Genomic DNA, 115,343 nt, shown 5'->3' on the forward strand with positions numbered 1-115,343 from the left:
ATAGACATGGTCTATCGGATTTTTACACACTGGTGGGATCGTTCAATTGATCAGTCTATTAATTTCTTAACTGATCGGCATTAGCTACTTAGGTAGCCGTTTTTATTCGTTCTTCTTCTATGCTACAGCTTTAATCCTTCCATTACGGCCGTTGGTAGCTGTTGCTTAAAGTCGGCGATGAGTTCGACTTTGTCTTCCGATAATTCAAGTAGTTCACTACGAAGGTGGAACATACAGGTCCCAAATTTCTCATCAAAGTTAGGCACCATAGAGGTTACGCCGGACGATGCGGCCTGTAGAGCAACTAAAGTCGGTTCAATGACGTGGCTTTGATACGTGTCGTCTTCCATAATGATGGTCGGAGAGAACCCTTGAATTTCCTCCATAACGGGTTCTACATGTGCAGTGATCAATGTTGCTGCTTTATTGTTGGCGGCATCACCAGCTGCTGCTTTTAGTTTTCCAAACATAATCCTCTTCCTTTATTCGTATTGGTTCACTCGCGTATAAAATCGGCGAGTGAGGTAAAAATATGGTTAAGGAGGGTGTGGTATATTTGGGTGTATATCTAGGTGGTAAATTTAATTTTTGCTTATACTTCAAAGTAATAGCTTTGCTTAGTAATAAGACTATGACTATTTGTTTTGATTGTTTTGATTGTTTTGATTGTTTTGATTGTTTTGATTGTTTTCTGTCAATATTATTTTAGTTTTACTTTTCGTGATGTATTTTTAATCGAGATTTAATACGACTCAAACTGATGGCGGTAATTCCCAAATAAGCCGCGATTTGACTATCAGTAATGCGCTGTTCTAGATCTGGATAGTGCTGGCAAAATAATTGGTAGCGCTCTTCTGGAGAGTAGAGCAACATAAAGCGTTCTTTGTTTTCTTTATGCATTAATTGAGCTTCGAGCAGCTTGAGGTAAATAGGGTGCTTCTCTGCTCGCCATTGATGTAGTACCTCTATGGGCAAGCAAAATAAATCACAAGGCGTTAGCGTTTCTAATAAATAAGGGGAAGGCTGGCTCTTAATGAGTCCCTCAAAACCAATCACCCAATCTTTTTCCCAGTAGAACTCTTTACTGAATTCCTTACCTTTGTCGGTCAGGTAACTCGCGTGGCATAACCCCGCTAAAACAAAGTAAATATGAGAGCTGAATTCACCTTGGTGGTTAAGAATATGACGTGTCGGAAGTTCGAGTTGCTGACCGTGTTCAATAAGTTGGTTCGCTTCGCTTTCGAGGAAGCCGTGATTGATTAGGTCAGAAAAAAGATCGTTGTGCATGTGATGACTCAGAAGCGGTTTTCTATATTCTAGCGGAACAAAAAAGCGGCTCACAAGAGCCGCTTAACATCATTGCCAAATAAGACTTATTTTTGGTTTAAGTCGATTTGGTAAATCGCGAAACCTACCTCGTCAGTTGCTACACGTTTCATCGGGTATTGTCCTTTTTCTTTGATGAATTGCGCGGCTTTGTCACTTGGTGACGTTTCAAAGCGAACATCGAGTTTGTTGTTTGATTTAATTGGCGCGAAAGACCAGTTGTTGTCTGCACTCGGTGTTACTTCCCCTTGCTCTTTACTAATGCGAGAGATGTATGCGGCAACCACAGAACGGTTCTCGTCTGGAGAATCAAATGCGATGAAGTCCGGGCCAGTACCAGGGAAGGTTGCACTGTAAGCGCGGTAGTTGTTGGTTGCGATGATGAAGTCTTGCTTCGGATCAACCGGTTTACCGTTGTAAGTCAGGTTCAAGATACGCTGTGAGTCAGGGTTAATCACTTTACAATCGGCATCGTATTTTGGAGGTTGAGTCACGTCGATCTGGTAACTAACACCATCGATCACGTCGAAGTTATACGTACGGAAACTATCCCAGTTGATCAAAGACTGAGGTTTAGTGCTATTCACATCAATATGGTTGAACTGACCCGCACTACACTCTAGCCACTCGCGTACTTCTTTACCTTTAACCTTCATTGCAACAAGCGTGTTCGGGTACAGATAAAGGTCTGCGGCGTTACGGAAAGTCAGTTGACCAGACTCTACTTCAGTGAAACCGTTTGGATCGTCTTTGCGTCCACCTACTTTAAATGGTGCCGCTGCACTCAATACCGGAATGTCAGCAAGATCTGGGTCACCTTGGATAAAGCGTTCCACGTAATCTTTCTGCGCTAGGTTGACGATTTGAATCGTTGGGTCATCTTGCACAAGTGCCAGGAAGCTGTACATCACGTCATTTGCTTTACCAATTGGTTGGTTAACAAACTCGCGCGTGCCTTTGTGGTCCTCTACCAATGCATCCACAATGCCTTTATCCGCTTTAGCCAGAGACTTCTTGTTTGCTTTGTCAAAGATAGGACGAGCTTCTGATTGACCCTCTACGACCTGCCACTTGCCGTCTTTCTCTTTCAGCATCAAGTCCATTACACCAACGTGGCTACCCCAGCGACCCGGCATCACAGCCGTTACGCCATTGATAGTACCTTTTGCGTTGTCAACGCCTTGTAGGTTGGCAAAGTCTCTACCCGGGAATACCGCGTGAGAGTGACCAAACGCAATGGCATCAATGCCTTCTACTTCCGTTAAGTAGTAGACTGAGTTTTCTGCGCCTAACTTGTATGGGTCAGTGGAAATGCCAGAGTGAGGTATAGCAACAATCACGTCCGCGCCTGCTTTTTTCATCTCAGGGACCAGTTTTTTCGCTGTCTCTGTGATGTCTTTTGCAAAGACTTTACCTTCTAGGTTGTTTTTGTCCCATACCATGATTTGTGGTGGTACGAAGCCAATGTAACCCACTTTGATTTCATGGCTTTGACCGTCGGTATCTTTGAACGTATGCGTTTTGATTAGATAAGGCTTGAAGTAGTGCTCGCCAGTCTTTTTGTCGAAAACATTCGCACTAATATAAGGGAAGTTCGCACCATCAATTGTTTTCTTCAGGAAGTCGAGACCGTAATTGAATTCATGGTTACCAATATTACCCACATCGTAGTTGAGTTGGTTCATTGCTTTGTAAACAGGGTGAACTTCGCCAGTCTTAATCCCTTTCGCTGCCATGTAATCGCCCATTGGGCTACCTTGAATCAAGTCTCCATTGTCGACTAAAACACTGTTCACTGCTTCTTCACGAGCTTGTTTAACCAGTGTTGCAGCGCGGCTTAAACCAATTTGTTGTGAAGGTTGGTCTCTGTAGTAATCATAATCCATCACATTGGTGTGAATATCGGTGGTTTCGATGATTCGAAGCTTGATGGTATCGGCCATTGCTGGGCCTGCAAGCGTCAACATACCGCTCAAAACTGCGACGGATACGGGATTAACTGCCATTTTCATGAGGTGCTCCAATTAAATGGGATAGAGGGGGCGTACAGCGTAATGTAACAAATATTAGTGCAAGCTCAGGCTAAGATGCAGAAAACTGTGAACATTAGGCAATTAAATGCGGAGGAATGTGTAAAATTGATGCCTTTTTCACCATTTTGAATGAGACCTAACAAAAGCTTCTTAGCAGTTTTTTGAATAAAAAATGAAATTTTAGAATTTCCGGTAATATAAACCCACCGCCATAATGCCTTGCATAACGATATCAATGGATGATGAGCAAGCACATGGCAGTTAAAGATTCAGTAACGACTTTCCCAATCAATAGGCCTCGGCTGGTTTCGGATAACCAAGCTGCCGATCTTCCGCGTTTCAGCAAACAATCTCTTCAATCTGGTGAAGTCGCCCTTGTAGGTGCAGGTCCGGGTGACCCTGAACTATTGACGTTAAAAGCACTTAACTGCCTGCAACAAGCTGAAGTCATACTTTACGATTATCTGGTTTCTGACGAGATCATGGCGCTAATTCCAAGCGAAACCATTTTGGTTTGCGTGGGTAAACGTGCAGGTCATCACAGCGTGCCGCAAGAGAAGACCAATCAACTGTTGGTGGATTTTGCTAAGCAAGGTTACAAAGTGGTGCGCATTAAAGGTGGCGATCCATTTGTGTTCGGGCGTGGTGGCGAAGAGTTAGAAGTCTTGGCTGATGCGGGCGTGCGTTTTCAAGTTGTGCCAGGTATTACAGCTGCTGCGGGGGCGACGGCTTATGCTGGGATTCCATTGACTCATCGTGATTACGCGCAATCGGCCTTATTTGTTACCGGCCATCTCAAAGAAGAAAGTGACGATATGGATTGGTCGACACTTGCACGCGGTAATCAAACTTTAGTGATCTACATGGGTTTGATGAAATCACACTATATTCAGAATCAGCTCATCAAACATGGTAGGGCGGCCTCAACACCTATCGCCATCATTGAACGTGGCACTCAAATTCAACAAAAAGTTTTCTCGGGAAATTTGTCCCAACTATCTGAATTATCTAAAAAAGCTCAGGCTCCTTCTTTGATCGTTGTCGGTGAAGTTGTGCGTCTGTCTCAAAAGTTGGACTGGTTTTTGTCTAGTACTGAAATCAACAAAAGTGCTATTGCCAGATCCATATAATTTCAGACCAAAGATTAGGGACGTAATGAGCCTTCAAGCTTAAAAAGGAAATACTAAACATGGACCAACAACGTTTAACTCACCTTAAACAACTCGAAGCGGAAAGTATTCATATTATCCGTGAAGTTGCTGCTGAGTTTGATAACCCAGTCATGATGTATTCGATTGGTAAAGACTCCTCAGTCATGCTGCATCTTGCACGCAAAGCCTTTTATCCGGGCAAAATTCCATTCCCTTTACTGCACGTAGACACGGATTGGAAGTTCCGCGAGATGATTGAGTTTCGTGATCGTACCGCAGAGAAATATGGCTTCGAGCTTTTGGTTCATAAGAACCCAGAAGGTCTTGCAATGGGGTGTAGCCCTTTTGTACACGGGTCTTCTAAGCATACAGATATCATGAAAACTCAAGGCCTTAAACAAGCTCTGAATAAGTACGGTTTTGATGCGGCATTCGGTGGAGCGCGTCGTGATGAAGAAAAATCTCGTGCTAAAGAGCGTGTTTATTCTTTCCGCGATAAGAACCATACCTGGGATCCTAAAAACCAGCGTCCTGAACTTTGGAAGACATACAACGGTCAGGTGAACAAAGGGGAAAGTATTCGCGTATTTCCGCTTTCAAACTGGACTGAGCTAGATATCTGGCAATACATCTATCTAGAGAACATTGAGATTGTCCCACTTTACCTTGCTGACAAGCGTCCAGTTGTTGAACGTGATGGCATGTTGATCATGGTGGACGATGAACGTATGGAGCTTCAACCTGGTGAAGTGATTGAAGAGAAGAGTGTTCGTTTCCGTACTCTTGGCTGTTACCCACTGACGGGGGCCATTGAATCTGAGGCAAATACGTTGACGGGCATTATTGAAGAGATGTTGGTGGCAACCTCAAGTGAACGTCAAGGGCGAGCGATCGACCACGATCAGTCTGGATCGATGGAGCTTAAGAAACGCCAGGGTTACTTCTAAAGGATCTAAGGAAAGATAATGAACAGTGCAGTTGAAGCTCAATTAGCCGAGCTTGGAATTGAAGGCTATTTAACACAACACCAGTACAAGTCTCTGCTTAGATTCCTGACTTGTGGCTCGGTAGATGATGGCAAAAGTACGTTGATTGGACGTTTGCTCCATGACTCAAAACAAATTTATGAAGATCAATTAGCAGCGGTTCACTCAGACAGCCAACGAGTGGGCACGACAGGTGAGAAGCCTGATTTGGCATTACTAGTTGATGGACTGCAAGCTGAGCGTGAACAAGGCATCACCATTGATGTTGCTTACCGTTACTTCTCGACTCAGAAGCGTAAGTTCATCATTGCAGATACGCCGGGACACGAGCAGTACACGCGTAACATGGCAACTGGTGCGTCGACCTGTGATCTTGCCGTGATCTTGGTTGATGCGCGTAAAGGTGTATTAGATCAGACTCGTCGTCACTCATTCATTTCTAATCTATTGGGTTTGAAGCACTTTATTGTTGCGATCAACAAGATGGATTTGGTGGATTACTCACAAGAACGTTTTGAAGAAATTCGCGACGAGTATTTAGAGTTTTCTGAGAACCTTGAAGGTGAAACGGACATTCAAATCATTCCAATCTCCGCATTGGAAGGCGATAACGTGGTAGACAAGGGTCAGAACCTGAGTTGGTTTGAAGGCCCGTCGCTACTAGAGTTGCTTGAGAATGTGGATGTTGACCAAGAGAAAGGCGCAGGTGATTTCCGTTTTCCTGTCCAGTATGTGAATCGCCCTAATCTCGACTTCCGTGGCTTCGCTGGCACGATTTCATCGGGCTCGGTGAAAGTTGGTGATGCCATTAAAGCACTGCCGTCTGGGAAAACATCGACCGTTGAACGTATTGTGACTTTTGATGGTGACGTACAAGAGGCGCAGGCTGGTTTAGCGGTAACTCTGACGCTCAACGATGAGATTGATATCAGTCGTGGCGATTTGATTGTGCTGGAAAACGCGCAAGTGGAATCGACAAACCACTTACTTGCTGATGTGGTATGGATGACAGAGCAACCTCTGCAACCGGGTCGTGACTATGACATTAAGATTGCCGGTAAGAAGACCGTTGGTCACGTTGAGGCGATTCGCCACCAATACGATATTAACAACCTTTCAACTCATAGCGCACCAGAGTTACCTCTCAATGGTATTGGCTTGTGTGAGTGGTCACTCAACGAATCCGTTGCGATTGATAACTATCAAGAATGTGCTGATACCGGTGGTTTCATCATCATCGACCGTCTGACTAACGTTACCGTTGGTGCTGGTATGGTGAAAGAGAGTCTCGCGGCAGTTGAGCGAGACTTAACCGATGTCTCTGCGTTTGAACTTGAGCTAAATGCACTGGTTCGTAAGCACTTCCCACATTGGGAAGCCAAAGACCTGAGCCAGTTACTGAAGAAGTAATGAGTTCATTGAGCCTGACCGAATTGCGAATGCAGTCAGGCTGATTTCCCCCCGAACCCAGAATGCTAGGAAGCCCAAGAAACCAAGCATTCTGGCGTTCTTTTTCGCTTGCTTTGCTTTTTTATCTTGTGACTCATTTGTCACTCTGTGCAGCCAGTATGCACATGTCGTTGTTATGCCCGAATCGGGCTTGTTGGTAAGGAAAGGCTATGTGGGAACAAGGATTTGTATTAGCGATATTGCTTGGCATTATCACTTGTTTACTTGTAACCAAACTGAAGCCGAGTTATGTGTTTGCTGGCGCTGCCTTTATTGCGTTTATGGCGGGCATGTTAGAGCTCAATACCATTGCGGCTAACTTTACTAACTCTTCTCTTCTGACGCTGGTCTTGTTGATTCTCGCATCGAGCGCATTAGAAAAAACCTTATTGATCAGTTGGGTAAGTCGCAGTATTTCAGAGGGCAATCTTGGTAGCGTGATTGCCAAGTTAGGCTTTTCTACCGCGTTGCTTTCTTCTTTTACTAATAATACCGCGGTTGTGGTGTCGTTAATTGGTGCGATCAAACGTAATCAGCAGCACGCACCCTCTAAGCTATTGATTCCGCTTTCTTATGCCGCGATTTTTGGTGGCACACTGACACTTATTGGCACCTCTACCAACTTAATAATCAACAGCTTTGTTGAGGATGCGGGCTTACCAAGTCTCAGCTTTTTTACACCGACCATGATTGGTTTAGCCGTGCTGGTTGGGGGCGTGCTTATTTTGATCCCGTTGAGTTATTTGTTGCCTAATTATGATGATCAAAGCCAAGAAGATTTACCTTATTTCTTAGAGTCTCGAGTTGAGCCGGGCTCACCTTTGGTTGGGCGCACTATCACGGAAAATAATTTACGAGCATTAAGAAAGCTGTTCCTTGCCGAAGTCGTTCGTGATGGCGTGACCGTACCGTCAGTTGGGCCTGATTTTGTTCTCAACGCAAAAGACCGATTGTTGTTTTGTGGTGATGTTGAAAGCGTTGCTACGTTGCAAGAGATCTCTGGACTGACGCTCTTTGGTCATCAGCATCTCAATGGCCAAAACTTTATCGAGGTGGTAGTAAGCTCTTCAGCCACGTTCTGTCACAAAACATTGAAAGAGAGTCGATTTCGGGACCGATTCGATGCTGTAGTCGTGGCGATTCGCCGTGGTCATGAACGACTTGAAGGTGGTTTGGGTAACATTACCCTAGCGGCAGGAGATACGCTGGTTTTGGTACCCGGAAAGCGTTTTGAAACTGAACGTCGAGCCCATCGTAAAGAGTTTGTTCTGGTTAACGATTTGGATTCCAGCGCACGTTTGGATGCCAATAAATCGGCATTAGTGCTTATTGGCTTTTCCGCTGTGATTGCCTTTGCTCTATTGGAGTTGGTGCCAATTATTAAAGGTTTGGCGGTTTATCTTATTGCTCTGCTCGCGTTTGGTGTCATTCAGCTTTCTGAGCTGCGTCGTCGTTTCCCAATCGATATTGTGGTGATTGTTGGTTCTGCGTTATCTATCGCTCAACTGATGATTTCCTCTGGACTGTCCGTACGAATGGGCGACATGTTTATTGAAGCGTTCAATGGTTGGGGTGTGTTTGGTGCGCTGGTGGCAACCTACATCATGACCTTAGTATTGACTGAGCTTGTAACGAACAATGCGGCAGCGGCGCTGTCTTTCCCTATTGGCTATAGCATGGCGGTAGGTTATGGCGTTGACCCTATGCCTTTTATCATGGCGGTGTTATTTGGTGCTAGCGCAAGTTTTATTTCTCCTTACGGATACCAAACCAATTTGTTGGTGTACAGCGTAGGGAATTACAAATTGACCGATTATGTGCGAATTGGCGTGCCGATTTCCATCGTGTATTCAGTGTTAGTACTGACGCTGATTCCGGTCTTTTTTCCGTTTTAATCTGTAAATTTACAAGGATACGTTATGACTGCCGAAACTCCGGTAAAAGATGAAAACATCGTTTGGCATCAGCACTCGGTTGATAAACAGTTTCGTGCTGGATTAAAAAAACAGAAGCCAGCGGTACTTTGGTTTACCGGACTATCTGGTGCGGGTAAATCAACGGTGGCAGGCGCCTTGGAAAATCGCTTAGCTGAACTGGGTTACCACACTTATTTGCTGGATGGCGACAATGTGCGCCACGGTTTATGTAGCGATTTAGGCTTTTCTGAACAAGACCGTAGAGAAAATATTCGTCGCATTGGTGAGCTCGCTAAGCTGATGGCAGACGCAGGGCTAATCGTATTGTCTGCGTTTATTTCTCCTCATCGTGCTGAGCGCCAATTAGTGCGTGATTTAGTTCCTGAGGGCGAGTTTATTGAGGTGTTTGTCAACGCCTCTCTTGATGTGTGTGAAAGTCGCGATCCTAAAGGTTTATACAAAAAAGCGCGTGCAGGTGAAATTCCTAACTTCACGGGAATTGATTCGGAGTATCAAGCGCCAGCAAATCCAGAAATTGATTTGCCTGCGGGTGAGAAGAGCGTCGAAGAGCTTGTCGAGTTGTGCTTAATTGACCTCAAACAGCGCGGAGTGATCCGATAAAAAAGCATTTGGATCATCGGTGACCAAAAAGTCATTGTACTGCTCAGGGAGCTTTTGGATCGTAGGTGGCCAAAAGCTCTTTTGACATCGTTTAGACGGTGTAATTAACATGACTTTTGGTGTCGCTATGTACACTAAATTTATGATTTAAAAGCGATAACATTTGGTCGTAATATTGATTGTTTGGTTTGTTTCCGAGTAATTTACACAACTCATTGCCCGTCGGTGTAAAACGGTAATACAAAAGTCGTACACCTTTGGTATTCACTTGCAGTGATAAATTCTTGCCTTGATAGTTGAGCATCAATGGTGTCTCAATACCAATCTCTCCAGACTCTAATTCAGTACTGTGAAGTAAGCCCAATTCAATCAACACTAATAAGCTGGAATAGGGAAGTTGGAAACTCCCCATATTGAGATTGCTGGTGGTGTCACGTTTACCAAAGCTGAACATTCCGCCATGTGCTTTGTAGCCAATCAGTAGCTTTCTACTGGTATCTCCACCAAAGCTGCATGCTAACGTCGCGGCTCTTTGTAGGGTTTGGGCTTCCCGTGGTGACATGTCTTTCAGCACTTTTAACGCTTTCATGGAAGTCGAACCAGGGTTGGTAACTTCTCGCTTCATGACTTGCGCCCAAAGTTTTTGCATTGAGCTGTTGTGGATGTCTTGCGCCATATCGAAAAATCGATACAACCAATCTTGATCAGGCTCTCCGGCGGTTTCATCACGGCATGAGCTGTACGCGAGTTTAAGGATTTGTTCGAGGTTTTTTTGTCTTTGTTCTTGGCGACGTTGTTCGCGTAAATGTGCCCGTTCTAATGCAGGTTTTGCTGGAGGTTCGTTTTGCAGCAAAGCATCGAGCCCATAGATCTGAGCAATGCTTTGAATACGACTTGCGCTGTCTTTGATATAGCCAGACTTTTTCTCGTGATGTGTTTGTTTTTGTGTATTCGATTCGTGTTCGATGACAACGGGTTGCTTTGTCGGTTCTGCCATTTGTTTTCCTGCCAAGAGCTTGCGGTTAACGCTTGCTTAAATTTACACCTTTCTGCTTTTTGCGACTAGAGAGGCACGTCCGGATTTTGACAGAATAAAGGCTATTCAAAATGATAATGAGTTGTTAAAATTGTTATCGTTATTTTGGAGGGGCGATGAAATATTCAGACGCAAGTAAACTGAAAAAGCACCTGTCGATAGCGCTTCTTTTGGTTCTTTATGTTGGTGTATTAGCGTATTTATCTCGCTATATAGTCTAACTGACAGGCATAAAAAAGGCGCCAAATTGACGCCTTGGTGTGAAATCAAAACAAACTACATATCGTCGTAGGCTTCAATACTCGTGCCTTCGATCTCGTATGCGGTTTCTGCGAGCTCGTGGTTGATGGTCTCAGTCTTCAATTTGCCCACCACATAAATCACATCCCACAACTCTTGTACTGGCGCTCCCTTAGGAAACTTCACATAGATGATTTGGTTCGGTGGCGGTGGCGGCACGTGAATACAAGCACCAAAATAAGGCACTAACAAAAACTCCGTGACGGTATTTGCATCGCCTTCTAATGGGATGACAAAACCAGGAATCTTGACTGTACTTCCGTTCAATTCAGGACGAACGTTACCGACCTTAGATTGCATTGCTGCACCACCGCTGTGGTCTGTGGCTGGCATTCCCATACTATCGAACATCTTGCGTTCGGCTTCTGGGACGAGATCTATCCAATCAAGCTTTAATGGTTCGTCACTGGCCATCACAGGCGCGGTAAACGAAATCATCAGCAAACAGCTAGCGAGTATTTTTTTCCACATTTTTACTAAATCCTTATTGTCATTCCATCACTTAGCGATTGTCGGTAAGCGCGAAATGCCGGGATGAAGCCAATCACAATGCCTGCACATTGTACAAAGCCAAGCAACATCCATTCATACGGCGACAGTGCCGTTAGTGTTAGGTGTATACCATAACTTTGTTGGATTATTGGTTGCAAGAGGGCAAGCATGGAATAAAGACCCACTAATCCCGTCACAATACCTGCGAAGGTCAATAAGCTGGCTTCACTTATCAGTAAGGAAAAGACGTGTTTTGGTCTTGCCCCCATGGCTCGCAGGATCGCCATTTCACGACGACGCTCTTGCAGACTGGTCAATAGGCTGCTTAGCATGCCTAATAACCCTGCCACAACCACAAAGCCTGATACAGCCATGAGTGCTTGCTCGGCAACGGACATCATGCCCCATAATTCATGCAAAGCGACGCCTGGCATGATGGCACTGAGAGGTTCTTTCGGATAGGTGTTGATCTGCCTCTGTAGGGCAAAGGTCTGAATTCGTGATTTTAACCCAACCAACATGGCAGTGATTTGTTTAGGTTGGAAGTCGCGTGATTTTAGCTCATTAGCACTTGGGGTCGGACCTAAACGGGCACCGCTTTCCCAACCTACGTGAATCGCTTCGATCGCCTCTAAAGAAACGTGTACGGTTTTATCGACAGGAGTGCCAGTAGGAGCAAGAATGCCAACCACCTTAAATGGTAAGTTGTCATGCCGGCTAAAACCAACGTCACTGATGCCGTGTGCAATGATGATTTCGCTACCGATTTTATATCCAAGCTGTTTTGCGACATCAGAGCCGAGCACAGTTTCAAACAGGCCATTGAACTCCCTGCCTTCGGACAATTTTAAAGGCTGTTTATTTCCGTATTTATAGTGTTCGAAATAGCTCTGGTTGGTGCCCATTACGCGGAACCCTTTGTGGGAATCTCCGAGTGAGATTGGAATTGCCCAATCGACGGCACTGTGGTTAGCAAACTCTTCGTAGCTTTTCCAATCTATGTTGTTGGTGGCATTGCCGATTCTGAATACTGAGTACAGCAGCAAGTTGACTTGTCCAGAACGGCCACCGACGATTAAATCGGTACCAGAAATGGTGTTAGCGAAGCTGTCCTTAGCTTGGGTACGAATGCGTTCAACACCCAATAAAAGGACAACTGAAATCGCGACTGTCATGATGGTGAGAATAGCCGTCGCTTTGCGGTTCATCAGGCTTTTCCAAGCGAGCTTTACTACGGCACTCATGATGCGGCTCCTAGGGTTTGCGCTTGATTGATTTCAGGCAAGTTTAGTGTTCTGTGGAAGAGAGATTCCAACGTTGGATCATGGCTAACAAAAACCAATGTGGCGCTGGCAAGATTGGCTTGTTCCATCAATAACTCAATAAACGCTTTGCGGTTGTCATGGTCCAATGCTGAAGTTGGCTCGTCAGCAATCACCAGTTCAGGTTGGCCGATCAGTGCACGGGCGGCTGCAACGCGCTGTTGCTGGCCAATACTCAGCTCAGAGACAGGCTTATTGTGCAGTGCTTTCGGAAGATGCAAACGTTCTAGCAGTGATGTTGCTTGCTCTTCAAGCGTTGCATTCGAAGCGTTTGGTGCAACGCGATCTCGGCGAATTTTGCTGAATTGGCATGGAATTAGGACGTTTTCGATCACATTCAAGTAAGGCAACAAATTGAATTGTTGGAAGATATAGCCAATGTGATCGGCACGAAATTTGTCTCTTTGGCTTGCTCTTAAGCTTGCAAGATCGGTATCAAGTACAGACAGAGAACCCGATGTAAGAGTATTGATTCCAGTTAGTAGGGCAAGCAGAGTCGATTTACCACAGCCGCTAGGGCCTTTGATAAAGACATGCTCACCTTGAGCGATGTGTAAGTGTGGAATATTAATAGTCGCGCTTTCTGAGCCGGGCCAGACAAACTGGGCATTATTCAGCTCAACAACGTTTGACGTGGTTTCAGTCATAATAAATTACCAAGGCAATAGCGTGTGAGCACTCACTCACACGCTATGTGATTTATTTAATTGCGATCTTAGTGTTGTTTTTGCTTAGGCTTGTCGCAGACTGAGTTGTGTCAGTAAATAAGTTGACGCTGATGGATTCTGTTGCTGGGAATTGCTTGAACCAAGTCGTATCAATGCTATTTAGATCGGCGACTGAATCACAGTGGAAACGGTACTCAACGGTGAACTCACCGTGACCGCCGTGCTCGTGATCGTGTCCTTCGTGGTCATGACCTTCGTGATCGTGGTGGTCATCATGAGCATGTTCGTCATGGTCGTGACCTTCATGGCCATCATGATCGTGTTTATCGTGGTCGTGACCCTCGTGGTCGCCATGCTCATGTTTGTCATGGTCGTGACCCTCATGGCTATCGTGGTCGTGCTTATCATGATCATGTCCTTCGTGGTTACCATGATCGTGGCCTTCATGAGAATCTTGGCCAAGCGTATGCGCGACTTGAACTTCTTCAATCACACACTTCGCCTGCTGGTTAATTGCAAACAGTTTGTTTGTGTCTTTTAGTGCGGCAACCGCTCGTTTTAAGGCTTGCTCTTGCTCTGCATTTTCAGGTGCGTGCTCAAAACCAACCACGTCAGCACCTGGAGAAGTGATTTCAATTAGTAAGTCTTTTCCGTCTTGAGCAATGTTGAATTCGACATGACCATGAACGTGCGCTTCATGTTGACGATATTCTTCTGCGTTAGCAGTAGCTGATAGAGAAAGTCCGATAACAAGAGCTAAAGCGTGTTTAGATGGCATTTTCTTATTCCTAATTTTGTTTAATTTTTTATGTGTTACTTGCTCAAATAGCAAAGTGAATAACAAGGTTTGTTCTTAGTATGGGTAGTGGTTTTTAGAACGCAAAATTAGGTGGTGCACGCGCGGTATACGTGACGTCCTCTAAATGAGAGGTGATTTCGGCTACATCTACGTGAGCGAGTCTAGAGAAGGTGGGCGCACTGAGTTCTGGCTGAGCCTTCGCAAGCCCTTGATGCGCTCCGGCAAACATTTGGCAATGATGTTCACTGTGGTGTTCGGGAATGAGGTCGAGTTGATGAGCAATAGTGGCAAAGTTCCAAGCGATCAACAACGCAACACTGAACAATACAACAGTGCGATGCCAATGATGTGTAATTGCTTGCCAACGACAGTGCATCTTAAAGCCCGAAACGATACCTAGTGTTATAATATAACACCCATTTTTATGAAAAGTTCACTCTTTTGTTCGTATAGAGCAAATTATCTATGCAGGAATAAGAACTTACGCAGAAAGAAAGGAATGACGCTCCTCGCTTGAGAGTAACAAGGAGCGAGTGAGTATTAGATGCTTTGTTTAATGAGGCCAAGTACTTGGTTGATTTCATCTGCTGTCAATGCGCCTTCTTTGATAAACAGGATCTTACCTTGCTTATCTTGCACTACGATTGCCGAGCTTTCTTCTTGTAGTGCCCAAGTGCTAGCCACAACACCGTTCTCATCTAAAACCATTGATGACCATGGGAATTCTTTTTTACTGTCTTGTGCTGATGATTTCACAAAAGAGCCAGTTCCCCAGATTGAGTCGTCTTGGTTGATGATGGTTGTAGTTTGGTAGGCATCTTCCGGGAACTTAGCGTCAGTTAGCGCTGTCATCAACGGCGCGTTCATTTCTTTCGAGCTGCTGCGTCCTGCAATGGCATGAATCACTCGTACTTTTCCTAGCATTTGTTGTGTCGCCCAAGGCTGGTACGCCACACCTTCACCTTGCAGTACGATTTCGCCGTACGCGTCTACTTTTGCTGCTGGAACTGCTTCACCCATTGAAAGGTTGTGAGCAAGCGCAAGACCAGGTGCAAGAGCGAAGAAAATAGGAAGGAGAGTCTTAGTTTTCATATTGTTATGTTCCGTATGGGTTGTGAGACTTACCAAGTATATACTTACGATGCATAAAAATGTAGAACCGGTTATAACAATTATTTAACGTACAGAGTTAAGTAATGTTGCGTTTGGGTTGGAATTTGGTACAATGAACCTCGTCGCAAATAGCGCATAAAGATTGCCAAGGAAAGAGCAATCATGTTTTTCTCAAAAGGATATTGAGGTGGTTATGCTTCGTGAGTTTGCTGTTTACCGTCCACGTCAGGTGGCGCGTTTCGTTAAGACTTTATTCAAAGGTCAGTTCTCAATTGCTGGAGTTGGTCAGTTCCGTTTTGATAACGGTAAAGTGCTACTACCAGACATCAAAAACCCCCAACAATTGTCGGTATTCAAAGAAGTTAACAGGGCCATTTTATCTCTACCTGTTTAATTGTCAGAATTGTAAAAGAGCGACTTTCGTCGCTCTTTTTAGTTTGGGACTAACCTTGAAGGCTTGGTGGGAAGCAAACCCCCGTGCCGCCTAAACCACAGTAACCGTTTGGATTCTTTGCTAGGTATTGCTGGTGGTACGTTTCAGCGAAGTAATAAGGCCCAGCGGCTTGAATTTCTGTGGTGATGGCTGCGCGTTGATCTTCTTGTAATGCTTGTTGGTATTGTGTTTTCGATTTTTCTGCCACTTCTAACTGTTCTTGTGAGTAGGTATAAATCGCGGAACGGTATTGAGTGCCGAGATCGTTACCTTGGCGCATGCCTTGAGTTGGATCGTGTTTCTCCCAAAATGCGGCAAGCAGTTGCTCTAGAGAAATTACTCGTTCATCGAAGATGACTCTTACGACTTCTGTATGTCCTGTTTTTCCGCTACACACTTCATCGTATGTTGGATTCTGCGTATAGCCTCCGGCGTAGCCTACAGACGTCGACATCACACCTTCAAGTTGCCAGAAAAAACGTTCTGCTCCCCAAAAACATCCCATACCGAATAATATTTGTTGTTGGTGAGCTTGCGGTGATGCCGTTAAGCTTGATTGATTAACAAAATGGGTGTCATCAATCTGCATTGATGCCTCTCTACCTGGCAGTGCATCTTCTATACTGATCATTGTCTGTTTGTTGAGCATAGTATTCGTCCTTCAATACGTGTCTTAATTTTGCGAACTTTAATATTCAGTCTGAATCTGATGGTGTAATGACATAGACCGCGGTAAACCTATTAATATTACAGACTTAGCCTTTATTTGGCGTTATTATTGTTTACGTTTATTTAACCTCATCCAGCTAAAAAGCATGATAAAAAAAGCTATCCCAATTATTGCTAGCCTACTTGTTTTTTCTCATAGCGCTTATGCCGATGTATCCCTGACTGTAAAAGGGATCGATGGTGCGCTAGAAGACAATGTGAACGCTTACCTATCATCGATACCAGAAGATGATTATTCGACGTCTTTACGCTTTCAGGCGCGATTAAGTCAAAGTATCACCGAAGCGATGAATGCGCTTGGCTATTATCATGCGAAAATTTCATACTCTATTACGAAAGATAATGATGAATTGATCGTCAACGTTACACCGGGCGAGCCTGTAAGGGTAAAGGTCATGGATGTGGTGATCTCCGGTGAAGCCGAAAAAGATGAAGAGTTTACTAACCTCATCAACAAATCACGATTGAAAGAGGGCCGTATCCTCAATCAAGGGGAATACGATAGCCTCAAATCCAGCATTCGTAACTTAGCTTTGCAGCGTGGCTACTTTAATGGTGATTTTACGCTGAGTAAGTTGGAAGTGGTTCCAGAGTTGAATGAAGCCAATGTTCGCCTGCACTATGACAGTGGTATCCGATATCACTTTGGTACAGTGGAAATCTTGGGGAGTCAGATCTGGGAAGACCGCGTGGACTCTTTGCGCCCATTTAAAACCGGTGAACCCTACTTAGTGTCTGAAGTGGGTGAGTACAACCAAAACCTGTCGAATACCGATTGGTTCTCCTCCGTGTTTGTTGAACCAGACCTCAGTAAACTTGATGATGGTCGAGATCTACCGATTAAAGTCTCGTTAGCTCCCGCAGCAAAAAACCAACTCGAAACTGGTATTGGTTACTCTACCGATACCGGTGTGCGTGGTACGTTAAAGTGGAAAAAACCATGGGTAAGTGCGCGTGGTCACAGCTTTGATACGGCGCTATCTCTTTCTAAGCCTGAGCAGACGATTACCGCAGGCTACAAAATCCCTCTCGATGATGTACTGCATGAGTATTACCAATTGCAGTTTGGTTTGAAGCACCTCGATAACCGCGATACAGAGAGTTTGGAATCGAATCTTGCGGTAGAACGCCACTGGATCACCGATGGTGGTTGGCATAAGACGTTATACGTTCGTCACTTGTACGAAAACTTTTCACAAGGTTTGCAAGAAGACGGAGTGCAATTCGTTCTGCCTGGTGCTTCTTTCTCACGGACTCGAACTCGCGGTGGCAATATGCCAATGTGGGGAGACAAACAAAGTGTCACCGTTGAATACGGTGATCCCGCTTTGTTGTCTGAAACTCGCGTTCTTCGTTTGTTAGGTCGGACGTCGTGGATTCGTGGCATTGGTCAGAATCATCGTGGTTTATTCCGCTTAGAAGGTGGTGCCAACATCACCGAAGAATTTGAAAAACTATCACCATCGCTGCGTTTCTTTGCTGGTGGTGACAACAACATTCGTGGTTATGGATACGAATCTATCTCGCCAACAGATGCCAGTGGAGCATTGACTGGTGCGAAATACATGGTGACCAGTACCCTAGAGTATCAGTATCGCGTTTATGGCAACTGGTGGGGTGCAGCCTTTTATGACATCGGTGATGCGTTCAATGAAACTCCAGTGTGGAAATCGGGTGCAGGTGTTGGCATTCGCTGGGCATCCCCGGTTGGACCCGTGAGTTTTGACTTTGCTTGGGGCTTAGACGCTGAGCCTAAACCAGAATTTCGTATCCACTTCTCATTGGGGCCTGAACTATGATGAAAACAACGCTTAAGTGGACGAAGTGGTTCTCGATCAGTCTGCTGAGTTTGGTGCTCTTGCTGGTGATTTTCATCGGTACAGTCTTGTTCACCCATCCCGGTTTAAAGCTGGCTTTGTGGGGAGCAGAAAAGGCACTACCACAACTGAAGGTCGAAGAGATCAACGGATCTTTGTTCCCTCGCTTTGCTTTGCACAACGTCAGCTTTGTCGATGAATCGTTGAATGTCGACGCAAAGGTTGAAAGCCTTACCCTTGCGATAAATTTCCGTTGTTTCTTCGATCCAAAAGTGTGCGTGGATGAACTTGCACTCCAAGGTGTGAACTTCCAAATGCCGGAGTTGCCGCCGAGTGAGGAACCAGTAGAAGAAACGCCGCCACTGCGTTCAATTAGCACACCAGTACCTATTTTCGTAAATAAAGTTAGCCTGAATAACATCAACTTGAATATTTTGGGTAACAAGATTGATTGGCAAGATTTTTCTACAGCGCTGTCGATGCAAGGCGACCGTTTGGTAATTGCTCCCACGGCATTGAAGGTGATCAATGTGGCATTGGCGTCAACAGACGAAACGCCAAAAGAAGATCAATCATCGACAACGGTACAAGCGACAGCTGTTGATGAATCGGGCAGCGCTGCGAGTAATCAGCACGATGCTGTGAAGACATCAAAGCAGGCTGTGAAACAAAAAGAAAAACTAAAAACTCAAGATGTTGCGGTAAAAAAAGAAGCGGAAAACAAAGCGGCGAAAGCTGAGTCTGAACCCAAGGGCATTGTTCTGCCTGAAATGTGGATCCCCCTAACGATAGAAGCGCAGCGACTGGATATTCACGATTTCAAATTGGCTGGTGACACTCCGGTTATTGTTCATCACTTAGGGCTCGAAGCCAAAGCTGGTGGCGATAAAGTTGAGGTAAAAACGTTAGAACTCGACATGCCTGAAGTGGAAGGCAAGTTGAGTACGCAAGTGACGTTATCTGGCGACTATCCAATTCAAGCACAAATTGACGCGCTCGTTAAACAAGCTGATGTGAAAGGTCAGAAACTGTCTTTATCAGCTTCAGGGTCTGTCGGTGATTTGTCCTTGCAGGCAACGCTGTCTGATTTGGTTAAAGCGAAGATTGAAGGGCAAATCCAACCACTGAAAACGGAGCTGCCATTTGATATCAAGCTGAACAATGTTGAGGCGCAATGGCCATTGAGTGGTAAGAGTGACTACCAAGTTTCGGTGCCTAGCTTAGCGGCGAAAGGTTCACTAGAGGGCTACACCGTTGCATTAGAAACCAAAGCATCTGGTAAGGATATTCCTGCGTTAGATGTTGCTTTGAATGGTAAAGGCACTTTAGAACAGATTGACCTAGACAGTATTGTGGTGAAAACCTTAGGCGGTGAACTGGCTGGTAAAGTGATGGCGAATTGGGCTTCACCTATCAACTGGCAAGCGGACTTGAACCTGAAGCACATTCAACCGGGTTTGCAGTGGCAAGAAGCGGAAGGGGACATCAGCGGTAGTTTATCTACTTCAGGCTCTTTAACGGAGCAAGGCGGTTGGCAAGTGAGCCTTCCTAAGCTTGATATTGACGGTATTTTGCGTGGTTATCCGCTGAATATAGAAGGTCAATTAAAGGCGTCTGACAAGAATGGTAAGGGCGAAGATATCCAGCTAAATACTCAAGGTTTAGCGTTATCGCATGGTCCTAACCAACTGCATGCCAAAGGTAAAATTGACAAGCAAATCTTGATGGATGTTGAGGTGAATTTCCCTGACTTTTCGAAAAGTGTGCCCGATCTTAGCGGCAAGATGAATGGTACGGTTGCGCTACGTGGCAGTTTGAAGCAACCAGACATCAACCTGGATCTTGCGCTGAACCAACTCGATTGGCAACAGCAAGCAAAGGTTGAAACTATTACCTTGAAAGGTGATGTGATTCCTCTACCTGCGCCAAAAGCGGACGTGAGCTTAATTGCCAAAAACATTACCTATGACGACATCAAAATTGATAGTGCAGATCTTGAAGTCACTGGTGACGAAAAGCTGCACCAACTGACATTGGATGTGGTGTCTGACATTGTTTCAAGTAGTTTAGAAATCGAAGGTACTTTTAAGCAAAAGCCCGAGATGATCTGGGATGGAGCGCTGCGCCGCTTAACGTTGAGTACACCACAAGGTCCATGGGCTCTGCAAAAATCGACGGCAGTTAAAATCAACATTGATAAACAGATCGCCGATGTCCAAGCACACTGTTGGTTACAGTCTGATTCAAGCGTATGTCTCAGTGAAGACATTAGTGTCGGCAAGAGCGGCGAGGCGAAGTTAGCAATTACTAACTTTGACTTCGACCAAATCAAACAATTCTTACCTGCAGAAACCAAGCTAAATGGTTCAGTGAACGCGAATGCGTTTGCGAAATGGGCACCAGACATGAAACCGGAAGTCACGGTGAATATCGATATGCCAAAAGGTCAGGTAGAGCAAACGCTAGAGCAACCAGTGAAAGTCGGTTGGGAAAGTGTGAGTTTTAAAGCCAAATTGGCGCAAGATAAGCTTGATGCTGAGTGGTTACTTGATGTCACGGATAACGGGGATTTGTCTGGTAAGGTCGCTCTGAATGATGTGTCGTCCGAGAAGCCTACGATTAACGGTAAAGTGTCGCTATCGACGTTCCACTTGGACTTCTTGGCGCCACTTATCGGTGAGTACAGCTTGTTCAAGGCGAACATGAACACGGATCTCGCTTTATCTGGTGATGTGATGCATCCGAAGGTGAATGGCCAGTTTTTGATTGACCAAATGAAGCTGCAAGGTGAAGTAACACCAATTGACATCGACTCAGGACAAGTTGCGATTAACTTCAAAGGGCATCAAGCAGACTTAAATGCGGGCATCATCACGCCGGATGGCAAGCTGGAGATCAATGGTGACGCGGATTGGCGTGATTTAGAAAATTGGCACACGAAGGCTCGCGTATTTGCGAAAGAGTTGAAAGTGGATATGCCGCCAATGGTAAGAATCAAAGTCGAGCCAGACATGACTATTGATGTGACCCCTAAGCTCGCTAAGGTTGAAGGTAACATCAATCTCCCATGGGGACGTATTTTGATTGATGAGTTGCCGCCAAGTGCCGTTGGTGTGTCGAGCGATACCGTTATCTTAAATAAAGACATGCAGCCGGTAGATGGTGATGAGGCATTACCATTTAACGTAGAGACAGATATCAACATCAAAATTGGAGATGACTTCCAGTTGTCAGCATTTGGTTTGAAGGGCGATTTGCAAGGTAACCTAAACGTTACTCAGAAAGATAAAGGGCCATTCATCGTTGGTGAGGTGAACATCATTGATGGTTCATACCGTTCATTTGGTCAGGATTTGGTGATCGAAGAAGGTAAGATCATGATGAACGGTCCTGCGGATCAGCCTTATGTTTCTATCAAAGCGATTCGTAACCCAGATAACACGCAAGATGACGTGACGGCTGGTGTGCGTGTGACTGGCCCGGCAAGTGACCCTACGGTAGAAATTTTCTCCGACCCTGCGATGCCGCAAGCAAACGCGCTGTCTTACTTATTACGTGGTCAAGATATTGATGCTGAGTCTGGCGGTAATGCGATGACAACAACACTGATTGGTTTGAGTTTAGCGAAGAGCGGTAAAGTCGTCGGTGAGATTGGCGAAGCCTTTGGTGTACAAGATTTGCAGTTGGATACCGCAGGCTCTGGTGATGATTCTCAAGTGACGGTAAGTGGTTACATACTTCCTGGCCTACAAGTTAAATACGGTGTAGGTATCTTTACCTCATTAGGTGAGTTCACCGTGCGATACCGATTGATGAAAGATTTGTACTTAGAAGCGGTTTCTGGCGTGGATAGTGCTGTTGATTTGCTGTACCAATTTGAATTCGACTAAGCTTAGCTTTTTATCGTAACTAAGGAATGGTTATGCAGCATTTGATTTTTGTGTATGGCACTTTGCGCAAAGGAGAGGGAAACCATCACTTTTTGAATAGCGCCGAGTTTTTAGGTCACCATGAGACCGAGGCTCAATTCGCACTGTATGATTTAGGGCGATACCCTGCTTTATCGGTAGGGCAGAAGGCGATACAGGGTGAAGTTTATCTGATTGATAATGAAACGCTGGTGGAGCTCGATAAGCTTGAGGATGTACCTGTAGAGTATCGCAGAGAAAGCATCATCACGCCATTTGGCCAAGCTTGGATCTATTTGTACCAAGATACCGAGCAATTGACTGAAGAGATTGCATCTGGTGATTGGTGTCAACGAGTGTGAACTATAATTAGAGCAGTAACGTATGCATTGACGATATATACAACAAAGACTTGGGAGGTCTGCGATGAAATATCTATCACCAATGATACTGCTGCTTTTAGTGGGGTGCTCAAGCACGATACCACCGAGTAGCAACGACAGTATGGAATGGAAGCAATATGGCATGCAGCAAGCTGAAGCCGGTGACACCAAACTGTCAATGCAAGAGTTCAACAATGGCGACGAACTCTACGTGGCATACAGCAATGGTTATGAAGCGGGGCGCTCAAACTACTGCGCACAAGATGCCTTTTCGTTAGGAGAAAGTAGGCGCTACTATCGCGGGATATGTGATGATGTTGATGATCGTTTCCGCCGAGAATATGAATTAGGGCGAACTGCAAAGGGCAGTAAACGCTACTAGATTTAAGGGGTGAACATGAGGTTACTTGCTATCGGTGCCGCGCTAGTCTTGCTTAGTGCTTGTGCGCAAACATCACTACCAACATCTGCCAACGTCACAGATTGGCAGGCTTTTGGTAAGCAATCTGCTCTTGATGGTCTAATCGAGCTATCGGAAGAGCGAATTGCCAAACTTGATGAAACGAATCGTGCTACACCCGAATTGGTTATGGCTTATCAATCCGGCTATCAGGAAGGTAAAAAAGAGTACTGCGAACAGAGTGCTTACATGCTAGGTGTGAGAGATATGCCGTACTTCGGTATTTGCGATGACATTGACCCATTCTTCCAACAAAACTATGAATCGGGCAGACACTCAACCGCAGGCGAGTACTGATCAAAGTCATAAAACTACAAAGAGCTGCTAACGTGCAGCTCTTTTACTTTTAAGCGTTCGCAGTTATTTGTTTTGCGCGCGTTCGTAAGATTCTAGGATTTCTGCTTTTGCTGCGGCCACATCTGCCCAGCCATCAACTTTCACCCACTTACCAGCTTCCAGCTCTTTATAGCGCTCAAAGAATTGTGTTATTTGTGCCTTCAATAGTTCCGGGATGTCACCGACATCTTGAATGCCCTCGTACTCCTTTGAGATTTTAGAGTGCGGGACAGCGAAGACTTTTGCGTCTTCACCTGACTCATCCGTCATCTTCAATACGCCAACTGGGCGACAACGAATCACAGAACCTGGCATCAGTGGGTAAGGAGTCGGAACCAGTACGTCTACTGGGTCGCCGTCTAGAGAAAGGGTGTCGTTCACGTAACCATAGTTGCAAGGGTAAAACATAGGTGCAGACATGAAACGATCAACGAATACAGCACCAGTGTCTTTATCTACTTCGTATTTGATTGGATCGGCGTTAGCAGGGATTTCGATCACGACATAGATATCGTCAGGCAATGATTTACCCGCTGGTACGTTGTTTAAGCTCATTTGAATAGTCCTTTTCAGTGAGGATGAGTCAGGCTCATCTTACGATTGATTCGTTACTCACTTTAGCGACAAAAACGCGGCAGGTAAACACCCGCCGCGTTGGACAAAGGTCTGAAATTATTCTTCGTCGCGATGCAGTTCAAGGAACGCTTCGACTTTGTTCACCATGTTTTTAGAACCGACAAAGAAAGGCACGCGTTGATGCAATTCTGTTGGTTTCAAATCCATGATGCGATTAACGCCGTCAGACGCTAAACCACCTGCTTGCTCAATCAAGAATGCCATTGGGTTGCACTCGTACAACAAGCGAAGTTTACCTTGAGGGTGGCTTTGCGTGCTTGGATACAAGTAGATGCCGCCTTTCAGCAAGTTGCGGTGGAAATCAGCAACCAGCGAACCGATGTAGCGAGAGGTGTATGGGCGACCATCTTCAGGTTCGTTTTCTTGGCAGTACTTAATGTACTTCTTAACGCCTTGTGGGAAGCGGATGTAGTTGCCTTCGTTGATCGAGTAAATCTTGCCATCTTCAGGGATCATCATGTTTTCATGAGAAAGACAGAAGCTGCCTATCGATGGGTCATAAGTGAAGCCGTTTACGCCATTACCTGTGGTGTAAACCAGCATGGTGGATGAACCGTAAATTACGTATCCAGCTGCCACTTGCTTGTGGCCTGGTTGTAGAAAGTCTTCTTCTGTTGGTGGGGTTCCAATAGGAGAAACTCGACGGTAAATAGAGAAGATGGTCCCGACTGATACGTTCACATCAATGTTTGATGAGCCATCGAGTGGGTCCATAAGTACAACGTACTTTGCGTTTTGATTGAGTTCTTTATTGAACGCAACCGCTTCATCTTCTTCTTCACTTGCAACGCCACATACTTGGTCGCGAGCTTCGAGGGCCGCTTTGAATTTGTCATTCGCATACAGATCAAGTTTTTGTTGGTCTTCGCCCTGTACGTTTTCCGTACCTACAGCGCCAGTGATGTCACCAAGACCGGCCGCGTTGATTTCGCGGTTAACAATTTTTGCAGCTAAGCGAATAGAAGCTAAGAGAGATGAAAGATCACCGCTAGCGTGGGGGAAATCCGCTTGTTTCTCAACAATGAATTCGCCTAGGGTGCGCAGTCCTGACATGGTTTATCCTTACATTTTCATTTCGTTGGGGGTGTCGCGCAATAGAGGCATCTCTTTATGGATGTTAAACGATTGCGCTAGATGTAAGTTTATGACGCAGATCTTATTAATGGTAATGAAGTAACCGACTGAGATCGCAAATTATTTGTCTTATTGCATAAGAAGGGAATCTCTTGGTTAATGCTTGGTCAGTCAGTGCTAAGCCCTGTCAGATTTGTGAAAGAGACTGCACGAACAGGGCGAAAGGCACTCGCTTTTCTGGTAGTTATCACGATAATGAAAGGATTAAAGAACGCATTACAAGGTTAAGTTTATGCACATTCATATCTTGGGTATTTGCGGCACGTTTATGGGCGGTGCAGCAGTTTTGGCTCGTCAGTTAGGTCATAAAGTAACGGGTTCAGATGCCAATGTTTATCCACCAATGAGCACCCTGTTAGAGTCGCAAGGTATTGAAATAATTGAAGGCTTTGACCCTTCTCAGCTTGACCCTCAACCCGATCTTGTGGTGATTGGTAACGCGATGAGCCGTGGTAACCCATGTGTTGAGCATGTATTGAACACTAACATGCGTTATACCTCTGGCCCGCAATGGTTACAGGAGTTTTTACTCCACGATCGCTGGGTACTTGCGGTTTCTGGTACTCACGGCAAAACCACCACTTCAAGTATGCTGGCTTGGATTTTAGAAGACTGCGGTTACCAGCCTGGTTTCCTCGTTGGCGGCGTATTAGGTAACTTCGGAGTGTCGGCTCGCTTGGGTGAAAGCATGTTTTTTGTCGTAGAAGCCGACGAATATGACAGTGCTTTTTTCGATAAGCGATCTAAGTTTGTTCACTACCATCCACGTACACTGATCATGAACAACCTTGAGTTTGATCATGCGGACATCTTCGACGATCTAGAGGCGATTAAACGTCAATTCCACCACTTAGTGCGCACTGTTCCGGGCAACGGCTTGATCCTTGCACCTAAGCAAGATCAGTCGCTGCAAGACGTGATCGAGCGCGGTTGTTGGACTGAAAAGCAGTTCTCAGGTGTCGACGGTGATTGGCAAGCGCACAAATTGGTTATCGATGGCTCTAAATTTGAAGTTTCATTGCAAGGTGAGAAAGTTGGCGTCGTGGATTGGGATCTTGTCGGTGACCACAACGTGGATAACGCTTTGATGGCGATTGCTGCTGCTCGCCATGTGGGTGTTGCACCAGAACTTGCATGTCAGGCTCTCGGTCGTTTTATTAACACCAAACGTCGCTTAGAACTCAAAGGCGAAGAGCAGGGCATCACAGTTTACGACGATTTTGCTCATCATCCGACGGCGATTGAACTGACATTGGGCGGTTTACGTAACAAGGTTGGCGAAAAACGTATTCTTGCCGTTTTGGAGCCACGCTCTGCGACCATGAAGCGCGGTGTTCATAAGAATACACTGGCAGCTTCATTGCACAGTGCTGATGAGGTGTTCCTCTTCCAACCAGACAACATTGATTGGTCAGTACAAGAGATTGCAGACCAGTGTAAACAACCTGCTTTTGTGGGTGCAGAGATGGACAGCTTTGTCGCTAAAATCGTAGAACGAGCACTGCCGGGTGACCAAATCCTCGTAATGAGTAACGGTGGCTTTGGTGGTATCCACGGCAAGCTTCTAGAACAACTGAAACAAAAAGCTTAATGACATTTATGCAACAAAAAGTAACCCCTAAAAAAGCCATCACATTAGCATTAACGGGCGCCTCTGGTGCCCCTTATGGTCTTCGCCTTCTTGAATGCCTAGTTGCTGCGGATTACCACGTTTACGTGTTGATCTCTTCGGCTGCTCGTGTCGTGATGGCGACCGAGCATGACCTGAAACTGCCAAGCGGCCCTGAAGCGGCGCAAAAGGCGTTAGTTGAGCATCTCAACTGCAATCCAGATAATATCACCGTTTGTGGCAAAGACGATTGGTTCTCGCCAGTGGCCTCTGGTTCGGCTGCGCCAAAGCAAATGGTGGTGTGTCCATGTTCCGCGGGCAGTGTCGCGGCCATTGCACACGGCATGTCAGATAACTTAATTGAACGTGCTGCAGACGTGGTGATGAAAGAGCGTGGGCAACTGTTACTTGTGGTGCGTGAAACGCCTTTCTCAACACTGCATCTTGAAAACATGCACAAGCTCTCGCAGATGGGCGTCACCATTATGCCGGCAGCACCGGGCTTCTATCATCAGCCTAAGAGCATTGAAGACTTGGTTGACTTTATGGTGGCAAGAATTCTCGATCACCTTGGTATTGAGCAAGGCTTGGTGCCACGTTGGGGTTATGACCAACGTTGATTGTGTAATCAATAAAAGACCTTTACAATCCATCCAACTCATCGGGGAGCAAACCCATCAGGTATTGACCTTATCAATGCCAAGGAGCGCTGAGACCTAATTGTTTAACATTGTTGAGCAGACAGGGACCCGTATTACCTGAACCAGATAATGCTGGCGTAGGAATTGAGTCTGGATATTGGAAGTCCTAAATACCGCCTCAACCCTGTGCCGCTCAATTCATGTTACTCATGCAAATGGAGAGCGAGCAGTGAAAACCACTCTTAGTCTGATTGCCCTTGCAGCCATCACTTCTACTTCAGCGTTTGCCGCTGAAAACACCCTAACTGTCTACACTTACGACTCTTTCGCTGCCGATTGGGGGCCTGGTCCTAAAGTTGAAAAAGCGTTCGAAGCCAAATGCGGTTGCGACGTTAATTTCGTTGCTCTGGATGACGGTGTTTCAATCCTTAACCGCCTTCGCTTGGAAGGAAACAATAGCAAAGCGGATATCGTGTTAGGTTTGGATAACAACCTGATGGCGGAAGCGAAAAAGACCGGGCTTCTGGCTGAGCATAATGTTGATACCTCAAAGACTACGCTACCTAATGGTTGGGACGATAAGACCTTCGTACCGTACGATTACGGCTACTTTGCGTTTGTATACAACAAGGAGAAGTTGGCGAATCCTCCAAAAAGCATGAAAGAGCTGGTGGAAGAGCGTGATGATCTGAAAGTGATTTACCAAGACCCTCGCACTTCGACGCCGGGACAAGGCTTGATGTTGTGGATGAAGTCCATCTATGGCGATGATGCGACTCAAGCGTGGAAGCAACTGGCAACGAAAACAGTTACCGTTACCAAAGGCTGGTCAGAAGCTTACTCGATGTTTTTGAACGGTGAGTCCGATCTCGTGCTGTCTTACACGACCTCTCCCGCGTACCATTTGATTGCAGAAGATGACGCGAAATACGCAAGCGCAAATTTTGCCGAAGGGCACTACATGCAAGTGGAGGTGGCGGCTAAGGTCAAAGGCTCAAAAAATTCGAAGTTAGCAGATGAGTTCATGAACTTTATTTTGAGTGATGATTTCCAATCTGCGATGCCAACAGGTAACTGGATGTACCCAGTGACTGACGTTGAATTGCCAAAAGGCTTTGAAACTCTGAGCGTGCCAAGCAAATCATTGAGCTTTAGTGCAGACGAAGTAGCGAAAATGCGCAAGACTTGGATTCGCGAATGGCAAAGCGCATTGACGTTCTAACATAGGTTCTACTTTTGAATTCTGTTCCGAAAATAGGGTTAGGGGTCGCGATGATTATCGCGACCTTTGTTATTTCTGCCCTGGGTGCTTTGATTGTCCAAGCGCCTTCACTTGATGTGTCTATGGTATGGGGAGACCCATACTATCAGCACGTCACCAAGTTCAGCTTCTACCAAGCTTTTCTTTCTACACTATTGAGTGTTGGCTTTGCTATTCCCGTTGCGCATGCGCTTTCTCGACGTGACTTCTTTGGTAAGTCTCTACTATTAAAATTGTTTGCGTCCACTTTAGTTTTGCCGGTACTGGTTGGCGTATTCGGCTTATTGGCGATTTACGGTAATAGCGGTTTGCTAGCTCAATGGCTGAAAAGTATCGATGCGGAGCTGCCGTTTTCCATCTATGGTCTGAACGGCATTTTACTTGCTCATGTATTCTTCAATATGCCCTATGCGGCTCGGCTACTTTTGCAGGCATTAGAATCTATCCCAGCAGAGCAACATAAACTGTGTGCACACCTTGGAATGAGTCATTGGGATAAATTTCGCTGGGTGGAATGGCCACGCCTAAGGCAGCAATTACCACACGTAAGTGGCTTAGTGTTTATGCTTTGCTTTACCAGTTTTGCCACCGTGATGGCGTTAGGCGGCGGACCGAAATCGACCACTATTGAGCTTGCCATTTATCAGGCAATTAAGTTCGACTTTGATCTGCAAGCCGGGGCGCTTTTGGCACTGTGGCAAATGTTGTTGTGCGGCTTGTTAGCAATTGGCGTACAAAAGTTGACGAAGCCAGTCTCAGTAAGCACTGGCAGCACATCGGTACAGCAATATTTAACGAAGGATCATGGGTGGTCAAAAGCTTGGGATAGCTTTTGGATCATAGGAGCCTTTTTACTAGTAATACCGCCACTTTTGATGGTGGTCTTCAGTGGTATCAACCAACAAGTTTGGCCGGTATTGAGTGATGAGCGTTTTTGGTCTGCACTGTTCAATTCACTCAAAGTTGCGGTACTGGCGAGTTCTCTTGCCGTGGCCGCTGGCGTATCGATTTTGCTGACTAGCCGACGTTGGCGTTTGCAGTATAAAAATACTCGCGCTGATCAACTTGAGCTTATTGGTACCATCATTTTGGTGACGCCGGGCTTAGTGATCAGTACGGGATTGTTCCTATTGCTGCGCTCATTTACCGATGTATTCAGCTTAGCGTTTTTTGTGGTTATTTTGGTTAATGGTTTGATGGCCTTGCCATATGTCATTAAGACTTTATCTCAACCTATGTTGCACATTGAGCAGCAATATCAGTATGTCTGTGCCAGTTTGGGTATGCGTGGTTGGCAACGTTTTAGAGTGGTGGAGTGGCAAGCACTGCGCAAGCCATTTGCACATGCTTTTGCTATCAGCTTTATGTTTGCGATTGGTGACTTGAGTGCGATTGCTTTGTTTGGTGGGCAAGAGTTTAGAACCTTGCCGTTGTACCTATTCCAATTGTTGGGAAGTTACCAGATGGATGCTGCGGCTGTTGTGTCGGTTACCTTGCTGTTACTCAGCGTCGGTTGTTTTGCTGTGATTGAAAAAGTATTGAAAACGAAGGAGAGAGCGTAATGTTAGTGTTGGATGATGTGCAGTACACCTATCAATGTGAACTGTTTCGTTTTAACTTAGACATTCAACGTGGGCAAATCGTATCACTGATGGGACCGAGCGGGGCTGGTAAATCAACCTTATTGGCGTTAGTTGCTGGTTTCATCAATCCAGACCAAGGCGATATTCTGGTTGATGGTGAATCTATCGTAAGTAATGAGCCGTATCAGCGTCCGTTCTCAATGTTGTTCCAAGAACATAACCTGTTTGCTCACCTGTCAGTAAGAGACAACATCGGTTTGGGCTTGCATCCGGGGTTAAAGCTTACGGCAGACCAAAAGCTTCTTGTCGAGCGAGCGGCAAGACAAGTGGGTGTAGCTGAGTATCTGGACCGCTTACCTGAACACCTTTCTGGTGGTCAGCGCCAGCGTGTGGCACTCGCACGTTGCTTTGTTCAGCCGCATCCGATGTGGCTACTCGATGAGCCTTTCTCAGCTCTCGATCCCGTGTTGCGTGAAGAGATGCTGATATTGGTTAAGCGGCTTGCTGCTGAGCGTGGCATTACCGTTTTGATGGTGACGCACCACTTAAGTGACGCCAGAGCGATTGCTAGTCATTTTGCATTTGTGGCAGGTGGTCAGGTAGAAGCGTCAGGTGAGATTGGTGAATTAACGTTATCGCACTCTAGCGATGTTTTAACCGCGTTTGTGCGAGCGGCAGGGTAGAGCGTTGTTTATATTGATGAATAAGGCGTAAGAAAAACAAAAGGTTGATGCGAGCATCAACCTTTTTCTATTTTGGGAGTTTGAATGAGTACGTTAGCCTTGTGGCTTCACTACCATCACATTGATTGGTGAGTTTTCAACAACTTTGCTTGCGACTGAGCCTAACATCACTTTATTGATCTTCGAACGTTTGTGGCTTGGCATAATGATGAGGTCTGCGCCTAAGCGCTCAGCGTAATCAAGGATGGTTGCATACGCTTTGCCTTCTGCAACGTGGACTTTGTAAATCACTTCATCATCGATGTGTTGATCGGCAAATGTTTTTAGCTGCTGCTTCACATCTTGCTTCATCTTCGCCGCCGCATCTTTCGGGAAGTAAGTCGCGACCATCGACATGTGGATACCGGGCAGTACAGTCAGTAAGTGAACTTCCGCGTTGGCTTGTTTAGCTTGCCAAACAGCCAACTCAACAGCTCGGTCAGAGAAGCCTTGGTCATTTAGATCAACCGGCACAAGAATTTGTTTATACATTCAGTGTCTCTCATCATGGCCCCTTATCCTCGGGGCCTAATCGGTTATGCGCTCAACTGTTCCTTACGAGCACGACGTTTTTGGTTCATGGCAAGTACCAGCAAGATCATTAAGCAAGGCACAAATACCCATTCTTTCATTGGGCGCTCAGCGTCTTGAACGATCCATTTGATCTCCCAGTCGAAGTCGACGCCAGACGATTCTGCCGGACTACCAAACTCGACCATGTCTACGATCATTTTGCCGTCGTTCTCGGTTAGCATTAGACCCATAGAAGAGATGCGCTCTTCAGCGGTTTTTGCTTTATCTTCGAACGGAAGACGTACCGTTTTCTCTACGTAATCACCTTCTAGGTTTTCACCTGCGACTCGTAGCTCAATGGATTCTCCTACATTTAGCCTTTCCGTGATTTGAGCTATCTCAACCCCAGGGGAAAGAACTTTCGCTGGGTACAACATGTCCCACCAAAATCCAGGGCGGAAGAATGAGAAGGTCAATACCAATAGTAAGACGGTTTCCCACCACTTATTACGTGTGAACCACCAGCCTTGTGTTGCCGCTGAGAAGATTAACATCGCAATGATTGAAGAGATCACGGTCAATGCTAAATGCCACCATGAGTCGATACCCATCAACAATAGCTGAGTATTGAAGACAAACATGAAAGGCAGGATTGCGGTTCGAATATCATAGGTAAAGCCTTGAATACCAGTCCGAATTGGATCCGACTTTGCAATCGCTGCAGCCGCAAATGCCGCTAAGCCAACAGGTGGTGTATCATCGGCCAGAATACCGAAGTAGAACACAAACAAGTGGACCGCAATCAGTGGGATGATCAAACCGTGTGCCGCACCAAGCGTTACGATAACCGGTGCCATCAAGGTTGAAACCACAATGTAGTTGGCCGTCGTTGGTAGGCCCATACCCAGAATCAAACTAATGACCGCGGTAAACAGCAACATTAGGATAATGCTACCGCCCGAGATGAACTCGACAAAGTCGGTCATGACAAGGCCAATACCAGTCAGCGTTACCACACCAACAACCGTACCGGCAGCAGCGGTTGCGACACCGATACCGATCATGTTGCGCGCACCAGATACTAAGCTTTCTGCTAGGTCAACAAAGCCGTTTTTGGTTTGTTCGACAAGATCGCCTTCTTTAGATAGCAACGCAATCAAAGGGCGTTGTGTCAGCAAGATGAAGATCATAAACACCGTTGCCCAGAATGCAGATAGACCTGGAGAGAAACGTTCCACCGTCAAACACCAAACCAGTACCGCGATAGGCAATAAAAAGTGCAAACCAGATTTAATCGTCGGACCTGGGTCTGGTACTTCAGTCAGTTCAGCATCGATTTCAATCGCCCCATCTTTTGCGTGGTTAGCGGAAATCTTTACAAGACCCACATAAGCAATTAGAAGTACGACGGTCACGATAGGGGTTGCTGCATCACCAAAGACATCTTTCGTCCAACCCACACCGTAGTAAACCAAAGCGCTGATAACACATAGGCCCAAAATCGTACCAGTGAAGGACAGCAAGCTCTGCACAAGCGTAGGGGTATGGCGACGAGGAAGCCCTGTCATACCTGCTTTACACGCTTCAAGGTGAACGATGTAAATCAGTGCAATATAAGAGATAAGCGCAGGGAGTAGAGCTGCTTTGATAACTTCAACGTAGGAGATACCAACGTATTCCACCATTAAGAATGCGGCAGCACCCATGATAGGCGGTGTCAGTTGACCGTTGGTTGATGCTGCTACTTCTACCGCACCCGCTTTCGTTCCCGGGAAGCCAACACGCTTCATGAGTGGAATCGTAAATGTACCTGTCGTTACTACGTTAGCGATGGAAGAACCTGAAACCAGACCAGACAAGCCAGAAGCGACTACCGCAGCTTTCGCAGGGCCACCTTTCATATGACCAAGTAGCGAGAACGCGACTTTAATGAAGTACGCACCTGCGCCCGCACGCTCTAGCATGGCACCAAACAGTACAAACAAGAATACGAAAGAAGTTGATACACCCAGTGCAACACCAAATACGCCTTCAGTTGTTAGCCAAAGGTGCGACATGGCTTTGTTCAAGCTCGCGCCTTTATGAGCAATCACATCTGGCATGTATGGGCCAGCAAAGGTGTAAGTTAGGAACACCGCAGCAACCACCATAAGTGGTGGACCGAGAGCTCGGCGAGTTGCTTCAAGTAGTAACGTCATACCTGTGACGGATACCACGATATCAACCGTGGTTGGGGCGCCAGAACGGCCGGCGAGTTCGGTATAGAAGATGTAAATGTAAGCCGCTGCAAAACTGCCTGCGAGTGCCAATATCCAATCAATAAGAGGGATATGATCTCGTGGAGAGTTTTTCATGGCTGGATAAGCAGTGAAAGCGAGAAAAGTAGCAAAAGTTAAATGGATTGCTCGCGCTTCAGTGTCGTTGAGTACGCCAAAATTAAAAATAAATGGTAGCGGAGACGCGTACCATAATTGAAATAGCGACCAGCACAGTGGAACGAACCATAAGATTCGACCTTGCAAGCCCATTGGGCTACGCGCACCTGTGTCTGCCTGAGCCACCATTTCTTGCACATCTTGTGACGGAGTGTTGTTCGTCGCCATGTACTTTTTCCTTATTATTGATGGTCCTGTCTGTATTGTGTATCGAGAACCGCGCTTCGCTTTAACAGTGTAGTGAATAGAGCGAAGTTTGCTTTCGAGTGAATCGCTACAGTCCTTCAACTCATTGATTTATGAGAGGAGGGCATGTGCGTTTTCTTTTTTTAGGTGTGTGAGCGCGACTTCCGAAAAAGAAATCAGCAGATTGCATAAAGCAAATTGAACAAAGCATGCTGGAAGAAGGTGTTCGACCAGCATACTCAATCAGGCAGAAAACCATCCTTCTCTGCCTGAGCTTGGAGTCAGTAGCTGCTTACTTAAGCAGACCTACTTCTTTGTAGTACTTCTCTGCACCTGGGTGAAGAGGGATTGAAAGACCAGCTTTCACCATGTCTTCTTTTTTCAGGTTTGCAAATGCAGGGTGTAGACGTTTGAATGTATCGAAGTTTTCGAACACAGCTTTAGCAACGTTGTAAGCCACGTCATCTGAAACATCAGAAGTCGTTACCATTGTTGCCGCAACACCAAAGCTGTTTACGTCTTTATCTGTACCACGGTACATACCAGCAGGCACTGTGCTGAATGCGTAGTATGGGTTGTTAGCAACGATTTTCTCGATTTCTGGACCAGTTGCAGGAACTAGCTTCGCATCACAAGAGGTTGTTGCTTCTTTGATTGAACCGTTCGGGTGGCCAACCATGTAGATAAACGCGTCGATCTTGTTATCACACAGTGCTTGAGAACGTTCTGAGCCTTTTAGTTCTGATGCAAGTTTAAAGCTGTCGTTAGTCCAGCCCATTGCATCCATCACTACGCCCATTGTCGCGCGGTCACCAGAACCAGGGTTACCGATGTTTACACGTTTACCTTTTAGGTCTTGAACGTTTTCGATACCAGAATCTGCACGTGCGATGATGTTAAAAGGTTCTGTATGAAGAGAGAACATTGCACGTAGTTTTTTGTACGGGCCTTGTTCAGCAAACTTGCTCGTACCGTTGTAGCCATGGTATTGCCAGTCCGATTGCACGATACCAAAATCTAGCTCGCCAGCACGGATAGTGTTGACGTTGTAAATTGAGCCGCCAGTCGATTCTACTGAACAACGAATGTTGTGATCTTTACGACCTTTGTTTACCAATTTACAAATAGCACCACCAGTAGGGTAGTAAACACCTGTTACTGAGCCAGTACCGATAGTAATAAACTCTTGAGCGTTAACTGCGCCTGCACCCATAACTGCTGCAGCGATTGCGCCTACTTTAAGAAGTTTGTTAAATGCCATGAATTTCCCTTCCTTATATTCATTATTAACCCAGAAATAACTGTAAATTACTTCAGGAGTTTCCTATTTGGAAACGGCATCTTTTCCAATCCAATCGTTTGAAAAAGCGAGCGAATCATAACAAAAAATTGGCAGAAAATTATCCGATTGTTAAAAGTTATAGCGAATAAGTCTAAAGCTTGCGACAGTAGGTGGGGATAAATTCGCAAGCTAATCTGTTTTATAACAGTTACTTATGCTGATTTTGTTTGAGGGTATTAAAAAAATCAATAGCGTGATAATGATCACAAATAAGGTGGGTAAAAAATAGACATTGGAATCATTTTGTTTACATAATTTATGGGCTACAAAATTCAACTAATTTCATAGCCCACAAACAGTTACTTAGCCTGTGTATTCGAAAAGCTCACACACTGATTTGAACAATTGTTCTGTTGAAACTGGCATTGTTGGGGTAATAAAGATGGTGTCATCACCTGCAACGACACCCAGAATGCCTTCTGATTTGCCTAGTGAATCAAGTAGGCGAGCAATCAATTGTGCAGCACCTGGACCAGTATGGATAACGACTAACGCAGCGTTGTGGTCAATATCCAGTACAAGTTCACGTAAAGAGCTGCTTACCGTAGGAACTCCAAGCTCTGCTGGCAGACAGTAAACCATCTCCATTTTTGCGTTACGTGTACGTACCGCACCAAATTTGGTCAGCATACGGGAGACTTTAGATTGGTTGATGCTTTCGAAACCTTGTTGTTTTAATGCATCAACGATCTCACCCTGTGAGCCAAAGCTTTCTTCTTTTAATAAGGCTTTAAAAGCGCGAACTAAGTTATCTTGTTTTTCTGAATTGCGCATAGTCGTTATGATTCTCTTATTACAGGTCAGCAATTTTGCATATTCTCGCATAGATATTCATGCAGTGCCAAAAACTCACGGCATTATGTTAATTCCATCACTGTAAACCCTAAACAGGATAGGGTTCTTTAAGTATGAAATCGTTGACCTATTTATTGCATTGAATTTCTTGTCATTTCAACAGAATAAACCAATAATCAGACCTTTGTTTGTAGCACGATAACAGCGAGTTGCGCGAGGTCGCAAAGCTGGCGTTAATTGATTGTAATCAAGTTGTGATTCCGATAGCTTTATTTCAGTTGGTTACAAAATACCCTACGAATACGTTTATAAGAGAAATACTCTCAAGGAGAACTACATGAAAGTAGCCGTTATTGGTGCCGCTGGCGGCATCGGTCAAGCTCTGGCCCTTCTACTTAAGAACCGTCTTCCTGCAGGTTCAGATTTAGCCCTATATGATATTGCTCCAGTAACTCCTGGTGTGGCTGCAGATCTTAGCCATATCCCGACACCAGTATCTATTAAAGGTTACGCTGGTGAAGATCCAACGCCTGCACTAGAAGGTGCTGACGTGGTTCTTATCTCAGCTGGTGTCGCACGTAAGCCTGGTATGGATCGTGCTGATCTATTTAATGTAAATGCTGGTATCGTTAAGTCACTAGCAGAAAAGATTGCAGTAGTATGTCCAACGGCATGCGTGGGTATTATCACTAACCCAGTGAACACCACAGTGCCAATCGCCGCGGAAGTATTAAAGAAAGCGGGTGTGTACGATAAGCGCAAACTGTTTGGTGTTACAACGCTAGACGTTATCCGCTCAGAAACCTTCGTGGCTGAACTAAAAGATAAAGATCCAGGTGACGTTCGCGTTCCTGTTATCGGTGGCCACTCTGGTGTGACTATTCTTCCTCTTCTATCTCAAGTAGAAGGTGTTGAGTTCACCGCTGAAGAAGTAGAAGCGCTAACGAAACGTATCCAAAATGCGGGTACAGAAGTTGTTGAAGCAAAAGCGGGTGGCGGTAGCGCGACTCTGTCTATGGGTCAAGCAGCATGTCGCTTCGGTCTTGCTCTAGTACGAGCACTTCAAGGTGAAGAAGGCGTAGTAGAATGTGCATACGTGGAAGGTGGCAGTGAACATGCGCCTTACTTTGCACAACCAGTTAAACTGGGTAAAGACGGCGTAGAAGAAGTACTAAGCTATGGCGCACTAAGTGACTACGAGAAGTCAGCACTTGATGGTATGTTAGAAACGCTAAATGGCGATATCAACATTGGTGTTGAATTCGCGAAATAAGCGTCTCTAAAAAGAGAAAGCTATATAAAGAAGAAAGCCGATCTTAGATCGGCTTTTTTGATCCTTTCATTTTATCTCGCGTAACAGAGTCTGAATCAAACAACTTTGTGAGGGAGAAGATGATGGAAGCCAATCGAATCCGTAAAGGTATGGTGGTGGAATGCCAACAAGGTGTCGGAACAATCTTAGTGGTTGATCAAGAGGCGGAGACAGTGCTTCTTGCCAAACAAGGTTCGGAAGAGCAGTTGGCGGTCAGTTTCGACGAAATTGAAGATAACCCACAGCTTCACGATAGCTGCGATAGATACTATTAGATAGTAGCGGTGAGAAGAATTTGAGGTACACAAAAAGGAAGAGCCATGCTCTTCCTTTTTATTGTGGGTCTATTTTATGCCGTTAACTAGTGCGGTTCACTGACATGTGAGCCAGTGTAATAAGCGCTTGCTTGTACTCTGACTCTGGCAAGATTGCGAGTTCTGCAATCGCTTTGTCTGCTTCTTCTAGTGCTTTCTGCGTTGTGTACTCAAGTGAGCCGGCTACTTTCATTACAGCAAGAATGTCATCCAAGTGATCCATTCCGTTGGCTTTTTCGATAGCCTCACGGATCATCTGTGCATTCTCTGGCGTGGTATTGCGCATGGCATGAAGTAGAGGAAGCGTTGGTTTGCCTTCAGCTAAATCATCACCAACATTCTTACCCATATCCTCACCGTCAGACGTGTAATCCATCACGTCATCGATCAGTTGGAATGCTGTACCCAAATATTTACCGTAGTTTTGGAAAGCGACTTCTACTTCTTCAGGAGCATCGTTAAGAATCGCACCAATTTGGGTTGCAGACTCAAACAAACGTGCGGTCTTAGAGTAGATGACCTGCATGTAGCTTTCTTCTGTCGTGTCAGGATCATTGCAGTTCATTAACTGCTGAACCTCACCCTCTGCGATTACATTAACTGCGTCACTCATTAGTTTAAGGATCTTCATTGATCCTAGCTCAGTCATCATTTGGAATGAGCGAGTATAAATAAAGTCCCCAACTAACACGCTAGCGGCATTACCAAACGCAGCGTTTGCTGTCGCTTTACCACGGCGCATGTCTGATTCGTCTACCACATCATCGTGCAACAGTGTTGCTGTGTGGATGAACTCGATAAACGCCGCTGCCATTGTATGGCCGTTACCTTGGTAACCAAGAGCACGTGCTGACAATATCGCCAGAAGTGGTCTTAAGCGTTTGCCTCCACCACTCACGATATAGAAACCGAGCTGGTTGATTAAAGAGACATCAGAATTTAGTTGGGCTTGAATTGTTTCATTCACTTTTGCCATGTCATCGGCAGTAAGCGCTTGGATAGTTTTAAAATCCATCGTATATCCGGCTGAAGTTAGACCCTGCAAGGCTTATTCGATTTATATAATTGTCGAATAATACACTAAAAAACGTTGATTAATACATTACTAAAGGGCATGATTGCCGCACTTTTCTTTGGCGATTAGCTTTTCGCCAATTTTTTCAAAATATGGCTTGTCATAGGGGCATCTCTTCTGTAGAATCTGCGCCCTATTGATGATTAGTTTAGCGCACACCCTCATGAAAAGGCTGTGCGGAAAAAGCGGAGTAAAATATGTACGCTGTTTTCCAATCTGGTGGTAAACAACACCGTGTAAGCGAAGGTCAAACTCTTCGTTTAGAGAAATTAGACGTTGAAACTGGTGCAACTGTTGAATTTGATACAGTTCTTCTTGTTGCTAACGGCGAAGACATCAAAGTTGGCGCTCCTCTTGTAGAGGGCGGCAAAGTTGTTGCTGAAGTTGTACAACACGGTCGTGGCGATAAAGTTAAAATCGTTAAGTTCCGTCGTCGTAAGCACTCTCGTAAGCAACAGGGTCATCGTCAGTGGTTCACTGAAGTGAAGATCACTGGTATCAACGCTTAATCTATTAGGAGAGTTTAACAATGGCACACAAAAAAGCTGGTGGTTCTACTCGTAACGGCCGCGATTCAGAAAGCAAACGCCTTGGTGTTAAGCGTTTCGGTGGTGAGTCTGTTCTTGCAGGTAACATCATCGTACGTCAACGTGGTACTAAGTTCCACGCTGGTAACAACGTAGGTATCGGTAAAGACCACACTCTATTCGCTCTTACTGAAGGTAAAGTGAAGTTCGAGGTTAAAGGTCCTAAAAACCGTAAGTTTGTAAGCATCGAAGCTGAGTAATTTACCTTTTAGGTTAATTATTTAAGCTTTAAAGCTGAATTCAAAAGCCCTGCCGATTCGGCGGGGTTTTTTATTTGTAGCAGTCGACATATTCAAGTTTCTCGTTTTTACCTTATTGGTAGGTTCAGGGTGCTTAGATCTGTCATCTGCTAAAATTGTTTGATGATAAGTCAGATTAAATCCACGCACGAAGTAGTCGGAGTAAAAGATGAAGTTCGTAGATGAAGCGGTAGTAAAAGTTCAGGCTGGTGACGGCGGTAGCGGCGTTGTAAGTTTCTGGCGTGAAAAATTCATCACTAAAGGCGGCCCTGATGGCGGCGATGGTGGTGATGGCGGTGATGTATACATCCAAGCCGATGAAAACCTAAATACCCTGATCGATTACCGTTTCCAACGCTTTTACGAAGCAGAACGCGGTGAAAATGGTCGTGGTGGTAACTGTACGGGTAAACGTGGTAAAGACATCACAATGCGTGTTCCTGTAGGTACGCGCGCAGTTGATATCCACACTAATGAAATCGTTGCAGAAGTTGCTGAACACGGCAAGAAAGTGATGGTCGCGAAAGGCGGCTGGCACGGTCTTGGTAACACGCGTTTTAAATCTTCAGTAAATCGCGCTCCTCGTCAGAGAACGCTAGGTACTAAAGGTGAAATTCGTGAAATCCGTCTAGAGCTATTGCTATTGGCTGATGTTGGTATGCTTGGTCTACCTAACGCAGGTAAATCAACCTTTATCCGCGCAGTATCAGCAGCAAAACCAAAAGTAGCAGATTACCCATTTACTACGCTAATCCCAAGCTTGGGTGTAGTGAGTGTCGTACCTGAGAAAAGCTTTGTAGTTGCTGATATTCCTGGTCTAATTGAAGGTGCCGCTGACGGTGCTGGTCTAGGTATTCGCTTCCTTAAGCACCTAGAGCGTTGCCGCGTATTACTGCACATGATTGATATCATGCCGATCGATCAGTCAGACCCAATTCAAAATGCCCTAACCATCATTGATGAGCTAGAGCAGTACAGTGAAAAACTTGCTGGTAAACCTCGTTGGTTAGTCTTCAACAAGACTGATCTTATGCCGGAAGAAGAAGCGAATGAAAAGATCCAAGAGATCTTGGATGCGCTTGGTTGGGAAGATGAGTTCTTTAAGATCTCTGCAATCAACCGTAACGGCACTAAAGAGCTTTGCTACAAGCTAGCTGACTTTATGGAAAACCTACCTCGTGAAGAGGAAGAAGTTGCTGAAGAAGATAAAGTGAACTTCATGTGGGATGATTACCATAAAGATGCCATCGCTGGTAAAGACGTGATCACTGAAGAAGATGACGACGATTGGGATGACTGGGACGATGAAGAAGACGATGGTCACGTTGTTTACGTCCGTGACTAATCGCTAGTTATTTCATTAAGCCGCAATGTATATTGCGGCTTTTTTTGTATCTAAATCATGTTTAGACGATGTGTTTTACGGCACAATAATAAAATATACCCAAGTGACTTCAAGATGTAGGATTCAGAGCGGGGTCAATGACACCCTCCCAAGGGTGAGGTTACTTGGGTATAAATGGACTTAGGAAGTATTTATGACATCGGAAGCTATGCCGCCTGAAGAAGCTATGGCGGCGTCCAATCAAAGAGCCATTTCTCGGCTCGTGGCTCAAGCCGGGCAAATGTTATTAGCACACGGTGCAGAAAGTACGCTGGTGAGCGATATTATGCAGCGCATTGGGTTTGCGAGTGGCGTTAGCGATGTTGCTGTTGCACTGTCTGCCAATGCCTTGGTGGTCACAACGGTGATGGACGATCATTGCATTACTACCACAAGAAGCTGTGCCGATCGTGGAATTAACATGCGTGTCATTGCGCAAATTCAGCGTATCTGTATCATGATGGAGCGCGGTTTACTCGATGTGAAAATGGCACAGAAGAAACTCAATACCATCAGCCCAGAGCGCTATAACCGCTGGTTAGTCGTGTTTATGATTGGTCTTTCTTGTGCTGCCTTTAGTCATCTAGCTGGAGGAGATTGGGGAGTCTTCGGCATGACGTTCCTCGCTTCTGCTGGTGGTATGATCGTCAGACAAGAGATTGGGCATCGACATTTTAATCCTCTACTTAATTTCGCCGCCACAGCATTCGTCACAACGTTGATTTCCGCTCAAGCCGTGATCTTTGAAATTGGTAATTTACCTACGGTAGCAATGGCATCTTCGGTCCTGATGTTAGTACCGGGCTTCCCTCTGATTAACTCCGTTGCAGACATGCTTAAAGGCCACATCAATATGGGCATCGCGAGATTTACCATGGCAAGTCTACTGACATTAGCAACTTCACTTGGCATCGTAGCAGCGATGGAAGTCACCGGTATTTGGGGGTGGATGAGCTAATGAGTGTATTTGAACTCGCACTTGGCCTGCTGAATGATATGTTTTTTGCGGCGATTCCTGCAGTGGGTTTTGCCATGGTGTTTAACGTGCCACAGCGCGCTTTAGTTTATTGTGCCGTAGGTGGTGCGATTGGTCATGGCAGTCGCTATTTGATGATGCACTTTGGCTTGCCGATTGAGTGGGCGAGCTTTTTTGCTGCGACCCTTGTTGGCTTAATCGGCGTACATTGGTCGCATCGTTTTCTTGCTCATCCCAAAGTTTTTACTGTTGCAGCTTTGATCCCAATGGTGCCCGGTGTATTTGCCTTTAAAGCCATGATTGCCATGGTGGAGATAAACCACTTGGGTTATTCGCCAGAGTTAATTGCGACATGTATGGAGAACTTTCTTAAGGCGATGTTTATTATTGCAGGCTTAGCGGTTGGCTTGGCAGTTCCTGGGTTACTTTTTTATCGAAGAAGACCAATTGTTTAGGCGATCGTTTGTTCTAAAGTGTTATTTAGGTATAATTTGCGCTCAAATTTCTTCAAGGTAAAGTATTTCTATGATTAGCATGATTGCGGCAATGGCACATAACGGTGCTATTGATAAAGAAAAGCCAATGATCATCGGTAACGATAACTCAATGCCTTGGCACCTTCCTGCAGACTTTGCTTGGTTCAAAGAACATACACTAGGTAAGCCTGTGGTCATGGGGCGTAAGACTTTTGAGTCAATTGGTAAAGCTCTACCAAATAGGCTCAATATAGTCATTACCAGAGACCCATCTTATGCAGCAGAAGACGTAATAGTAGTGAGCTCTACTTTAGAAGCGCTAGAAGCTGCCAAAGGTCATGATGAGGTTATGATTATCGGCGGTGGCAGTATCTATGAAGCATTTCTTGATAAAGCTGATAAGTTGTATCTAACTTTTATTGATGCTGATGTTGAGGGAGATACTCAATTTCCTCAATGGGATGATGAATTCCAAGAAACGTATACTAGAGAATATCAAGCTGATGAGAAAAACGCTTATAACATGCGTTTTACGATTTTAGAAAAATAATCAAATTGAGCCGAATAAGAGAAGCACCGTCAATACGGTGCTTTTTGTTTTCTAGTCCGCTAATTCGAATTGTTAACTGAGTGCTTCTTGGGTGAAAACTTGCTTATCTTCCCAGCGAATCATAGTTAATGAGCCACCCCAAACACAGCCCGTATCAAGGCCAATAATGCTCTCTTCAATGTAACCTTGCAGTGCTGCCCAGTGACCAAATAAGACCGCTTTTTCTAAAGGCACACGTTGTGGCAGTTTAAACCAAGGAACAAGCTCATCTTCTGAAACTTCTTGTGGTGGAAGTTTACAATCCATATCCAAGCGCCCATCGGGAAAGCAAAAGCGCATACGGGTAAATGCATTGATGGTATAGCGATAGCGAGCTAAGCCTGATAGAGATTCCTCCCAAAGATCAGGTTGGTTGCTGTACATATTTTCCAGTAACCAATGCAGTTGCTCACTCTGAATTATCGCCTCGACCTCACGTGCACATGCTCGAGCCGTCTGTAGATCCCATAAAGGTGAGATGCCCGCATGACACATAACGAACTCATCGTGTTCCGCCATGAGTGGTTGCTGTGCTAACCAAGTGAGTAGAGCATCTTTATCTGGTGCGGAAAAGATAGGTGCGGTTTTATCTTTGTCCTTCACCCTCTTTAAGCCTTTAGAAACCGCCATTAGGTGCAGATCGTGATTGCCGAGGACAACTTTAGCGCTGTCGCCAAGGGATTTAACAAAGCGCAGTGTTTCTAATGACTTCGGCCCTCTTGCCACCAGATCACCAGCAAGCCAAAGTTGATCGTGTTGAGTTGAGAAATTAACGTGTTCTAGTAGCTGTTGCAGTTCATCGAAACAGCCTTGAATGTCACCAACGATGTAGGTAGCCACTGACTCTCCTGATTAATTTAGGACATTGGGAACAGCAAGTCGGAAAGGGTCTATTTCGGTGAGAAACTCTTGTCCCTTCTCATCCAACATCATGTAGTGTCCTTGCATGACACCTACTGGAGTTTCTAATGCAGTACCGCTACTGTAGGTGTATTCATCATTGCTAGGAATAAAGGGCTGTTGTCCGACAACACCTTCGCCTTCTACCGTCATTTGTTTGCCATTTGAATCCGTAATTAACCAGCGACGACTGAGTAATTGTACGGTTTGTTGGCTGAGGTTTTTGATGGTGATGACGTAGGCGAAAATAAAACGTTGCAGTTCTGGGTTGGACTGTTCTTCAATGTATTTGGTGTGAACTTGAATCTTGATGCAAGGTTGAATGACGTCCATGTGCACTCCTCGAAAAACGGATTATCTCAATAATAATAAGCCAAACCGCGAAGGGTTTGGCTCATCGTTTGAGTTATTGGTGCTGCGGATTATCCGCAAGCCAGTTCGCCATGGCGACAAACTGTTGTAGCGTTAGGTTTTCTGGACGCATACTTGGGTTTACGCCCAACTCTTCCAATACTTCTGTACTCAATAGCGACTTGTAGCAGTTACGAACGGTCTTACGACGCTGGTTAAAGCCTTCGCGACATACGCGCTCCAACAAACGCAAATCTTTCGCAGGGTGCGGAAGGACTTCGTAAGGCACTAAGCGTACGACTGCTGAATCAACTTTCGGTGGCGGTACAAACGCTGTTGGTGGTACTTCTAGAACAGGTACAACTTTACAGTAGTACTGAGCCATTACCGTTAGGCGGCCGTAAGCCTTGTTGCCTGGGCCTGCGGCTAAACGGTTTACCACTTCTTTTTGAAGCATAAAGTGCATGTCTTGAATGTCTTTATGGAATTCAAATAGGTGGAACATCAATGGTGTCGAGATGTTGTATGGCAAGTTACCGAAGATACGTAGCTTGTTGTTTGGCTTCACTAACTGCGTGAAGTCAAAGCGCATAGCATCGCCTTCATGAATAGTCAGTTTGTCAGCTAATTCTGGATGGTTGCGTAGACGTTCTGCTAGATCTCGGTCGAGTTCAATAACCGTGAACTTGTCGACTTCGCGACCCACAGGTTCTGTAATTGCACCAAGGCCTGGACCGATCTCAACAAGGTTCTGGCCAGGTCTTGGGTTAATTGATGATACGATACCGTCAATAATGTATGGATCGTTCAGGAAGTTTTGACCAAAACGTTTACGCGCTTTGTGTCCTAAATGGACATCATTTCTCATTGTTTCTTCTCTACCAATTCTATCGCATGCGTGAGCGCTGTTCGGAAGCTCCCTGTATCCGCTTGACCTGTCCCTGCCAGTTCTAATGCAGTACCGTGATCCACCGAGGTTCTTATAAATGGTAGACCAAGTGTAATGTTTACTGAACGACCAAAGCCTTTGTATTTTAATACAGGCAACACTTGATCGTGGTACATACCTAAAACAGCATCAGCATCGTTTAAATACTTTTCATTGAAAATGGTATCTGCCGGCAAAGGGCCAATCAGATTGATTCCTTTTTCTTGTCGAATCTTTTCCAATGTCGGAGTGATGGTTTCGATCTCTTCGCGACCTAAACAGCCATCTTCTCCCGCATGTGGATTTAGCCCGCAAACATAGATGTTTGGTTGCGAGATGGCAAATTTTTCTACAAGATCTTTATGAAGAATATCGATGATTTTTTCTAATCGCTCTTCCGTAACGGCTTTTGATACGTAAGCCAGAGGAATATGCGTGGTGACGAGTGCCACTCGCAGTCCTTCAGTCGCTAACATCATCACGACCAATGGTGTATTGGACTTTTCAGCAAAGAATTCAGTGTGACCACTGAATGCAACACCTGAGCGATTTATCACCCCCTTATGTACAGGGCCGGTGACAATAGCATCAAATTCATCATTCATACAGCCCAAAGCGGCTCTTTCTAACGTTTTTAATACGTAGTGGCCGTTGGCTTCATTAAGTTGACCTGCAACCGCGGTTTCAGCGATTTCAATGTGGTCTACGATTAATGTGCCAGCTTGTTGCGCTTTTGGTGCTTCTTCTGGATTGTAATCAAACAGTTGAACGTCTATGCCGAGCTGTTTAGTTCTTTCTGCTAAGACATTCTTGTCTGCACAAACGACGATTTGGTGCGCCCAGTCTTCCTTTGATAAGGCCAGCACCAAATCAGGGCCGATCCCCGCAGGTTCCCCTGCGGTTACGACGATTCTTCGAATCGAATTAGTTGCCATCATTGTTATCCACGATTTCAACAAACGCGCTTGCTCGTAGTTCTTGCATCCATGCGCCTGCTTCTTCGTTAAACTTACGGTTGAAAAGAATGCGGTAGGCTTTGTTTTTCATTGCTGAGTCAGTGCGGTCAACTTGACGACGGTCTAAAACTTCAACAATGTGCCAGCCGTGTACAGTTTTGAATGGTTCACTGATTGAGCCTACAGGCAATGTTTCAACTTGGTGTTTAAATTCTGGTACGTATAGGTCTGGTGTTTGGTAGCCCAGTTCACCGTCTTGTGCTGCAGAACCTGGATCTTGGCTGTATTGTGTTGCCAATTGAGCAAAGGTTGCTTCACCCGCTTTAATGCGACGAATGAATTCATTTAGCTGCTTCTTCGCACCATCATCGCTTAGGATAACGGTCGGTTTGATCAGAATATGTCGAGCATTGACTTCTGTGACCGCGACTGTTTCTAGGCCTTTTACATCTTCTACTTTTAGGATGTGGAAGCCAATACCGCTGCGGAATGGACCAATGATGCTGCCTTTGTTTTGCATTTTGATTTGGTCTGCGAAGATAGTTGGCATTTCTTCTTTACGCATCCAACCCCAATCACCACCTTGCAAGGCTTTTGGACCTTTTGAGTAGGTGTAGGCCATTTGCGAGAAATCCGCACCATCTCTCAATTTTTTCACTAATGCATTCGCTTCTGCTTCGACTTCTGACTTGTCTTTATCGTTAGAGAAACGCAATTGGATATGACCGATTTTGTATTGAACGGTTGCATTGGTTTCTGTTGCAAGTTGTTCTGCTAGGCTATCGACTTCCGCTGGGAGAATGTTGATACGACGACGTACAAGCGCATTACGAGCTTCAGACGCGGCGATCTCTTTACGAATTTGTTCGCGGAATTCAGAGTAGCTTAACCCTTCAGCTTGGACAGAGGCGGCAAGTTGCTCAACGCTTTGGTTGTTGTTACGAGCGATTTCTGCAATCGCTTGATTCAAGCGGTTGTCATCAATTCGTACGCCGATACGTTCAGCCTCTTGACCTTGAAGCGTATCAATGATCAGTTTCTCAACCACTTGGTCTTTCAACACGCTTGCTGAAGGTAAGCTCTTACCGCTCTGACGAGCATTAGCTTGAAGTGTTTTCATTGCAGTGTTGATGTCGCTTTGTAAAATCACACCGTCGTTGACGATAACAGCAACCTGATCAAGCTCTACAGGTGCAGCATTAACACCTAAAGAGAATAGGGTTGTGAAGATGATTGATTTCCAAATTTTCATTTAAAATTCCGTCAGTATTATAGAGTTGAGCGTCTTACTAGTAGTTAAGACGCTCAATTCGATTAATTGTTCAAATAGAATGGACGACCGTATTTGATCGCGTTGTCCGAACCATCAAGTTCTTTTTCTGCGGTAATCGCACGTTGATTGGTGGCAAAGCCTTGAATACCGAAGTTAACGCTGATGTTGTTTTCGTATTCTGGAGAAGCACCGTCGCTTCCGATTGCTTTGTCATCCCAGCCCAATAATTGGTTTGAGTAAGTTAGACCGAAGTACCAACAATCTGATTGGTAGCGGAGGCTGGCAAGCCATTCCATATCGATGTTTTCGTTTAAGTCGTAGTAGTACTGGCCGCTTGCCGACCAACTCGGGTTGAATTCATACGCGGCTACGATACCTGCTTGTGAAATACCTTTACGAGTGATTGTGTCGAGGTTTTCGAGAATGATCGTATCTTCAATGTATTCACGAGTAACGTAACGGTAGTTACCTTGAATGAAGCCACCGTTAAATTGGTATTCCAGAGTGCTGTTCGCCAACTGCATCGAGCTCAGGTCGATGTCATACTGGATACCACCGTGATAGAACAAGTAATCGTTGTAGTTGAAATCAGTTTCAACCGCCCATGATGAGTAGTTTGAGGTCTCATCCGGTAGGCTCGGATTATTGCTGATCTTGGTTTTCTTATCGAAGTAGTAGATCTGACCAAACGAAACGTTAAGACGTTCTTTGTAATCATCATCAAAGAAACGCGTACTTGCACCGTAGCTTAACTGGTTTGCTGACGCGATTTTATCGATACCACTGTATTTACGACTGCGGAATAGACCGTAGTAGTCAGTTTGCAGTAACGTCGTATCGTAGTTGTAGATGTTAGTTTGGTCTTCATCTGGTACATACAAATACTGAAGCTGTGGTTCCAATGTTTGTGTGTAGCCTTCTATCCAGCTGGTATCACGCTCCAAGTACATCTGAGCATGTGTGCGGAATTCTGGAATAACACGCGATACGGTCTCATCGAGTTGATTTCTTAGATCGGTGTCTGTTAAGCCACTCAGATCTTGGGAGTAGTAGGTCGATAATACGCGAGCTTCTGTGGTCCATGTCGCCCAAGAGTTTGATAGAGGAATCGTGAGGCCTGGCTCTACGTGCACACGAGTCGCGTCAGGCTTCGCTGTATCGTCAGTGTCAAAACGGCTGATCTGGCTCTTCACGTCAAAGTTGACGTAGTTACCCAAAAGTGGGGTGTAGTAGTTCAAGTCCAGTTGCGGCAATAGACGGTACGGTTGGTTTTCTTCTTTCAAAAGTATCTGGAAATCTCGGACAGACAAAGAGGCGTCCCAGAAGTCTGAACGGTACTGTACTTCGCCTTCTTGAAGCAATTGGCCGTCTTCTCGGTTACCAATGTCAGAATCCAGGTCACGGAAGTAGTCGATGTCACTCACTTTTGAGTAATCAACACTGACCACCCACTGTTTGTTGATGATGCCATCGTGTTTGAATTGGTAACCCCAACGAGATTCGTCCTCGTAGCGTTTGTCGCTGCTCATGTACTCGCCTTTGATTTCACCTTCACCCCAACCTTCGGTTAGGTAACGGAAATCAGAGTCAAGCTTGGTGCCACGTTTCTGCATGTAGAGCGGAGTAAGTGTCATGTCGTATTGCGGCGCGATATTCCAGTAGAAAGGAAGTTCAACTTCCATACCGTCGCTAGAGCCGTATGACATGGATGGGAATAGGAAGCCCGTTTTACGCGTGTCACCAATTGGCATCGTCATGTACGGCACGTAGAAAACAGGGACGTCCATGATCTCAAAACGTGGGTGATGTAACGTTGCCGTTTCTTCATCTTGATCAACATCGATGCCCGAAGCCACTAAGCGCCAAGAGTTGTCACCTTGAGGACAAGAGGTAATCGAACCATCTTCAAGTTCGTACACTGACTGGCCAGTACGGGCTATGTACGCAGCGGTACCGCGACCTTGTTGGCACAAGAACTGGTAGTTGGTGTTTTCAAGCGAAAACGTATCTTGATTGATGTCGTTGGTAACACGATCTGAACGTGCTTTAACCTGACCGTCATTGAAGGTTACATTGCCTTCTGCCACGACCACGTTATCTTGTTGATGAAGCGTTACGCTATCGGCGGTGATTTTCTTTGGACCTTGCGTAACTTCTACGTTGCCAGAGTATTGAGCCTTATCGCCATTGATGGCTTGTAGACTATCAGCTTGAACAACCACTGGGGAATTAAGCGCGTCCTCCTCACCACTTGTCTCGACCAAACATTGATCTGTGGTGGGCATTTCCTGCACACTATCATGGATATTCGCTTCAGCTTGAGTGGTGGGTACAAACAAGGCGGTGCTGATAGAGGCCGCTAAACATGTGCGGGAGAAATGTTGCATTGAATTGAACTTTCCTGTGTCACTACTACTCGATGGCTATAGGGCTTGTTGTACCCTCGCTATATAGCCAAATGAATCAACTATAGTTTGCAATTATCCCAGAGCATGGATTCGCTGTGGCATAATGCCAATATAAAATAGCTGCAAAGATAAGCAGGCGAAATAGCCTGACCGTAATAAAACTAATTCCATTATCATAAAGGAAATCGTTGCGTCCGGCACTATAAGACCGCCGTCGTCGATAAAAATTCATTGATAGAGAACACATAATGCATATTTTTGGCAAAATCTTGGGTGCCTTTTTTGGCTTGTTACTCGGTGGCCCATTCGGTTTATTGTTTGGTCTATTTATCGGTCATCAATTCGATAAAGCACGTCGTTTAAGCCAAGCGGGGTTTTCGACGGGGGGCTTTGGTAAAGGTCCTAGCCAGGCACAACGTCAGGAAGAATTTTTTAAAGCTGCATTCGCAGTTATGGGACATGTGGCTAAAGCCAAAGGTCAAGTCACCAAAGAAGAGATTCAACTAGCGTCTGCGATGATGGACCGTATGAGTTTACATGGCGAGCAACGTCGTGCGGCACAAGAAGCGTTCCGTGATGGTAAAGAGAGTGATTTTCCGCTTGAAGATGTATTGGTTCGCGTGAAAATCTCTTCAGCAGGGCGTTTTGATTTATTGCAATTTTTCTTGGAGCTTCAGATCTCTGCTGCGTTTGCTGATGGCTCGATTCATCCGAGTGAACGTAATGTCCTGCATAAAATTGCCCGCGGTTTAGGTTTCTCTTCAGAGCAATTAGAGCGTCGCCTGCACATGCAAGAAGCCGCGTTTCGTTTTCAAAGCCAAGGTGGTTTCCATGGCCAGCAGCAGGGACAATACCAATCAGCTGGTTGGCAACAAGCTTCACAAGCGGATCAGTTGGCTGATGCCTACAAGATTTTGGATGTTAACTCAGATGCGGACAGTAAAACGGTGAAGCGTGCTTACCGCAAGTTGATGAATGAGCATCACCCAGATAAGTTGATGGCGAAGGGCTTACCACCTGAGATGATGAACGTCGCAAAAGAAAAATCGCAAGAAATTCAAAATGCTTACGATCTGATAAAGAAAGTGAAAGGTTTTAAGTAGTCGGACGTTTTCTATCAAGCTTCAAAAACAAAAAGGGCACTCAGTGCCCTTTTCTCGTTCTTATACTCAGCGTTTGGTTTACTGGTGTCCTTTTGCTTTTCGGTTATGGGAAGCCCAAAGCGTATTAGCCTATCAGTAACTTCTTTAGTTAGCTTGATTTAAGGTCCAATCGTATTCGTATTTCACTTTGCCAGAGAAGTTTTTGTATTGCGGTGCGTACTTTGCAATGTGTTTGAAGATTTGTTTTTCTCCACCAAAGTCCGTTGCAAACCAATCATAAATAGAAGACAGCTGTGCCGTGTTACCTTGAATAGATACGCCTTTGTTGCTGTTGATAAATGTTCTAGCGGCACTATCCAGTAGAGCTTGCGTGTTGTCAGCAGTGAATGCTTGAGACTGCAGATTAGGGCATCCCAAGCTGGCACAGTTAACCGCGTAATGGGTTCTCGGGTCATTCCAAATTGGACGTAAAATGCGATGTTCAATATCGTTTAAAGTCAGATCTTTCCCGTTGACCACGACCACATCGTCTCCCCAAGGGCCAAAGCTAAATAGCCCACCAAGTTTGGTAATCGATTCGACAGGATAGTTATCTAGGATTAAGTCGACAGTGATGGAGTTGTAAAGGTTTACCCAGTAGGCGTATTGCTCCGCTTGGTTGTACTGTAGAGGGTTGAGTTTTGCGAGCCTTTGGATGTACTGCTTTAACTTCGTTTTGTCGGAGGTCGTGACTTTGCTATAGCGAAACAAAGTATTCTCACCTTGCTTAACTAAATAACTATCAAGCAGTTGTTGCCACTCTTGATGAGAAATCTTGGTTTGGCTAGCTTGATTCGATTGTTTCCAATACGGCCACAAATCCGATTTAGGTGCGGAAAATGTTGAGAAAGAAACGAGAGCACACAAGAGCAATAACAGACGCTTCATAGAGATACCTTTGGGTAAAACCTTATTGATATTGTAGACCTGCATAAGGCGAAGTTTCTTTCTTGAGGCAATAAAAGAAAAAAGGCTGGCATAAGCCAACCTTTTATTTGTTTAAATTGCGATTTTAATTAGCTTAAGAAGCTCGGGATCTTCGCTTCGTACTCGGCAATCTTATCTTCGTGTTGAAGGGTTAAACCAATGTTGTCCAAACCGTTTAGTAAGCAGTGACGACGGAACGAATCGATTTCAAAACCATATTCTTTGCCGTTGGCACGAACCACATTCGCTTCTAGGTCCACTTCCACTTCTGCGCCTTCGTTAGCCTCAACAAACTGGAAGATTTCATCCACTTCTTGCTCAGTCAAACGAACTGGCACCATTTGGTTGTTGATCGAGTTACCGTAAAAAATATCGGCAAAGCTTGGTGCGATCATCGCTTTGATGCCGTAATCCGCTAGTGCCCACGGTGCGTGTTCACGAGATGAACCACAGCCGAAGTTTTCACGCGCTAGCAAGATAGAAGCGCCTTTGTAGCGAGGAGCGTTCATCACGAACTCTGGGTTCGGTTGTTCGCCAGCATCATCTAGGAATCGCCAGTCATGGAATAGGTGCTTACCAAACCCTAGGCGAGATACCTTTTGTAGGAACTGTTTTGGAATGATGGCATCAGTATCTACGTTCGCTGCATCTAGAGGAACAACTAAGCCTGTGTGTTGTTTAAAACCTGACATCTGTTCTCTCCTTAACCTAATCCAACTCACGAATATCAACAAAGTGACCAGCAATTGCCGCTGCCGCTGCCATCGCAGGGCTAACCAAGTGGGTACGGCCATCACGGCCTTGGCGACCTTCAAAGTTACGGTTTGAAGTAGACGCACAGCGCTCATGAGGCCCCAAACGGTCGTTGTTCATTGCTAGACACATCGAACAACCCGGTAGGCGCCACTCAAAGCCCGCTTCTTTAAAGATAACGTCCAAGCCTTCCGCTTCTGCTTGCGCTTTTACTTGCTCAGAGCCAGGAACGATTAGCGCTTGAACGTGAGACGCGACTTTGCGACCTTTCGCCACTTCTGCGGCTGCGCGCATGTCTTCAATGCGAGAGTTGGTGCAAGAGCCAACGAAGACTTTATCGACGTTGTAATCAGAAAGTGCTTTGCCTGCTTCTAGGCCCATGTATGCCAATGCTTTTTCAGCAGAAGCTTTCTCTACTGGGTCGGTAAAGCTTTCTGGTGCTGGGATCGGTTGATCTACCGCGATCACTTGGCCTGGGTTAGTTCCCCAAGTGACTTGTGGCTTAATGTCTGCTGCGTTTAGCGTCACAACTGCATCAAACTGGGCATCATCGTCCGTTTTCAATGTCTTCCAGTATTCTACTGCTGCATCAAAATCGGCACCTTGAGGTGAGAATTTGCGGCCTTTGATGTACTCGAATGTGGTTTCATCTGGCGCAATTAGACCGGCTTTAGCACCTAGCTCAATCGCCATGTTACACACGGTCATACGGCCTTCCATTGAAAGGTCTGTGATCGCTTCACCGCAGAATTCAACCACGTAGCCTGTTCCGCCAGCAGCTGTGGTTTCACCGATGATCGCAAGTACGATGTCTTTAGCGGTGATACCAGGAGTTACTTTGCCTCTCACTTCAATCTTCATCGTTTTAGCGCGGGCTTGTTTTAGCGTTTGAGTTGCTAATACGTGCTCAACTTCAGATGTACCAATACCAAAAGCGAGAGAGCCGAATGCACCGTGTGTAGCAGTGTGCGAGTCGCCACAAACAATGGTCATGCCCGGCAGGGTAATACCAAGCTCTGGGCCCATGACGTGCACAATGCCTTGGTATTTGTGGTTGATGTCGTAAAGCGTAACGCCAAACTCTTCACAGTTTTTCGATAGCGTTTCCATCTGGATACGAGCCATCTCACCGGATGCGTTGATGTCTTTGGTGGTTGTCGAAACGTTGTGGTCCATGGTGGCAAAAGTTTTGCTGACCTGACGCACTTTGCGACCTTTTTCACGCAAGCCGTCAAATGCTTGCGGAGACGTCACTTCATGTACCAAGTGACGGTCGATGTACAAGATTGGGTTTTCCCCTTCTGCTGCGACGGCAACGTGTGCGTCGTAGACTTTTTCGTATAATGTTTTGCCCATTGTTTGCTTCCTTTCCTCGTTGCCTTTGCCGCAATAACTGCGTTAGCGACACCCATTTATCCAGTTATTTAGCGAACTAAACGCCTTAATATAAATGGGCTTGCTGCCTTACTACTGCACCAATGACTTAGAGGAAAGCCATTGGTTGACCGAGGATTTAGTATTTATTATGAATCTGTTTTGTATTAAGAGTTTAAGATGTACTCAGCGATCTTATCGCCCATCTCAGACGTCGAAAGTGCTGGGTTGTCACCAGCAAGGTCACCCGTTAGCTCACCCGCCGATAGTGCTTTTGAAACTGCCGTTTCGATGTCTTGTGCCGCCGTTTCTTCACCTAGGCTGTAACGCAGCATCAGTGCAGCTGATAGGATTTGTGCCACTGGGTTAGCGATGTTCTTACCTGCGATATCTGGTGCACTGCCGCCTGCTGGCTCGTACAGACCGAATTTGCTTTCGTTTAGGCTCGCTGAAGGCAACATACCCATAGAGCCAGTGATCATCGCGCACTCATCAGAAATGATGTCGCCGAAGATGTTTGAACATAGCATTACGTCGAACTGTGCTGGGTCTTTGATAAGCTGCATGGTTGCGTTATCAATGTACATGTGTGATAGCTCGACATCTGGGTAGTCTTTTGCGATTTCTTCAACTACTTCACGCCATAAGATAGAACTTTGTAGAACGTTCGCTTTGTCGATAGAGCACACTTTCTTGCGACGTAGACGAGCAGACTCAAAGGCAATTTTTGCAATACGTTCGATTTCGTAGCGGTGGTATACCTCAGTATCGAACGCTTTCTCTGTTGGACCTTCGCCTTCACGACCTTTTGGTTGGCCGAAGTAGATGCCGCCCGTCAGTTCACGAACAACAACGATATCAAAACCACGACCGGAGATGTCTGCACGTAGTGGTGAGAAAGCTTCAAGACCTGAGTGGATTTGCGCTGGGCGTAGGTTACAGAATAATTGGAAGTGTTTACGTAGCGGCAGTAGGGCACCGCGCTCAGGTTGGTCGTTTGGTGGTAAGTGTTCCCACTTAGGGCCGCCAACTGAGCCGAATAGGACTGCATCAGACTCTTCACACGCTTTCACGGTGCTTTCTGGAAGTGGGCAACTGTGATTATCAATCGCAATGCCGCCCACATCATGCTCGTCACGCTCAAACGCAATGCCGTGTTTCTTCTCGATTGCATCTAGCACCTTATGTGCTTGCGCCATTACTTCTGGGCCGATGCCGTCGCCTGGTAAAACGGCGATTTTGTATGATTTGTCTGTCATGGTAATCCTTTAAGTTTTCTAAATTTTTGAGCTTGTCTAAAACGAATTTGGTTGGAGCCTGAGTTGTGAGGCTCAAGCTCCATGAATTAATGATTAAACCGTCGCAATTCTCTTTTGCTTCATCTCTTCAATCTTATCGGCGCGATGAATGCTGTTGATGACGTGCAATAGCGCTTGACCAGATGCTTCTACGATATCGGTAGAAACGCCGGTACCGTGGTACTTACGGCCTTTGTAGTTAGCGATGATGTCTGCTTGACCAAGACCGTCTTCACCTTCGCCTTTTGCGGTTAGGTCAAACTTGTCTAGGACGATTTCGTAACCTGTCACGCGGTAGATACATTGGTATAGCGCATCAACCGGACCATTACCGACCGCAGCTTCACACATTTCTTCATCGCCACACTGCATTTTGACGCTGGTGGTTGCCATTACGCTGCCAGATTGAACGCTTAGGTAGTTCAACTTGTAGAAGTCGTCTTCTTCGCGCAAGTTAGAGAAGTGCATTAGCGCTTCTAGATCGTAGTCGAACACCTGACCTTTGCGGTCAGCAAGTTTCAAGAAGTCCTCGTACAACGCATCTAGGTTGTACTCTTCTTCTTTGTAGCCCATTGCGTCCATGTGGCTCTTAACCGCAGCACGGCCACTGCGACTGGTTAGGTTCAATGCTTGGTTCTTAAGACCAATCGACTCAGGCGTCATGATCTCGTAAGTGTTTTTGTTCTTTAGCATGCCATCTTGGTGAATACCGGAAGAGTGGCTGAATGCGTTAGCACCAACGATTGCTTTGTTGCTCTGGATTGGCATGTTACATAGTTGACTCACCAACTTACTGGTTCGGTGGATTTCGTCGTGTTTTAGACCCGTATGCACACCCATGAATTCTTGGCGCGTTTTTAGGATCATCGCGATTTCTTCAAGAGAACAGTTACCCGCACGCTCACCGATACCGTTAATGGTGCCTTCTACTTGGCGAGCACCCGCTTGAACAGCGGCGATAGAGTTAGCAACCGACATGCCCAAGTCATCGTGACAGTGAACAGAGATGATCGCTTTGTCGATGTTTGGTACACGGTTGAATAGAGTTTCAATGATGCCACCAAACTCACTTGGTACAGTGTAGCCAACGGTGTCTGGAATGTTGATGGTGCTTGCGCCAGCATCGATGGCTGCTTCAACCATGCGGCACAGGTTGTCGATTGGCGTACGACCTGCGTCTTCGCAAGAAAACTCAACGTCATCGGTGTAGTTACGCGCATGTTTTACGGCTTTTACGCCCATTTCTACAACATCGTCGTAGCTACGGCGCAGTTTGTCTTGAACGTGAACAGTCGAAGTTGAGATGAAAGTGTGGATTCGAAATGCGTCCGCGACTTTTAGCGCTTCAGCAGCAGCATCGATATCTTTCGCAACGGCACGCGAAAGGGCACAAACTCGGCTGTTTTTGATGTGTTTTGCAATGGTTTGTACGGATTCGAAATCACCCGGAGAAGAAACAGGAAAACCCGCTTCGATAACATCAACGCCTAGCCTTTCCAGCGCATAGGCAATCTGCAGTTTTTCTTTAACCGTCAAGCTTGCTGACAACGCTTGTTCGCCATCACGCAATGTGGTGTCGAATATAATGACCTGATCGTTCATGTTTGCTTCCTTCATGATTTCTGCACTTTTCGTGCAATTTAATCGTTTACTTCCGGTATTTAGATATAAAAAAACCCGCATTTGCATGCGGGTTTCTTAGAAATTGGTGTGGTTATTTTTCTTCCACAGCCTACCCGCGCGAATTGGTCACGATCAGGAGGAGGCTAAGCAGGATAGAAAAACGTGCTGACATAGTTGTTAAGCATTCCACAAAATTAAGTTAACAAATTAGTACCGCACTCAATGGAACACGTCAACCCTAAAGTCGATTTTTTATTCATATCGGATGAGTGGATTTCTGTTAATGGTTTTTAAACAGATTCAGACGTTGGCGGTTATTCGCAACGTGAATCGTTTTTGTTGTGCTCAGAGGAGGAGATTTGCCAGTCTCATAATCGCTTTAAATACAGTGGTTTATTGCGCTTTGACACTAAGTTTAACAGATTGTTTTTCATCTGATTAATTGTTTTTTGTTTCTTTGTTCTTTTTGAGCAAGTTTTTAATATTAGTTTTGTGAATGCCTTACGGTACATTAAGAGAAGGATTTAAAATGGAGGGCATATTAGTCAAGGAAGGTGAGTTATGTTCTATAAATCTCGGGTTGCACTGGCGATCAGTAGTACTTTGCTTCTTTATCCACGATCCTTCCACTCAGTATGGCAGCGACAAATCGATAGTTATGATAGCAAAGGTATTGTCCAAAGAGAGCGAAGCAACAATACTTGGTCTACGGAGGTTTGGAACCGAACTTCAACCAACCATTAACGAGTCGAAAAGTGGTTACTTTGGTAGCCACTTTTTTTGCACACTTATTAGTGCGTGGAAAATTGTATTCGAGCAAGTATTAATCATGAGAAGAGTAATAGAGAGAGAAGTTTTATACCGCACGCTTTGCGAGCTATCACACAAAGGGGTTAATTGATTAGCCTAATTCCATTAGAGCGTTTTATAGTAGAGCGGTTGCATGGATGGATTTTACAAGCAAATAGGTTGAGGATTGATGGATTTCGCGAAACAACTCGGACGTTCGACACTGGCGATAGCGGTACTTTCTCTGTCTGGCTGTCAGCTGCTTCAGTTTGGAACGGCTGAAGCAACGGCTTCTTCTGTGATGAGAAATGATCATGCCCAAAGTGTCATGGTGATTAATCATCAAATGGATCAGTATTTAAGTGAAGATGGACGCGAGTCCTTTTTAAATCAAATGCTGGTGGCATTGGAATCAGATAACCGCGATAAGTTTAAAGGTAAAGACCCGGACACTTACACATGGTGGAAGATTCGTGTTCAGCCAAATCAATGGAAAGAGGCTGAAGTCAGCCGTCCCGTCGTTGAGGGTGTGGACACATCAAAAACGTTAGAGTTTATGGATGTCTCTTATCGTTCGAAAACCACACTTAACTTGCGATCTAATCCTAGCTTAGATGGAGAGAAGTTGGGGGAGCTAACAAAAGGTGAAGTGTTTAACGCGATTGCCAAAGTGGAAGGAGAACCTTGGTTGTTGGTTGAACAAAAAGGCCTGATCAGAGGTTATGTCCATAAAGACTATGCTCGCAGCAATGTCGTGAATCGCGATATTCTTTCTATCAAACCTAACCCTCTGTTAAGTGATGAAACTTCATCGGTAGATAAGCCAAAAGATAATGAGTTGTTCGGTAGTTACACCTGTCGTGATCTCAGTTACGAACTGACCAAAAATGGCAATATCACCACAGGCTCGCTTCGAGCCTGTCGCAAGCAGAGAAAAATCTGGTATATCGATGCGCCAGCTGAGAGCTCGGATCGATCGTAATTCGCAACGCCTACCATTTTGAATCTTCAGTGATACCAATATTGTGTCACTGAAGCCTATGCCTCTTCAGGCTTTTCCTCTCTCTCTGAAACATCGTTTGTCATCAATTGTCCAAATTCTCGTCATGTAGCTGTCACTTTCAGCACCTACTTTTCATACAAAGGTATTGTCAAAGTAAAGGGAAGTAACATGCGAGCTTTAGAGACAATTTCACAGCCAATCGCCACTATCGCTAAGTTCGATTTGGCGTTTTCTAGTGTGTGCTTACAGCACCGTTTTAATCAACAGGTCGCCAACATCAGTAAAGGGGTCTCACACAGCGGAGATGGGCACCTTTATGTTGTGCTTGGCTTATTAGCCTGGTTTTTAGATCAACAGCAAGGGCAGTGGTTTTTACTCGCTGGTCTGATTGCATTTGCTATCGAGCTCCCGATTTATTGGACGTTAAAGAACAGCTTTAAACGACGTCGGCCCGAAGAACTGAGCGCAATGCTTCCTGCTTTTATTACCCCTTCAGATCGCTACAGCTTACCTTCTGGACACACGGCTGCTGGTTTTGTGATGGCGACCATCATCAATCATTTTTACCCAGAGCTTGGAACTTTCGCCTTTGTGTGGGCGAGCTTAATTGGCACGTCGCGCGTTTTGCTCGGGGTGCATTTTTTCACTGACATCATCATTGGCGCTTTGTTAGGCGGCCTTTGTGGTTCTATTGCTTTGGCCATAGTAGGAGGCTAATGAATGAAAATCCTGTACGGTGTTCAAGGAACGGGAAATGGTCACATTGCTCGAGCGAGAGCGATGAGTGAGGCATTTAAAGCGCATGAAGTTCAGGTTGATTTTCTATTTTCAGGTCGTGAGCCTGAGAAATATTTCTCGATGGAAGCGTTCGGTGATTATCAGACGTGTCGAGGTTTTACTTTTATCACAGAGAAAGGCTCGGTAAATTACGCCAAAACGGCATTGAGCAACAATCTGATTCAGTTTTTCAAAGAAGTTCAGCAACTGGATTTGTCTCGCTATGACTTGGTTATCAATGATTTTGAGCCCGTTTCAGCTTGGGCGGCTCGTAAGCAAAACAAACCATGCATTGGCATCAGTCACCAAAATGCGTTCCGTTATCCAGTACCACTGAAAGGCGCGAGTTGGTTCGATAAGTCTGTCATTGAGCATTTCGCTCCTTCGCAGCATCATTTAGGGTTGCATTGGTATCATTTCGACCAACCGATATTACCTCCGATTGTGCATACGTTAGAAAACACCATGGATAACGACGACTTTGTTTTAGTGTATTTGCCATTCGAATCGATAGAAGACATCAGTGATTTGCTGTTTCATTTTAACCAACAGACGTTTGTTTGCTATCACCCTAACGTGATTGAGTGTGAGCGGATTGAGAATATCGAGCTGAGACCGCTGTGCCACACCAACTTCCAGCATCACCTTCAACGTTGCAGTGGTGTGATTGCCAATGGTGGGTTTGAATTGCCATCGGAGGCGTTGTCATTGGGCAAAAAACTTTTGCTCAAGCCACTCGCTGGACAATTTGAACAGCAGAGCAATGTTGCAACGTTAGAAGATCTTGGTCTAGCTACATCGATGGAGAGTCTGGATATTTCAATTGTTCGTCAGTGGTTGAAAGAGCAGCAAGCTGAAAGCGTCAAATACCCAGACGTAGCGAAAGCCATCGCATCATGGGTCTTGCAAGGTGCGTGGGACACACCAGAGAAGCTCTCTGAAGAGCTGTGGGAGCAAGTTGATTTTCCTAGCTACGTCTCCAATATATAACCCATTCATTTGTCTTTTCAATAACAGCAGTTTCTTTGCGAAGCTGCTGAATTTTTATGCCCTCAATATCATTTCTATTCACTGTGATTTTGCTGCCTCTTTAACTGATTTGTGCACTTTGTGAACCAAAGTATTGACGCTGGTTTTTGAAGTGAGCTGCAAAGAATAAGTTGGGCAAATGAGTTGTGTGAGCCCTGTAGAATGTCATTAACGTGCTAAATAGGTTGTCAGAAATCTCTGATTTAGTCGTTTTATACTTTTTTATGTTTTTCTTAAGGTTATGATAGTTAAAGGTTAAATACCTAATTGGCTAAAATTTAATGATTAAATATCAATCTAGTTGCGAAACCTTGATTGATTAGTTGATAGTACAGTTCAAGCCGGAAACATCCGGACGATAAATATAATACAAATTCGGTGTTCTATTCCTGAAAATGATCTGAATCCAGCCACGGTTGTTTGTGCGCACAGAGATTCTATTCGTTAAGAATTCATTGAACCAAATTGACGATTACAAAGAGGCGCACTCAATGTTAGATAAAAAAGACGCGATGAGCGCAATTGCTAGCTACCGTATGGAAAGCACATTGCGTGGTGTAGATTTAAACCTATTGACCGTATTTGATGCTGTGATGCAAGAGCAAAACATTACTCGTGCAGCGCACAACCTAGGCATGTCACAACCAGCAGTAAGTAATGCGGTTGCACGTCTAAAAGTGATGTTCAACGATGAGCTATTTATGCGTCAGGGTCGCGGTATTCAGCCGACTCAACGTGCTCGTCAACTGTTTGGCCCAATCCGCCAAGCACTACAACTTATCCGTAATGAACTACCAAGCTCAGTATTCCAGCCTGAGTCTTCAACTCGTCTATTTAAGCTAGCGATTTGTAGCCCATGTGACATGCGTTTTGCACCTCGCATTATGGCGAACGTCAACGAGCAAGCGCCAAGCGTACAGCTTCACCTAGATGCGGAATTTGATCGTCTTCTATCTGAACGCATGCGCTACCAAGAAATCGACTTCGTAATCGACTACGCGCGTTTCGATGACCAAGGTTTCTCAAGCACTGAAATCTTCAAAGATGAGTTAGTTGTGATTGCATCTAAGACGCACCCTCGTATTCAAGGTGGCGTATCTGCTGAGCAACTGATCAACGAAAAACACGCGAAACTTTCACGTGTACATGGTCAACGTAGTTTCTCTGAGCAAGCGTACCGTGAGCTTGACTGCCAAGCTGCGTACGAAGGTTCAAGCCTAAGCAACCTGCTATACGTAGTAAGCCAATCTGAACTTGTTACGATTGCACCACGTTGGATGGCTGAAAACGCAGTAAACAGCGATCAACTACAAATCCTAGATTTCCCGTTTGAAAACAAAGAAATCAGCGGTTACCTAAGCTGGCATGAATCAAGCGAGAAAGACAAAGGCCACATCTGGCTACGCGACCAGCTAATGATCACTTGTGGTGAAGTGGTTGCGCTTAAACAAGCTTAATTTATCGTCTGACTAACTGGTCAGACTGGATTTGTAATCATCAATTTTTACAATTCCTTGGCCCCGAGAGTACTCTGTCTCTCGGGGTCTTTTTATTTCTGCTAATTAATAACCGAAACAGCGACTTAAGTTGATTAAACCTTCAACAGTTAAAGACCTGCTATGCTCTCATTAGTGATAGTGCTCTCTTAATAATGATAAGTTTGATAATGGTCAGTTGCGTTTTTAGGCGTCGAGGTTACACTTGTGCGCTCAAATAGCTTACGCCTGTAAGCCAAAAGGTAATGTAGAGAATGGCCAAGTTAGATTTTCATATCGTTAAACGTATTCGTGAACAAATTGCGAAGGGTGGTACTCGTGTTGCACTCAAACATAAAGTGGGTGATGCATGGCAGGGTATTACTTGGGAGCAGTTTGGGCAGCAAGTAGATGCTTTGTCACTTGCACTTTTGGCTCAAGGATTGGGCGTTCAAGATAAGATCGGTATCTTCTCGAACAATATGCCGCAATGGACCATCGCTGATTTTGCAGCGCTGCAATTGCGTGGCGTAACCGTACCTATCTACCCAACCAACACAGCAGCGCAGTCTGCTTACATCATCGACAATGCAGACGTAAAAGTACTGTTTGTCGGTGAGCAGCCTCAATTTGACGCAGCCGTCAGCATCTTTGGCGAATGTCAGCAGCTAGAACTGATTGTCGCGATGTCGAATGACATTGAACTTGGCGAACACACGTTTGCAATGACGTGGGATGATTTCATCGCTAAAGGTGACGATAGTCATCAGAGCGAATTAACTTCTCGTTTAGAGCAGGCGCAAGAAGAAGATCTTCTTACATTGATTTATACCTCTGGTACCACGGGACAGCCAAAAGGCGTAATGTTGGATTACGCTAACATTTCGGCTCAGCTTGAAGGCCACGATGAGCGTTTAAGTTTGACGGAAGATGATGTGTCTTTGTGTTTCCTTCCGCTATCACATGTATTTGAGCGAGCTTGGACGTTCTATGTGCTCTACAAAGGCGCGACTAACTGCTACCTACAAGACACCATGCAAGTGCGTGATGCACTAAGCGAAGTGCGCCCTACCGTTATGAGTGCGGTACCTCGTTTCTATGAGAAAATTTTCTCTGCTATCCATGAGAAAGTATCCCGTGCTCCAATCCACCGTAAAGTGATGTTCACGTGGGCAGTTAACATGGGCGCGAAGATGGCGGCATGTCATCAAGAAAATCGCAAGCCATCGTTGATGCTGCGTAAGTCCTACGCTCTGGCGGATAAACTGGTTCTGAGTAAGCTACGTGCATTGCTGGGTGGCCGCATCAACTTCATGCCATGTGGCGGTGCGAAGTTGGATGAGACGATTGGTCGCTTCTTTCACGCAATCGGTATCAACGTAAAGCTTGGCTACGGCATGACAGAAACAACAGCAACAGTTTCTTGTTGGGATGACCAATGCTTTAGTCCTGACTCTATCGGTATGGCAATGCCTGGCGCACAAGTTAAGATCGGTGAAAACAACGAGATCTTAGTGCGTGGTCCAATGGTGATGCGTGGTTACTACAAAATGCCAGAAGAAACCGAGAAGACTTTCGACGAACATGGTTTCTTGAAAACGGGCGATGCAGGTTACATTGATGAAAATGGCAACTTGTTCATTACTGACCGTATTAAAGAGCTGATGAAGACCTCAAATGGTAAGTACATTGCGCCTCAGGTTGTTGAAGGTGCGATCGGTAAAGACCACTTTATTGAGCAGATTGCTGTGATTGCCGATACACGTAAGTTTGTATCTGCGCTGATCGTACCGTGTTACGACTCGCTAGAAGAGTACGCAAAAGAACTGAACATCAAATATCACGACCGCGTTGAGTTGATCAAACACCACCAAGTGGTAGAAATGTTAGAGAAGCGCGTAAACGACCTACAAAAAGAGCTAGCGAAGTTTGAGCAAGTTAAGAAATTCAAACTGTTACCAAAAGCTTTCTCGATGGATGAAGGTGAATTAACACCGACTCAGAAATTGCGTCGTAAAGTGATTAACGATAAATACCAAGATGAAATTGAAGAAATGTACAACGAAAAGTCAGATAAAAAGTAACTTAAGCTGACTTAGATTTCAGATTGATGAAAAAATCCCCAGCTGGCTTGATTATGCCGTTGGGGATTTTTTTGTGCCCGTATTTCACACTTATTAATCCCCTTCTTGAAGGAGAAATTGTTCTTTTTGGTGATTTTTGGTGAAATTATTCACTTTATTTCTTCCTTGAGCATGGTCTTGATTCTAATTTGTGCTTATTGGTTAGTGCCTAATCCTAGTTTTGTTCTGATTTATAGCATCTTGTTTAAATTTTGACTCAACTCTCATTAGACCCGTTGATAATAAAACGTTACATTTGTTGTGTTACCTTGCGTTTTGTTATGACAAGCGCAGGACATAGCTGAAAAAGTGGAAGTATTTCTATTAGGCTACGAATAAGACCTAGACTATGTAAAACCAGCCCAATCCGTTGGCCTTACGGAGAGGAAAACTGGTAAGGAGAGCAATTATGACAGCAATGTTGTCAGGCGCAGAGATGGTAGTGCAATCTCTGATCGAAGAGAGCGTAGAGCAAATCTTTGGTTACCCTGGTGGATCCGTTCTGGATATCTACGATGCACTGCACGCAAAAACCGACCAAATTAAACACGTATTAGTACGACACGAGCAAGCTGCGACTCACATGGCCGATGGTTATGCTCGCGCAACCGGTAAGCCGGGCGTAGTGCTAGTATGTTCGGGTCCTGGTGCAACCAATACCATCACGGGTATTGCTACAGCGTACATGGACTCGATCCCAATGATCGTTATTTCAGGTAACGTGCCGAATAATCTTATCGGTAACGACGCCTTCCAAGAGTGTGACATTGTGGGTGTATCTCGCCCTGTCGTAAAACACAGCTTCTTGGTAAAAAAGGCAGAAGACATTCCTGAGACGATCAAAAAAGCGTTTTATATCTCGACAACTGGCCGACCTGGTCCGGTTGTGATTGATTTGCCGAAGGATATTTTGAATCCGCAAATCAAGCTTCCTTACGAGTATCCTGAAAACATCTCGATGCGTTCGTACAAACCAACGACCTCAGGCCATAAGGGCCAGATCAAAAAAGCGCTTAAAGCTCTAGTAGAGGCGAAGAAACCGGTTCTTTATATTGGTGGCGGTGCGGTGATTTCCGGTGCGCATGAGCACATTCAAACCTTATCCGATGAATTGAATCTGCCTGTTGTTAGCACTCTGATGGGTTTAGGTGCCTTTCCAGGAACGCATAAGAACTCGTTGGGAATGTTAGGTATGCACGGTACTTATGAAGCCAATATGGCGATGCATGAAGCCGACTTAATCTTTGGTATTGGTGTGCGCTTCGATGATCGTACGACGAATAACTTAGAAAAGTACTGTCCTAACGCGAAGATCATGCACATCGATATTGACCCGTCTTCGATTTCGAAAAACGTCAAAGTGGATCTTCCTATCGTAGGTTCTGCCGATAAGGTGCTCGCGACCATGGTTGGCTTGCTGAATGAGCAAAACAGCAGTAATGATACGCAAGCCATCGCTAAGTGGTGGGAAGACATCCAAGTATGGCGTGAGCGTGATTGCCTAGCATATGAGACCTCTCCGGAACGCATTAAACCGCAACAAGTAATTGAAACGCTGCACAAGCTCACCAATGGTGATGCTTACGTGGCATCGGATGTAGGTCAGCACCAAATGTTTGCCGCGTTGTACTACCCATTTAATAAGCCGCGTCGTTGGATAAACTCTGGCGGTCTTGGCACTATGGGCTTCGGCTTGCCTGCTGGTATGGGGGTGAAATTCGCGATGCCAGAAGAAGAAGTGGTGGTTGTCACTGGTGATGGCAGTATCCAGATGAACATTCAAGAATTGTCGACGGCAATGCAATACGACATTCCAGTGAAGATCATCAACCTAAATAACCGATTCTTAGGCATGGTAAAACAATGGCAAGACATTATTTACCAAGGTCGTCACTCTAACTCGTACATGAGTTCTGTTCCTGATTTTGCTGCAATTGCAGAAGCTTATGGCCACGTCGGTATCCGTATTGAAACGCCAGATCAACTCGAAGCGGGTCTACAAAAAGCGTTGGATATGAAAGATCGTTTGGTGTTTGTCGACATCAACGTAGATGAAACCGAGCACGTATACCCAATGCAGATTAAAGGCGAGGGTATGGACAAAATGTGGCTAAGCAAAACGGAGAGAACGTAATATGAGACACATTATTTCTTTGTTAATGGAAAACCAACCTGGTGCATTGTCTCGCGTTGTCGGTCTGTTTTCTCAGCGTGGTTACAACATTGAATCGTTGAACGTATCTCCAACCGATGATGAAACCTTGTCGCGTTTGAACATCACGACCAACTCTGATGAGATGCAATTAGAGCAGATTCAGAAACAACTGCATAAGCTTATTGATGTGCTTAAAGTTCAAGAGGTGACAGAGTTTGAACACATTGAGCGTGAGCTGATGATGGTGAAAGTGAAAGCGAGCGGCTTTGCGAGAGCAGAAGTGAAACGCACGGCTGACATCTTCCGTGGGCAGATTGTTGATGTGACCGCTTCTCAATACACCGTTCAGTTGGCGGGAACCAGTGAGAAGTTGGATGCGTTCATTCAAGCTATTTCAGAAGTGACTGAAGTGGTAGAGGTAGCACGAAGTGGTGTGGTTGGGGTTGCTCGCGGAGAGCGCTGTCTTAAGCCGTAATAACTGAAACCTTCTATCCAAGTCATTGGGTATTTGTGATAAGCCATCGTGAAATCGATGGCTTTTTGTTTAGAAAATAACAACTGATGATATAATTGATGGTTTCGTAAACAAAATGGGTAGTAGTACGCGTGAAAGTCAGAAGGTTAGTCGGCTCTTTGTTGGCGACAACGCTATTTTTTAGCGCGTTAATCTCTACCTATTATTATCAAAAATACCAAAGCTTGTTGGCTAATAATGTAGAAAATACGGCCAAGGAAGCACTTCATCAATTGGCCTATTCTGAACGTGAATACAATAACGTTCAGGACCAAATATCCTCCATTAGCGACCTGCTCGGTCACAGTCAAAGTCTTTATGATTATTTACGACACCCTAATCCCAAAAATTTAGCGATTCTAGAAGAGGTGTGGAGTTCAGTTGCGGTGAACCAAAAGTGGTACACGCAGATCCGCTTTTTAAACCTTGCTGGTCGAGAGAATGTTCGTATTAATTACGACTTCAAAATTCGTACTGCGGCTCCTGCTCGTAAGCTTCAAGACAAGTCCGAACGAGAATATTTTCTTTATGCGCAAAACCTTAAAGACGATCAAATTGGGTCTTGGGGTATTGAATTAGAAAAAGAAAATGGTGACTTGATTCACCCATATCGACCATCAGTTCGAATCATGATGCCTGTCGCGATGAATGGGGTACGAGAAGGGTACTTGGTATTAAATATCGACGTTCAATACCTCTCCTCCCGATTGAACTATTCACCGGTTCGAGATTTCAACATCGAACTGATTAACCAGCCCGGTTTTTATGTCGCGAGCTTACACAGTGATAAATTGTATGGCGACATCATTCCAGATCGTGATCGCTTTAATTTTGGCCTAATGCACCCAGACATTTGGCAAAATATGGGCTCAGAAAAAATGGGTTTTGGGTATGACGGTAAACACCTCATTGCGTTCAACACCATTGAGTTTGTCCCTGGTGAACCATTGCATCTGATCATCGATCTTTCTCAAGAACAACTGCTTGAACGAGCAGAAAGAGATATTGATGACTTAGCCCAAGAAGCCTTATTTGTCCTCAGTTTGATGCTGGTGTTCGCTTTGCCGATTACCACGTTGGCACTCCATTACCGTCGGCATAGTATCGAATCCAAGTTGGCTCGTGCCGCGTTGGATGGCATGACCGCTGTGATGATTTCAGACACCTCACATCGCATCATGATGGTGAACCAAGAGTTTGAGAACATGATGGGCTACTCATCAAATCGATTGCGAGGTTGGAACGCTCATAATCTGATTTTCTTGCCGGAAGACATTGAAAACATCCTTTCGATTTGGAGTAAGTTGGGTGTGGAACATGTTTGGGAGGGGGAAGTTCGTTGTCGAACGAAGCTCAACCATGTATTTACGGCCATCATGCGTATCCAAGCTATCATGGCCAAATCAGGAAAAGTCAGTTACTACATTACGTCGTTGGTGGATATTTCTGAACGAAAATTGTTGGAAGAAAAATTACGTAACTTGAGTGAAAAAGACGGTTTAACCAGTCTTTGGAACCGTAGGAAGTTTGAAGAACAATTGACGCAGCATGCCAATATGTTTGAGCGTTATCCTGATACCCCCACAACTTGTTTGGCGTTGTTTGATATCGACCACTTTAAGCGCATCAATGATGAACTCGGTCATGATGAGGGTGACAAAGTGATTCTTGGTGTCGCGGAGACGTTACAAGAAGGCGTTAGAAATACCGACTTTGTCGCCCGTGTTGGTGGTGAAGAGTTTGCGGTGATCATGCCTCATACTTCGACACAAGAGGCGGAAGTGGTATTGAACCGATTGCGAGTTGCGGTAGAACAGAATTCAGAACAGTCGGTGACGGTGAGTGTCGGCTATAGTGATTTAACCGCGGATCGCACTCGCACTTATAAGTGTGCTGATATTGCGTTGTATGAATCGAAAAGTGCAGGGCGTAATCGAGTCTCGATTTGCCACAGCTTTGATGACATAGCGTAACCTACGTCGCTTTGAAGGCGAATACAAAAAAATCGGGTACTTCCCGATTTTTTTATGGCTAGACTTTGTGCGATTTAAGCGGTTTCAATCGCCAATTCAATACGCTCCATTGAGCTTAGCAAGTGCTTATCAAGTAAGTCCATAGCTTCTTCGCTGTTCTTCGCCAGTACCAACTTCATGATCATCTCATGCTCATCAATGTTGAACAGTACATCCTTTTCTGAGCTTAATGTTTGCATTGCGAAGTAACGGTAACGCTTGATCTGATTGATCAGGTCACTGAAGAAGTCAAACATGTTCTTAGAGTCTGCTCCTTCCAATAGAGAAATATGGAATTGATGGTGGCGTTCTTCCCACTCTTTCCAGCAGAAAGTTTCATCGAAGTTCAGGCGAGACAATTTGTGGTATGACGTTAATACATCCAGTTCCCAGCTCTCATCACCCGCTAAAATCGCCTTTTTAAGCAGAACAGAAGAAACAACACGAAGGCTTTCGTAAAGGTCATTCAGCTCCTTTTTACAGACAGGGGCAACCCAACAGCCTTTTTGCGGTTCAAGCTTTACATACTTGCTCCAAGACAGTTGTACAAGTGCTTCGCGAATAGGTGATGCACCCACGTTGTACTTCACTTTCAGATCAGCAACTACAAGCTTTTGACTTGGTTTGAGTTCACCAGTCAGGATGTCCTGACAGATCATTTTTGCAACTTTATCGGTAAGGGTAGGACTGGACACAAGCAACCTCATGAAATTTTTATTATCGTAACGACAACTAAACAGTACGTAGTTCGGTTGTGATTGATAATACAGCGTACTGATTATGAGGGCAAGATTAAATATATAAAAAAAGAGGGCCGAAGCCCTCTTTTTTATTTAACTGATGATTGAATTCTTCAGTCTTATAGAACGTGTACAGAAGCTGTGTTCGTTGTGCCTGAAGCTACTAGAGCACCAGAAACCATAACAACGATGTCGCCTTTGCTGCCGAATTCAGCTTCAAGAGCGTATTCTTTACCCATTTTGTAGAAAGCATCTGTGCTGTCGATAGACTCAACAAGAACTGGACGAACACCTTTAGTAAGAACAAGCTGAGCAGCTGTCTTTTGGTTAGTTGTCAGTGCAATGATGTTTGCAGTTGGGAAGTATTTACGTACTGAACGTGCAGATTTACCGCCTTCAGTTGCAACGATGATTAGAGGAGCTGCTAGTTTTTCTGCTGTGTCTACTGCGCCTTTACATACTGCTTCAGTAATGCGAAGACGTGGGCTGTCTAGACGAGAACCTAGTTCAGCTTTAAGAGCAGAATCAGTACGGTTCGCGATTTGAGCCATGATAGTAACAGCTTCAACTGGGTACTTACCTTTAGCAGTTTCACCAGAAAGCATTACTGCGTCAGTACCGTCCATGATTGCGTTCGCAACGTCACCCGCTTCTGCACGAGTTGGACGTGGGTTGTTGATCATAGAATCAAGCATTTGAGTTGCAGTGATAACCATCTTACGTGCACGGTTACACTTCTCGATCATCATTTTCTGAGCGAAGATTACTTCTTCAGCTGGGATTTCAACACCTAGGTCACCACGAGCAACCATGATACCGTCAGAAAGCTCTAGGATTTCGTCGAAGTTATCTACACCTTCTTGGTTCTCGATCTTAGAGATGATGTGGATATCGTTGCCGCCGTTTGCGTCTAGGATCTCACGGATTTCTTTAACGTCAGATGCTTTACGGATGAAAGAAGCAGCTACGAAATCAACGCCTTGCTCACAACCAAATTTAAGGTCAGCTTTGTCTTTCTCAGAAAGAGCTGGAAGTTGAACAGAAACGCCAGGAAGGTTAACACCTTTGTTTTCGCCTAGTGCGCCGTTGTTAAGAACTTTACACTTAACTTCTGTTTCAGTCGTAGAGATAACTTCCATTTCAATTAGGCCGTCATCTACTAGGATTGTGTTACCAGCGTTTAGGTCTGCTGCGAAACCAGCGTAAGTTACCGCTACAGTCTCTTTGTTACCAACAACTGAAGTATCAGTTGTGAAAGTGAATTCTTGACCAGCTACTAGATCTACGTCGTTACCGCCTTCTAGCTTGATAGTGCGGATTTCTGGGCCTTTAGTATCAAGAAGGATAGCAAGTTGCTTACCTACTTTGTCCATTACTTCGCGGAAGTTCGCAATACGAGTGCCGTGCTCTGCGAAATCACCGTGAGAGAAGTTAAGACGCATAACGTTCATGCCTGCGTTTACTAGTTCAGTTAGCTTCTCTACAGATTCAGTTTTAGGGCCAATCGTACATACGATTTTGGTCTTTTTCATGGAAGATACTCTCCGGTAAGTATAGTTACAATTTGAAAGTCGGTTATTTAGTCTGAAGTTAGGCGCTTTTGATGGCATTTAGTGCCTGCCATTCACCGATTTTCCGCCTCATTATTAGAACTTCAGGTTCTGAAAGTCTTTCACCAAGTTTAGTCATTTTATGACTAAAAGATCGGCGATTTTGGTTACCTTTTTGTGACTAATCCCACTTTATATGCAGAAAGTTGCAAAAAAATAACCGTCAATTCTGTAATTTTTTTTCTTTTCGGTGGCGAATTCTACCACCGAATGAATCCAATATCACTGTTTAAGAATTGTCTTAGGACAAGGTTTTAACGAGAAATATTAATTTTTTGGATCGAAATAAATGGACTTAAAAGTTTCGATTTGACTATAATAAGTTTCAAGTCGAAACTTAAAATCAAAACTTAAATGTCGAAACGAAACACTCAATTAAGAAGACACGCCATTTCTAACCTAGTAAATGAGCTTGGGGAAGTCAGCGTTGATGAGCTGGCACAAAAATTTGAAACCTCAGAGGTCACGATTAGAAAGGACTTAGCTTCTTTAGAGAAAAACGGACAACTTTTGCGCCGTTACGGTGGCGCCATTGCGATTCCAACGGAAGTTATCCATGAAGAAATGAGTCCAAATGTTTCGAGTCGAAAGTTAAGTCTGGCAAAAGCAGCGGCATCACTGATCCGAGAACATAACCGAATTGTGATCGACAGTGGCAGTACAACGGCTGCGCTGATTCAGCAATTAAATGATAAACGAGGCTTGGTTGTCATGACCAACTCGTTGCATGTCGCCAATGCACTTAACGAATTAGAGAGCGAACCAACCTTGTTAATGACAGGCGGAACTTGGGATACGCACTCAGAATCCTTCCAAGGCAAAGTAGCCGAATCTGTATTACGTGCTTACGACTTCGACCAGTTATTTATTGGTGCTGATGGTATCGATTTAGAGCGCGGAACTACCACGTTTAATGAGTTAATTGGCTTAAGTAAAGTCATGGCAGAAGTGTCTCGTGAAGTCATTGTCATGATTGAGTCTGAGAAAGTGGGACGTAAGATCCCGAACTTAGAACTCGCTTGGGACCAAATTAATGTGTTGGTTACTGATGCAGAGTTACAACCAGAACACAAAGTACAGATTGAACAACATGGCGTTAAAGTCATTTGCGCCTAATCTAATAATGTAAACAGTTTCATATTTCACTTCCCTCTGGATAAAGGCCTTTGCTTGCTGCCTCTATTTGAAATCATGGTCAGGGAAGAACAAAACTACAAACGGAGATAAACACATGTGTGGAATCGTAGGTGCAGTAGCACAACGAGATGTTGCAGAAATTTTAGTTGAAGGCCTACGCCGCTTGGAATACCGCGGTTACGACTCTGCGGGCGTTGCGATTGTTGATGGTGAGACAAATTTAACGCGTATTCGTCGTCTAGGTAAGGTACAAGAGCTGGCAGACGCAGTAGACGAAGCGAAAGTGATCGGTGGTACTGGTATTGCGCACACTCGTTGGGCAACACACGGTGAACCTTCAGAAGTGAACGCACACCCACACATGTCTGGTGACATCGCAGTGGTACACAATGGCATCATCGAAAACCATGAAGAGCTACGTGAACTGCTTCAATCTCGTGGTTACGTATTTGAATCTCAAACGGATACTGAAGTTATCGCTCACATGGTTGAGTGGGAGCTTCGCACTTCAGAAACGCTACTAGAGGCGGTACAGAAGACAGCAAAACAATTGGATGGCGCATACGGCACGGTAGCGTTGGATCGTAAAGACCCTTCACGCATCGTAGTGGCACGTTCAGGCAGTCCAATCGTCATTGGTTTTGGTGTGGGTGAAAACTTCCTTGCTTCTGACCAACTTGCGCTCCTTAACGTAACACGCCGTTTCATGTACCTAGAAGAAGGTGACGTAGCTGAGATCACTCGTCGTGACGTGACTGTATTTGATGCAACAGGTGAGCGCGTAGAACGCGAAATCACAGAATCAAACGCTGAACACGATGCGGGTGATAAAGGTCAATACCGTCACTTCATGCAGAAAGAAATTTACGAGCAACCAACTGCGCTGATCAACACGATGGAAGGTCGTATCACGGCTGATTCTGTTGTCACTGAAGCAATAGGTGTTAACGCGGCAGAAATCCTAAGCAAAGTTGAGCACGTACAGATCGTTGCATGTGGTACGTCTTACAACGCAGGTATGACCGCGCGTTACTGGTTCGAAGACATTGCAGGTGTAAGCTGTGACGTAGAAATCGCTTCTGAATTCCGTTACCGCAAGTTTGTAACGCGTCCAAACAGCCTATTGATCACGCTTTCTCAATCTGGTGAAACCGCTGATACGCTAGCAGCTCTTCGCCTAGCAAAAGAGAAAGGTTACATGGCGGCAATGACCATCTGTAACGTAGCGGGTTCTTCTTTGGTTCGTGAATCTGACTTTGCATTTATGACCCGTGCAGGCGTGGAAATTGGTGTGGCATCAACTAAAGCGTTTACGACTCAGCTTTCAGCGCTACTGATGCTGGTAACTGCTCTTGGTAAGCAACAAAACCGCATCAGCAAAGAGAAAGAAAAAGAGATCGTAGAAGCACTTCATGCCCTTCCAAAGCAAATCAATGCAGCGCTGTCTTTCGAAAAAGAAATCGAAGCACTAGCACCTGATTTCGCAGATAAACACCACACACTGTTCCTAGGTCGTGGTGAGTTCTACCCAATCGCGATGGAAGCGTCTCTAAAACTGAAAGAGATCTCTTACATTCACGCAGAAGCGTACGCAGCAGGTGAACTGAAACACGGCCCTCTAGCGCTAATTGATGCTGACATGCCAGTTGTGGTTGTTGCACCAAGTAACGATCTTCTAGAGAAACTGAAATCAAACGTTGAAGAAGTGCGTGCTCGCGGTGGTTTGCTTTACGTATTTGCAGATGAAGACGCTGGTTTTGAAGGCGATGAGACGATGAAAATCATCAAGATGCCACACGTAAGCGAAATCACAGCAGCAATCTACTACACGATTCCAATGCAGTTGCTTTCTTACTACGTTGCACTGATCAAAGGTACGGACGTAGACCAACCTCGTAACTTAGCGAAGGCGGTAACGGTAGAGTAACTACTACAAGGTGTGATTAAGATTACACTTGCTTATGTTGTGCTATGTAAGTAGCCAGAACCTAAAGCGAAGTCACATGACTTCGCTTTTTTTATGTCTGTAGACACGGTTATGATGCGCAATACGTTGACATTCACTTGTTTACTTTCTGACACGTTGAGCGGTCTGCATCACTATCGTAATCCCACTGATGCGGTTTCAATTGAACTGAAAAGGTCATTATGAAAATCAAACTCTTGGCTTTATGTATCGCGTCCTCGCTTTACCATCCATCAGTGATGGCAGAGGAAGAAATACAAACAGAAGAGCGCAAAAGCCAAACCGTATTTATCGATGAAAGCGATGATTGGTTACAACTCAAATCTGGTGAAGTGATCAAAGGGGAATTAACTGGCACGATCAAGGAAGAAACCAATTCGTTCGATCAAGAGGTTGAATTCGATAGTGATGATCTTGGCGATCAAGAGATCGAACTGGAAGACATTGCGGTGTTAGAAACGGCAAGTTTCTTTACCATCCGGACTTCTAGTGGTGACATCTACGATGGCTATTTGTCGATTCGTGAAGACGAATTATATTTGATTAATGATGGAGAAGAATTGTCGTTCCCTGTTTCCGAAGTGGTTTCGATCTATCGAGGAGCTGAGAAAGATTCTGATCATTGGACTACCGAGATCTTTTTAGGGTTGGACATCAGCAAAGGCAACACGGATGAGTTCTCACTCCTTGGTGAAGTAGAAGCGGAAAGGAATACTGTCGGTTCGCGGACTAAACTGAAAGCCAAACACGAAAACTCCAAGACGAATGATGAGACCACAGCGAATAACAGTTCGTTTGATGGCTCCTACGACATTTACCTAAGTAACCGACTCTTCTTTAGGCCGCTTAAGCTCTCGCTGCTCAAGGATGAGTTCCAAAACATTGATTACCAAGTCAACGCCTCGATGCAGATGGGTTATTTCATCATTGCCAATTCGCAGACAGAATGGGATGTCTCCATCGGTCCGGGTTACCAGTACACCGACTTTAAAACGGTAGAAGAAGGGGAGTCTGGCGATGCGACCAGTAACACCTTAACCTTCGAATCTAACTTTGAGTATGAACTGACCGATGATATCGATTTCAGTCATACCTATAACCTCAACTGGGCGAGCAACGATGCTGGTGGTACTCGGCATACCAACGAGCTTGGTTTTGATATCGATCTTGTCGATGATCTAGATCTAAGCATTAAAGCGATTTGGGATCATGTTTCGGATACCAAAGCCGATGCGGAAGGTGTGGTGCCAGAAAAAGACGACTATAAGTTCCATTTTGGTCTGACTTACGAGCTGTAGTTTGGGTGGTTATCGGTAATCAATCGCGATTTTGGTTTATGACAAAAATGTCATCTTCGAGATAGGTTGGTGTCAGGTGTGTTGTTGAATAATGAAGCTATTGAAAACAAACACACTCAAAGGTCATCAACATGAAAGTACTGAAAACCGCTCTCCTTGTAACAACAATGGCAATCACTAGCGCATCAGCATTCGCTCAACCGACTTTCACTGGTGGAAAATACATTAGCCGTGAAGAAATGAAGACCATTTCTGTTGAGCCAACGGCAACCTCGGATGCAGCTTATCAACAAGCGTTAGCTGAACTAAACTCTTTAAAAGACATGTCGTCTCATGAGCTTAATAAAGAGTTGAACATCGTGACTTTCGATGTCGCGAGAAACAGCACGCACTTACAAGACGGTGGTTTTGTTACGGTACAAGAGCGCATGAACGAGCAGGGACAGTTGGAATATCTGGGTACTGTGAACGTGAAAGTGAACTACGCACAGCGCGACAGTAATCGATAAAAACATTGAATGAAAAGAGTATGATGCAATTTGTGTCGTACTCTTTTTGCGATCGTCAATGCTGAGCACATCCCGTTGAGATAGAGGGCTGAAATTGAAACTACTGATTGTAGAAGATGAAGTAAAAGCAGGGGAATACTTGCAAAAAGGGCTGGTGGAATCGGGCTACGTTGTTGATTGGGTTCGCGACGGTGTCGATGGCTTATATCACGCAACCAGTGAACCTTATGATCTTATTCTTCTCGATATCATGTTGCCCAAACTCGACGGTTGGCAAGTGCTCAACACGCTGCGCAGTAGTGACATTCACACCCCAGTTATCATGCTCACTGCCAAAGAGCAGATAGAAGATCGCGTGCGTGGCTTTGAGTTAGGAGCCAACGACTACGTGGTAAAACCTTATGCGTTTGCTGAGCTGCTGGCACGCATTCAGAATGTTTTTCGTCATCATACTTCCTCTCGTGTACAGACCTCCTCTCAGACGCTGCAAATTGCGGATTTAGAGCTCGATATGATGAAGCGAGTGGCAACGCGAGGCGGGCAAAGTATTACGCTAACGGCAAAGGAGTACGCGCTGCTTGAGCTTTTGATGCGCAAAGAAGGTCAGGTGTTATCACGGACCACCATTGCGTCATTAGTGTGGGACATGAACTTTGATAGCGATACGAACGTGATTGATGTCGCCATCAAACGACTGCGCAATAAAGTCGACAAGCCATTTGAAACGCCTCTGATTCATACCATTAGAGGGATGGGGTATAAGCTGGAAGCACCAGATGTTTAAACGCCCAGCCAACCTGTCTATGCAAAACAAACTCGTGCTGATGTTTGTCGGCACGACGCTGGTGGTGTACCTCGCTTTAGCCTTTATTCTCTATTACACCATCGAGCGCCATTTCTTTACTCAAGACTATAACGAAATGGTCAGCAAATATAATGCGATAGAGAAGACCATGATGGTTTCTCCTGAGTCGGCTTATCTGCTTATCGATAACAGCTCCGCTTACATGTGGGCGTTTGAGGAGGGAGAGCAGACCTACAAAAACTCAACGCTTTCTATTCCTAACAAACTTTCTCTCACGCTGAGTTCGCCGCAGATTTTGAATCAAAACAATGCGATTGAGTGGCATGAAGATTCTTTGGATATTCGAGCCTTCGCCTTTAAAGCCAAAGATGTCACTGTGGTGATAGGCACCAGCATTAACCACCATATATTGTTCCTCAATAAACTGGGGTGGATTCTATTCTGGTCGTTAGGCTTTGCGTTTTTAGCTTCTGCTCTGTATAGCCGAACCATTGTAAATCGAGGTTTGAGGCCGATTCTTACCTTAAACAAACACATCCAACATATTACCCCTGAACAGTTAGATATTCGTATTGACCCAGATACGTTGCCGATCGAGCTAAGAGAGTTAGCGATAAAGCACAATGCGATGTTGGATCGATTACAAACCGGTTTTCATCGTTTGAGTGAGTTCTCTTCTGATATTGCTCATGAGCTTAAAACACCGCTGACTAACATCACCACTCAAAACCAAGTAATCCTTGGTGCTGCCCGCAGTTCTGAGGAGTATCAAGAAGCGATTGCTTCTACTTTGGAAGAGCTTGAACGGATAACTAAAACCATCAATGACTTACTGTATATCGCCAAAGCAGAAAACAAACTGATTCACCGACACAACGAGCGCTTCGCGGCTCATGAACAAGTGGCTCATTTGATCGAGTACTTCGAAATACTGGCGGAAGACTCAGCGCTAGCCATTACCACTTCAGGTGAGGCGATGCTGTATATGGACCGAAACATGTTTGAGCGCGCTATCAGTAACTTATTGTCCAACGCGATTCGCCATGCGTATGACGAGACGACGATTTCGGTTGATATTGAGCAGATTGGCGAACTTGTGAAGATAACCGTCAGCAACGTTGGTGAGGCGATTCCCAAGCAAAACCTACCGTATCTGTTTGACCGCTTTTATAGGGTCGACAAGTCGCGCCAGCACTCAGGTAGTGTGGGAGCTGGGCTGGGTTTGTCGATCACTCAGTCGATTGTTCACGCCTACGATGGAAGCATCAGCGTCACTTCAGAAGATGGCCAAACCCAGTTTTGTTTGATACTGCCAGCGGCTAAAGCTGACTCAGCAGTGGAATCACTTCCTCAAGAGACGCTTTAATGATGACTTTGTCTTCGAGCTCTGGCAGAGGTGGAAGTAAATCCGGAATCATTACAGCTTGGCATTTCGCAGCGAGCGCAGCTTTGATGCCGTTGTTCGAATCTTCCAATACTAAGCATTGCTTGGCGTCCACACCTAAGTGGCGATAAGCCATTTGATAACAATCAGGGTTTGGTTTACCGCGCTCCACATCTTCGGCGGTAATCACCAAATCGAACTGCGCAAGGTACTCGCTGCCCGCGAAATTGTGTTTTACCTCTGGAAGGTGAGAAGAGGTGACAATCGCGGTTAATAAGTCATGCTGTTTGATGGTATAAAACAGTGCGTCGAATCCGGGTTTGAGCGCAATGCCTTGATTTCTTAGATTATGGAAGTGTTCAGCTCGCACGGCTTTATAGCTCGGCATATCGATGGCGTCTTGAAAATGCTCAGAGAGTATTCTTTCACATTCAGGGTCTTGGACACCGATGAACTGCTGGTAGAAATCATCGGTGATGGTTAAGCCTTGCTTGGTAGCGGCGTATTGCCAACTTTGCTTGTAGATGGATTCGGTATCGAAAATCAGTCCATCCATATCAAAAAGTACAGCTTTTAACATTGGGTAGGGCTCCTACGTTTTTGGGTGTAGAGCGGCTGACATTGTTATCTTGTTATACCTAAGCAACCTCGAATCCTTTTGAAGGTAGCTTGGGTATAAAATGTGGCGTTAGAATGGGCTCTCTTTGCCGAGTTCATTGCAGATCTCGACAATCGCAAGCGAGAGCCCTGACTTAATGATTTGTTGTTGACGTTGCAGTTGTAGCTGATAAAACTCAAGGTCGATGTCGTCATCTGGTTCGTTGACTTCCAGTTGCACCATGCCCATCTTCTTCACCAAATGCAGCTTTTTGATTGGATCTAGAATATTAGGGTCCGTGAACTCGTAGTCAGAAGCGTCGCTATTGAGATGGTTTTTGAGCTTAATGATGTCTTCGATGTCGTGGTAAATATCATCGGGAAGCACACCCAAGCCAAACAATAACTTCAAACGAACAGACAGATCGCCCAGCGGTCCCGAGTCTTGTAACAGCGGACCGACAACCGATTGAACAGCGAAGTTATCTTTACGAAAAATTCTTTGCACTAACCCGTCGATCGAATCGTTAAAAACGTCGACTGCTGCAATGAAAAAGCCTCGTACCGATGGTGCGCTGTTTAATCGCTCAATGATCTCGGTTTCGTTGATGTTATCTGCCATATACTGAATACATTTCTAATTATTAGCTATCCCAACTCTTCATGGAGATGGATATAGAAGGGGAGCCAAGCTCCCCTAGGTAAATCAAAGTTGGTTGTAAAGTGTCTCGATTTGAGTCACTTCAGCACTGTTTTCTGCAAGACCCGTGTATGTCGCTAGCGTCTTCTTCACGCCCACTTCTTTTAATGAGTTTTGTAGCTCTACGGCTTGTGGGTCAGTGTCGTTAGTGTACTTCAACGCAGCGGCAATGCCTTTCAAAAGCGTTTTATTTTCAGTGCCATACTCAATTGTACCGAGTAAAGGCTTCACTAATCTATCGTTTGCACCTAATTTGCGAATTGGTTGGCGACCTACGCGATCAACCTCATCCACTAAGTAAGGGTTGGCAAAGCGTCCCAGAATCTTCTCGATGTAAGCGTTGTGCATGCCACGGTCGAAGCCGTAACGTTTGATCAGCACTTCACCACTTTCTTGCATCGCCTGTTTTACTTCAGCATGAATGCTTGGGTCTTCAATCGCTTCACGAATGGTGCGATGGCCTTTCAAGCAACCTAGGTAAGCGGTAATGCAGTGACCTGTATTGAGAGTGAACAGCTTGCGTTCTACGAATGCCATTAGGTTATTGGTTCTTTCCATGCCCGCGATGTCAGGGATTTCGCCCTTGAATTGCTGCTCATCCACAATCCATTCGCTAAAGCTTTCTACCGTCACTTCTAGTGGGTCATCGTTCGCCGCTTCTGCTGGTGGTACGATGCGGTCTACCGCTGAATCGACAAAGCCAACCAACTCGTCTGCTTTTGCGTGCAATGATTCATCTAAGTGTTTGTACACCTCACCTTTTAGGTGTGTGGTGCCGCGAACCATGTTTTCACACGCGATGATATTCAATGGTTTATCGTTACCTGCTGCAAAGCGTTTAGCAATGCCGGTAGCGATGGTTTTTGCAATGATGTCCAGTACGTTAGGGCCCACTGCTGTTGTTACCAAGTCGGTTTTTACAATGCGGTCGATGACATCTTCACTGGCAGAGTTAACCGCGGTGACGTGAGTTACTGTGTCGATTTGGCACTCAGTACCGACCACTTTTACTTTGTATTCTTGCTTGTGACTCAGTTGGTCGACGAGTGGAGCGTCAACGTCTGCGAACGTCACCTCGACTTCTGCGTCTGCTAATAGTTTACCGATGAAGCCACGACCAATGTTACCTGCGCCAAAATGAACTGCGTTTTTCATAATTCTTACCTACCAATGTCTAAAATGTTGACTAAAACGAATCTAGGGTGAGGCCAACCGCATAGGGGGTGACAGCTGACCTCGGTTTGCTCAGGAGCAAATTAAAGAGAGTGATTAAGCCGCTTGCTGGCCGCCAAGGATGTTCAGAATCTCTTCCACATCGTTGGTGCTAGTTAGCTTCTCAATTGCTTCCGGCTCATCGAGCACGTTCGTAATGGTAGTGATTACTTGGATGTGCTCATCGTTCTTAGCTGCAATACCGATAACCAGTTTCGCTACATCGTCGTCATCTTCAGTAAATTGGATACCCGATGGGTATTGGCAGATTACAATGCCGGTTTTCTTCACGCGGTCTTTCGCTTCAACGGTGCCGTGAGGTACTGCGATAGATTCGCCTAAGTAGGTTGAAACCAGTGCTTCACGTTCAAACATTGCGTCTACGTACTCTGGTTCTGCGTAGCCTAGTTCAACCAGCTTGTTACCTGCAAAGCGAATCGCTTCTTCTTTGTTGGTTGCTTTCAAACCTAGGTGAATGTTTTCGCGCTGAATTTGGAATACCGATGGTTGCTGTTTTTCAAAGCTGTCATCGTTCGCAGCCATGACCGATACTTTTACCATCTGGTCGTCATTGGCTGCGGATTGTTTTTGAGCGGCTAGCAATTTAGTTACTAGCTGGTTGTACATTTCGCTGTCTAGGAAGTTCGTCAATGAAATGTGGTGTGCGTTTGGAGCATGCTTACGTGCACGATCCGTTAAGTCTTTATGAGTAATCACGATATCTGCACTCTCTGGTAAGCTATTGATAGCAAGGTTGGTTACGTGGACGTTCAGACCCGCGTCTTGAACTTTTTTGCGCAGCATGCTTGCACCCATGGCGCTTGAGCCCATGCCCGCATCACAAGCGACAATGATGCTTTGTACTGTCGCTAGGTCTACGTCACCTTTGCTTTGGCTGTTTACCACCGCATCGTTTTTAGATGCAGATTTCATGTCTTTCATTTGTGATGTTGCTTTCTCTAGTGCTGCTTCATCACCGTCTTCTTCTGTTGACGTTTGAGTCTTCATTAGCAGTGCTGCTACGGCGAATGACACGCCTGTTGCTGCTGCGATGGACGCTAGAACACCAACGATTGAGCCTTTCTGAGTCATCAACAAGATTGCAAAGATTGAACCTGGTGATGCTGGAGAAACAATACCTGCGTTAAAGATAGTTAGAACGAATACGCCAGTCATACCGCCTGCGATAGCCGCAAGGATTAGGCGAGGGTTCATTAGGATGTATGGGAAGTAAATCTCGTGGATACCGCCGAAGAAGTGGATGATTGATGCACCACCTGCAGTTTGACGAGCCGTACCTTTACCAAACACCATGTAAGCTAGCAGGATACCTAGACCAGGACCTGGGTTTGCTTCGATGAGGAAGAAGATCGATTGACCTGTCTCAGACGCTTGTTGGATACCTAGTGGAGAGAAGATACCGTGGTTGATCGCGTTGTTTAGGAACAGGATCTTCGCAGGTTCAACGAAGATTGAAGTCAGTGGTAGTAGATGGGCAGAAACTAGGAAGTTAACGCCTGCCGCCAAGCCACCAGAAAGAATTTTTACGAATGGACCGATAAAGATGAAAGCAAGGATCGCACATAGCATGCCGATGATGCCCGCAGAGAAGTTGTTAACCAACATCTCGAAGCCACTTTTTACTTTACCATCGATGTAGTTATCGAATTTCTTGATAGCCCAGCCGCCCATTGGGCCGACCATCATTGCCCCCATAAACATTGGGATGTCTGTGCCGACAATCACACCCATTGTTGTGATTGCACCGACTACCGCTCCACGATCGCCACCAACTAATTTACCACCGGTGTAACCGATAAGTAGTGGCAGCAAGTAGGTAATCATTGGGCCAACCATAGAGGCTAACGTTTCGTTTGGTAGCCATCCAGTTGGGATAAATAGAGCAGTGATAAAGCCCCACGCGATAAACGCGCCGATGTTTGGCATTACCATGTTTGACAGAAAACGACCAAAATTTTGTATCTTGATCTTGGCATCTGGTGATATCATAACAATTCCCCGTTCGATGTTCTGATGAATCTTGTTGTAGTAAACGGTTCGCCAAAACCGTTTGTTTGATTGCTTAGTACCCAATCAATTTACCACACATTTTCCAATTGGAACTGACAACGGGTTTTTCGTGATCTACGCCCGCATTTCTTAGGCTGAGAAACGGTTTTTAAGTGACCAAGTTCAACTTATTAACTTGTAACTTAATAACAAAAAGCCACTTTCAAATCTGTCAATAAAAATCTTAGTGATCAATTCGATCTTCTGACAAATTTAAAATCAAAATACTTTGTGACTTTGATCACTTTTGATTTCTTTTGAAATTCAAATTAAATACCAGTAACGATCAATATCACATTTTGTGTTGATTTAGTCTGGGTATGAAATGTGATCTGAGTCGCTTTTGGTATTTTGTGAAAGTTTGCGACGGGATTGGTGTGATCAATGTCATTGCGACTCTTCGATAGAATGTATTTATAAGAGTCTTTTCGGCATACTTCACGAAGTGTTCTTATCTAATTGATAGAAAAGTAAAAGAGAGTCGCTACACTGCTTTTTATTGACTCACAACTCTCTTCTTACTCACTGCTCTTACTTATGGTTGCTATTAGCATGGTAGGTGAGGTACTCATGAGTTTGCTCGCGTCCCATATACCTTGCCAACGTCTTTTCTTGAACATCGCGCAAATCCACCGTAATCAACCCATCTAGCGCGTTATTGAATGCAGGGTCGACATTGAAGCACACCAGTTTGCCATTGAGGCTTAAGTACTGACGCAGTAAAACAGGGACACCTTTTCCTTCATCGATTCTGGCAATAACGCGTGATAATAGCTGTAAGTCCCCTAGGGCAGTAAGCATGCTGGTGTTCCAGTCACGGTGGTGCTCAGGAAGTGGGTTAGAAGGCGTGACGTACTCTGCGCAATTGTTGTCGTAGTGGTGCAGTGTCATTGATTGAGCCAACAATTGACGTGCTGTATCGCTATAGTCGTTGCTAATGCTTACCGGACCAAATAGGTGAGTGTAATCAGGGTTTTGATGCACGAACGTTGCGATGCCTTTCCACAGCAGCAGTAGCGCGCTCATGCTCTTTTGATATTGCTGCGCAATCACTGAGCGCCCCATCTCGATGGATTTACCCATTTGGTCGATAAAGCGCTGGTCATAGTTAAACAACGTTCGTGAATACAGACCTGCTACGCCGCGCTTTTCAATCAGTTGATCAACCAGACCTAAACGATACGCGCCCACCAAGCATTGGTTTTCTCTGTCCCACACAAACAGATGCAGGTAATCATGATCGAAATGGTCAATGTCTATTGCTAGTCCCGTCCCTTCACCAACCTGTCGAAAATTGAGCTCACGTAGGCGACCAATTTCATGCAGTAGGGAAGGGATATTCTGCGACTCCGTGCAGTAGACATCGAACTCACCACTGGTTAGTAGCTTTGACTCTTTTGGTAAGTTGTTCAGCTCTTCGAGCAATTCGCCTATGGGTAACCCTGCCGCTATTGGAGAGAGCTGTTCTGATGAAGACGAGGGCTTTACTGATAGGGTTTCACGATTGAGCAAGTAAGTGTTGAGTCGTAAATAACTCACGACTTGATCATCGCTAAGTGTGTTGAGTTCTTTGAATTTGATCGCTTGGCCAAAAGATAAATCGATAGTTTGTGCTTGTTTGTTCAGTAGCTCCCGCCCGAGCATTAGGGTACGCAAAAGTGGATGGATTTTCCCTGCCATATAGAAGCGTTTCGAGTTCTGACCACTGATGAACACTGGAACTGTCGTTGCTTTGTTTTTGCGGATCAGGCTGCTTACGCTTCGACTCCACGCTTTGTCTTCCAAGCGTTGCTGTTTGGCATCGACTAACTGGGAAACCTCGCCGGCAGGAAAGACAAGCAATAAGCCGCCATTCGCGAGGTGTTTATTGGCAGCCCTCAGGGCCTTCATATTCGATTTGACGGCGTCTTTGCCTTCAAACACATCAACACCAATAAAGAGCTGATCTAACTCCGGCACGGTTTTAAGGTATTGATTGGCTAGGATTTGGATATCTTCTCTGACCATCAAGAGCAGTTCAGCCAAGATCACGCCTTCCACACAACCAAGCGGGTGGTTCGCCACAATGACGGTAGCACCTTGTTTAGGAACTGAATCGAGTGAACCATGAGCAATACGATAGTCGATACCTAAGATATCCAGCGTGAAGCGGAGAAAAGTTTTGGTATCGGCATTAACGGGGCGTTGGGCGTAGAACTTATCAAGTTGGTTTAAACCGGTTGCCCATTCAGCAACGTTTTCACCAATGCCAAACGGCGTTTTACGTGGGAGACGAAAAGGGGTCGAACTATCCATATTTACCTCAGCGTATAAGTTGCTGATTGGATAGTAGAAATTACAGATGACAGTTCAGAGGCAAAAACATGAGCCTTTGGTGACAAAGTGGTGACGCTTTGTTGACCAAAGGCGAAGCATAATGAAGGTGGTATTGAGAAATTTAAGCTTTATCACCAGCAAACATGAGGATACTAAGAGAGTTGAGTGTTTCACCCAGGCTTTCTAGCGAGCTCAGCACCTGCTTAGTGGGTTCGTTTTCTAGCAGTATGCGTCCATCAAAACCTTTGCCCGTGCACGATTCTTCTGAACAAGCCTGTGCATTTTCTTCAATCGTGTTTTCATTAGTAACTTGCTCTTCAGCTAATGATTCTTCAGCTGCAAACTCGTTGGCACTGACACAAAAGCTGGAGATCAGCAGTCCACAGAGCAATATTAATTTTGTTTTCAACATACTGATAAACTCAAAAATAAAACACTGTTCGATTTTATGTTATCGAGCTCATCATTTCGAGCGATATGACACAAATTTAGCTTTCGGTCGCTATTTTATTGCCATAACTAGACTATCTTATCGACATAACAAATTGATTGATTGAGCGAAATTAGGAGTATGAATGGAGCGAATTACCAATAAGTCGTCAGTATGGCTGGGGTTAAGCCTGATCATTGGTCTTGGTGTCCTGGGTTTTTTTATCCAACAGACGGCGATTAAGTACAAAGCTTACGAGCGAGTGGTTACCGTGAAAGGGCTATCTGAACGCGAGTACCCCGCGGATACGGTGATTTGGCCGATTCAGTTTACCGTAGCGAGTAATGACATGCCGACGATGTTTGATGAGATTGATCAACAGACGAAGCTAGTACTCGATTTTCTCGCAGCAAAGGGACTGGATGAATCTAACTTCTCGTTATCCTCTCCAGCCGTAACAGACCGCAAAGCACAGCAATATGGCAACGAACAGGACATTGAGTATCGTTACTTAGCCAATCGAACGGTGACGGTCTACAGCCAGAACATTGATGTCGTTAGAGCGGCTATCAATGAAATCGGTGAGCTAGGCAAACAGGGTGTGTTGCTTAACCAAGATCCTTATGCAAATCGCATTGAATACAGTTTTACTAAGCTTAATGACATCAAGCCAGACATGATTGAAGAAGCGACTAAGAACGCTCGTGAAGTGGCAGAGAAGTTCGCGAAAGATTCACAAAGCTCGCTTGGTAAAATCAAGCGTGCGACGCAAGGTCAGTTTTCCATTTACGATCGTGATAGCAACACGCCTTATATTAAAAAAGTACGCGTTGTTTCAACCGTTCAATATTACTTGTCCGATTAACTCTACGTCTTACTATCCACTGAATAAAAAAGTAAAAGCCAGTCATTTGATTGGCTTTTTTAATGCTCAATCAATTGCATTCTAGTTGCCGCTCTTTTTCTTATTTGCGCAAGTGATCTTTTATAAAACTAAGTTCTTATTTGTTCGGCCGTGAAGTTGATAAAAGTCAATTCAGATAGGGGTTTAGAGGCGTAATTTTGACCGCACTTATTCGCTAGAAGGAATTGCTAGAATGGCTTACAAACATTACCTAAGAGAATTGCTTGGTTTAGCAATTGTGGTTTCTGTGGTATTCGGTGCATTGAGTGTGTTGTTGGATTTATGTGCCTTGGTGGCGTTTTGTGAACATCAAGAAGATACGGCTCAATTGTTTTTCCATGAATCGTTTTATTTTGTCGCGTTCTTGATCCCCCCTTATTTTCTGTGGAGAGCGATCAATCGCCCAGACTTAGTCTCTGCAACACAAGAGTATCAAGCCTCAAGGTGCGAGCTAGAACGTTCGTAAAACTAATAAGCTTAGTGGCTTAAATGAAGCGCGTTTCCAAAAACAAAAAAAGCTCGTAGATTTCTCTACGAGCTTTTCGAAATTTGGTGGCCCCTCCCAGACTTGAACTGGGGACCAATCGATTATGAGTCGACTGCTCTAACCACTGAGCTAAGGGGCCTTAATAGGTCAACGATTATAGGGGAAGCGTTGCAAGGTGTCTAGCCACTAGGTAGGGCAATTGCGCTTAGTTTTTATTCACTTAGCTTCACCGATAATAAAAAAGGTGACACTCGGTCACCTTTTTTGCTTTTAATCGCTTCGATTACTCGTCTAGGAAGCTGCGCAGAGTTTCTGAGCGGCTTGGGTGACGCAGTTTACGTAGTGCTTTCGCTTCGATCTGACGGATACGTTCGCGAGTAACGTCGAACTGCTTACCAACCTCTTCTAGAGTGTGGTCAGTGTTCATGTCGATACCAAAGCGCATACGAAGAACTTTTGCTTCACGTGGCGTTAGGCCTGCAAGTACGTCTTTTGTTGCCATTTTCAGGCTTGTCGCAGTTGCTGAATCTAACGGCAGTTCTAGCGTTGTATCTTCGATGAAATCACCTAGATGCGAATCTTCGTCGTCACCGATTGGTGTCTCCATAGAGATTGGCTCTTTAGCGATTTTCAGTACTTTACGAATCTTGTCTTCTGGCATTTGCATACGCTCTGCCAGTTCTTCCGGTAGCGGTTCACGACCCATCTCTTGCAGCATTTGGCGAGAGATACGGTTTAGCTTGTTGATCGTTTCGATCATGTGTACCGGAATACGAATCGTACGTGCTTGGTCCGCGATTGAACGAGTGATTGCCTGACGGATCCACCACGTTGCGTAAGTCGAGAACTTGTAACCACGACGGTATTCAAACTTATCTACCGCTTTCATCAGACCGATGTTACCTTCTTGGATTAGATCCAAGAACTGTAGACCACGGTTGGTGTATTTCTTCGCGATAGAAATTACCAGACGTAAGTTCGCTTCAACCATCTCTTTCTTCGCACGGCGAGCTTTTGCTTCACCGATAGACATACGACGGCTGATGTCTTTAATGTTTTGAACGTTTAGAGAAGTCTCTTCTTCAATCATTTTTAGCTTCATGATTGAACGACGGATTTCTTCTTCGCTACGTTTGATTTTTTCAGCGTAAGGCTTATCAGATGAAAGAATCTCATCTAGCCAAGCTTCGCTTGATTCATTGCCTGTAAATAGCGCGATGAACGATTTCTTCGGCATTTTGCCGTATTCAACCGCTGACTTCATGATCAAACGTTCTTGAGTACGAACGCGATCCATCGCAGTACGAAGCTCGTTCACGAGGTGATCGAACTGTTTTGGTGTTAGACGGAATTCTCTGAATACGTCTAGCATCAATTCGTTTGCAACGGTTGCTTTCGGGCTTTCGTAGCCGTGTTCGTTGATCGCAAGCTGAAGGTTTTGGTACGTGCTGCGTAGCTGGTTGAATTTCTCAAGCGCTAGCTCTGGGTCAATACCTACATCTTCTTCAGAATCATCTGAATCGTCATCACTTTCTTCATCTTCTTCTGCGTCTTCTTCGTCTTCTTCTTCTAGTTGAGATTCAGACAATTCAGAGCCGATGTGCGTTGCTGTTGGAGCAGCAGTGTCATCTGCGTCAGGGTCAACAAATCCAGAGATAAGGTCAGTTAGACGAAGTTCTTCTGCTTGAACTTTGTCAAACTGCTCAAGAATGTATGGGATAGTGCCAGGGTATTCAGCAACAGACGATTGAACTTGGTTAATACCTTCTTCAATACGTTTTGCGATGTCGATTTCGCCTTCGCGAGTCAGTAGCTCTACAGTACCCATTTCACGCATGTACATGCGCACTGGGTCTGTTGTACGACCAATTTCACTTTCTACGCTAGAAAGTGCAGCGGCTGCGGCTTCGGCAGCATCTTCATCGGTAATGTTTGTGTCATCGTTCAGTGCTAGATCATCGGCATCAGGAGCAGTTTCAACTACTTTGATACCCATATCGTTGATCATCTGAATGATGTCTTCTACCTGTTCTGAATCTACGATTTCAGCAGGTAGGTGGTCATTTACTTCGGCGTAGGTCAGATAGCCTTGTTCCTTGCCTTTAATAACAAGTAACTTTAGCTGTGACTGCGGATTTTGATCCATAGACGGTATCCAACTTCGTAATCTGGTGAAGGAATCAGTATGCGAAATGCAAACCACTTACTATAGCAAATTTAATTGTTGCTGACTAATTAATCAGGGTTACGCTTTTAAATCTAGCATTAAAGCTAGCAGCTCCCTTTTCTCTTCGGCTGATAAACCGACACTTCTTGCTTTGGCCTGCAGGTTTTCAATTTGCTTTTCTACGCACTGGGCAATTATTTTGTCCAGTGAGTCTAAAAATATTTCTTCAAGGTTGTCTTCTACGAGCGGAATATCCCAGCTCGCCAGACGAGACAGAAGGGTCTCATTTTGGCTATTTCGCCAATGCTCTAATAATTGGCCTGTGTTGATATGGGGATGTGCCTGACATTTATCAAGTACATCAACAAATAAACTTAGGCCTGGTATGGATAAATCTCTCACTGAGGAAAGATCCGGTACCATTTGAGCATAGCTCGGATTTTGAATAAGTAGAGCGATAACCTCGCGCATCGGAGTTCGTTTGATCTCTTTGTGCGGCTGAGGTCGAGTTTCATTGCTCTTCTTACGTGGTTGACGTAAGCGGTTATCAAAACCAGTGCGTTCATCAAGCAGCTTTTCGAGTAACTCCTGAAAGTAGGGATCAGGTATCTTGTCGATAAGTGCACTTGCGTAGGCACGCAGTGCCGACTTACCTTCATTATTGCCCAAGTTGATTTGGTGCAATTCAATCAGGTTATCAAACAGATAGCTCGAAAGCGGTGTCGCTTGTTCGATTTGTTGTTCGAAGGCTTGTTTGCCGTATTTACGAACGTAGCTGTCCGGGTCTTCGCCATCAGGTAAGAACAAGAACTTCAATGTGTTACCTGTTTTCAGGTATTGAAGTGCGTTTTCCAGCGCACGCCAAGCGGCCTCTTTACCTGCGCGGTCGCCATCGTAACAACACACAACGGTGTTGGTCTGACGAAACAGCATTTGAATGTGGTCGCCAGTCGTTGACGTGCCCAATGAAGCGACAGAGTAATCTACGCCATATTGCGCTAACGCGACAACATCCATATACCCTTCAACCACCAAAATTCGTGGTGGTTCGCGATATGCCTGTAAGACTTCATAAAGGCCGTATAGCTCTTTACCTTTATGGAAGATTGGCGTTTCCGGTGAGTTGAGGTATTTCGGGGTGCCGTCGCCCAATACACGACCACCAAAACCAATCACTCGGCCTCGTCGATCTCGAATTGGGAACATAATACGGCCACGGAAGCGGTCGTAACGGTTACCTTTTTCGTTTTCAATCAACATGCCGCCTGTAACTAGCATGTCTTGGTTATCTTTGTTCTGGCCGAAGTTCTTACGGACTAAGTCCCATTCATCTGCCACATAGCCGATGCCAAACTTCTGGACGATTTCGCCAGATAATCCACGATCTTTTAGGTATTCAATGGCAACTTTGCTTGCTGGTAGCTTGAGTTGATTACGATAAAACTGAGAAATACTGCCCATTAAATCGTAAAGGCTACGTTTTTCGCTGCTGCTGGCTTGTGGTCCTGATTGAAACTGACCGCCACCACCGCTGCGTTGTTCGCGAGGAACATCTAACCCGAGGTAAGACGCCAGTTCTTCAATAGCTTCGACAAACTCTAAGCGCTCGAACTCCATAATGAAGTCGATGGCATTGCCATGCACGCCACAACCAAAACAGTGATAGAACTGCTTTTCTTGGCTGACACTGAATGAAGGGGTCTTTTCGTTATGGAAAGGGCAGCAAGCGCCGTAATTTTTACCTTTTTTCTTAAGTTTCACGCGCGCGTCAATGATGTCGACAATATCAACTCGAGCTAGGAGGTCATCAATAAAACTGCGTGGGATGTGTCCAGCCATAAAACCTAACAAAAAAGAAAAATCATGATTGGTGTGAATGAGTTATGGAGAAAAGCATGCATACAACCGTGCGTTATTCCATTCATTCAGATACAAACAAGCCGTGCGTTCCAAAGGATAGCACGGCTTGCTGCAATTGGGTGGGGTGTTAAGCCAATTTAGCGCGAACTAAACCGCTCACTTTACCCATATCTGCACGCCCTTGAATTTGCGGCTTCAGAACGCCCATTACTTTGCCCATGTCTTGCATGCCAGCTGCACCAGATTCAGTAATCGCGTTCTCGATAAGAGCTGCTACTTCTTCATCTGTCAGTGGTTGAGGCATAAAATCCTCAAGAACCGTAATTTCTGCTCGTTCAGCATCAGCAAGATCTTGACGATTTGCTGCTTCAAACTGCGTAACAGAGTCGCGACGTTGTTTAACCATTTTGGTCAACACAGCAAGAATGTCGTCGTCGTTCAGAGTGATCTGTTCGTCAACTTCACGTTGCTTAATTGCTGATAAGGCTAAACGAATAGTACCAAGGCGCAATTTGTCCTTGGCTTTCATCGCTAATTTTTGCTCTTCTTTGAGTTGTTCAATCAGAGCCATAACTAAATTCCTTTCCGGAGCTCAGTTATTAGTACAGGCGAACGCGACGAGCGTTTTCGCGAGCTAGCTTCTTAGCGTGACGCTTTTGAGCTGCTGCTTTAGCGCGTTTGCGAACTGTAGTTGGTTTTTCGTAGTGCTCACGACGACGCACTTCAGAAAGGATACCTGCTTTTTCGCAAGAGCGCTTGAAACGACGTAGAGCAACGTCGAACGGTTCGTTTTCACGTACTTTAACTACTGGCATATGCCTTTCACCTCAGGGGTTATTCGTTAACGCTGGATTTCAGTAAACCAAATCACAATTATTTGGTCTATTACCAGCTTGATCAAAAATGGTGCGGAATTTTAATCCGATCACATAAGCTTTGTAAAGCCTTTTATCGCTTATTGTCTGTACAAAATTTGTTTGAAGCACCAAGGCAAGGTAATATGACGCCCAAATTTCCTCTATACAGAAAGCCCACTGAGAAAACCATGCGCATTATCGGTATTGAAACCTCATGTGACGAGACTGGCATCGCGATTTATGACGATGAAAAAGGTCTGCTATCACACCAGCTTTACAGCCAAGTAAAACTTCACGCGGATTACGGTGGCGTGGTGCCTGAGTTGGCTTCACGTGACCATGTTAAGAAAACTATTCCTCTTATTAAAGAGGCGCTAAAGGAAGCAAATCTGACACCTAAAGACATTGATGGCGTTGCGTACACCGCTGGGCCAGGTCTTGTTGGTGCCTTGCTCGTTGGTGCAACGATTGGTCGTAGTATTGCTTACGCTTGGGGTGTTCCTGCGGTGCCTGTTCACCATATGGAAGGTCACCTACTGGCACCTATGCTAGAAGACAATCCACCACCATTCCCGTTTGTTGCGGTATTGGTATCGGGCGGTCACTCAATGATGGTGGAAGTGAAAGGCATCGGCGAGTACAAAATCCTAGGCGAGTCGATTGATGATGCAGCGGGTGAAGCGTTTGATAAAACCGCGAAGTTAATGGGCTTGGATTACCCTGGTGGTCCACTACTGTCTAAACTGGCAGAAAAAGGCACTCCGGGTCGCTTTAAATTCCCACGCCCAATGACCAACGTGCCAGGTTTGGACATGAGCTTTTCTGGTCTCAAGACTTTTACTGCTAATACCATTGCGGCAAACGGTGATGATGAGCAAACACGTGCAGATATCGCTTTAGCATTTGAAGAAGCTGTGTGTGCGACACTGGTAATCAAATGTAAGCGTGCTCTAGAACAAACTGGCATGAAGCGTATTGTGATTGCGGGTGGTGTAAGTGCTAACCGTCGTCTGCGTGCTGAACTTGAGAAGCTGGCGAAGAAAGTCGGTGGTGAAGTTTACTACCCACGTACGGAATTCTGTACCGACAACGGTGCGATGATCGCCTACGCTGGAATGCAGCGCCTGAAGAATGGCGAAGTGTCGGACATGGCTGTGGAAGCACGCCCACGTTGGCCAATTGACCAACTGACGCCAATCGCGTAAGTAAACTTCTACTGAAGGTTTGAAATAGATTCACCACAATAAAGGTCTCTGCTCATAAGAGGCCTTTATTTTTACCTATTGGATTGAAAGGCTTTGCGTAATTAATGTTAAAGCCTGACTGATGCGAGCAGTTCTATATCGTTTCAGTGATAGGATGATGTGCAAGAATAATAAATGGATATAACAATGAATAAGTTTGAAATTGAAGGTCAGAAACTTGCTTACTTAGATAAGGGTGAAGGCCCTGTGTTACTATTTGGACACAGTTATTTGTGGGATTGCCAAATGTGGGCTCCGCAGATTGAGGTGCTAAGCCAGTCATACCGTTGTATTGTGCCAGATCTTTGGGCACACGGTGAGTCAGATGCTGCACCAGCTTCAACCCGTTCTTTGGTGGATTACGCTCAGCACATGCTGGCATTGATGGATCATTTGGAGATCGAACAGTTCTCTATTGTTGGTTTGTCTGTTGGCGGCATGTGGGGTGCAGAGCTGACTGCTCAAGCTCCGCAGCGTGTGAAGTCATTGGTGTTGATGGATACCTTCATTGGGCTTGAACCTGAAGTGACGCACAAGAAGTACTTTGCGATGTTAGATACGATTAGCCAAGTGCAAGCCGTACCAGCGCCAATTATTGAGGCTGTCACTCCGCTGTTTTTTGCCAATAATGCCGAGCAAGTAAACCCTGAGCTAGTCGCTTCATTCAAACAAAGTCTTGAAGCTCTACAAGGTGAGCGTGCAGTCGAAGTCGCTCGTGTTGGGCGTATGGTGTTTGGCCGCCGTGATGTGATTGAAGATTCAGAAATGTTCGCTTTGCCAACCTTGATTGCCGTCGGCCGTGAAGATAAGCCTCGCCCGGTGTTTGAATCTTACTTGATGAACGACTGTATCACGGGTAGCCAATTGATTGAGATCCCAGAAGCAGGGCACATTAGCTCATTGGAGCAACCTGAGTTCGTTAACCAGATGCTGTTAGACTTCTTAAATAAAGTGCACGCTTAGATTTTCAAGCCATATTTAGATACAGAAAACTCGGTTTTAGGCCGAGTTTTTTTCTATCAGTTTCTTTTCACCAATCTTTGGTTCTTCGCCAGAGAGTAATCGGCGGATGTTTTGATGGTGTTTAAAGACGATTAAACAGCACAACATTGCTACAGGTAAGGTGTATTGAGGTTTGAACATCCAAGTGTAAAACGGTGTCACTAAAACGGTGACTAAGGCAGCTAAAGAAGAGTAGCGGAACAAGACGGCGATCCCCAGCCATGTCAGCATAACAAGACCGGTTAAATCCAAACCTATAGGGGCGATTGCACCAAGTGCTGTTGCGACGCCTTTCCCCCCTTTAAAGTGGAAGAATATTGGGTACATATGGCCGAGACAGGCTGCAATCGCGATGACACCAAGAATGATCGGATCGATACCGAGGAAGTACCCTCCCCAAACTGGTATGGTGCCTTTGAGCATGTCACAGAGTAAAACGGCTACAGCAGCCCCTTTGCCGCCAATGCGTAACACATTGGTTGCACCAGGGTTATTAGAGCCAACTTTACGAGGGTCTGGCAGCCTTAACAAACGACAAATGAGTACCGCACTGGAGATCGATCCCAGCAAATAGGCGGCCATTGTCATTATCAGTGCCAGTGCGTCCATAGAAGTCCTTGATGGATTGGAATTTAATGCTCAGTTCCTGAGTAATTGTTATCATACCGCGATTCGGCTTTGAGCAAAAATACTCTCTGCGATAGAGCTTGCATTATGGGATTTCTTGTATATAAAGAGTCTTCGCAGTTTATACCCAAGTGACTTTTGCCACCAATTGACGTGGTTAAAGGCCGCAGTAGGTTGCTTGGGTATAGAATAGTACGATCAAATTGCCCGTATCGGGTATCCGACCTCTGTAAAAGAAGGACATAAGATGGCTCTGGATAAAGTTTTTATTGAACAACTAGAAGTAATCACCACCATCGGCGTTTACGATTGGGAACAGCAAATTAAGCAAAAGCTGGTTCTGGATATCGAAATGGCGCACGACAATAAACCGGCGGGTAAAAGTGATGATGTTCAAGACGCATTGGACTACTCGCAGGTAAGTGAAGCGGTGCTTAATCACATCGAAAATGGTCGTTTCCTTCTGGTTGAACGAGTGGCAGAAGAAGTGGCTGACATCATCATGCAGCGCTTCTCTGTGCCTTGGGTAAAAATTCGTTTGGCAAAACCTGGTGCCGTTCCTCAAGCACGCGCGGTAGGCGTTGTGATTGAGCGAGGCCAGGCATGATAAAAGCTTATATCGGTGTCGGTACCAACATAGATAGGGAGCGGCATTCGTTGGCGGCTTTTCAAGAGTTGCAGCAACTTGGAACGGATCTCCACGTATCACCGATATATGAATGCGAGCCAATTGGCTTTAGCAGTCAGAACTTCTACAACTTCGTGATTAGTTTTTTTACGGAGTTGTCACTCGAAGAGTTGAGTCAGCATCTACGCGAGATTGAGTTTAAGTGGGGTCGTGAGGAAAATGCGCAAAAGTATCAGGATCGAACCTTAGATCTCGATATAGTCTTGTTCGGTGAGTGCATTTCGCAACAAAAACCTGAGTTACCTCGCAGTGATATCTACAAATATCCTTTTGTAACAAAGCCCCTGTATGATCTCGAACCTCATCTAGTGATCCCCGGCGATGGGCGTACTGTCGCTGATATTTGGCAGGCGATGCAGCCCGTTGATTCACTCAAACCCGTTTCTTTTTCACTTTAATTTTGAGTTGTTTACATGAGTTACTTTGAAGCCTTTATTTTGGCTCTGATTCAGGGTCTGACAGAGTTTTTACCAATTTCCAGCTCTGCTCATTTGATTTTACCTTCCGCTATATTTGGTTGGGAAGACCAAGGTTTAGCATTTGATGTTGCCGTTCACGTTGGTACGTTGATGGCTGTGGTGATTTATTTCCGCCAAGAAGTGATCACGCTATTCCAAGCTTTGTTTGCCTCGATCTTTAAAGGCGACCGCAGCAAAGAAGCCAAATTAGCTTGGATGATTGTACTGGCTACGATCCCGGCATGTGTCTTCGGTCTATTGATGAAAGACATCATTGAGATTTACCTACGCAGTGCTTATGTGATCGCTACGACGACGATCATCTTTGGTTTGTTGCTGTGGTGGGTGGATAAGAACGCAGAGCAAATCGCGGATGAATACCAAACGGGTTGGAAGAAAGCACTGTTTATTGGTATTGCTCAAGCACTTGCGATGATCCCTGGTACTTCACGCTCTGGTGCAACCATCACCGCGGCGCTTTACTTAGGCTTTACCCGTGAAGCGGCGGCTCGTTTCTCATTCTTAATGTCGATACCAATCATCACTTTGGCTGGTGGCTACTTAGGGATGAAGTTAGTAACCAGCGGCGAACCTGTGCATGTTGGCTTCTTACTTACGGGTATCGTGACTTCATTTATCAGTGCGTATATTTGTATCCACTTCTTCTTGAAGATGATTTCACGCATGGGCATGACACCATTCGTTATCTACCGTCTGATTCTAGGTTTTGGCTTGTTTGCTTTCTTGCTGACGGCTTAAACCCAATCCGAATGAAAACGCCCGCTTTCTATAGCGGGCGTTTTTGTTTGTTCGTTATGTACCTATCGGCTTATTTTCCTAGCGTAACTCTTACTGCTTCGACGCGGCGCTTCTCTTGTTCATCGCGAATAGTTGGGCCTTTGAAGCCGTCTTTAATGATAGCTTGTACATCGACAGAGGCCGCAGCTTGGTAAGCTTGCATAAACAGCTCTGCTTGCGGGTAAGGTTGGTCTTCTAAGCCTTTTCGACCTGCATGATCGGCTTGGCAACAGATTAAAATATCTTGCAAACGTTCTGACTTACGCCACACATCAAACTTGTTGAGGATTTTTATGATGGTTTGTGGTTTAAGCTCGGCGGCTCGGTGGATGTTAGAGTGTTGCTCACAGACCATTAATGCCAAGTCACGAAATTCATTAGGAACGCGCACGCGAGCACACAGCTTTTTAATCAACTTTAAACCTGTGTGACAATGCATTTTGTGACTCGGCCATTCGCTTTCTGGCGTGACGCCTTTGCCTAAATCATGTACTTGTGCGGCAAATCGAACCGGCAATGAATCACTCAGCTTTGCTGCTTGCTCGGCCACCATAAGAGTGTGAATACCTGTATCGATTTCTGGATGCCACTTTTCTGGCTGAGGTACGCCAAACAGGACATCAATTTCTGGCAGGACGATGGCTAACGCACCGCACTCTCTTAAAACAGATAAGAATACGTCTGGGCGGGAAGTAGAAAGCGACTTATGCCATTCTTGCCAAACACGTTCTGGAGTAAGGGTGCTCAACTCGCCAGATTCTGCGATCTCACGCATTAGTTGAATGGTTTCTTCTGCCACGCTAAAGCCCAAATGCGCCAACTTTGCCGCGAAACGGGCCACACGCAGAACACGTAGAGGGTCTTCAACAAAAGCTTCCGATACATGACGTAGCACTTTCGCCTGCAAATCTTGTTGGCCACCATAAGGATCATATAGATTGCCGTCATTATCCATCGCCATGGCGTTGATGGTGAGATCTCGTCGGATAAGGTCTTCTTCTAGCGTGACGCTTTGATCAAAGAAACATTCAAAGCCAGTGTAACCCGCACCAGATTTTCTTTCGGTTCGTGCAAGGGCGTGCTCTTCTTTAGTCTTGGGATGAAGAAACACAGGAAAGTCTTTCCCGACAGCTGTGTAGCCTTGGCTTTGCATCATTTCTGGTGTCGAGCCGACAACCACCCAATCTTTGTCATAACTGTCGATTCCGAGCAAATGATCTCGAACTGCACCACCAACTAAATAAACTTGCACGGATTACCTCTTAATTTATGGATATGACGTTGGACATTGTAGCAAGCAATGGTACTTTTCTTCACATCTAAAAGAACTTAGCGCTTTGTTTAAGTCTAATAAGGAATATCCCGATTTGATTGCGGGAGGGTTTTAGCTGGAGATCCTAATGTATAAGGACTTTTTCGGGTTTGTTGAACTGCCATTTTCGATTGTTCCAAACTCGCGTTATCTGTATCTGAGCCAACGTCATAAAGAGGCGATCACGCATCTTCAGGCGGGGTTAGGCGATGGTGGTGGTTTTGCCATGCTGACAGGCGAAGTAGGGACAGGCAAAACCACCGTCGCGAAAGCCATGTTGGCGAATTTGGATGAGAACACCAAAGCAGGCTTGATTCTTAATCCAACCTTTTCTAGCCGAGACTTGCTTGAGGCTATTTGTGATGAGTTCAAAGTGACTTATCCGCAAGATGCGACGCTCAAGCAGCTTAACCAAGCGATTCATGAGTACTTGCTGCGTAACCATAAATTAGGTTGGACGACGTTATTAGTGATTGATGAGGCGCAGCACCTCGCCGCTGATGTTCTTGAGCAGTTGCGTCTACTTACCAACTTAGAAACGGACACCAGAAAGCTGCTTAAAGTGCTCTTGGTTGGCCAGCCAGAGCTACAACGCTTGCTGCAAACGACGCAGCTACGTCAGCTTGCACAGCGTATTACTGGTCGTTATCACTTATTGCCGTTGGATGAAAAGGAAACCGCTGACTACATTGCGTTTCGTTTGCATACCGCGGGTGGTGACCAGCAGTTGTTCGATCGCAGTTCGACTAAGCTGATCGCCAAGTATAGCCACGGTATTCCACGCCTTATCAACCTTGTGTGTGATAAGTCACTGAACATGAGTTACTACAAGGGCAATGTAGTCGTTGATCGACAGACAGTACATCAAGCGTGTGAAGAGGTGATGCAGTTCCAAGCCGAGATTTATCAGCAGGATAAGCCAATTCGCCGTAGCTTTGAATGGCCTGCGTGGGGCTCGGTTGCCATTGGTGTGTTTGCGGCATTAGGTGTTGGTTGGGTAGTGACGCACAATATGCCTATGGAGGTGCCAACAAATACTGCACCTACGGTTGCTGCTCAAACGCCAATACAACCAGCGGTTGTTGCCCCAATTGTTAATGAGCAATTGACCAATGAACAGCGTGAACAACTGTTAGCACAAACCCAATCAAATTTAGCCGTTAACGATCTTTACAAACTATGGGGCTACCGCGCTTCAGTTCGCGACAATCTTTGTTTATCTGAGCCACAATCAACAATGCGTTGTGAGCGAAAGATGGCAACATGGCCGTTATTGGTTCAGCAGAATCGTCCAGTGATATTAGAACTGAATTATCAAGGGGAAGTGGGTTACGTCATTTTGTATGCGATTGGTGACGGTAAGGTGGAAGTGCTCAATGGTAAGGAGCGCCTACGCCTACCTATATCGTGGCTAAAACCACTGTGGCAGGGCAATATCATCGAGTTATGGCAAGCGCCTCTAAAAGATACTCTGCGTCTTGATATGGAAGGGCCTGCAATTGAAGTGTTGGACAAGTTGCTGGCAGAAGCGGTAAATGAACAACCACTAAGTACAGACATTTATGATGGTGCAATGAAAGAGCGTGTGGAACTCTTCCAGCGCTGGCAAGGCATTGGTGTGGATGGCATTGCAGGTCAACGTACATTAGAGCGCTTACAACAAAGCGCGCAACCTGATGCTCCAGCCTTAGCGCAAATCAATGAGGAGGAAGCATAATGCCGATGATGAAACACATTGGGCTTTTTCTACTGCCTGTAAGCCTAACCGCTGTTGGCGTCGCTTGGTATATGGACCTTTTGACGCCAGAAATGCAAGCCCCCAGGGTTGCCCAAGAGCCGATGACGGTTCAAGTGCCAGTTCAAGCTCCTGAGCCTGTTAAGTTAAGACCAAACTTTGAAACGCTTGACTACCCTGAGGTGACTCAGCTTGCTCAGTTGCAACGTGAGTGGCCAAGCGCAGAGTTATCGAGAAGTATGGGCACCTTTGTCGGGCAAGATTATGTGAGTAATGAATCAGTGCCGGGTGAGCAATCATTACTTTCTGTGCCAGAGAAAACAAAGCAGACTTCGCAAACGAAAGTTGGGCAGGATGATCTCGGACTGTCGTTAGATGATCTCGACTTGTCTTCGTTGTCCCCTGATTTAGCGATGAAAGTTGAAAATGCGATGGCGAACAATGATCAGCCTACGCGCTCAGAAGCTCAGATGAACGATCTTGAGCATGATGCACGCCAATGGCATGGCCGCTTGCCGGCATTGAATTTACAAACGCACATGTATTCAAGCGATACTAAGCGACGTTGGGTGAAGATCAATAACGTTGAATACCACCAAGGTGATGTGGTGGATGGTCAAATCACGTTAAAAGAGATCCAACCACAAGCGGTGATCGTCGAGTTCCAAGGGGAACAGATCCGAATTCCTGCATTATATGAATGGAAAGGGTAACGATCTAACCCGAATCTAATAGAAGCCAGTGAAGTTATTCGCTGGCTTTTTTGTCTCTTCTACAAGCTTCTCCCTATTGGTTTGGTTAATGATTTCCAAACCGTCAAAGAAACAAAATATACCTTACACCAGTGCTTAAAAGGGCTTCGATATTGCTGATGGATTGATCATGCCTATCGGGTCAGGGTTGTGTAAAAAAACACCATATTGACGAACTTGGCAATAAGCATTTGGTCAACGTTAGACCTCTATAAAATTACAGGAGTCTATACGGAACGTATGCGTATTCTTACTTTTTCTTTGAGCTTGGTTGCCGCGGTGAGCTATGCCGCAAAGCCTGAACCTTTTCCGATTACGCCAGATAATACTGGTGAGCATTTTATGGTAAGCGCAACCAATCCTTATGTGAGCAGTGCTGGTTACACGATATTGAAGCAAGGCGGTAACGCGGTTGATGCCATGGTGGCGATGCAGATGGTGATGTCGGTCGTTGAACCGGATATGACAGGTATCGGTGGCGGTACATTTGCTTTGTTTTACCAGCACGATAAGCAACAGTTTCTTGCGCTTGATGGTCGAGATGAAGCGCCTTCTAGTGCGAACCCGAATATGTTTGTAGAAAACGGAGAAGTACTTAGCCGCAATGACATTCTTGGCCCTCGTTCTATTGCTGTTCCGGGAACCTTACGATTGCTCTATTCCACACATGAGCAATACGGCAAGCTTGCGTGGTCTGAATTGATGAAGCCTGCAATTGAATTGGCAAGCGAAGGTTATGCTATGAACAGCTACACCTACGATATTGTCGTACGCGAGCAAGCGCGGTTGAAACAAGACCCAGAGATAAAAGCACTGTATTGGCAAGGCGATGAGATTAAGCCGACAGGCACGTTGATGAAGAACCCTAAGATGGCCGAAACGCTAAAACAGATCGCTCGACAAGGTGATGAATACCTCTATGGCGGTGAGTTTGGTAAGCACATCGTTGAGACAGTCAACAGCCGTATTGGCGACCAACATGAGAAGCTGTCTTTGTCGGACTTCAAAAACTACCAAGTTAAGCAACGTGACATCATTGAGACCGAGTATCGAGGCAATAAGGTTGTGTCATTTGGTTATCCGGCTTCTGGTGGAGTGATGGTCGCACAAAGCCTTAAGTTGCTTGAACCTTATGGTCTCTCTCAAATGGAGAAAACAGATGTTGAACCTTGGCGTTTGATGACGGAGGCAATGCGTGTTGCAAAAGCCGATCGCATCGCTTACGCCGGTGACCCTGATTATATAGAGACTCCGATTGAGCAACTGTTGGATAACGATTATCTCGATGAAAGACGAGAATTGATTCCAGATTATGGTGTGGCAAAAGATAGTCCGAAAGCTGGACAGGTAACGCCAATGCAGTATGCGCAATACCAAGGCTTTGAGAGCAAAGATACCGGGCATATTTCCATCATTGATAAAGAGGGCAATGCCATTGCGATGACCAGTACCGTTGGGACTGGAATGGGAGCGGGTGTGATGGTCGATGGCGTGATTTTGAATGCGCAAATGGCAAACTTCTCTCCCATGCCAACAGTCAATGGTAAACCGACGCAAAATGCCATTGAGGCAGGTAAACGTCCGCGATCAGCCATCACGCCTTTAATGGTCATGGACAGCAGCAATGACTTACGTTTGGTTGTGGGCTCTCCTGGCAGTTCGCAAATCCCAGGTTATGTTTTAAAGACCCTTGTAGGGGTTCTCGACTGGAACTTGTCTGCGCAGGAGGCGATTGATCTACCGAATATTCAATACGGCACCAAGATTGACCGAACTAAGCCCTACGATCCGACTGGCTTGTTGGTGGAGAAGAAGACCTTTGCAGAAATGCTCGTTCCGGAGTTCATGGAATTAGGTTACCCAGTGCACGTAATACCTGTGGTGAGTGGGTTGAATGCGATTGAAGTTAAGGATGGCAAGATTTACGGCGCAACGGATAGACGACGAGCATCCAGTTCAATGGGGGAGTAACAAGGTATCTCGTTAAACGAAGCCAACAAAAAAGCCAGTCGAGTACGACTGGCTTTTCTTTATCCGTTTAGCTGAAAGCGATTATGCCCAGCCTGCTGGTGATTTCTTTCTGCGTGGCATGATATGCGGAAGAATCAAACCAAACAGCAAACCAAGACCTGCAACACCACCACCGTAAGTGAAGTACTTAAGTAGCATGTCGTCTTTTTGGGTGTCTAGCTTAGCGCGAAGCTCGCGGTTCTCTGTTTCTACAGAAGTCAGTTGGTCACTGATCTCTGAGTATTTCTTCTCAAGGTCAGATATTTGCTGGTTACGCGTTTCCAGTGACGTCACTAGGCCCGCTTTCTCTGTGTCTGAGTTTTGACGAGCGTTCGCAAGTTGAGACTTCACTTCTTTCAGTTCTTTCTCAATGCGAGGCATACGAATTGCCATGCTCTCTTGGTTTGTGACGAACTTGCTTTGCACCCAACCAGTGCGGCCGCGGTCGTCTCGAATCTGTGTGTAACCTGTGTCTTTATTTGCTTGCAGCAGTTGTACTTTAGAGCCTGCGTTAACACTACCCATAATGCGGTAAGTGTTGTTTGGACCAGAGTGCATAAAAGTGAATAGGTCATCAGAAATATAACGGTCTGCCGCTAGTGCCGCTGGCGCTGCTAGCAAAGTAAACAAAACCGTGATGAATAGTTTTTTCACAATAAATCCCTTAACGATTTTCTTGGATACAGCTTTGGCACCGAATGATTGGAGCCGGAAATAGACGAATATTATGCAGTTTCAAACTTCGGTGCAACAAAGAAGGGAGGCAAAGCCTCCCTTTCTGTGCGTTTGAGTCAATAATGACAAAGCGCTTACAATCTATTGACGGTCTGTCTTACGAGAACATCGCTTGGATGCCGTAGAAGAATACGACTGCCAATAGTGCGCCTGCTGGTAGGGTAACAATCCATGAAGCTACGATGTTACGTACTACGCCTAGGTTTAGTGCTGCGATACCGCGAGCGAAACCAACACCTAGAACCGCACCAACCAGTGTCTGAGTCGTTGAAATAGGTAGACCAGTACCTGACGCTAGAACAACCGTACATGCTGTAGCAAGCTGCGCTGCAAAACCACGGCTTGGTGTTAGTTCTGTGATGCCTGTACCAACGGTTGCCATTACTTTGTGACCAAGTGTCGCAAGACCAACGACGATACCAAAACCACCTAGAGGAAGAATCCACCATGCGATGGTGCTCTTACCTGTGATTTCACCCATGTGCTCAACCGTTGAAACAACCGCAGACAGTGGACCGATCGCGTTCGCTACGTCGTTAGAACCGTGTGCAAATGCCATCGCACACGCAGTGATAACCATCAGTACAGAGAAGATACCTTCAACACCTGCGAAGCCGTGGTCTTCTTCACGGTTCGCGAATTTCTTCTGAATGTAGAAGTAACCGCCAGCCATTACTGCTGCTGAGATTACCGCTGCCCACATCCATGCTTCACCGTTACTTAGGTGAAGGCCAACGTGTTTCAGGCCTTTTTTGATGGTTACAAGTGCAATCACCATTGTCGTGATGAACATGTAAACTGGAACGAAACGTTTTGCGTTGAATAGTGGGTTCTCAGTATCAAAAATCAGGCGTTGGGCACTGACAAAGATAACGTAAGCAAAGAAACCTGAGATAACCGGCGTAATAATCCAGCTGCCAACAATGCCTTGAACACTTGCCCAGTCAACCGCTTCAGTACCTACAGACACACATGCGAAACCGATGATTGCACCGATGATCGAGTGGGTCGTAGAAACAGGCCAGCCCATGTATGACGCAAGTAGTAGCCATGTACCAGCCGCTAGAAGCGCAGACATCATGCCAAATACAAGAACATCAGGTTGATGTGCGAATAGAGAGGTTTCGATAACACCTTTACGGATCGTATCGGTAACTTCACCACCTGCAAGGTATGCACCCGCAAATTCAAAGATCATTGCGATAATGATCGCTTGTTTAACGGTTAGTGCTTTCGAGCCGACTGAGGTGCCCATTGCGTTCGCAACGTCATTCGCACCAATACCAATAGCCATCAAGAAACCGAAAGCTGCTGCAACAATAATCAGGACAGTGCCGTAGTTAGCGAGGATATCCATCGTAATACCTAGTTGTTTTATAACAAGCGGAGCAAAATTTAGCGCGCATCAGCCCATAAGACGGTGAATCTCGTCATCGTCCATCTGACTTGCATTCGTAATGCTCTTCGTTATGTCGTTAACTTATGATTTAAGATCGAGATAGCATGACTTCCAAACGAGCACCTACGCGCTGCGCTTGGTCGGCAATACCACCTACCCATTCAAGAATCTTGTACAAGAACATGACGTCGATAGGGTTCATGTCAGGTTCAATCGCCATCAATTGTTGGCGTAATTCAATCTGCATGGCATCGGTGTCATCTTCGATAACATCTAGTTGATTAATCATTTCAGCAACTAGCGTTACTTCACGGCCTTTAAAGCCAGTTTCAAGAAGTTCATCAAGTTCATTGATCACTTTTTGCGCCTGGTCAGCCGCATCAAGACATCGTTGAACGTAAGCGAGGAAATTTGATTGGAGAGCCTCTGGAATGACAAGTTGACGGCCATATACACGGCCAGCAATGTCTTTTGCCAGGTTAGCAAGTTTGTCCTGTTGAGTCAGAAGCTCAAGCATGTCAGTACGATCGACTGGCATGAACAAACCGCGAGGCAGTTTTAGACGGATTTCACGTTTCAGAACGTCTGCTTCTTTCTCTAGGTGAGAAATTTGAGCGCGAATTTCTGCTGCTTTTTCCCAGTCACCCTTTGAAGACACTTCAAAGAACTTAACCAAGTGTGAACAACATTCGTTGACACAGACAACGTGGCGTTGCAAAGGCTTAATTGGGGACTTTGCAAATAACCCCATAATTGTATTTACTGGCATGGTCATTCAACCTAATAGCTATAACCTTAAAAAAACATACACCATTTCTTGGCGAAATGTTGAACGATGGCTATAAAGGCGCGCATGGTAACGCATTAAATCACTCTTTAAAACTGTTTTAGATCATCATTCCGGTGATATTTCTTTCTTGCCGTGTGAGAAATTAGGCAATATCCTGTTTCTATCTGCTTTGAAAGGTATAGCTATGGAAACCGAGATAGAACTGAAGTTTTTTGTTTCTCCTGAATTTTCAGAAACTTTAAGAGCAAAAATTTCTGAAACAAAAGTACTTCAGCACAGTTGTCGTGACTTGGGTAACACCTATTTTGATACCGCTGATAAATGGTTAAGACAGCACGACATTGGTTTAAGAATTCGCCGTTTTGATGACGTTTTTGTCCAAACTGTAAAAACAGCAGGACGCGTTGTAGCGGGCCTTCATCAAAGACCAGAATACAATGCTGAGCACACCAGTAATGAGCCAGAACTCACGCTTCACCCTTCTGACATTTGGCCAGTAGGTAAAGACGTTGCGACGCTGCAATCAGAATTGACCCCTCTATTCTCTACCAACTTCACTCGTGAGCAGTGGCTGATTGGTATGCCTGATGGCAGTCAAATCGAAGTGGCTTTTGACCAAGGTGCTGTAATTGCTGTTGATGCCGAAGGGGAAGAGAAACAAGATCCTATTTGCGAAGTTGAACTGGAACTGAAATCAGGTCAAACCGATGCACTGTTTACTCTTGCTCGTAGTCTATGTGAAGCCGGCGGTATGCGCTTGGGTAACCTGAGCAAAGCCGCAAAAGGTTACCGCTTGGCGAGTGGCTATGCAGGGGATGAAGTGAAGCCTTTGTCTTTAGTCGATAGTAGTAAGACAGATACCGTAGAGTACTGCTTTATTAACTCGTTAGAACATGCGCTTTCTCATTGGCATTACCATGAGCAAATTTTTACTGAAAGAGACAGTGTTGAGGCTCTGCGCGAAATTGGTAATTCAATTCGTTTTATTCGTCAGACTCTGACTATCTTTGGTGGTATGGTGCCGCGTCGCGCCAGTGCGATTTTACGCCAAGAACTAAAATGGTTGGAAGAAGAGCTAGAGTGGCTAGACGAGCACGCGCATTTAGAGGAGCTTTTAGATGATAAAGGTAATGTTTTACGTAAACTGGATGCTCGTAAGTTCTTAGTTTCTGAGTTGACGCAGCAACTAGAAGAGCTGCCTGGTCGTGAAGAGACCCTTCAACTCCTCAGTTCGGCACGTTACACCGGTCTGCTATTGGATTTGAGCCGTTGGATTCTCACTCGTGGTTGGCAACCTTTCTTAGACGACAAAGCTCGTGAAAAAATGTCTGCGAATATCCAGCCGTTTTCTGTCACGCAATTGGATCGCACTTGGGCGGAGCTGATGGAAGCGTTCCCAGCGGAGCGTCAGCTGTCAGGACAAGAATACGTTGATCAACGTTACCGCCTATTGCGAAATCTCTATACGGGTATTGGCTTTGCGAGTTTGTACGATTCGGAAGAACGTAATAGTTTCCGACTGCCATGGGCTGATTTAGTGCATGGTATTGATGACTTGCTGATGTTGAACCATCTATTGCCATTGGTTGGTATGTTAGAAGGGGAAGAGCAAGAGCAACTGGAACGTTGGTTACATCGTCAAGAGCGTTCTATTTTGCACGCGATGGATCAGACGCGAGCCATCAGCGTGGAAGTTGAGCCCTACTGGCAAGAGTAAGATCAAACAATAAAAAATAGGACCTTAGGGTCCTATTTTTTTGTCTGCTGCTTTTGTTCTTGAAGCTCTTCTTCAATCACTTGTAGCCGGTTCAAAATCTGTTCTTGTCTGTCTAGCACCTGCTCTAACAGCTTTTCTTTATTTTTGGAGCGATGATCTTGCTGTCTGGTTGGCGCAGTCAGAATCGATGTAATCAAACCAGAAATCATACCGAAGATACCGACACCACAGATGATGACTAGTACAGCCAGTAGTTTGCCGCCTGTCGTCACCGGATAATGGTCACCATAACCAACGGTTGAGATGGTCACAAATGCCCACCACAATGCATCTGTTCCCGTTTGGATGTTTGCCTCAGGACTTTGTCCTTCAATAAACAGCATGGCACTGGAACCAAGAGTTATCAGAACCACCATTAGCAATAAGATAGAGGCTAGAGTGGTTTCTCGGCGGTTTTGCTTGAGCTGTAAAAGAATGAACTTTGAAGAGCGTAAGACCAAAATGACACGCAAGATGTGAAACAGTCGAGCGAAGCGTAAAGGCTCAACCATTGGGATACTCGCCACAAAATCGATCCAGTGATGCTTAAGAAATGACCTGCGATCTGTGGCCCGGATCAAATCTATGGTGAGCTGTAATAGAAAAATACTACAGATTATAAAATCCAGACCGATAAGAACTTGACGGGTTTCGTTATCAAGCGGGAAAAACAACAGGCCAGAGATCACAAATAGTGCCATAAAGGACAATATTAGTGATAGCAGCCCCATCGGTTTGGTGCTGTCTTTGATATCATGGTTTTTCATACGAAGCTCGAAATAAATCGCGCAGGCAACGTTAAGTGCGCGCATAAGTATAAGTAAGACTATATAAGACTCGGTGGAGAACTGACAATGGAAAAGCTGGCATTTAAGCCGTGGGAAAGGGTGATATCCGACATCAAGCTCGTTCCGAAAATGGTCATGTTGATGGTATTTAGCACCATCCTAATTGTGGCGAAGCAACTGTGGGATGCGAGCACATTCTACGATTCATTACTAGCGGCAACTCAGAACGAACAAGTTGCCCAGCAGCATTATGAAGCGTATCTCACTCAAGTTGCTTGGCAAACAGCGATCTTAATTGTGGTGTTTGTGGTACTACTGCTGGCCGCTGCGCGCGTGATGTTGCGTCAGACGCAATACCTTAATGAAGCCATCAAATTAATGGCAAGTAAGAACCTTTCTGTTCCTTTTGGAATGGATTGTAAAGACGAATACGGCGATGTGGCTCGTGAACTTGAGACCACTCGTCGCCAACTGCATGATGTCATTCAAATGCAAATCAACTCTTCGGAAGAGCTTTCTACTCTCACAGAGGTGATGACATTGAGCATGTCCGAGACGAAAGAGTCAGCACAAGAAGAGTTTAATGAAATCGACCAGCTTGCGACGGCCATGAGCGAGATGTCTTCAACCGTACAAACTGTAGCTGAACATGCGCAAACAGCGTCAACTTTAACCGAGCAAGCTTCAACTCAAGCGGTGACTGGCCAGCAGTTCTTGCAAAAAACCGTGTCTAAAATGAGTGAACTCTCTTCTGATATCGCGTCTTCGGCAAGTGCCGTTAACCAAGTAGAAGAACGCGTAGAAGCGATTGGTAGTGTAGTAGGGACCATTCAAGGTATCTCAGAGCAAACTAACCTACTTGCGTTGAACGCAGCGATTGAAGCGGCACGTGCAGGTGAAGCAGGTCGAGGTTTTGCCGTGGTTGCGGATGAGGTTCGTAACCTTGCCCAGCGTACACAACAAGCGACCGTTGAAATTCAAGAAATGATCACACAGCTTCAATCGAGTGCTGAATCTGCCGTCGAATTGATGGAAAAGAGCGTGGTGGAAGCAGCTGAAGGAGTTGAGTTGGTGTCCAATGCAGGCTCTGAACTGGATGGCATCGTTGGTCAAGTGACACAAATCAACGACATGAACTTCCAGATTGCGACGGCTTCAGGCCAACAAAGTAGCGTCGCAGAAGAAATGAGCCAAAACCTCACTAACGTTCGTGAGTTGGTGGAAGCATCTGTTGTTGTTGTGACGGAGTTGCTTGAAACGTCTGAAATGATGCAAAGTAATGCCGAAGAGTTAGATGAGAAGATTAAATCCTTCCAAGTCTAAGTCTAACAAGCTTTGATAAAACGCCCACAAACCTTTTGTGGGCGTTTTTATTTGTGCTAACTCTGGTATAAATAAGTGATAACACCTAATCACAGTGCTTTTCAAACAAGGAAGAAAAATGCAGCTGCCTTCGTCACTGATTTCTGTCGCGGATTCTGCGGTACAAAATGCGGAACAAGCGGGATACGTTCAACAATGGCCAACCGAGATTACCGAGCAGTTCCGTTTCGTTTCAGGTCTCAGTAAGTTCATAACCGAAGCGATTCATCGTGATGAGACACTCGCACAAAACTTGCCAAGCATGCTGGCAGAAAGCAGTCGACAACAAGCTTATCGTACACGCCTCGCAGAGCTTCTGGTGGAATGCCAAGATGAAATGGCTGGACACCGTGTGCTGCGCCAATTTCGCAACCGTGAAATGGTCTACATTGCGTGGAAAGACTTCACCCACACTTGGACGCTAGAAGAGTCACTTAGTCACTTATCACAATTGGCAGAAGCGATGATCTTCGAGACCTACCAATGGCAATATAAGATTTGTTGCAATGAGTGGGGAACCCCAACCAATGCCGAAAGCGAAGCGCAACCTATGCTGATCATCGGTATGGGTAAGTTGGGTGGTGGCGAGCTGAACTTTTCTTCCGATATCGACTTGATCTTCACCTATCCAGAAAATGGTGAGACGCAAGGTGCACGTCGTAGTATTGCCAATGCACAGTTCTTTACCCGTTTGGGTCAACGCATCATTAAAGCGCTCGACCAACAAACCTTTGATGGTTTCTGTTACCGCGTTGACATGCGTCTACGTCCGTTTGGTGAAAGTGGCCCCTTGGTCATGAGCTACGCAGCTCTCGAAGATTATTATCAAGAGCAAGGGCGCGACTGGGAACGTTACGCGATGATCAAAGCACGCGTCATGGGCAGCGAAATGTATCCGCAATACCAAGAATTGCGCCAGATGCTGCGCCCATTTGTGTTCCGCCGTTATATCGACTTCAGTGCGATTCAATCTCTGCGTCGAATGAAATCGATGATCAGCAGTGAAGTACGTCGCCGTGGTTTGAGTAACAACATTAAATTAGGCGCTGGTGGCATTCGTGAAATTGAGTTTATTGCTCAAGTATTCCAGTTAATTCGTGGTGGTCGAGAGCCTTCTTTGCGAGGTCGTGGTTTACTAGAAACCTTGAATGCCATTGGTGAATTAGGCCAGTTAACCCCATCAGAAGTCGAGAATTTAGAAACGGCCTATAAATACTTACGTAAGCTGGAAAACTTGCTGCAAGCGATGGCCGATAAACAAACCCAAACCTTGCCTGATTGCGATGATGAACGCCTAAAACTGGCCATTGCGATGCGATTTGATGCTTGGGATGATTTGATGGCTCAAACTCAACAGCATATGGCTAACGTACATAAGGTGTTTGAGAACTTAATTGGTGATGACGAAGAGGACGAGACGGAAACCATCGCACGTCATTTCCATGAACTTTGGGACATGGCGACCAAGCAAGATGTGCTTGAACACGTGTTGCAAGAAGACATCAAAACGGAGAACTCGGAAGCGCTTGCTAAAACCATCATGCAATTTAAGGCAGACTTAGCGAAAAAAACGCTTGGCCCACGTGGGCGTGAAGTCTTAACTAAGTTAATGCCGAAAGTCTTCGATGCGGTGTTCGCCCATCCTGATGCACAGTTTGGTCTGCCACGAGTTCTGCATTTGCTGCATAACATTTGCACGCGCACTACGTATTTAGAATTGCTGGATGAGCACCCAGCCGCATTGGTGCAATTGGTGCGTCTGTGTACTGCAAGTCCGATGATTTCCGAGCAGCTATCGCGTTACCCAATACTGCTTGATGAGCTGATCGACCCTCAGCACCTTTATAACCCAATCCCACTCGACAGCTACCGAACGGAGCTGCGCGACTTCCTTGCTCGTATTCCAGAGGATGATATGGAACAGCAAATGGAAGCGTTGCGTCAGTTCAAGCAGATTTGCATCCTCCGCATTGCTGCAGCAGACATTGCTGGAGTGTTACCAGTGATGAAAGTAAGTGACCACTTAACTTACTTAGCTGAAGCCATCGTAGAAGCCGTAGTGAACCAAGCTTGGCTACAAGTGTCGGAAAAGTATGGTGAACCAACACACGTAAAAGATCGTGAAGGTAAAGGTTTTGCTGTGATTGGTTATGGGAAAGTTGGTGGTTGGGAATTGGGCTACAACTCAGATCTCGACATTGTGTTTATGCACGATTGTCCGGTGAATGTGTATACCGATGGTAAGAAAGAAATCGACGGTCGTCAGTTTTACCTTCGTTTGGCACAGCGCATCATTCATATTTTCTCGACCCGCACTGCATCAGGCATTCTGTACGAAGTGGATACTCGCTTACGCCCTTCTGGTGCATCAGGATTACTTGTAAGCCCGACCGATGCATTTGACGATTATCAACATCAAGATGCGTGGACTTGGGAACATCAGGCGTTAGTACGTGCTCGCATGATTTATGGTGACGAACCATTAGCGATAGCTTTCCATAACACGCGCCATGATGTGCTGTGTAAATCGCGTGACCAAGATACGCTGAAGAAGCAGGTGGTCGATATGCGGGAAAAAATGCGTGATCACCTTGGCGGGAAAAAGTCTGAGCGCTTTATGCTTAAGCAGGATAAGGGCGGTATTACCGACGTTGAATTTCTCGCTCAATACCTTGTGCTCAACTACAGTCACAGTAAGCCTAAACTAATACGTTGGTGCGATAACGTAAGAATTTTTGAAACCTTGATTGCTCAGGGTGTTATGGAAGAAAATCAAGCGATGCAGTTAACTCGCGCATACACATCGATGCGTGATGAGATTCATCGCCGTAACTTACTTAATTTGGATGCTGATGTGGCGGAAGATAAGTTTGTTGCGGAGCGCGAGTGGGTGAAGCAAGCATGGAATCAATGGTTTGCCTAAGCAGAAGTCATGTGCAAGGTTCAGCCTAGAAAAAGGCTGTGTTAAACTCACCACGATTTAATTTTTGGAGACCAATAATGAAACCAATTCTACCTGATTACAACAGCGCTGGTGTGCTTATCATCGGCGATGTCATGCTAGATCGTTACTGGTATGGCCCGACTGGACGTATTTCTCCTGAAGCGCCAGTACCTGTTGTGAAAGTAGAAAACAATGAAGAGCGTCCAGGTGGTGCTGCGAACGTCGCAATGAATATTGCTTCACTTGGCGGTCACGCTCACATTGTTGGTCTAACGGGTATGGATGAGCCAGCGAAAGTGCTGACTGAAACCCTGAACTCGCTAAAAGTAAAATGCGACTTTGTGGCGCTTCCTGAATACCCAACGATTACTAAACTGCGTGTCATGAGCCGTGGTCAACAGTTGATTCGTTTGGATTTTGAAGACAAGTTCGAGAACACAGATGCAGAGCCTGTATTGTCTCGCATGGAAGCCGCGCTACCAAGCGTGAAAGCGGTCATCATGTCTGACTACGCAAAAGGTTCGCTTGAGCATGTACAGGCGTACATCCAAAAAGCACGCGCAGCAAACATTCCCGTATTTATTGACCCTAAAGGGGCGGATTTCGAACGCTACCGTGGCGCAACCCTTCTGACTCCAAACATGAAAGAGTTTGAAGACGTTGTGGGCAAAGTGAAATCTGACCAAGAGTTAGTAGAAAAAGCGCTAGCTTTAGTTGAAGAGTTCGAATTTGAAGCTCTGTTGGTGACACGCAGCGAAAACGGCATGACATTGATTCGCCGTGGTGCAGAGCCATTTCACCTACCGACACAAGCGAAAGAAGTGTATGACGTAACAGGTGCGGGTGATACGGTTATTTCTGTATTAGCAGCATCGGTAGCCGCTGGTAAATCGTTTGAAGAAGCTTGTGCACTAGCAAACGCAGCCGCAGGTGTTGTGGTTGGTAAATTAGGTACATCAACACTATCTGAGATTGAATTGGCTGAAGCTATTCACGGCAGTCAAGATACAGACTACGGCGTGATTTCAGAGCAAGCGCTGATTGAAGCCGTGAAGAAAGCACGTGCAAAAGGCGAGAAGGTTGTGATGACCAATGGTTGTTTCGATATTCTACACGCAGGTCATGTTTCTTACCTAAATCATGCTGCTGAGTTAGGTGACCGCCTAATCGTTGCAGTGAATACTGATGACTCTGTGAAACGCTTGAAAGGCCCAGGTCGTCCAGTGAACCCAACCGATCGTCGTATGGCAGTCTTGGCGGGTCTTGGCGCGGTTGATTGGGTTGTACCGTTCAGTGAAGACACACCACAGCGTTTGATCTCAGAAGTGCTGCCTAGCTTATTGGTGAAAGGTGGTGATTACAAACCAGAAGAGATCGCGGGTGGTAAAGAAGTGATCGCTGCAGGCGGTGAAGTTCGTGTACTGAACTTTGAAGATGGTTGTTCAACCAGCGAGATCATCAACGCTATCAAAGGTGGTAAGGGTTAATACCTTGCTCGCCAAACTGATTACTACAAATTGATTGTTAAAGGTCGCTTTCGAGCGGCCTTTGTTGTTTTTGGAGGAGTGCATCTAACCACAAACGTATTCCAGACCTCCCTCTTTTCAAGGGGGAGTTAGAGGGGGGGGAATACTCGGTCTGATTGAAAACCAGTGTCGTCAATTAGATCGAGAAGCAACCCCTTCCTAATCCTCCCCTTCGAAGGGGAAGGGGCCTAGAGCGCACTTGGCTTGGTTACTTAGCCCAAAAAAAACGCCAGTTGAAATCAACTGGCGTTTTTCGTGTTACTTAGACGTTTATTTTGCTGGCTTAAGGCCCGCGTCTACATCTAGGATGTCTTGCTCACTTAGCGTACCAACTGCTTGGCGTAGCTGAAGACCTGCAAGAATGTAGTTGTAACGTGCATCTGAAAGGTTTTTGTTTGCATCGTAAAGACGACGAGTTGCGTCTAGCACGTCAACGATAGTACGAGTACCAACATCGAAACCAGCTTCTGTTGCTTCAAGTGCAGACTGTGCAGAAACCACAGATTGTTCGTACGCTTTTAGTGCGCCGATAGAGGCGTTAATGTTGTTGTTTTGTGCTCGCACTTCTTTCACAACACTACGGTATTCAGCTTCTAGGTTTTCACTAGCAGCAACGTAGCTGTATTCCGCTTGTTTCACTTCAGATGTTGTACGACCACCTGTGTAAAGTGGCACGGCTAGGTTTACACCAACATTGAAGCCATCGGCTGTATTATCGTTAATGCTTTCCGCAGTATCAGCGTAGTTGTAACCACCGTCCAGAGATAGCGTTGGTAGGTGACCAGAACTAGCTAGCGAAATATTGTCACGCGCAATGTCTTGTGAAATACGTGCTGATAAAAGGCTTAGGTTGGTTGTTTTTGCTTCTTCTACTAGTGTTTCAGCTGGTGTGCTTGGACGACTTGCAGAGAAACGAGCAGTATCAAGAACATTTAGGTTTTTGTGTTCTTGGCCTGTAATTTCACGTAGTGACTCGTAGCTGTTGATAAGATCGTTTTCTGCTAGAACTTCATCAGCCAATACTGCATCAAACTGTGCTTGTGCATCATGTACGTCAGTAATTGCTGATAGGCCAACTTCAAAACGTTGTTTAGTTTGCTCTAGTTGGCGACCAACCGCGGCTTTCTCTGCACGGACAAACACTAGGTTGTCTTGTGCACGCAGTACTTCAAAGTAAGCTTGAGAAACGCGAAGGATCAAACCTTGTTGCGTTGCTGCATAAGTTGCATCTGATTGACGTGCCGTTTTCTCTGCAGTGTCTAGGGTAATCCAAGACGCGCGGTTGTACAGCTCTTGTGTAAAGCCAACGCCAGCAGATAAGACGTTTTGGTCCGTCGATACTTTACCACCTAAGTCTTGATCTCTGTCGCCACGTGTAATGTCATAACCCGCGGTTAAGTTGATTTGTGGTAGTAGGGCACTGCGGCTAGAGTTGATTGCTTCAAAAGCTTGATCACGCTGCGCTGCTACG

The 115,343-nt window shown here is 45.4% G+C and carries 101 protein-coding genes, 1 tRNA gene and 1 riboswitch (1 of these 103 running past the window's edge); of the genes, 53 read left to right on the plus strand and 49 right to left on the minus strand.

All coding sequences use genetic code 11. From position 1 onward, the window contains the following. Positions 1 to 122: 122 nt before the first annotated feature. The 3 genes from OQJ86_RS01290 to cpdB all read right to left on the minus strand — a co-directional run bounded on the left by OQJ86_RS01290 (position 123) and on the right by cpdB (position 3,338). Positions 123 to 470: a hypothetical protein gene (locus OQJ86_RS01290; RefSeq protein WP_042599794.1), complete on the minus strand. Its 348-nt coding sequence runs from the start codon at positions 468 to 470 to the stop codon at positions 123 to 125. Between the two features lie 241 nt (positions 471 to 711). Beyond that, positions 712 to 1,287 (minus strand): Crp/Fnr family transcriptional regulator, encoded by a 576-nt coding sequence (locus OQJ86_RS01295; RefSeq protein ID WP_038864920.1) that lies wholly within the window; start codon positions 1,285 to 1,287, stop codon positions 712 to 714. An 86-nt stretch (positions 1,288 to 1,373) separates the two neighbouring features. Next, a complete protein-coding gene (cpdB, locus tag OQJ86_RS01300; RefSeq protein WP_265985373.1) occupies positions 1,374 to 3,338 on the minus strand; it encodes a 2',3'-cyclic-nucleotide 2'-phosphodiesterase in 1,965 nt (654 codons plus the stop codon). A 275-nt stretch (positions 3,339 to 3,613) separates the two neighbouring features. Between cpdB and cobA the strand changes: the two genes are divergently transcribed. The 5 genes from cobA to cysC all read left to right on the plus strand — a co-directional run bounded on the left by cobA (position 3,614) and on the right by cysC (position 9,482). Next, positions 3,614 to 4,489, plus strand: a complete 876-nt coding sequence (cobA, locus tag OQJ86_RS01305; RefSeq protein WP_181137832.1) for a uroporphyrinogen-III C-methyltransferase — start codon at positions 3,614 to 3,616, stop codon at positions 4,487 to 4,489. A 59-nt stretch (positions 4,490 to 4,548) separates the two neighbouring features. Continuing rightward, on the plus strand, positions 4,549 to 5,457 hold the full coding sequence (gene cysD, locus OQJ86_RS01310; protein WP_038864925.1) for a sulfate adenylyltransferase subunit CysD: 909 nt from the start codon (positions 4,549 to 4,551) through the stop codon (positions 5,455 to 5,457). 18 nt (positions 5,458 to 5,475) lie between these two features. After that, positions 5,476 to 6,906, plus strand: coding sequence for a sulfate adenylyltransferase subunit CysN (gene cysN, locus OQJ86_RS01315; protein ID WP_038864927.1), 1,431 nt, complete (start codon positions 5,476 to 5,478; stop codon positions 6,904 to 6,906). Between the two features lie 209 nt (positions 6,907 to 7,115). Continuing rightward, complete coding sequence (locus tag OQJ86_RS01320) at positions 7,116 to 8,840, plus strand: SLC13 family permease (protein WP_265985380.1); 1,725 nt, start codon at positions 7,116 to 7,118, stop codon at positions 8,838 to 8,840. A 24-nt stretch (positions 8,841 to 8,864) separates the two neighbouring features. Then, positions 8,865 to 9,482 carry an adenylyl-sulfate kinase gene (cysC, locus tag OQJ86_RS01325; protein ID WP_038864931.1) on the plus strand — a complete coding sequence of 206 codons (618 nt, stop codon included), beginning with the start codon at positions 8,865 to 8,867 and terminating at the stop codon, positions 9,480 to 9,482. A gap of 91 nt (positions 9,483 to 9,573) precedes the next feature. Here the strand turns inward: cysC and OQJ86_RS01330 are convergent, their stop codons facing one another. From OQJ86_RS01330 to OQJ86_RS01360, 7 genes are all read right to left on the minus strand, one after another. Then, positions 9,574 to 10,479 (minus strand): TIGR03899 family protein, encoded by a 906-nt coding sequence (locus OQJ86_RS01330; protein WP_248872990.1) that lies wholly within the window; start codon positions 10,477 to 10,479, stop codon positions 9,574 to 9,576. 315 nt (positions 10,480 to 10,794) lie between these two features. Further along, entirely contained in the window at positions 10,795 to 11,289 is a 495-nt protein-coding gene (locus OQJ86_RS01335) for a DUF3299 domain-containing protein (protein WP_039974669.1), read from the minus strand. A 5-nt stretch (positions 11,290 to 11,294) separates the two neighbouring features. Continuing rightward, a complete protein-coding gene (locus OQJ86_RS01340) occupies positions 11,295 to 12,554 on the minus strand; it encodes an ABC transporter permease (protein WP_038866072.1) in 1,260 nt (419 codons plus the stop codon). Further along, positions 12,551 to 13,279 (minus strand): ABC transporter ATP-binding protein, encoded by a 729-nt coding sequence (locus OQJ86_RS01345; protein ID WP_038878341.1) that lies wholly within the window; start codon positions 13,277 to 13,279, stop codon positions 12,551 to 12,553. Before OQJ86_RS01345 ends, OQJ86_RS01340 begins: the two co-directional genes overlap by 4 nt. Before the next feature lie 52 nt (positions 13,280 to 13,331). Continuing rightward, positions 13,332 to 14,078: a zinc uptake protein ZrgA gene (zrgA, locus tag OQJ86_RS01350; RefSeq protein ID WP_045399258.1), complete on the minus strand. Its 747-nt coding sequence runs from the start codon at positions 14,076 to 14,078 to the stop codon at positions 13,332 to 13,334. A 94-nt stretch (positions 14,079 to 14,172) separates the two neighbouring features. Further along, positions 14,173 to 14,475, minus strand: a complete 303-nt coding sequence (locus OQJ86_RS01355; RefSeq protein WP_080774269.1) for a DUF2607 family protein — start codon at positions 14,473 to 14,475, stop codon at positions 14,173 to 14,175. A gap of 164 nt (positions 14,476 to 14,639) precedes the next feature. Then, complete coding sequence (locus tag OQJ86_RS01360; protein ID WP_038866079.1) at positions 14,640 to 15,191, minus strand: YtfJ family protein; 552 nt, start codon at positions 15,189 to 15,191, stop codon at positions 14,640 to 14,642. A 214-nt stretch (positions 15,192 to 15,405) separates the two neighbouring features. On the opposite strand from OQJ86_RS01360, the gene OQJ86_RS01365 reads away from it, so the two are divergent. After that, a complete protein-coding gene (locus OQJ86_RS01365; RefSeq protein WP_038866081.1) occupies positions 15,406 to 15,606 on the plus strand; it encodes a DUF1107 domain-containing protein in 201 nt (66 codons plus the stop codon). Between the two features lie 49 nt (positions 15,607 to 15,655). Here OQJ86_RS01365 and msrA read toward each other — a convergent pair whose 3' ends face one another. Beyond that, positions 15,656 to 16,294, minus strand: a complete 639-nt coding sequence (msrA, locus tag OQJ86_RS01370) for a peptide-methionine (S)-S-oxide reductase MsrA (RefSeq protein ID WP_038878338.1) — start codon at positions 16,292 to 16,294, stop codon at positions 15,656 to 15,658. 166 nt (positions 16,295 to 16,460) lie between these two features. Between msrA and OQJ86_RS01375 the strand changes: the two genes are divergently transcribed. From OQJ86_RS01375 to OQJ86_RS01395, 5 genes are all read left to right on the plus strand, one after another. Next, positions 16,461 to 18,173 (plus strand): autotransporter assembly complex protein TamA, encoded by a 1,713-nt coding sequence (locus tag OQJ86_RS01375; RefSeq protein WP_038866086.1) that lies wholly within the window; start codon positions 16,461 to 16,463, stop codon positions 18,171 to 18,173. Then, complete coding sequence (locus OQJ86_RS01380; protein ID WP_265985398.1) at positions 18,170 to 22,081, plus strand: translocation/assembly module TamB domain-containing protein; 3,912 nt, start codon at positions 18,170 to 18,172, stop codon at positions 22,079 to 22,081. Before OQJ86_RS01375 ends, OQJ86_RS01380 begins: the two co-directional genes overlap by 4 nt. 32 nt (positions 22,082 to 22,113) lie before the next feature. Then, entirely contained in the window at positions 22,114 to 22,461 is a 348-nt protein-coding gene (locus OQJ86_RS01385; RefSeq protein ID WP_039974675.1) for a gamma-glutamylcyclotransferase family protein, read from the plus strand. A gap of 64 nt (positions 22,462 to 22,525) precedes the next feature. Next, positions 22,526 to 22,864, plus strand: coding sequence for a DUF2799 domain-containing protein (locus OQJ86_RS01390; protein WP_265985402.1), 339 nt, complete (start codon positions 22,526 to 22,528; stop codon positions 22,862 to 22,864). Between the two features lie 15 nt (positions 22,865 to 22,879). Then, a complete protein-coding gene (locus OQJ86_RS01395) occupies positions 22,880 to 23,239 on the plus strand; it encodes a DUF2799 domain-containing protein (protein ID WP_045379440.1) in 360 nt (119 codons plus the stop codon). 63 nt (positions 23,240 to 23,302) lie between these two features. Here the strand turns inward: OQJ86_RS01395 and ppa are convergent, their stop codons facing one another. Then, entirely contained in the window at positions 23,303 to 23,833 is a 531-nt protein-coding gene (gene ppa, locus OQJ86_RS01400; protein ID WP_038866096.1) for an inorganic diphosphatase, read from the minus strand. 117 nt (positions 23,834 to 23,950) lie between these two features. Then, positions 23,951 to 24,967 carry a class 1 fructose-bisphosphatase gene (gene fbp, locus OQJ86_RS01405; protein ID WP_038866098.1) on the minus strand — a complete coding sequence of 339 codons (1,017 nt, stop codon included), beginning with the start codon at positions 24,965 to 24,967 and terminating at the stop codon, positions 23,951 to 23,953. Positions 24,968 to 25,280: 313 nt separating this feature from the next. Between fbp and mpl the strand changes: the two genes are divergently transcribed. The 5 genes from mpl to thiQ all read left to right on the plus strand — a co-directional run bounded on the left by mpl (position 25,281) and on the right by thiQ (position 30,825). After that, positions 25,281 to 26,639: a UDP-N-acetylmuramate:L-alanyl-gamma-D-glutamyl-meso-diaminopimelate ligase gene (gene mpl / locus OQJ86_RS01410; RefSeq protein WP_063344065.1), complete on the plus strand. Its 1,359-nt coding sequence runs from the start codon at positions 25,281 to 25,283 to the stop codon at positions 26,637 to 26,639. Further along, positions 26,639 to 27,277 carry a flavin prenyltransferase UbiX gene (locus OQJ86_RS01415; RefSeq protein WP_038866102.1) on the plus strand — a complete coding sequence of 213 codons (639 nt, stop codon included), beginning with the start codon at positions 26,639 to 26,641 and terminating at the stop codon, positions 27,275 to 27,277. The genes mpl and OQJ86_RS01415 overlap by 1 nt, the downstream gene beginning before the upstream one ends. Before the next feature lie 32 nt (positions 27,278 to 27,309). Beyond that, a riboswitch (TPP riboswitch) is annotated at positions 27,310 to 27,459 on the plus strand. Between the two features lie 68 nt (positions 27,460 to 27,527). Continuing rightward, a complete protein-coding gene (thiB, locus tag OQJ86_RS01420) occupies positions 27,528 to 28,520 on the plus strand; it encodes a thiamine ABC transporter substrate binding subunit (protein WP_104025959.1) in 993 nt (330 codons plus the stop codon). Between the two features lie 14 nt (positions 28,521 to 28,534). Beyond that, positions 28,535 to 30,121 (plus strand): thiamine/thiamine pyrophosphate ABC transporter permease ThiP, encoded by a 1,587-nt coding sequence (thiP, locus tag OQJ86_RS01425; protein WP_265985414.1) that lies wholly within the window; start codon positions 28,535 to 28,537, stop codon positions 30,119 to 30,121. Continuing rightward, a complete protein-coding gene (gene thiQ / locus OQJ86_RS01430; protein WP_045460601.1) occupies positions 30,121 to 30,825 on the plus strand; it encodes a thiamine ABC transporter ATP-binding protein in 705 nt (234 codons plus the stop codon). Before thiP ends, thiQ begins: the two co-directional genes overlap by 1 nt. Before the next feature lie 93 nt (positions 30,826 to 30,918). Here the strand turns inward: thiQ and OQJ86_RS01435 are convergent, their stop codons facing one another. The 4 genes from OQJ86_RS01435 to argR form a co-directional block, all read right to left on the minus strand. Continuing rightward, positions 30,919 to 31,356: a universal stress protein gene (locus OQJ86_RS01435; RefSeq protein WP_005437370.1), complete on the minus strand. Its 438-nt coding sequence runs from the start codon at positions 31,354 to 31,356 to the stop codon at positions 30,919 to 30,921. 44 nt (positions 31,357 to 31,400) lie between these two features. Then, complete coding sequence (locus OQJ86_RS01440; protein WP_265985418.1) at positions 31,401 to 33,980, minus strand: TRAP transporter permease; 2,580 nt, start codon at positions 33,978 to 33,980, stop codon at positions 31,401 to 31,403. A gap of 310 nt (positions 33,981 to 34,290) precedes the next feature. After that, the gene (locus tag OQJ86_RS01445) at positions 34,291 to 35,259 is read right to left on the minus strand and encodes a TAXI family TRAP transporter solute-binding subunit (protein WP_009707802.1); all 969 of its coding nucleotides are present in this window, start codon (positions 35,257 to 35,259) and stop codon (positions 34,291 to 34,293) included. A 384-nt stretch (positions 35,260 to 35,643) separates the two neighbouring features. Next, on the minus strand, positions 35,644 to 36,114 hold the full coding sequence (argR, locus tag OQJ86_RS01450) for a transcriptional regulator ArgR (protein ID WP_005430583.1): 471 nt from the start codon (positions 36,112 to 36,114) through the stop codon (positions 35,644 to 35,646). Positions 36,115 to 36,472: 358 nt separating this feature from the next. Here argR and mdh point away from each other — a divergent pair, with 358 nt between their 5' ends. Together mdh and OQJ86_RS01460 are read left to right on the plus strand one after the other, a co-directional pair. Further along, a complete protein-coding gene (gene mdh / locus OQJ86_RS01455) occupies positions 36,473 to 37,408 on the plus strand; it encodes a malate dehydrogenase (protein ID WP_038878319.1) in 936 nt (311 codons plus the stop codon). 122 nt (positions 37,409 to 37,530) lie between these two features. Then, a complete protein-coding gene (locus OQJ86_RS01460) occupies positions 37,531 to 37,722 on the plus strand; it encodes a hypothetical protein (protein ID WP_038866116.1) in 192 nt (63 codons plus the stop codon). A gap of 82 nt (positions 37,723 to 37,804) precedes the next feature. Here OQJ86_RS01460 and ispB read toward each other — a convergent pair whose 3' ends face one another. Beyond that, positions 37,805 to 38,776 (minus strand): octaprenyl diphosphate synthase, encoded by a 972-nt coding sequence (gene ispB, locus OQJ86_RS01465; protein WP_038866118.1) that lies wholly within the window; start codon positions 38,774 to 38,776, stop codon positions 37,805 to 37,807. Positions 38,777 to 39,033: 257 nt separating this feature from the next. Here ispB and rplU point away from each other — a divergent pair, with 257 nt between their 5' ends. The 6 genes from rplU (at position 39,034) to folA (ending at position 43,048) form a co-directional block, all read left to right on the plus strand. Next, positions 39,034 to 39,345, plus strand: a complete 312-nt coding sequence (rplU, locus tag OQJ86_RS01470) for a 50S ribosomal protein L21 (RefSeq protein ID WP_038866119.1) — start codon at positions 39,034 to 39,036, stop codon at positions 39,343 to 39,345. A 20-nt stretch (positions 39,346 to 39,365) separates the two neighbouring features. Further along, on the plus strand, positions 39,366 to 39,623 hold the full coding sequence (gene rpmA / locus OQJ86_RS01475) for a 50S ribosomal protein L27 (protein WP_005383095.1): 258 nt from the start codon (positions 39,366 to 39,368) through the stop codon (positions 39,621 to 39,623). Positions 39,624 to 39,831: 208 nt separating this feature from the next. Then, on the plus strand, positions 39,832 to 41,007 hold the full coding sequence (cgtA, locus tag OQJ86_RS01480) for an Obg family GTPase CgtA (RefSeq protein ID WP_038866120.1): 1,176 nt from the start codon (positions 39,832 to 39,834) through the stop codon (positions 41,005 to 41,007). Positions 41,008 to 41,200: 193 nt separating this feature from the next. Next, positions 41,201 to 42,004: a threonine/serine exporter family protein gene (locus OQJ86_RS01485; protein WP_265985582.1), complete on the plus strand. Its 804-nt coding sequence runs from the start codon at positions 41,201 to 41,203 to the stop codon at positions 42,002 to 42,004. Further along, positions 42,004 to 42,477 (plus strand): threonine/serine exporter family protein, encoded by a 474-nt coding sequence (locus OQJ86_RS01490; protein ID WP_038866121.1) that lies wholly within the window; start codon positions 42,004 to 42,006, stop codon positions 42,475 to 42,477. The genes OQJ86_RS01485 and OQJ86_RS01490 overlap by 1 nt, the downstream gene beginning before the upstream one ends. Before the next feature lie 70 nt (positions 42,478 to 42,547). Next, complete coding sequence (folA, locus tag OQJ86_RS01495; RefSeq protein WP_265985584.1) at positions 42,548 to 43,048, plus strand: type 3 dihydrofolate reductase; 501 nt, start codon at positions 42,548 to 42,550, stop codon at positions 43,046 to 43,048. 72 nt (positions 43,049 to 43,120) lie between these two features. Here folA and apaH read toward each other — a convergent pair whose 3' ends face one another. The 6 genes from apaH to lptD all read right to left on the minus strand — a co-directional run bounded on the left by apaH (position 43,121) and on the right by lptD (position 49,882). Further along, positions 43,121 to 43,927 (minus strand): bis(5'-nucleosyl)-tetraphosphatase (symmetrical) ApaH, encoded by an 807-nt coding sequence (gene apaH / locus OQJ86_RS01500; RefSeq protein WP_265985585.1) that lies wholly within the window; start codon positions 43,925 to 43,927, stop codon positions 43,121 to 43,123. Positions 43,928 to 43,939: 12 nt separating this feature from the next. Further along, on the minus strand, positions 43,940 to 44,320 hold the full coding sequence (gene apaG, locus OQJ86_RS01505; protein WP_038866126.1) for a Co2+/Mg2+ efflux protein ApaG: 381 nt from the start codon (positions 44,318 to 44,320) through the stop codon (positions 43,940 to 43,942). Positions 44,321 to 44,393: 73 nt separating this feature from the next. After that, positions 44,394 to 45,206, minus strand: a complete 813-nt coding sequence (gene rsmA, locus OQJ86_RS01510; RefSeq protein WP_265985586.1) for a 16S rRNA (adenine(1518)-N(6)/adenine(1519)-N(6))-dimethyltransferase RsmA — start codon at positions 45,204 to 45,206, stop codon at positions 44,394 to 44,396. After that, positions 45,203 to 46,201: a 4-hydroxythreonine-4-phosphate dehydrogenase PdxA gene (pdxA, locus tag OQJ86_RS01515; RefSeq protein ID WP_265985587.1), complete on the minus strand. Its 999-nt coding sequence runs from the start codon at positions 46,199 to 46,201 to the stop codon at positions 45,203 to 45,205. The genes rsmA and pdxA overlap by 4 nt, the downstream gene beginning before the upstream one ends. Further along, positions 46,191 to 47,474, minus strand: a complete 1,284-nt coding sequence (surA, locus tag OQJ86_RS01520; RefSeq protein ID WP_265985588.1) for a peptidylprolyl isomerase SurA — start codon at positions 47,472 to 47,474, stop codon at positions 46,191 to 46,193. Before surA ends, pdxA begins: the two co-directional genes overlap by 11 nt. 62 nt (positions 47,475 to 47,536) lie before the next feature. Next, the gene (gene lptD / locus OQJ86_RS01525) at positions 47,537 to 49,882 is read right to left on the minus strand and encodes an LPS assembly protein LptD (RefSeq protein ID WP_038866130.1); all 2,346 of its coding nucleotides are present in this window, start codon (positions 49,880 to 49,882) and stop codon (positions 47,537 to 47,539) included. Between the two features lie 269 nt (positions 49,883 to 50,151). On the opposite strand from lptD, the gene djlA reads away from it, so the two are divergent. Beyond that, a complete protein-coding gene (gene djlA / locus OQJ86_RS01530) occupies positions 50,152 to 51,006 on the plus strand; it encodes a co-chaperone DjlA (protein ID WP_038866131.1) in 855 nt (284 codons plus the stop codon). 144 nt (positions 51,007 to 51,150) lie between these two features. Here the strand turns inward: djlA and OQJ86_RS01535 are convergent, their stop codons facing one another. From OQJ86_RS01535 to leuA, 5 genes are all read right to left on the minus strand, one after another. Beyond that, positions 51,151 to 51,933: a DUF547 domain-containing protein gene (locus OQJ86_RS01535; protein ID WP_265985590.1), complete on the minus strand. Its 783-nt coding sequence runs from the start codon at positions 51,931 to 51,933 to the stop codon at positions 51,151 to 51,153. A 128-nt stretch (positions 51,934 to 52,061) separates the two neighbouring features. Continuing rightward, the gene (gene leuD / locus OQJ86_RS01540) at positions 52,062 to 52,664 is read right to left on the minus strand and encodes a 3-isopropylmalate dehydratase small subunit (RefSeq protein ID WP_042599780.1); all 603 of its coding nucleotides are present in this window, start codon (positions 52,662 to 52,664) and stop codon (positions 52,062 to 52,064) included. A 16-nt stretch (positions 52,665 to 52,680) separates the two neighbouring features. Continuing rightward, positions 52,681 to 54,081 (minus strand): 3-isopropylmalate dehydratase large subunit, encoded by a 1,401-nt coding sequence (gene leuC, locus OQJ86_RS01545; RefSeq protein WP_038866134.1) that lies wholly within the window; start codon positions 54,079 to 54,081, stop codon positions 52,681 to 52,683. A gap of 185 nt (positions 54,082 to 54,266) precedes the next feature. Beyond that, complete coding sequence (gene leuB / locus OQJ86_RS01550; protein WP_265985592.1) at positions 54,267 to 55,358, minus strand: 3-isopropylmalate dehydrogenase; 1,092 nt, start codon at positions 55,356 to 55,358, stop codon at positions 54,267 to 54,269. A gap of 93 nt (positions 55,359 to 55,451) precedes the next feature. Beyond that, complete coding sequence (gene leuA / locus OQJ86_RS01555; protein WP_010445640.1) at positions 55,452 to 56,999, minus strand: 2-isopropylmalate synthase; 1,548 nt, start codon at positions 56,997 to 56,999, stop codon at positions 55,452 to 55,454. A gap of 1,000 nt (positions 57,000 to 57,999) precedes the next feature. On the opposite strand from leuA, the gene OQJ86_RS01560 reads away from it, so the two are divergent. The 8 genes from OQJ86_RS01560 to OQJ86_RS01595 all read left to right on the plus strand — a co-directional run bounded on the left by OQJ86_RS01560 (position 58,000) and on the right by OQJ86_RS01595 (position 68,858). Continuing rightward, a complete protein-coding gene (locus tag OQJ86_RS01560; protein WP_265985594.1) occupies positions 58,000 to 58,791 on the plus strand; it encodes an SH3 domain-containing protein in 792 nt (263 codons plus the stop codon). 189 nt (positions 58,792 to 58,980) lie between these two features. Beyond that, a complete protein-coding gene (locus OQJ86_RS01565; RefSeq protein ID WP_038866139.1) occupies positions 58,981 to 59,529 on the plus strand; it encodes a phosphatase PAP2 family protein in 549 nt (182 codons plus the stop codon). Between the two features lie 3 nt (positions 59,530 to 59,532). Beyond that, positions 59,533 to 60,579, plus strand: coding sequence for an MJ1255/VC2487 family glycosyltransferase (locus OQJ86_RS01570; RefSeq protein WP_038878302.1), 1,047 nt, complete (start codon positions 59,533 to 59,535; stop codon positions 60,577 to 60,579). Positions 60,580 to 61,109: 530 nt separating this feature from the next. Next, positions 61,110 to 62,075, plus strand: a complete 966-nt coding sequence (calR, locus tag OQJ86_RS01575) for a LysR family transcriptional regulator CalR (RefSeq protein ID WP_038866143.1) — start codon at positions 61,110 to 61,112, stop codon at positions 62,073 to 62,075. Between the two features lie 293 nt (positions 62,076 to 62,368). Continuing rightward, a complete protein-coding gene (locus OQJ86_RS01580) occupies positions 62,369 to 64,177 on the plus strand; it encodes an AMP-dependent synthetase/ligase (protein WP_038878299.1) in 1,809 nt (602 codons plus the stop codon). 448 nt (positions 64,178 to 64,625) lie between these two features. Further along, the gene (locus OQJ86_RS01585) at positions 64,626 to 66,350 is read left to right on the plus strand and encodes an acetolactate synthase 3 large subunit (protein WP_038866146.1); all 1,725 of its coding nucleotides are present in this window, start codon (positions 64,626 to 64,628) and stop codon (positions 66,348 to 66,350) included. Between the two features lies 1 nt (position 66,351). After that, positions 66,352 to 66,846 carry an acetolactate synthase small subunit gene (gene ilvN / locus OQJ86_RS01590; RefSeq protein ID WP_009843336.1) on the plus strand — a complete coding sequence of 165 codons (495 nt, stop codon included), beginning with the start codon at positions 66,352 to 66,354 and terminating at the stop codon, positions 66,844 to 66,846. Positions 66,847 to 66,977: 131 nt separating this feature from the next. Continuing rightward, positions 66,978 to 68,858, plus strand: coding sequence for a diguanylate cyclase (locus OQJ86_RS01595; protein WP_265985596.1), 1,881 nt, complete (start codon positions 66,978 to 66,980; stop codon positions 68,856 to 68,858). A gap of 74 nt (positions 68,859 to 68,932) precedes the next feature. Here the strand turns inward: OQJ86_RS01595 and OQJ86_RS01600 are convergent, their stop codons facing one another. After that, positions 68,933 to 69,604, minus strand: coding sequence for a GntR family transcriptional regulator (locus OQJ86_RS01600; RefSeq protein WP_081094899.1), 672 nt, complete (start codon positions 69,602 to 69,604; stop codon positions 68,933 to 68,935). Positions 69,605 to 69,756: 152 nt separating this feature from the next. Beyond that, positions 69,757 to 71,169: a pyruvate kinase PykF gene (gene pykF, locus OQJ86_RS01605; RefSeq protein ID WP_038866152.1), complete on the minus strand. Its 1,413-nt coding sequence runs from the start codon at positions 71,167 to 71,169 to the stop codon at positions 69,757 to 69,759. A 432-nt stretch (positions 71,170 to 71,601) separates the two neighbouring features. Between pykF and OQJ86_RS01610 the strand changes: the two genes are divergently transcribed. The 6 genes from OQJ86_RS01610 (at position 71,602) to OQJ86_RS01635 (ending at position 78,328) form a co-directional block, all read left to right on the plus strand. After that, positions 71,602 to 72,363, plus strand: coding sequence for a DeoR/GlpR family DNA-binding transcription regulator (locus OQJ86_RS01610; RefSeq protein ID WP_038866154.1), 762 nt, complete (start codon positions 71,602 to 71,604; stop codon positions 72,361 to 72,363). 115 nt (positions 72,364 to 72,478) lie between these two features. Next, positions 72,479 to 74,311, plus strand: coding sequence for a glutamine--fructose-6-phosphate transaminase (isomerizing) (glmS, locus tag OQJ86_RS01615; protein WP_038866157.1), 1,833 nt, complete (start codon positions 72,479 to 72,481; stop codon positions 74,309 to 74,311). A 221-nt stretch (positions 74,312 to 74,532) separates the two neighbouring features. Beyond that, on the plus strand, positions 74,533 to 75,648 hold the full coding sequence (locus OQJ86_RS01620; RefSeq protein ID WP_265985598.1) for a DUF481 domain-containing protein: 1,116 nt from the start codon (positions 74,533 to 74,535) through the stop codon (positions 75,646 to 75,648). 131 nt (positions 75,649 to 75,779) lie between these two features. Beyond that, complete coding sequence (locus OQJ86_RS01625) at positions 75,780 to 76,157, plus strand: DUF3316 domain-containing protein (RefSeq protein ID WP_009707777.1); 378 nt, start codon at positions 75,780 to 75,782, stop codon at positions 76,155 to 76,157. Between the two features lie 94 nt (positions 76,158 to 76,251). Continuing rightward, the gene (locus OQJ86_RS01630; RefSeq protein ID WP_005437415.1) at positions 76,252 to 76,941 is read left to right on the plus strand and encodes a heavy metal response regulator transcription factor; all 690 of its coding nucleotides are present in this window, start codon (positions 76,252 to 76,254) and stop codon (positions 76,939 to 76,941) included. After that, positions 76,934 to 78,328 carry a heavy metal sensor histidine kinase gene (locus OQJ86_RS01635; protein WP_265985600.1) on the plus strand — a complete coding sequence of 465 codons (1,395 nt, stop codon included), beginning with the start codon at positions 76,934 to 76,936 and terminating at the stop codon, positions 78,326 to 78,328. The genes OQJ86_RS01630 and OQJ86_RS01635 overlap by 8 nt, the downstream gene beginning before the upstream one ends. On the opposite strand, the gene OQJ86_RS01640 is transcribed toward OQJ86_RS01635, so the two are convergent. From OQJ86_RS01640 to OQJ86_RS01665, 6 genes are all read right to left on the minus strand, one after another. Then, complete coding sequence (locus tag OQJ86_RS01640; protein WP_265985601.1) at positions 78,282 to 78,926, minus strand: HAD family hydrolase; 645 nt, start codon at positions 78,924 to 78,926, stop codon at positions 78,282 to 78,284. The genes OQJ86_RS01635 and OQJ86_RS01640 overlap by 47 nt on opposite strands. A gap of 108 nt (positions 78,927 to 79,034) precedes the next feature. Next, a complete protein-coding gene (locus OQJ86_RS01645) occupies positions 79,035 to 79,565 on the minus strand; it encodes an MltR family transcriptional regulator (RefSeq protein WP_005437418.1) in 531 nt (176 codons plus the stop codon). An 84-nt stretch (positions 79,566 to 79,649) separates the two neighbouring features. Beyond that, positions 79,650 to 80,798: a mannitol-1-phosphate 5-dehydrogenase gene (locus OQJ86_RS01650; protein WP_265985603.1), complete on the minus strand. Its 1,149-nt coding sequence runs from the start codon at positions 80,796 to 80,798 to the stop codon at positions 79,650 to 79,652. Positions 80,799 to 80,912: 114 nt separating this feature from the next. Further along, entirely contained in the window at positions 80,913 to 82,865 is a 1,953-nt protein-coding gene (locus tag OQJ86_RS01655) for a PTS mannitol transporter subunit IICBA (RefSeq protein ID WP_265985604.1), read from the minus strand. A gap of 591 nt (positions 82,866 to 83,456) precedes the next feature. Further along, positions 83,457 to 85,220 carry a lysophospholipid acyltransferase family protein gene (locus OQJ86_RS01660; RefSeq protein WP_265985605.1) on the minus strand — a complete coding sequence of 588 codons (1,764 nt, stop codon included), beginning with the start codon at positions 85,218 to 85,220 and terminating at the stop codon, positions 83,457 to 83,459. A 142-nt stretch (positions 85,221 to 85,362) separates the two neighbouring features. Beyond that, complete coding sequence (locus OQJ86_RS01665) at positions 85,363 to 85,653, minus strand: hypothetical protein (RefSeq protein ID WP_038866171.1); 291 nt, start codon at positions 85,651 to 85,653, stop codon at positions 85,363 to 85,365. Between the two features lie 163 nt (positions 85,654 to 85,816). Here OQJ86_RS01665 and OQJ86_RS01670 point away from each other — a divergent pair, with 163 nt between their 5' ends. Beyond that, complete coding sequence (locus OQJ86_RS01670; protein WP_038866172.1) at positions 85,817 to 86,536, plus strand: SIMPL domain-containing protein; 720 nt, start codon at positions 85,817 to 85,819, stop codon at positions 86,534 to 86,536. A 232-nt stretch (positions 86,537 to 86,768) separates the two neighbouring features. After that, positions 86,769 to 87,041 carry a hypothetical protein gene (locus tag OQJ86_RS01675; RefSeq protein ID WP_038866173.1) on the plus strand — a complete coding sequence of 91 codons (273 nt, stop codon included), beginning with the start codon at positions 86,769 to 86,771 and terminating at the stop codon, positions 87,039 to 87,041. An 84-nt stretch (positions 87,042 to 87,125) separates the two neighbouring features. Here the strand turns inward: OQJ86_RS01675 and OQJ86_RS01680 are convergent. The 5 genes from OQJ86_RS01680 to rpsU form a co-directional block, all read right to left on the minus strand. Next, a tRNA-Ile gene (locus tag OQJ86_RS01680) sits at positions 87,126 to 87,201 on the minus strand. 144 nt (positions 87,202 to 87,345) lie between these two features. Then, positions 87,346 to 89,208 (minus strand): RNA polymerase sigma factor RpoD, encoded by a 1,863-nt coding sequence (gene rpoD, locus OQJ86_RS01685; RefSeq protein ID WP_038866174.1) that lies wholly within the window; start codon positions 89,206 to 89,208, stop codon positions 87,346 to 87,348. Positions 89,209 to 89,307: 99 nt separating this feature from the next. Beyond that, positions 89,308 to 91,068: a DNA primase gene (gene dnaG, locus OQJ86_RS01690; RefSeq protein WP_265985608.1), complete on the minus strand. Its 1,761-nt coding sequence runs from the start codon at positions 91,066 to 91,068 to the stop codon at positions 89,308 to 89,310. A gap of 148 nt (positions 91,069 to 91,216) precedes the next feature. Further along, entirely contained in the window at positions 91,217 to 91,660 is a 444-nt protein-coding gene (locus OQJ86_RS01695) for a GatB/YqeY domain-containing protein (RefSeq protein ID WP_042605348.1), read from the minus strand. Between the two features lie 28 nt (positions 91,661 to 91,688). Next, complete coding sequence (gene rpsU, locus OQJ86_RS01700; RefSeq protein WP_001145625.1) at positions 91,689 to 91,904, minus strand: 30S ribosomal protein S21; 216 nt, start codon at positions 91,902 to 91,904, stop codon at positions 91,689 to 91,691. A 230-nt stretch (positions 91,905 to 92,134) separates the two neighbouring features. On the opposite strand from rpsU, the gene tsaD reads away from it, so the two are divergent. Both tsaD and OQJ86_RS01710 read left to right on the plus strand, forming a co-directional pair. Further along, positions 92,135 to 93,151, plus strand: coding sequence for a tRNA (adenosine(37)-N6)-threonylcarbamoyltransferase complex transferase subunit TsaD (gene tsaD / locus OQJ86_RS01705; RefSeq protein WP_038866177.1), 1,017 nt, complete (start codon positions 92,135 to 92,137; stop codon positions 93,149 to 93,151). Between the two features lie 186 nt (positions 93,152 to 93,337). Continuing rightward, positions 93,338 to 94,153 carry an alpha/beta fold hydrolase gene (locus OQJ86_RS01710; protein ID WP_042599763.1) on the plus strand — a complete coding sequence of 272 codons (816 nt, stop codon included), beginning with the start codon at positions 93,338 to 93,340 and terminating at the stop codon, positions 94,151 to 94,153. 36 nt (positions 94,154 to 94,189) lie between these two features. Here OQJ86_RS01710 and plsY read toward each other — a convergent pair whose 3' ends face one another. Beyond that, the gene (gene plsY, locus OQJ86_RS01715; protein WP_038866181.1) at positions 94,190 to 94,801 is read right to left on the minus strand and encodes a glycerol-3-phosphate 1-O-acyltransferase PlsY; all 612 of its coding nucleotides are present in this window, start codon (positions 94,799 to 94,801) and stop codon (positions 94,190 to 94,192) included. Positions 94,802 to 95,066: 265 nt separating this feature from the next. Here plsY and folB point away from each other — a divergent pair, with 265 nt between their 5' ends. From folB to OQJ86_RS01730, 3 genes are read left to right on the plus strand one after another with little or no spacing between them, the layout of a single operon-like run. After that, positions 95,067 to 95,426: a bifunctional dihydroneopterin aldolase/7,8-dihydroneopterin epimerase gene (gene folB, locus OQJ86_RS01720; RefSeq protein ID WP_038866183.1), complete on the plus strand. Its 360-nt coding sequence runs from the start codon at positions 95,067 to 95,069 to the stop codon at positions 95,424 to 95,426. Next, the gene (gene folK / locus OQJ86_RS01725) at positions 95,423 to 95,905 is read left to right on the plus strand and encodes a 2-amino-4-hydroxy-6-hydroxymethyldihydropteridine diphosphokinase (RefSeq protein WP_038866185.1); all 483 of its coding nucleotides are present in this window, start codon (positions 95,423 to 95,425) and stop codon (positions 95,903 to 95,905) included. The genes folB and folK overlap by 4 nt, the downstream gene beginning before the upstream one ends. Positions 95,906 to 95,920: 15 nt before the next feature. Beyond that, positions 95,921 to 96,724, plus strand: a complete 804-nt coding sequence (locus tag OQJ86_RS01730; RefSeq protein WP_038866187.1) for an undecaprenyl-diphosphate phosphatase — start codon at positions 95,921 to 95,923, stop codon at positions 96,722 to 96,724. Positions 96,725 to 96,794: 70 nt separating this feature from the next. Here OQJ86_RS01730 and OQJ86_RS01735 read toward each other — a convergent pair whose 3' ends face one another. Further along, positions 96,795 to 98,015 (minus strand): multifunctional CCA addition/repair protein, encoded by a 1,221-nt coding sequence (locus OQJ86_RS01735; protein ID WP_105068357.1) that lies wholly within the window; start codon positions 98,013 to 98,015, stop codon positions 96,795 to 96,797. Between the two features lie 148 nt (positions 98,016 to 98,163). Here OQJ86_RS01735 and OQJ86_RS01740 point away from each other — a divergent pair, with 148 nt between their 5' ends. From OQJ86_RS01740 to ggt, 3 genes are all read left to right on the plus strand, one after another. After that, the gene (locus tag OQJ86_RS01740; RefSeq protein ID WP_265985672.1) at positions 98,164 to 99,792 is read left to right on the plus strand and encodes an ExeA family protein; all 1,629 of its coding nucleotides are present in this window, start codon (positions 98,164 to 98,166) and stop codon (positions 99,790 to 99,792) included. Beyond that, positions 99,792 to 100,523, plus strand: coding sequence for a general secretion pathway protein GspB (locus OQJ86_RS01745; RefSeq protein ID WP_042605352.1), 732 nt, complete (start codon positions 99,792 to 99,794; stop codon positions 100,521 to 100,523). Before OQJ86_RS01740 ends, OQJ86_RS01745 begins: the two co-directional genes overlap by 1 nt. 279 nt (positions 100,524 to 100,802) lie before the next feature. Then, the gene (ggt, locus tag OQJ86_RS01750; RefSeq protein ID WP_265985673.1) at positions 100,803 to 102,533 is read left to right on the plus strand and encodes a gamma-glutamyltransferase; all 1,731 of its coding nucleotides are present in this window, start codon (positions 100,803 to 100,805) and stop codon (positions 102,531 to 102,533) included. Between the two features lie 81 nt (positions 102,534 to 102,614). Here the strand turns inward: ggt and OQJ86_RS01755 are convergent, their stop codons facing one another. From OQJ86_RS01755 to OQJ86_RS01765, 3 genes are all read right to left on the minus strand, one after another. Further along, entirely contained in the window at positions 102,615 to 103,226 is a 612-nt protein-coding gene (locus tag OQJ86_RS01755; protein WP_038866196.1) for a TIGR04211 family SH3 domain-containing protein, read from the minus strand. Between the two features lie 178 nt (positions 103,227 to 103,404). Next, entirely contained in the window at positions 103,405 to 104,664 is a 1,260-nt protein-coding gene (locus OQJ86_RS01760) for an inorganic phosphate transporter (RefSeq protein WP_038866198.1), read from the minus strand. Positions 104,665 to 104,794: 130 nt separating this feature from the next. Further along, positions 104,795 to 105,475, minus strand: coding sequence for a TIGR00153 family protein (locus OQJ86_RS01765; protein ID WP_038866436.1), 681 nt, complete (start codon positions 105,473 to 105,475; stop codon positions 104,795 to 104,797). A 205-nt stretch (positions 105,476 to 105,680) separates the two neighbouring features. Between OQJ86_RS01765 and OQJ86_RS01770 the strand changes: the two genes are divergently transcribed. Then, positions 105,681 to 107,213 (plus strand): inorganic triphosphatase, encoded by a 1,533-nt coding sequence (locus OQJ86_RS01770; protein WP_045422070.1) that lies wholly within the window; start codon positions 105,681 to 105,683, stop codon positions 107,211 to 107,213. 32 nt (positions 107,214 to 107,245) lie between these two features. Here the strand turns inward: OQJ86_RS01770 and OQJ86_RS01775 are convergent, their stop codons facing one another. Beyond that, positions 107,246 to 108,064, minus strand: coding sequence for a potassium channel family protein (locus OQJ86_RS01775; protein ID WP_038866202.1), 819 nt, complete (start codon positions 108,062 to 108,064; stop codon positions 107,246 to 107,248). Between the two features lie 42 nt (positions 108,065 to 108,106). Between OQJ86_RS01775 and OQJ86_RS01780 the strand changes: the two genes are divergently transcribed. From OQJ86_RS01780 to hldE, 3 genes are all read left to right on the plus strand, one after another. Beyond that, complete coding sequence (locus OQJ86_RS01780; protein ID WP_038866204.1) at positions 108,107 to 109,363, plus strand: methyl-accepting chemotaxis protein; 1,257 nt, start codon at positions 108,107 to 108,109, stop codon at positions 109,361 to 109,363. Between the two features lie 118 nt (positions 109,364 to 109,481). Beyond that, positions 109,482 to 112,325, plus strand: a complete 2,844-nt coding sequence (gene glnE, locus OQJ86_RS01785; RefSeq protein ID WP_265985675.1) for a bifunctional [glutamate--ammonia ligase]-adenylyl-L-tyrosine phosphorylase/[glutamate--ammonia-ligase] adenylyltransferase — start codon at positions 109,482 to 109,484, stop codon at positions 112,323 to 112,325. A gap of 77 nt (positions 112,326 to 112,402) precedes the next feature. After that, positions 112,403 to 113,833, plus strand: a complete 1,431-nt coding sequence (gene hldE, locus OQJ86_RS01790) for a bifunctional D-glycero-beta-D-manno-heptose-7-phosphate kinase/D-glycero-beta-D-manno-heptose 1-phosphate adenylyltransferase HldE (RefSeq protein WP_038866208.1) — start codon at positions 112,403 to 112,405, stop codon at positions 113,831 to 113,833. Positions 113,834 to 114,142: 309 nt separating this feature from the next. Here hldE and tolC read toward each other — a convergent pair whose 3' ends face one another. Beyond that, positions 114,143 to 115,343 carry the 3' portion of an outer membrane channel protein TolC gene (gene tolC, locus OQJ86_RS01795; RefSeq protein WP_039974723.1) on the minus strand. The gene runs 122 nt beyond the window's last position, so the window shows 1,201 of its 1,323 coding nt (coding positions 123-1,323); its start codon lies off the right edge, out of view — the gene reads right to left on this strand; its stop codon occupies positions 114,143 to 114,145.

It is taken from the genome of Vibrio sp. Sgm 5, from assembly GCF_026241575.1.
Lineage (GTDB): Bacteria > Pseudomonadota > Gammaproteobacteria > Enterobacterales > Vibrionaceae > Vibrio > Vibrio jasicida.

Bases quoted from the DNA above. Each gene is read 5' to 3' on its own strand.
- OQJ86_RS01440 (WP_265985418.1), bottom strand. From the start codon at position 33,980: ATGGCGACGAACAACACTCCGTCACAAGATGTGCAAGAAATGGTGGCT.
- leuB (WP_265985592.1), bottom strand. From the start codon at position 55,358: ATGACAGACAAATCATACAAAATCGCCGTTTTACCAGGCGACGGCATC.
- rplU (WP_038866119.1), top strand. From the start codon at position 39,034: ATGTACGCTGTTTTCCAATCTGGTGGTAAACAACACCGTGTAAGCGAA.
- argR (WP_005430583.1), bottom strand. From the start codon at position 36,114: ATGCGCAATTCAGAAAAACAAGATAACTTAGTTCGCGCTTTTAAAGCC.
- OQJ86_RS01600 (WP_081094899.1), bottom strand. From the start codon at position 69,604: ATGAGGTTGCTTGTGTCCAGTCCTACCCTTACCGATAAAGTTGCAAAA.
- dnaG (WP_265985608.1), bottom strand. From the start codon at position 91,068: ATGGCTGGACACATCCCACGCAGTTTTATTGATGACCTCCTAGCTCGA.
- OQJ86_RS01355 (WP_080774269.1), bottom strand. From the start codon at position 14,475: ATGCACTGTCGTTGGCAAGCAATTACACATCATTGGCATCGCACTGTT.
- cpdB (WP_265985373.1), bottom strand. From the start codon at position 3,338: ATGAAAATGGCAGTTAATCCCGTATCCGTCGCAGTTTTGAGCGGTATG.
- zrgA (WP_045399258.1), bottom strand. From the start codon at position 14,078: ATGCCATCTAAACACGCTTTAGCTCTTGTTATCGGACTTTCTCTATCA.
- OQJ86_RS01660 (WP_265985605.1), bottom strand. From the start codon at position 85,220: ATGGATAGTTCGACCCCTTTTCGTCTCCCACGTAAAACGCCGTTTGGC.
- OQJ86_RS01655 (WP_265985604.1), bottom strand. From the start codon at position 82,865: ATGATATCACCAGATGCCAAGATCAAGATACAAAATTTTGGTCGTTTT.
- fbp (WP_038866098.1), bottom strand. From the start codon at position 24,967: ATGTCAGGACTGCGCACCCTAGGCGAATTCATTGTTGAGAAACAAGCG.
- rsmA (WP_265985586.1), bottom strand. From the start codon at position 45,206: ATGAGAAATGATGTCCATTTAGGACACAAAGCGCGTAAACGTTTTGGT.
- OQJ86_RS01740 (WP_265985672.1), top strand. From the start codon at position 98,164: ATGTATAAGGACTTTTTCGGGTTTGTTGAACTGCCATTTTCGATTGTT.
- OQJ86_RS01320 (WP_265985380.1), top strand. From the start codon at position 7,116: ATGTGGGAACAAGGATTTGTATTAGCGATATTGCTTGGCATTATCACT.
- calR (WP_038866143.1), top strand. From the start codon at position 61,110: ATGTTAGATAAAAAAGACGCGATGAGCGCAATTGCTAGCTACCGTATG.
- cobA (WP_181137832.1), top strand. From the start codon at position 3,614: ATGGCAGTTAAAGATTCAGTAACGACTTTCCCAATCAATAGGCCTCGG.
- OQJ86_RS01765 (WP_038866436.1), bottom strand. From the start codon at position 105,475: ATGCCAGTAAATACAATTATGGGGTTATTTGCAAAGTCCCCAATTAAG.
- OQJ86_RS01335 (WP_039974669.1), bottom strand. From the start codon at position 11,289: ATGTGGAAAAAAATACTCGCTAGCTGTTTGCTGATGATTTCGTTTACC.
- OQJ86_RS01635 (WP_265985600.1), top strand. From the start codon at position 76,934: ATGTTTAAACGCCCAGCCAACCTGTCTATGCAAAACAAACTCGTGCTG.
- surA (WP_265985588.1), bottom strand. From the start codon at position 47,474: ATGAAAATTTGGAAATCAATCATCTTCACAACCCTATTCTCTTTAGGT.
- leuC (WP_038866134.1), bottom strand. From the start codon at position 54,081: ATGGGCAAAACATTATACGAAAAAGTCTACGACGCACACGTTGCCGTC.
- OQJ86_RS01610 (WP_038866154.1), top strand. From the start codon at position 71,602: ATGTCGAAACGAAACACTCAATTAAGAAGACACGCCATTTCTAACCTA.
- leuA (WP_010445640.1), bottom strand. From the start codon at position 56,999: ATGAACGATCAGGTCATTATATTCGACACCACATTGCGTGATGGCGAA.
- OQJ86_RS01360 (WP_038866079.1), bottom strand. From the start codon at position 15,191: ATGAAAACTAAGACTCTCCTTCCTATTTTCTTCGCTCTTGCACCTGGT.
- OQJ86_RS01460 (WP_038866116.1), top strand. From the start codon at position 37,531: ATGGAAGCCAATCGAATCCGTAAAGGTATGGTGGTGGAATGCCAACAA.
- OQJ86_RS01745 (WP_042605352.1), top strand. From the start codon at position 99,792: ATGCCGATGATGAAACACATTGGGCTTTTTCTACTGCCTGTAAGCCTA.
- OQJ86_RS01675 (WP_038866173.1), top strand. From the start codon at position 86,769: ATGGCTTACAAACATTACCTAAGAGAATTGCTTGGTTTAGCAATTGTG.
- OQJ86_RS01775 (WP_038866202.1), bottom strand. From the start codon at position 108,064: ATGCGCGCACTTAACGTTGCCTGCGCGATTTATTTCGAGCTTCGTATG.
- OQJ86_RS01330 (WP_248872990.1), bottom strand. From the start codon at position 10,479: ATGGCAGAACCGACAAAGCAACCCGTTGTCATCGAACACGAATCGAAT.
- OQJ86_RS01670 (WP_038866172.1), top strand. From the start codon at position 85,817: ATGGAGCGAATTACCAATAAGTCGTCAGTATGGCTGGGGTTAAGCCTG.
- ppa (WP_038866096.1), bottom strand. From the start codon at position 23,833: ATGAGCTTAAACAACGTACCAGCGGGTAAATCATTGCCTGACGATATC.
- OQJ86_RS01585 (WP_038866146.1), top strand. From the start codon at position 64,626: ATGACAGCAATGTTGTCAGGCGCAGAGATGGTAGTGCAATCTCTGATC.
- OQJ86_RS01490 (WP_038866121.1), top strand. From the start codon at position 42,004: ATGAGTGTATTTGAACTCGCACTTGGCCTGCTGAATGATATGTTTTTT.
- OQJ86_RS01290 (WP_042599794.1), bottom strand. From the start codon at position 470: ATGTTTGGAAAACTAAAAGCAGCAGCTGGTGATGCCGCCAACAATAAA.
- OQJ86_RS01365 (WP_038866081.1), top strand. From the start codon at position 15,406: ATGCTTCGTGAGTTTGCTGTTTACCGTCCACGTCAGGTGGCGCGTTTC.
- hldE (WP_038866208.1), top strand. From the start codon at position 112,403: ATGAAACCAATTCTACCTGATTACAACAGCGCTGGTGTGCTTATCATC.
- folB (WP_038866183.1), top strand. From the start codon at position 95,067: ATGGCTCTGGATAAAGTTTTTATTGAACAACTAGAAGTAATCACCACC.
- mdh (WP_038878319.1), top strand. From the start codon at position 36,473: ATGAAAGTAGCCGTTATTGGTGCCGCTGGCGGCATCGGTCAAGCTCTG.
- OQJ86_RS01780 (WP_038866204.1), top strand. From the start codon at position 108,107: ATGGAAAAGCTGGCATTTAAGCCGTGGGAAAGGGTGATATCCGACATC.
- OQJ86_RS01535 (WP_265985590.1), bottom strand. From the start codon at position 51,933: ATGAAGCGTCTGTTATTGCTCTTGTGTGCTCTCGTTTCTTTCTCAACA.
- djlA (WP_038866131.1), top strand. From the start codon at position 50,152: ATGCATATTTTTGGCAAAATCTTGGGTGCCTTTTTTGGCTTGTTACTC.
- apaG (WP_038866126.1), bottom strand. From the start codon at position 44,320: ATGGACGTCATTCAACCTTGCATCAAGATTCAAGTTCACACCAAATAC.
- glnE (WP_265985675.1), top strand. From the start codon at position 109,482: ATGCAGCTGCCTTCGTCACTGATTTCTGTCGCGGATTCTGCGGTACAA.
- OQJ86_RS01710 (WP_042599763.1), top strand. From the start codon at position 93,338: ATGAATAAGTTTGAAATTGAAGGTCAGAAACTTGCTTACTTAGATAAG.
- pdxA (WP_265985587.1), bottom strand. From the start codon at position 46,201: ATGGCAACTAATTCGATTCGAAGAATCGTCGTAACCGCAGGGGAACCT.
- tsaD (WP_038866177.1), top strand. From the start codon at position 92,135: ATGCGCATTATCGGTATTGAAACCTCATGTGACGAGACTGGCATCGCG.
- ggt (WP_265985673.1), top strand. From the start codon at position 100,803: ATGCGTATTCTTACTTTTTCTTTGAGCTTGGTTGCCGCGGTGAGCTAT.
- OQJ86_RS01340 (WP_038866072.1), bottom strand. From the start codon at position 12,554: ATGAGTGCCGTAGTAAAGCTCGCTTGGAAAAGCCTGATGAACCGCAAA.
- folA (WP_265985584.1), top strand. From the start codon at position 42,548: ATGATTAGCATGATTGCGGCAATGGCACATAACGGTGCTATTGATAAA.
- OQJ86_RS01560 (WP_265985594.1), top strand. From the start codon at position 58,000: ATGGATTTCGCGAAACAACTCGGACGTTCGACACTGGCGATAGCGGTA.
- OQJ86_RS01375 (WP_038866086.1), top strand. From the start codon at position 16,461: ATGATAAAAAAAGCTATCCCAATTATTGCTAGCCTACTTGTTTTTTCT.
- OQJ86_RS01390 (WP_265985402.1), top strand. From the start codon at position 22,526: ATGAAATATCTATCACCAATGATACTGCTGCTTTTAGTGGGGTGCTCA.
- cysC (WP_038864931.1), top strand. From the start codon at position 8,865: ATGACTGCCGAAACTCCGGTAAAAGATGAAAACATCGTTTGGCATCAG.
- cysD (WP_038864925.1), top strand. From the start codon at position 4,549: ATGGACCAACAACGTTTAACTCACCTTAAACAACTCGAAGCGGAAAGT.
- thiQ (WP_045460601.1), top strand. From the start codon at position 30,121: ATGTTAGTGTTGGATGATGTGCAGTACACCTATCAATGTGAACTGTTT.
- ilvN (WP_009843336.1), top strand. From the start codon at position 66,352: ATGAGACACATTATTTCTTTGTTAATGGAAAACCAACCTGGTGCATTG.
- OQJ86_RS01580 (WP_038878299.1), top strand. From the start codon at position 62,369: ATGGCCAAGTTAGATTTTCATATCGTTAAACGTATTCGTGAACAAATT.
- OQJ86_RS01380 (WP_265985398.1), top strand. From the start codon at position 18,170: ATGATGAAAACAACGCTTAAGTGGACGAAGTGGTTCTCGATCAGTCTG.
- cgtA (WP_038866120.1), top strand. From the start codon at position 39,832: ATGAAGTTCGTAGATGAAGCGGTAGTAAAAGTTCAGGCTGGTGACGGC.
- glmS (WP_038866157.1), top strand. From the start codon at position 72,479: ATGTGTGGAATCGTAGGTGCAGTAGCACAACGAGATGTTGCAGAAATT.
- OQJ86_RS01625 (WP_009707777.1), top strand. From the start codon at position 75,780: ATGAAAGTACTGAAAACCGCTCTCCTTGTAACAACAATGGCAATCACT.
- OQJ86_RS01665 (WP_038866171.1), bottom strand. From the start codon at position 85,653: ATGTTGAAAACAAAATTAATATTGCTCTGTGGACTGCTGATCTCCAGC.
- OQJ86_RS01395 (WP_045379440.1), top strand. From the start codon at position 22,880: ATGAGGTTACTTGCTATCGGTGCCGCGCTAGTCTTGCTTAGTGCTTGT.
- OQJ86_RS01770 (WP_045422070.1), top strand. From the start codon at position 105,681: ATGGAAACCGAGATAGAACTGAAGTTTTTTGTTTCTCCTGAATTTTCA.
- rpoD (WP_038866174.1), bottom strand. From the start codon at position 89,208: ATGGATCAAAATCCGCAGTCACAGCTAAAGTTACTTGTTATTAAAGGC.
- cysN (WP_038864927.1), top strand. From the start codon at position 5,476: ATGAACAGTGCAGTTGAAGCTCAATTAGCCGAGCTTGGAATTGAAGGC.
- OQJ86_RS01435 (WP_005437370.1), bottom strand. From the start codon at position 31,356: ATGTATAAACAAATTCTTGTGCCGGTTGATCTAAATGACCAAGGCTTC.
- OQJ86_RS01415 (WP_038866102.1), top strand. From the start codon at position 26,639: ATGACATTTATGCAACAAAAAGTAACCCCTAAAAAAGCCATCACATTA.
- rpmA (WP_005383095.1), top strand. From the start codon at position 39,366: ATGGCACACAAAAAAGCTGGTGGTTCTACTCGTAACGGCCGCGATTCA.
- OQJ86_RS01385 (WP_039974675.1), top strand. From the start codon at position 22,114: ATGCAGCATTTGATTTTTGTGTATGGCACTTTGCGCAAAGGAGAGGGA.
- OQJ86_RS01640 (WP_265985601.1), bottom strand. From the start codon at position 78,926: ATGTTAAAAGCTGTACTTTTTGATATGGATGGACTGATTTTCGATACC.
- OQJ86_RS01645 (WP_005437418.1), bottom strand. From the start codon at position 79,565: ATGGCAGATAACATCAACGAAACCGAGATCATTGAGCGATTAAACAGC.
- OQJ86_RS01760 (WP_038866198.1), bottom strand. From the start codon at position 104,664: ATGGATATCCTCGCTAACTACGGCACTGTCCTGATTATTGTTGCAGCA.
- OQJ86_RS01730 (WP_038866187.1), top strand. From the start codon at position 95,921: ATGAGTTACTTTGAAGCCTTTATTTTGGCTCTGATTCAGGGTCTGACA.
- rpsU (WP_001145625.1), bottom strand. From the start codon at position 91,904: ATGCCAGTAGTTAAAGTACGTGAAAACGAACCGTTCGACGTTGCTCTA.
- leuD (WP_042599780.1), bottom strand. From the start codon at position 52,664: ATGTCAGGTTTTAAACAACACACAGGCTTAGTTGTTCCTCTAGATGCA.
- mpl (WP_063344065.1), top strand. From the start codon at position 25,281: ATGCACATTCATATCTTGGGTATTTGCGGCACGTTTATGGGCGGTGCA.
- OQJ86_RS01565 (WP_038866139.1), top strand. From the start codon at position 58,981: ATGCGAGCTTTAGAGACAATTTCACAGCCAATCGCCACTATCGCTAAG.
- OQJ86_RS01570 (WP_038878302.1), top strand. From the start codon at position 59,533: ATGAAAATCCTGTACGGTGTTCAAGGAACGGGAAATGGTCACATTGCT.
- OQJ86_RS01485 (WP_265985582.1), top strand. From the start codon at position 41,201: ATGACATCGGAAGCTATGCCGCCTGAAGAAGCTATGGCGGCGTCCAAT.
- OQJ86_RS01295 (WP_038864920.1), bottom strand. From the start codon at position 1,287: ATGCACAACGATCTTTTTTCTGACCTAATCAATCACGGCTTCCTCGAA.
- OQJ86_RS01695 (WP_042605348.1), bottom strand. From the start codon at position 91,660: ATGGCTCTGATTGAACAACTCAAAGAAGAGCAAAAATTAGCGATGAAA.
- folK (WP_038866185.1), top strand. From the start codon at position 95,423: ATGATAAAAGCTTATATCGGTGTCGGTACCAACATAGATAGGGAGCGG.
- plsY (WP_038866181.1), bottom strand. From the start codon at position 94,801: ATGGACGCACTGGCACTGATAATGACAATGGCCGCCTATTTGCTGGGA.
- OQJ86_RS01620 (WP_265985598.1), top strand. From the start codon at position 74,533: ATGAAAATCAAACTCTTGGCTTTATGTATCGCGTCCTCGCTTTACCAT.
- lptD (WP_038866130.1), bottom strand. From the start codon at position 49,882: ATGCAACATTTCTCCCGCACATGTTTAGCGGCCTCTATCAGCACCGCC.
- OQJ86_RS01345 (WP_038878341.1), bottom strand. From the start codon at position 13,279: ATGACTGAAACCACGTCAAACGTTGTTGAGCTGAATAATGCCCAGTTT.
- OQJ86_RS01445 (WP_009707802.1), bottom strand. From the start codon at position 35,259: ATGGCATTTAACAAACTTCTTAAAGTAGGCGCAATCGCTGCAGCAGTT.
- OQJ86_RS01650 (WP_265985603.1), bottom strand. From the start codon at position 80,798: ATGAAAAACGCAGTTCATTTTGGCGCAGGTAACATTGGTCGTGGCTTC.
- ispB (WP_038866118.1), bottom strand. From the start codon at position 38,776: ATGGATTTTAAAACTATCCAAGCGCTTACTGCCGATGACATGGCAAAA.
- msrA (WP_038878338.1), bottom strand. From the start codon at position 16,294: ATGCTCAACAAACAGACAATGATCAGTATAGAAGATGCACTGCCAGGT.
- pykF (WP_038866152.1), bottom strand. From the start codon at position 71,169: ATGAAAAAGACCAAAATCGTATGTACGATTGGCCCTAAAACTGAATCT.